Origin of the sequence: Xanthomonas sp. WHRI 8932A, assembly GCF_035012785.1 — a bacterium.
Lineage (GTDB): Bacteria > Pseudomonadota > Gammaproteobacteria > Xanthomonadales > Xanthomonadaceae > Xanthomonas.
In genome coordinates, this window is record NZ_JAYGQQ010000003.1 from 1 (window position 1) to 114,375 (window position 114,375).

A 114,375-nucleotide genomic window follows, 5' to 3' on the forward strand; every position below is an offset into this window, starting at 1 on the left:
AAACTCAACACCAGCCTGCAGTTCATCCATTTGGCCTTCCTGGCGCTATTACTCAAAAGATCGTGAACAGGTTCTTAGTGTGCTGATGCTGCAGCCGGCCACTGCAGTGGCGTCGAGCTATCGGCTGTATCTGGCGCCCGATGGCAACGATGCGGCGGCAGGCACCGAGCCTTCGACCGCATTGCGCAGTCTCGGCGCTGCGCAGCAACGCCTGGTCGAGCGACGGCCGGCAGCGGCGGTGGAGGTGGTGATCGCCTCGGGCACCTATCTTCAACAGTCGGTGCAATGGACCTTTGCCAATGGCGCGCCCATCCGTTTTATCGCCGCTCCCGGCGCTGCCACGCCGCCGCTCTTCGACGGGCGCGGCGGCGCGACCTGGTTCGTCTTGAAGGGCGGTCGAAATGCACCGACGCGCCTGACCTTCGATGGGTTGAAGGTCAGCAATTACTGGATGGCGCTGGATCTGGGCAGCAGCAAGACCGGTGAAGACGGCAATGGTGGCAACACGATCCGCAACATGCAGTTCGCACGGATCGGTGGGCGCTACGGCCGCAGTGCCGAGGCTGCGTATTCGTTTGCAGCGATCAGGCTGCAACAGTCGCGCGACAACCGCATCGAACACAATCGCTTTGATTCGATCGAAAACGATACCGGCACTTCGGGCTTTATTCACGCGCTGTATCTGGCGCGGCACTCGTCCGGTAACCGGATCGAGGGCAATACGTTTGTGGACGTCAACGGCGATGCAATACGCACGCGCGATGCGTCCGACCAGACCTATGTCGGTGGTAATCACTTTCTCAGGGCTGGCAAGTACGCCGCGTTTTCCGATTGGTTCAAAGCCGATGGAGAATGCCCGTCGCAGGGCGGCGAGTTTGTCGGCAATACCGTGGGCATCGGTTACTACCGTGCCATCGATGCGACACGTACCACCGGTGCAGACGATGCATGTGGTGCGCTCAAACGGCCGCGCATTGCAGAGCGTGGTACGTTGAAGCCCGATTGACGGCGCTGCACTTATAAAGTGATTGCGCGCATTTTTTTCAGTCACTGTCTGCGCGGCGGAAGTGGTCCTGCCGGCTCGGCAATCGATCAGGGAGCAGCGTCAGCTCGCGCGTTCGAACGGGCAACACAGTGTCGCGAGTGGATGCCTAAGCAGCCGATGCCGAGGGCAGCAACAAGGTCACGCACAGGCCGCCATGCTCGCGGTTGTGCAGCGAAATACGCCCGCCATGCGCTTCGGCAATCTCGCGGGTGAGCGCAAGCCCCAGCCCGGTTCCATTGCGTTTGGTCGAATAGAACGGCATCAGGGCATTGTGCAAGACCGCTTCGTTCATGCCATTGCCGCGGTCGAGCACTTCGATCCGCAGCCACTGCGATACGCGTGTCACGCGCACCGCAACGTCGCTATTGGGCGGCTGCGCTTCGCTGCAGGCCTCGTGTGCGTTCTTGAGCAGATTGAGCATGGCCTGTTCGATCTGCGCTGCATCGATGCGGCTGCTGACATCGCTAAGGTCGCCTTGCACCTGGAACGGAATCTGTTGTCGCAGACGTTCCAGAAATTGCGCCCAGGCGATGGTTTGCAATTGCGGCTGCGGCAGCTTGGCAAAGCGCGCATAGCCGCGAATAAAGCCTTCCAGATGACGCGCGCGTTCTTCGATGGTTTCGAAAACCGTGCCCAGGCGGTCGGTGCGCTCGCGCCGCAACAGCTCGGCGCCGGAATGCGCCAGCGAGGCGATCGGTGCGAGCGAGTTGTTCAATTCGTGGCTGATCACGCGGATGACCTTCTTCCAGGTCTGCACTTCCTGCCGACGCAATTCGGTGGTCAGGGTGCGGATCAGCAGTAACTCGTGGCCGCGGCCATTGAGGTGGAAGCTGCGCCGCGAGAGGTGGTAGATCTGCTCGTCGTCCTCGTCATCGCCGTCCTCGCGCACGGCGAACAGGCAGTCGCCGCCGCGTGCCAATGCGTCGCGTAGCTCGCCAGGCATGCGTTCGAGCACGTCGTCCAGATGCTGGCCTTCGAGTTTGCGTCCGCCGTAGAGCAGTCTGCGCGCGGCATTGTTGGAAAATCCGATGCGGCGCAGCCCATCGCCGCCGGCCACCACCAGCAGCATCGCGACAGGCGTGTTTTGCAGCATGGTGTCGAGCATCAATTCGCGCTGCACCAGATCGCGCCGTTGCGCGCGCAGCACGTCGCCGAGTTCGGCATGTGCCTGCACCAACTGCGCCAGTTCGTCGGTGCCGCGCCAATGCACGCCGAAGTTGTATTCGCCATCGCGGTAGCTGCTGGTGGTACCGGCCAGTGCGCGGAACAGCGAGCGCATCGGTGCGGTAGCGCGGTTGAGGCTGAACCACATTGCGGCCAGCAAAACGACGACCGAAATCGCAGCCACCTGCCAGCCGCGATCCAGCCAGTACGCCATGAACCACGGCAGCGCCGCCGCCAGTGCCAGCACCGGCAACAGCCGTAAAAACAGGGCGAACGTGAAGGAGCGATGCCGCATGCGGAGATTCATTCCAGTTTGATGCCGTAACGGTCCATGCGCCGGTACAGCGCCTGCCGGCTCAATCCCAATTCGGCGGCGGCCTGCGCGATCACGCCTTGCGCGCGCGCCAGCGCCTGTTCGATGCGCGCGCGATCGGGTTCGCCAGCGACTGCCGCTACCGGCCGCGCCGCGACGGCGCGTGGCAGATTCAGATCGCTGGCTTCGATGCGCGCACCTTGCGCGAGCAGCGACGCACGTTGCAGCACGTTGCGCAGCTCGCGCACATTGCCCGGCCACGCGTGCCGCTGCAGCGCATCGCGCGCCTGCGCAGACAACGGCTTGCCGCCCGCCAGGAAATACTCTGCCAGTGGCGCGATGTCGCCCGGACGCTCGGCCAGTGCCGGCAGCGCGATCTCCACGGTGTTGAGGCGGTAGTAGAGATCCTCGCGGAAGCTGCCATCGCGGATCATCGACGGCAGGTCGGCGTTGGTGGCACTGATCACGCGCACCTTGGCGTGCCGCTCGCGATTGGAACCCAGCCGCTCATAGCGCCCGGTTTCCAGCACGCGCAGCAGTTTCATCTGGCCCGCCAGCGGCAGGTTGCCGATTTCGTCCAGGAACAGCGTGCCGCCATCGGCCGCTTCGAACTTGCCTTCGCGCGCCTTGTTGGCACCGGTGTAGGCACCGGCGTCGGCACCGAACAATTCCGCCTCGATCAAGTCGCCCGGCAGAGCGCCGCAATTGAGCGCGATGAAGGGTCCATGTTTGGTTGCCGAGTTGGCCTGGATGATCTCGGCAATCTTTTCCTTGCCGCTGCCGTTGGGGCCGGTGATCAGCACCGGCAGCTCCGAGCGTGCGACCTGACAGGCGAGCGCGATGGCCCGCTCGCTGGCGGGGTCGGCGAAGACCGCGCCGCGCAGATCGTAGCGCTGGGTCAGTTGCTCACGGCCGCGGTGCTCGCGTTCGCGGCGGTGCGCGAGTTCGCGGCGCGCCTCGGAGAGTTCGAGCAGATTGTTGACCGTGGTCAGCAGCTTGGTGTCGTCCCACGGTTTGGCGATGTAGTCGGCGGCGCCAGCCTTGACCAGACCGACGGCGCTGCCCAGATGGGTCCAGGCGGTGAGCAGGATCACCGGCAGATCCGGATGACGCTGGCGGATCTGGGTAAACAGCGCCTCGCCTTCTTCGCCGGAGGTGGTGTCGGCGGTAAAGTTCATGTCCTGGATCACCAGGTCGAACGCCTGCTCGTCCAGCAGGGCCAATCCGGCCTGCGGCGATGACGCATGCCGCGCTTCGATGTCGTGCAAGGAAAACAGCACCTCCAGCGCGGTGGCCACGGCGGTGTTGTCGTCGATGATCAGGATATGCGGCATTGCGCGCTCGAAAGGCGAAAGGTGTTGGGGAAGTACTTGCTACAGCATACGGCGCCAGCCGGTGTCGCCGCACACCGCGTGCCGCAAGCCGATGGCGATAGCAACGGACGTTGCGACGGGGCAGTGCGCCGGTCTAGTTGGCGCTGGACGTGCGACAGGCTGGCGCGCGTGCGTGCCCCGGCTGCAAGCGACGGCTACCGCAGCGCTTGTGGTGGTGCCGGTGGCGCGGGCGGCAATGGCGGCAGCAGCGATGCATACGTCTGCGCGGTCCAGGTCAGACTCAACTGCGCCTGCCCGCGTGCCACCTGGACCTGCACTGGACGGCCGGCGGCAGCGCGTAATGCGTGCAGCAGTTCTTCCACGGTGGCGATGCCGCGGCCATCGGCTGCGCGCAGGGTATCGCCCTTGCGCAGCTGCAGTACCAGCGTATCGCTGGCCTGCGTGACCAGCAGGCCGGCAGCTGTGGCGGTCAGCGCCAGCGTCTGTGCGTTGTGTTGCCAGCGCAGATGATGATCGTCGATACGCAGCGCGGTGCGCTCAGTCACTTCGCTACGCGTCTGCGTTGTGGGGTGCACGGAGGCGCCACTGCCGGCATGCAGCGTGCCGCTCATCGCAGCGATGGCGAGTACAGCGGCGACGATACGGGGATGGACGATCGGACGCATAGGGAGAGAGTCCTTGGGAGGGAAGTATCGCGGTTTGTCGGCATGCGCAGCTGACCAGCGGCCGGCATCGCCGGGCGCCAGGGTGTGGTGATGGGTTTGAGGCAGCGTCCCATGGTGTGCTCAGGCGCTGCGCGTCGCGACTGCCGGCGGCACCAACGCCGCGCGACGTGCGGGCCAGAACACGGCGATCTGGCCCAGCATCCACAGCGTGAGCGCGCCGATCGGCAGGTAGATCAACGGCAGGCGCGGCAATTCGTAGCGCGCCATCAACCACAGGTTGATCGAGTAAGCCATCAACATGCCGAGCACGATCCCGACCGAGGCCAACAGAAAATTCTCGATCTGGAAGTAGCGCAGGATCTGCCCGCGCGTGGCACCGAGTGCACGGCGAATGCCGATCTGCTTGGTGCGCTGTTGTACCCAGAAACTGGCAAGACCGACGATGCCCAGTGCGGTGACGATCAGCAGGGCGATGCTCATGGTGACGAGCAGCCAGGACATCGAACGATCCTGGCGATAGAAGTCGCGACGCATCTCTTCCAGCGTCTTCTTCTCCTCGATGATGCGACTGTTGCTGTTCTTCTCCAGGATCGCGACCGCTTGACGCAGTACCTCCTGGCGTCGATCCGGATCGGTTCTCAGCAGGTAACGATGCCCATCGTTGTAGGAAATTTTGACAGGGGATAGCATCGAGTCGTCATAGGAAGCCTCTCCACCATAGTCGTTGACACGCGCGAAGTGCTCCACGATGCCGACGATCTTGCTAGGCGTTTCTTCGGTATAGATCGACTTACCCAATGCCGATTGCCCGGGAAACAATTTTTCCGCTGCGCTCTTGGTAATGATGACGCTGGGAATTGTGGCCTTCTCGTCATTGTTCCAGCTGAATTCTCCTTCGGTGAAACGCCTCCCCTGCACCAGCCGCAGGCCGAGCGTATCGAGCGTCTGGGAATCGCCATGGTAGGTATTGAGGTCAACGGTCGGGACCCGTTGATCCGCGGTCAGCTTGATACCGGTGACCCACATGCTATCGCCGAACGGGACCTGGCTGACCGAGGAGGCGAACTTCACCCCTGGAATGGCGCGCAGCGCAGCCAGGTCGGTTTCGGTCAATGCATTGGCGTTTTGATCTTCCCCGATGCCAGCGATGCTGATGCTGACGATTTCGTTTTCGGCCAGGCCGCTGGGGCGCTGTATACGCTCTATTCGGTTGCCGATGAGGAACAGCGCGTTGGAAATGATGGCGCAGCTCAGTGCTATCTCAAGCACGATCAATGCGGCAGCCGTCTTGTGCCGTTGCAGCGTGGATAGGATGGGGCGGATTTCCATGAGCGTGTCCTTTCTGGTTGCTGGCTGCGGCCGACGCGACGAAGGTCGTATCGGCCGACAAGGCATCACTGAGACTTGAGTTGAATGGCAGGAGCGACCTGGCAGGCACGCCATGCCGGTAGCATTCCAGCTAGGATGCTGGCGAGCAGGGCCATCGCAAAGGTGCTCAGCAACATGGCTGGATCCAGATGCGCGAGATCGGCGTAGCTGCTGGGCTGTTGTCGTACGCCCCAGAGCCCCAGGCTGGCCAGGCCGAGACCCAGCAGGCCGCCGGTCAACCCGATCGTCCCGGCTTCCACCAGCGCTTGCGCAAAGATGCTGCGTTTGGTCGCGCCAAGCGCCCTGCGCACACCGATCTCCCCGCTGCGCCGCAAAAATTTGGCCAGCATCAAACCAATGGTGTTGACCAGGCAGACCAGTAGAAACCCGAATGCCAGCCAGGTCTGCAGGCGGACATCGCTGGGCACCACTTTCTTGAAGTCCAGCCATTCCATCAGGCTACGCAGCTCTACATTGTTGGGTCGCTCGAAGCGACCGGCACGCCGTTGCAGGTCGGAATAATTTTCCAGGTACTGGCGATAGGCGACGGCTTTCTGTGGACTGTTCAGCTGTACCCAATACTGGACCCAGGCACAGGGCTCATTAATCCCTTTTTCTTCCGTGCTGGACCCCGAGCTGTTACCCCAGCAGGAACGCGAGCCGGTCGTTGCGAACTTTTGCTCGACTGCTGTGCTGAATGGAATGAAGATCTGTTCGATTTTGGAGTACCTGCCGGTGTTGATGTCGTAGAACTTTGGGGTAGGACGCCAGTCCTTGAGGACACCGACGACGCGCAACGCGTTGCGATTCACGCGCACGGTTCGGCCCACGCTGTTTTCGCCGTGGAAGAGCTGCTTGTTCAGCGCCTCCGACAGCACTGCGACGCGCGCACGGCTGCCGTCATCGCTGGTCGACCAGGCGCCGCCATACAGAAAGGGCACGTCGAACATCGGGAAAAAGTCGGTCGAGGTATAGCGCGCATCGATCGAAAATGGGCGTAGTGATGCATTGTCGGGTTCCAAAGCCACCTTTCCGCCGCTCATCATCGCCTGATGATCTGCGCGCTTCTCGCGGAGCAAGGCTTCTGCGTCGAACCGTGTGAACTGCTCGAGTGCTTCTTTACTCCGGTGATCGCGCGAGCGCGCATCCAATTGCGGGATGAAAATCGTCTGGCTCTTGCCAGGCAACGGATCGCCGGATAGCACATAGAACACCGTCAAGGTGGTCATGCTGGCGCCGATGCCCAGCGCGATCGCCAGCACCATCAGCGCGGTGAGCACCTTGTTGCGGCGGAAGCTGCGCAGCGCGAGATTGAAGTAATAGCCGAACATGGGGGCGGTCCTTATTCGGCCAGGCTTGCAGTGGCGGTGGGCGCGCGCATCAGGCTGGGATTGCGTTCCAGATCGGTGGCCTGGCCGTCGACGATGTGCACGTTGCGCTGCGCGCGTGCGGCCAGTTCCGGGTCGTGGGTGACCATCACGATGGTGGTGCCCTGGCTGTTGATTTCTTCCAACAGCTCCATCACCCCGCGTGCCATCTGCGAGTCGAGGTTGCCGGTGGGTTCGTCGGCCAGCAGCAGGCGCGGGCTGCCGGCCAGCGCGCGTGCGATGGCGGCGCGCTGTTGCTGGCCGCCCGACAGTTCGGTGGGGTAATGCTTCAGGCGCGAACCCAGACCGACCTTGGTCAAGGCGTCTTCGATGCGCTGCTTACGCTCGGACGCGGGCATGCCGCGATAGCGCAGCGGCACGTCGACGTTGTCGAACAGGTTGAGGTCGGGGATCAGATTGAAGCCCTGGAAGATGAAACCGATCTTCTGATTGCGCAACCGCGAACGCGCGTCGTCGGAGAGATGGCTGACGTCTTCGCCATCCAGCAGATACTGGCCGCTGGTAAAGGTTTCCAGCAGTCCCGCCAGGTTGAGGAAGGTGGTCTTGCCCGAGCCGGACGGCCCGGTCACCGCGACGAATTCGCCTTCGCGCACATGCAGGTCCAGCGAGCGCAGCGCGTGCGTTTCCACCTGTTCGGTGCGGAAGACCTTGGAGACCGCTTGCATCTTGAGCATTGCCGATTCCTTTGCGAAAGAGAGTGCGACGAAGAGGATTGAATGAATCAGTGAACGGTGACGCGCGTCGCGTCGCCAAAATTGTCTGCACCGGACACCACCACGCGGTCGCCGACCTGCAGCCCGGACAACACCTGCACCTCGCCCAGGCTGCTGACACCCGTGCGCACAGGGCGGCGCACTGCGGTGTTGCCATCCATCACATAGGCGTAGCTGCCGCCGGATTGTTCGACAAACGGGCCGCGTTCGACCTTGAGCACATTGCGACGCGTGTCCATCACCACGCGCGCGCTCATGCGCTGACTCTGGCGCAGGCCCGGCGGCTGCTTGTCGGTAAAGCGGATGCGTGCGGTGACTTCGCCGTTGACCACTTCCGGCGACACGGCCGAAATGGCACCGGGGAAGGGTTCGCCGCTGCCGCTGGTGAGCTGGGCCGGCATGCCGATCGCCAGATCGCGCGCGAAGCTTTCCGGCACCTTGATCTCGACTTCAAACTTGGACAGATCCACCACACCCAGGATCGGTGCGTTCGCTGCGACCTGGGTGTGTTGCACCGCCTGCACCTGGCCGACCTGGCCATCGAACGGCGACAGCAGCGTAAGTGCATCGACCTGGCGCTGCACCTCGGCCACCACTGCACGTTGGCGGTCGGCCAGCAAACGTTTGTTGCGCGAATCCAGATCCGCACCCTGGCTCTTCAACGACGCATCCCGCTCGGCGTGCTGCAGGTCGATGTCGGTTTTCTTCAAGGTGTCCTGCGCCTTGGCCAGCTCCACCTGCGGCACGGCGCCGCCGTCGTAGCCGCGCTGATAGCGCTCCAGGTCGCGCGCGGCGGCCTGCTTGTCGATCTTGGCCTGGTCGGTGAGCTTGCTGGCGTTGGCACGGGCGAGCGTGGCGTCCAGCCCTGCGCGGCTGGACTCGGCTTCCAGTCCGGCCAGGGTGGCTTGTTCCTGCGCCAGCTTGCTGCGCAGTTCCGGGCTGTCGATGCGCGCCAGCTCCTGGCCCTGCTTGACCACATCGCCGGCCACCACACTCAGCGTCACTGTGCCGGCCGAGATGGCGTACAGCACCGGGCTGTTGGCGGCGATCACCCGGCCATCAGCGGCGATGTCGCGCACCAGATCGCCCTGGCTCACCGTGGCGATCCGCACCCGGCTGGCATCGAACGAGCTGCTGCCGGCGCTCCACGCGCTGATCGCCCAACCGATACCGGCCAGCACCGCCACGGTGGCGACGCTGGGCCACAGCCAACGACGCCATGGCGCGTGGTGGGCGGGGGTACGGAGAACCTGGTCCTGGGCAGAGGTGTCGCGAATCATGGTCGGCGTACTCGGTGGCGTCACGCTGACAATGCAGGGCGCGTGCCAACTGCCAAGTGGCTGAAATAAAAGACATTCATCCCGGACGGGCGCGTGTCCGCAGTGTCCGCGGACACCGACGCGGACACGCTGTCCGGGCACGGTCATGCAGTGGACAACAGCGGACACGCTAAAATGCCGGCCTTCTTCCTAAAGAGCTGTCCCTATGTGCGGCATTGTCGGAGCGATCGCCGGGCGCGATGTGGTCCCGGTCCTGATCGAAGGACTCAAGCGCCTGGAATACCGAGGCTACGATTCTTCCGGTATTGCGGTGCTCGATGGCGCGCAGGTGCGGCGGGTGCGGCGGACCGGGCGCGTGGTCGAGATGGCGCAGGCGGCGCAGGCCGAACAGTTCGGCGCAACGCTGGGTATCGGCCATACGCGCTGGGCCACCCACGGCGGCGTCACCGAAGCCAATGCGCACCCGCACATCAGTGCCGGCGTGGCGCTGGTGCATAACGGCATCATCGAAAACCACGAAGAACAGCGCGAAAAGCTGCGTGCGCTCGGCTACAGCTTCGAGTCGCAGACCGACACCGAAGTCATCGCGCATCTGATCCATCACCATCTGGCCGACGCGGGCGATCTGCTCAGCGCGCTACAGCGCACGGTCAAGGAACTCACCGGCGCCTACGCGCTGGCGGTGATGAGCCAGGCCGAGCCGGAGCGGTTTGTCTGCGCGCGCATGGGCTGCCCGTTGTTGATCGGCGTGGGCGAGGGCGAAAACTTCGTCGCCTCTGATGTCTCGGCCATCGTGCAGGCCACCCGTCAGGTGATCTTCCTGGAAGAAGGCGATACCGCCGAGCTGCGTCGCGAGGGCGTGCGCATCTTCGATGCCAACGACGCGCCGGTCGAGCGCCCGCTGCATCTGTCTGATGTGTCGCTGGCATCGCTGGAGCTGGGGCCGTTCCGCCATTTCATGCAGAAGGAAATCCACGAGCAGCCGCGTGCGCTGGCCGACACCATCGAAGCGGCGATCGATGCGAAGGGCTTCCCGGCGTCGTTGTTCGGTGCCAACGCAGAAGCGGTGTTGCGCGAGATCGAAGGCGTGCAGATCCTGGCCTGCGGCACCAGCTATTACGCCGGCATGACCGCGCGCTACTGGATCGAAGCCATCGCCGGGCTGCCGTGCAGCGTGGAGATCGCCAGCGAATACCGTTACCGCGCTGCGTACGCCAATCCCAAGCATCTGATCGTCACCATTTCGCAGTCCGGCGAAACGCTGGACACGATGGAGGCGCTGAAATACGCAAAATCGCTGGGCCATCTGCATACGCTGTCGATCTGCAACGTGCCCGAGAGCGCGATCCCGCGCGCCAGCGAACTGGTTTGCTACACACGCGCCGGCGCCGAAATCGGGGTAGCCTCGACCAAGGCGTTCACCACCCAGCTGGCGGTGCTGTTCCAGCTCACCATGGTGCTGGGCAAGCTGCAGGGCCGCATCAGCGAGGCTGAAGAAGCCGATTATCTGGAGCAGCTGCGCTTCCTGCCCGGCAGCGTGCAACACGCCTTGAATCTGGAACCGCAGATCATGGCCTGGGCCGAGCGCTTCTCACCGAAGGAAAATGCGCTGTTTCTCGGCCGCGGCCTGCATTACCCGATCGCGCTGGAAGGCGCGCTCAAGCTGAAGGAAATCTCGTATATCCACGCCGAAGCGTATCCGGCCGGCGAGTTGAAGCACGGCCCGCTGGCGCTGGTGGATGCAGCCATGCCGGTGGTGGTGATCGCACCGAACGACCGGCTGCTGGAAAAGGTCAAATCCAATATGCAGGAAGTGCGCGCACGCGGCGGCGAGCTGTTCGTGTTCGCCGACCAGGACAGCCACTTCAGCGAGTCCGAAGGCGTGCACGTGATCCGCACCCCGCGCCACGCCGGCGTGCTGTCGCCGGTGATCCACACCATCCCGGTGCAGTTGCTGGCGTATCACACCGCACTGGCACGCGGCACCGACGTGGACAAGCCGCGTAACCTGGCCAAGTCGGTGACGGTGGAGTAACGCCAGCGCTGCTTGCGTGCAGCGCCGGCGTCCATCCGGGAGTGCGCGCTAGCGGTTGAGTGCTGCGCAGGTGCTGGCGTCAGTGCTTGTGCAAAGCATGTTGCCGTTGCCAGGGCGGGGCTCATTGATCAAGCGCTGCGGTTCGCCTCCGCCCGCAGTGCGATTGGCGCGGATCAGCGAGTCTTTGACGTTTTCATTCTGAATTCGAAACGCCGGGACGATGTTGTTCTCCAGCAGCGAATTGCTCACCCGATCCAATAGCCCAACGCTGCCGCTCGCACCGGTGGCAAACCGGTTGTTGCGGATGATGGCGGTACTGAGAACGGAGCCGGTGTAAGTGCGGTTCTGCAGATCTTCGCCTTGGCTGATCATCAGATTGCCGCCTTGTACGTTGAACGTTGCGGTCGAGTCTTGCGACGACAATGGATTCGTCGTCGCCTCGGCGGTGACCTCATTGTTGAGCATTTGCGAATGCCAACCGGGTAGCAGCGCCTGGGCATCGGTGTAAAAACCGTTCGGCTGCACCAGGCTCCCGCCGAAGCGATTGAAACGGTTGTACGCATGGATCACATCAGCGGATGGATAAAAGTTGGTGACAGGGCCGGACCCGTTGTAATCGTTGTTGACGAACAGCATCCTGCCATTGGTCGTCACGATGCTCACATCCGATTGCTGATCAGGGGGGATCTGCCAGGCGCTGTCTAGGGTGACGGTGTTGCCGAGAGTCAGCGGATTGCCTGTCAGGTAGCGCTGCTGTCCGGTGCCTTTTCCAGCGACGATCATCGCTGAGTTGCCGTCGGCATTGCAGCGGTACGCCAGATCGATGGCTTGCCTTGCCAATGTCAGTTGTTTCCCCGAGACCGCAGCAGCCTTCCCGAAGTAGTTTCCGGTGCCTTCGTCCATCGTGAGCTGCCACGGTGGGGGCTCGGCGTCGACTGGGTATTGATTGGCGTTGTTGGCGTAATACACATCCCGGCTTGGCGCGCTGAATTGCAGTTCCGACGGTGTACCGTAATAAGGTGCCCCTGCAGAAATGTTCCTGTTGTGGGTGATGAGCGCGTTCTGCGCGTCGTGGTTAAACGCCAGCGCCGTCTCGTGCCAACGTAAGGTATTGCCCTGCACTGTCACGCCATAAACATTGCCGTCCATGAAAATAGGTTTGCTACTGGTGATGTCGTTGCCGGTGATCTGCAAGTTGGACGTATCCATGGCCTTGATGCCGGTCGTGTGCGGATCGGTTCTTGTCCGATCTGACGACTTGCCGAGTGTGGTGATTGAGTCGCGTACGAACGGAATCGAATGCAGGTCCTCGACGGACATGTGTTCGAACAGGATTGCACTGCCTTCGCGCAGATTCGGCGCGTTGATGGAGAGATCGCGTATGCCATACACGCCAGCGGCATAATTGATCGGGCGGCCACATTTAGGTTGTTTGGCCTGGTTGTAGTCAGTGGAGCCACCCTTGAAGATCACCGCCGGCGCATCCTTTCTGCCGACCACCTGCGGAAAGTTCAGCACGGTTGCCTGCTTGCCCGCACCTGCGATGACGGTGTGGTTGGGGATATTGTCGAAGCCTCGGCCGGACAAGGTGTAGCTGCCCGCAGGAATGGACACCACGCCACCCTTTGCATTGGCCGCGCAGGCGAATGCGGCCGCAAAGCTGGCATCGTCCGAAGCGCCGTTGCCGATGGGCGGCGCAACATTGCATCGGGTTTGCGGCCAATTGGTTGCATACCCGATGTTAATACTGGTGATGGTAGTGCGCGGCGCCGTGCGATCCGGTCCGCTGCCGAAGTTTTGATAACGACTCCACGCGCTTGGGCCACCAGAGCCATTGTGTAGATACAGCTCATAATCGCCTTGCGGCACGTCGGCGGGAATGGCAAAGCTCTGCACATACATGCCTTCCTTCGGATTGGAGAGATCTGCGCTCAGGATTCGCTGCACGCTTCCGTTTCTGACCAATGCGATCCGTACCGGTTGGCTCGATGCCGACATTCTGCCCAGTGCCGTGCCGAAGACGTTGAGTCTGCCGCCTGGAGACGCACCACCGCCGACGTTGCCTTGCACGAACCAGATATCCGGCGCATTCACCAGCGTTGTCGCACCGGTCCCGATGCCGGTGACGATCCGATACGCGTAGACGCCGCGCGCACGATCAGGCAGCTGAAACTTGAGTGATTGCTCGGTGGCTTGGCTCGGCACCACGTTGATCCAACCACTGTTGGTGCTGTCGGCGACATCCAATGGGCTGCCTACTGCGCCATCGTCGAGCCGGGTAAGGCGCACTGTGGCGGTTGGGTTGAGATTGCCGCCGCTCACGACAACCGTCTCGTTGCGATCGACCGGCTGCGATGCCCAGAACGTCATTGCGGTACCTGGCGGCACCTCGTCAGGCCGTGGATAAGCAAACGATGCAGGAGAAGCCGCGCCTCCCGTGCGCGCTTGGTTAGCGCCCAGATCAGGCCGTTGGGATGCGCTGCCATCAGTGCTGGCAACGCAAAGCGTCACTGCGATAAAGGCCGTAAGTTTGGAGGTTTTTACACCCATGGCGGATCACTCCTGATGCGAAAGCGAAGGGCTTCCGGAACGTGCGACCACCACGCGATGCGTTGCGCAAGGATCGTGCAAGACGGTTCAACGGTTATTGCTGGATGACGACAGCGGTGCATCGCACACGCGCATGCGCCTGCGCCTGCTAAAACCGCAGAACCATGATGCTCAGTGGCGTGGGGCTCGCTGGGCAGGCGCCATCCTAGAGATGCGCAGCTGTTTGAATGCGAACAGATGTCACACAGTCGTGCTCGCTTGGTTCCAATGTCTCGCTGCGGGAGCCAAGTCACTCTTTGAGACATGTGAAGGCGATGTGGGGTGGTCGCGCGCTTCTGCATCGCGCTGCGGAATCGTTCGCTTCCCTCCGCCCTCGCGACGGAATCATTCTGTGATGCGATGCGATGCGATGCGATCGGCAAGGCAGCGATTGCGAGTGGAGCTTGCATCGCCGTGGTTGCGCCGTGGTCGCGAGGCGCAGACGTCTCTGCTGTTGCGAGTAGCGCGGGTCGATTCGCGCAACGACCATACTTGCCTGACGGCCGGCAGCAGCTTGGTCAGCGGTTTCTGGCGCTCGAGCACAGCCTCTGCCAACGCTTTGGCCCAGGTTATGCATAAGCTTCTTGCGAGGGTCCACACCACGCAGGAGGACGTATGCAAGAGTCTTTCAAACAGGGGGCGCCGGCCGAATTGTGGCAGGCGTTGGTGCGCGAGGCGGGGCAGCGGATCGCACGTCCGCTGGACGAGTCGCGCGAGCATTATCTGGTCTTCGTATTGCTGCGCTTTCAGCGCGATGCGCATCTGTTGTCGCGCACGCAGGCATTGGCGTGGTTGCACGCGCAGGAGCAGGTCGGCAGTGTGCGTGCCGATTTGTTGCGGGATGTGGGCGACGGCTGTCTGCTGATTGCCGGGCTGTTTCCCGGCCTGGCACAACGTCGCCGGGTCAGCGTGGACTACTTCATCGATCTCGGACGCGGCGCCTATTCCGACGTTGCCGACACCCGCTGCAGCGATGCAAGCCTGTTCGCGCAACTGGCCGATAGTTATCGCGAGTTGGTTCGCGTCCTTGCTGCATTACGCACGCCACCCAATTGGCAACCTGGAGCGGGCGGGATCTTGCATGCCTGAGCAGTGAGCCTGGGCAGGGGTGGTCCCGACACACGCGTCGGGCCCGCCCCGACTGCGATTGCCCGCGTCCGCGCGCACACTACCCCGGCAGGCAGATCCGCCGGGTGAGTGCCATTACCCCACGATCAATGCCCTGCAGTGTTGATCGTCGTAGCGTCGATGCGCTGCGGCGCATCGTGCGCGCAGCATGGGGGACATGCTGCGCGTCGCAATCATCCAGAGGGACGTGGATTCATGAAGACGTGTATCGCGGCGGTGCTGTTGGCACTGCCTGGGCTTGCTATTGCACAAGACCTGCCGCCGGGCTATGCCGGTGAGGGCGGAATGACGCTGCAGGAAATCGACCCTGCCATCTATGCGTATCACTACGACCACGGCTTCGTGGGCGAAGATGCGATGGGCTGGGATCCTGCACTGCAGTTCGCCTGGTCGCGCATCGCCGCTGCCGAGGTTTGCGCGCAGCAACCGCCATCGGATGCAGTGATCGGCAAGCTGGTGGAGCAGTACGGCAAGGATGCCGTGGTGCACCAGATCAACGGCGTCGGTTTCCATGCAGCGCAGATGCGTGCAGCTGCCACGTTCTGTACGCCTGCGCGCGTGACGGAAGCCGCTGCGGTGGTACCTGCGTTGGCGGGCGGTGATTTTTCCACGGCAATCGCCTACGCGGCGGCGGCTGAAGCGGGGACGATTGCGGTTGCGCCGGCAGAAGAGCAGCCATCGACGCAAACACCAGCCGATGTAGATGATGTCACTGCACCGTCGCCTGACTGGGCCTTGCAGCTTCCGTTATATTCCAGCATGCGGGTAGGCTCGAACGGCCTGCCCAACGGCGATGAAATGTTGCGCGTGGTGCGGCGCGGGCATACCGGAGCGTTAGTGGGGTTGCAGATTGCGACCAGCTTGTTTGCACGCGGCGTTACTGTATCTGCCTTCAGCAAGGGTCAGCTGAAAGGCGAGAAGATGGAAGGTGTGGGGAATCCCGGTTATCAACTGCAGCGCGATGCGGTCAACGCGCATTTGAAGACCTACTTCACCGGGCATCCGGCAGCGCTGCCGGTGGATCGGTTCCCATTGCAGGTGCTGATGTCCGACTGGCTGCTGGTTTATCAAAGCCTGGCCGACACCAAATCGCCCTACGAGTTACGCTACGCAGTGACGATCGGTGGGGAACGCACGGGCCTTCTCAAGCGCAAGGCGAGCCCAGTCAGTCTGGACTGTACGCCCACACCGCGCACCGCCTCGTTGGAAGAGTGGGAAGCCAACGATTACGCATTGGTCAAAGAGGCCGCACAAGCCTATAGCGACGAATGCGCTGCAAAATTTGCCGAGCAGTTGCCGCAGTGGTTCCCAGACAGAGCGACTGTGACTGCCTCCAACTGATCAGCACCAGACCTGAAGGCAACTGACCGACACGGCTGTCTGCACAACGGAATGCGTGAAGGTTGAAAAAAATGCCCGGGTAACCCCGGGCATTTTTGTGGATTACGCCAGCGGTGTATTGGAAATGATCTCCACCCAATAGCCGTCCGGGTCCTTGATGAAAGCCAGGTGCTTCATGCGGCCGTCTTGCAGGCGTTTTTGGTATGCCACGCCGAGGCTGTCGAAGCGTGCGCAGGCGGCGTGGATGTCCGGTACCGAGACGCAGATATGACCGAAGCCGCGTGGGTCGCTGTTGCCGTCGTGATAAACCGGGCCGTCCTGGGTTTCGGTGCCGTGGTTGTGGGTGAGTTCCAGCACGCCGGGGATGCCGGCCATCCACAGACGGCGCGCTGCGTCGTCGTCGGGAATCGCTGTGCCTTCCGGGAGTAATGCGAGAAAATACAAGCTGAACTCCGCTTCGGCGAAGTGGCGCGCATCCAGCAGGCGGAAGCCGAGTACGCGTGTGTAGAAGTCCAATGAGCGTTGCGCATCCTTGATGCGCAGCATGGTGTGGTTGAACACGAAACCGCTGGTTTCGGCAGGCGCGGTGCTGGCGCCGGGAACGTGTTGCAGATCGGTCAGAGGCATGTTGGGTTCCTTGTTGAAATCGGGGGCACAGGTCAGTGCTGCAGTGGGGGCCGATGTTAGCGAGGCAATGGTTGTCGGCGTGTCTGCATTGCGCGCGTCGGTGATCTGGCCGCAACGCGCTGTAGTCGATCATTGCTTTATGTCTGCGTTTGCCTGCTTACAGGCCGTGCGCACGGGCCGGAGCGGCCAGGTCCATGCGCACGGCTGTGACCATCTCAGAACCAGATGCGCACGCCGGCGATGAAGCGGCTGTCGCGTGCCGGTTCATCATCCATCGTGGCGAGCTGGGCCCGGTTGCCGAAGTTGCGCTGATGCACCCAGCCGATGTAGGGCGCAAACCGGCGCGTGATTTCGTAGCGCAGTCGCACACCCGCTTCGAGCTGCTCCAGTCCGCTGTCGATGCCGCGCTGCGTATCCTCGCTCAGTGCGATGTTTGCTTCCACACGCGGCTGCACGATCAGGCGGTTGGTGAGCAGCACGTCGTATTCGCCTTCCAGTCGCAGGGCCGCGCGACCGCCGCTGCCCACGAAGAGAGTAGCCTCGGTTTCGAACTTGTACGGCGCCAGGCCTTGCACACCGAATGCTGCCCAACTGCGATGGTCGGTGCCGATGTCCTGACGCACGCCTACCAGTACATCCCACCAGGGCGAGATGGCATGGCCGTAGAACGCTTCGACCGACGCATCTTGCGTGCGCCCCTGTTGTCGCTCGCCTTCGCTGCGTAGCCAGAGTCGGTTGATGTCTCCACCGATCCACGCGCGCGCTTCCCATTGCTGTCCACTGCCGCGATCGCTGTCGAACGCCTCCAGTCGATCGAGCAGTACGTACCGGTTGATTCCCATGCCATGCATCGCGTGGCTCTGCAACGGGGCGAAGGCCGCTGCGATGTCTTCGGCGGTCGGCTCTGGAATCGGCTCGCGTGGCAGTGCGGTGCTGTGGGTGGAGGCATGTGTTTGCATCGGCACGTTTGTAGGTGCGTCGTGATGCATCTGCGCATGGTCCATAGGTGTGTGATCCATCGGCGGCTGCTGCGCGGGGGTTTCATCCATGGATGCGTGATTCATCGCCGCGTGATCCATGGAGCCATGCTCCATGCCCGCGTGCGACATGTGGCTGTGATCGGCACGTGGATTTGATGCGGATTCCTGCGTCTCAGCGTGCTGCAACGCAGGTACATCGGTGTGTGTCGCATGCTGTGCGGCGTCGTGGTGAGCAGTCTCTGCAGGCGATGGCGCCTGACCGACGTGCTGCATGTGCGCGTGGGCCATCTCCATGGCAGGCAGCGTGTCCTGCGCAGTTGCCGACTCCGCATCCGACGCTGTCACCGTGTGCGAATCAGCATCGTCAGCTTCGGCCGTCATCTGCACTGCATGCACATGCGGGTCGTGCGCTGAGTCGTTGCTCGGCGCATCCACATGCTCCTGTGCGGCCAACGATGCACTGAACAACCACGTGCTCACGAACAGTGGGCGTAGACGTAACGCGCTCATGCGTCCACCCGTACTTCGCGCATCATGCCCGCTTCCATGTGGTACAGCAGATGGCAGTGGTAGGCCCAGCGGCCGAGCGCATCCGCACGCACGCGATAGGTGCGGCGCGTACCGGGCGGCATGTCGATGGTGTGCTTGCGCACCTGGAAATTGCCGTCGGCATCTTCCAGGTCGCTCCACATGCCGTGCAGGTGAATCGGGTGCTGCATCATGGTGTCGTTGACCAGCACGATGCGCAGACGCTCGCCGTAACGCAGCCGCAGCGGGTCGGCGGAGGCGAAGGCGATACCGTCGAAGGACCACGCGAATTTTTCCATGTGGCCGGTCAGATGCAGCTCGATCTCGCGACCAGGCTCGCGGCCATCCGGGTCGTCGAACAGGCTGTGCAGATCGCCGTAACACAGCACGCGGCGGCCGTTATCGCGCAGGCCTATGCCAGGGTCGTCCAGTCGCGGTGCAGTGGCATTGCTGCGCATGTCGATCAACGGATTGCCAGTTTCGCTGGCGGGGTGGTGCGGTGCTTTGTCCGATGCGCTGTCCGGGGTGTGCGCATGCTGGGCCGGCATCGGCATCGGCATCGGCATCGGCATCGGCATCGCATGTCCGGCATGCATGTCGCCCTGCATGGCATCGTCAGCGTGCATGGAGTGATCGGCATGCCCCGTACCATCGCCATGCCCCATGTCCTGCATGGTCAGGATCGCGCGTGGGTCCAGTGTGGGAATTGGTGCCTGCAGGCCATGCCGCACTGCCAGCGTGCCGCAGGCAAATCCGGTGCGGCCCATGTCCTGCGCAAACAACGTAAACGCGTCCTGGCCGGTCGGCTCGATGAGCACGTCGAAGGTTTCGGCCGCAGCAATTCGCAGCTCGTCCACGCTGACCGGATGCACGTATTGGCCGTCCGCGGCGACCACGGTCATGCGCAGACCGGGGATGCGGATGTCGAAGTAGGTCATCGAGGAGCCATTGATGAAACGCAGTAACACCTTTTCGCCGGGAGTGAACAACCCGGTCCAGTTGCCGGCTGGCGCCACGCCGTTGAGTAGATAGGTGTAGGTGTTGGCGTTGACGTCCGACAGGTCGGTGGGCGTCATGCGCATGCGCCCCCACATGCCGCGGTCGGCCAGTGTCGCGCGCAAGCCGTCTTCGCGCGCATCGCGCACAAAATCGCCCACCGTGCGTTGCGCGTAATTGTCGTGGCTGGGCATCTGTTTCAAACGACGGAACAGCGCCGCCGGGTCGAGATCGGTCCAGTCCGACAACAGCACCACATGTTCGCGATCGTGGCGGTACGGCGGCGGTGCCAGTGGGTCGATGACGATGGCGCCGTACAGGCCGGCCTGCTCCTGGAACATCGAGTGGCTGTGGTACCAGTAGGTGCCGGATTGGCGCAGCGCGAAGCGGTAGTGATAGTCCTGGCCAGGCGCGATGCCATCGAAGCTCATGCCCGGCACGCCGTCCATGTTGGCGGGCAGCAGCAGGCCATGCCAATGCACCGAGGTGGGCTGGTCGGTCAGCGCATTACGCACACGCACGCTCACCGTGTCGCCCTCGCGCCAGCGCAGCGTTGGCGCAGGCAGGCTCTGATTGACGGTGATGGCAGGGCGCGTGCGCCCGGTGAAATTGACCGGCAGCCGGCCAATCTGCAGCGACTGGCTGCTGCCGCGCAGGACCGGCGTGGAGACCGCGCCGGCCGCACGCGCATCGGTGCGCCACAGCCCGGCGCCTGCGGCAAGCCCGCCCAGGGCCAGGCCTTGCACAAAACGGCGCCGGCTGAGGGTGGGTGTGGATGTTGGATCGAACACAGGGGAATCGGAAGACATGTCACCTCCGGCGCGTCTGCAACAGCAGGCAGACGCAGCGCATCGCTGGGAAATCCCGCGCGCGAGGACGCGGGGCGAAGCATGCGTGGAATGGCCGATGGACGCGGTGCGCGATCGTCAGATCAGGCGGACGACGCACGTATCGTCGAAGCGTTCGCGCAGCCCCAGCCGATGCTGAGCAGCGGCGACGCAGCGCTGATGAAGCGCGTCGTGTCGTATCGACCGTTAGCCGATGGGAGGTCGAACCGGTTGTTCGTGTGCCGGGCTGGCACGGCCTTCGTCCAGGGCGGCAGCCACCGCTGAATGACCGAGCAGCCCTGCCGGAACCGCAGGCAGGGTCAGCAAGGCCAGACTGCCATGTTGCAGGCAGTCGCAGCTGCCCAGCTTGCAGCAGTCGCTTGCGTGCGCGTGTTGGGTTTTGTCGGGCAACGGCGCCGTATCGGGCGCTAGCATGGCGTCATGGCAAGGCATTGCTGCTGTCATGCGCGCCTGCATCGCGTGCGTTGCTCCCTGCGGCCTGGCCATGTCCGGCATCGCCATGCCTACCGACGCCCACGCGCCGGTGGCCGTATTGGCGACCAGGCACAGGCATAACAGCAGGCGGAACAGGCAACGCAGCACGGGCGGTCGGGGCTGGCAAAGGACGCTGCGAGCATACCACCGGCCCGCAACTGTCCGCCCGATGACTGCCCGCCCCGGGTGCGCGCCTGGCGGCGGTAGAATCGGCGTCTCTTTCGCATCACGTCCGTGCCCATGTCGCAGCGCCAGTGGGTGGCCGCCGCCATCCAGAAGATCGAGGCCGATTTCAATCGTTCGGCCGACACCCATTTGATTCCGATGGACCTGCCGGGCTATCCGGGCATCGACCTGTACTTCAAGGACGAGTCCAGCCACCCCACCGGCAGCCTCAAGCACCGCTTGGCGCGCTCGCTGTTTTTGTATGCGCTGACCAATGGCTGGCTGCGTGCAGGGCGCCCGGTGATCGAGGCCTCCAGCGGGTCGACTGCGATTTCCGAAGCCTATTTCGCGCGCTTGCTGGGGGTGCCCTTCATCGCGGTGATGCCGGCCTCGACCTCGCCGGAGAAGATCGCCGCGATCGAATTCCAGGGCGGCCGCTGCCATCTGGTGGAGCGCGCCTGCGATCTGGACAGCGCCTCGCACCAGCTCGCGCGCGAGACCGGCGGGCATTTCATGGACCAGTTCACCTACGCCGAGCGCGCTACCGACTGGCGCGCCAACAACAACATCGCCGAATCGATCTTCAAACAGCTGGCCGAAGAACCGCACCCCATCCCCGACTGGATCGTCTGCAGCCCCGGCACCGGCGGCACCAGCGCCACCTTGGGGCGCTATGTGCGCTATCGCCGCCATCACACCCGCATCCTGTGCGTGGACCCGGAAGTGTCGGTGTTCTTCGATGGCTATTGCCGCGCGGTGGACGGGCAGTGCCCCAAGGAGCTGGCGATCACCGGCGGCTCGCGCATCGAAGGCATCGGCCGGCCGCGGGTGGAATCGAGCTTCATCGCCAGCTGCGTGGATGAAATGATCAAGGTGCCCGATGCCTTGAGCCTGGCCGCGATGCGTCACGTCAGCGCCACCCTGGGCCGTCGCGTGGGCGGTTCCACCGGCACCAACTTCATCGGCGTGCTGCACGCCGCGCAGCGGATGCGCGAGGAAGGCCGTCAGGGCTCCATCGTCAGCATCCTGTGCGATGCCGGCGAGCGCTACGCGCACAGTTACTACAACCCGGCCTGGTATGTGGAACGCGCGATCGATGTCACCGACAGCGATGCGGCCATTGCCAGCGCGGTCAACGGCGGCGCATTGCCGCAGCTGCCTTGTGCTGCGCTGGAATGATCGCCATATCGGGAGCCTGCTGACGCGCGCCGCGTGTCGGTAGGTGTCACCAGACATCTTCGTCATCCCTGATCCAGTCCACCGCCGGAGCGCCTCATGACCAACCCGCTGCTCGACCTGTCCGGACTGCCGTCCTTCGATGCCATTCTTCCCGCGCACGTGGGCCCGGCGATAGACCAACTGCTGGCCGAGGCGGAAGCGGCAGTGAAGGTGGCCGAGCAGGTCAGCCCGGTGAGCTGGAACAGCTTCGTGGTGCCGCTGGACGATGCCACCGAGCGGTTGTGGCGCGCGTGGGGCCAGGTCGGCCATCTGCAGGCGGTGATGAACACGCCCGAGCTACGCGAGGCCTACAACAGCAATCTGCCCAAGGTGAGCCGCTTCGGCAGCGCGCTGGGCCAGAACCTGGCGTTGTACGCGCAGTACAAGGCGCTGGCGCAATCGCCGGAAGCGGCCGATTACGACGCCGCACGCCACAAGGTGCTGGACAACGCGCTGCGCGATTTCCGTCTCGGCGGCGCCGAGCTGGACGACGAGGCCAAGGCGCGCTTTGCGCAGATCCAGGAAGAGCTGTCCGCGTTGGCGGCCAAGTTTTCGCAGAACGTGCTCGACGCCACCGACGCATGGTCGTACGTGACCGAAGACGACACCCAGTTGTCCGGCCTGCCGGCCGAAGTGATCGCCGCCGCCCGCGCTGCCGCAGAAAAAGATGGCGTGCCGGGCTGGAAGTTCACCTTGCAGATGCCGTGCTATCTGCCGGTGCAAAGCGATGCCGACAGTCGCGACCTGCGCGCGCTGCTGTATCGCGCCAACGCCGAGCGCGCGTCCGAATTCGGCGATGCCGCGCTGGACAACAGCGCCAATATCGATCGCATTCTCGCTCTGCGCGCGGAGCTGGCGCAGCTGCTCGGGTTTTCCGGGTATGCCGACTATTCGGTGGCCACCAAGATGGCGCAAAGCCCGGATGAAGTGATGGGGTTCCTGCGCGACCTGGCGGTGCGCGCCAAGCCCTATGCGCAACGCGACCGCGCCGAACTCGAAGCCTTTGCGCGCGACGAACTTGGCCTGGACGACCTGCAGGCCTGGGACCTGGCCTACGTCAGCGAAAAGCTCAAGCAGGCGCGCTACAGTTTCTCCGAGCAGGAAGTGAAGCAGTATTTCACCGAGCCGAAAGTGCTGGCCGGCCTGTTCGATGTGATCCACAGTTTGTACGGCCTGCGCATCAAGCCGGACAGCGCGCCGGTCTGGCATGAGGATGTGCGTTTTTACCGGCTCGAAGATGCGCAAGGCGTCTTGGTCGGCCAGTTCTATCTGGATCTGTACGCGCGCGAAGGCAAGCGCGGTGGCGCCTGGATGGACGATTGCCGCAACCGCCGCGAGACCGCCAACGGCGTGCAGACACCGCTGGTGTATCTGGTGTGCAACTTCGGCCGTGGCAGCGGCGATGCACCGGCCACGTTCCGGCATGGCGAAGTCACCACGCTGTTCCATGAAATGGGCCATGGCCTGCATCAGCTACTCACCCGTATCGGCGAGCTGGGTGTGGCCGGGATCAACGGCGTGGAATGGGATGCGGTGGAATTGCCCAGCCAGTTCATGGAGAACTTCTGCTGGGAATGGGAGCGCGTACAGGCGATGACCGCGCACGTGCAGACCGGCGAGCCGCTGCCGCGCAATCTGTTCGACCGGCTGCTGGCCGCGCGCAATTTCCAGAGCGGCATGTTCACCGTGCGGCAGCTGGAATTCGCGTTGTTCGACATGCAATTGCACAGCAGTTTCGACCCGGCCCAGGACAGCGTGCTGCAGCTGATCGAGCGCGTGCGCGATGAGGTCGCCGTCAATCGCCCGCCGGCGTGGAATCGCTTCCCGCATCAGTTCAGCCATATCTTTGCCGGTGGCTACGCGGCTGGTTACTACAGCTACAAATGGGCCGAAGTGCTCAGCGCCGACGCCTACGCCGCGTTCGAAGAAGCACCCGAGCAAGTTGCCGAGACTGGTGCGCGCTTTCGCTTTGAAGTGCTGTCGCGTGGCGGAAGCCGCAGCGCTGCCGACAACTTCCGCGCCTTCCGTGGTCGCGCGCCCAGCATCGATGCGCTGCTGCGGCATAACGGCATGGCGGGCTGAGCGGGCCAGTCGTGCGCCTGCCATCGCTGGCAGGCGTTGCGTTCGCAATGCAAGCGTTCGCAGTGCAGTGAGGTGGGTTGTCGTATAAGCGCAGCAGCGCGGTCACGCAGGTGGCCGATGCGCCACTGGATCAGCACATCAAGGAACGTGCAATGCAGCAACGTCTGTCATGGAGTTTGGTGGTGTTGATTTCCGCGGCGGTACCGGCCGCGGCGCAGCACACCGGTCACGCCAGCAGTCTGGCCGGCCTGCGCGCAGGCCCGGGCGAGGAATACCGGCGCGTGGGCGAGGCCAGCGCCGGCAACGCGCTCACGGTCTATGGGTGCCTGAAGAACGGCAGATGGTGCGATGTGCGTACGCCGGATGCGCGCGGCTGGATGCCTGCGCAAGCGATCGCACTGGAGCGCGGCGATCTGAGCCGCGTGGTGCCAAAAATCGAGTTTTCGCTGGACGCGTATTGGGATGCGCATTACCGCGGCCGCGAATGGACCGTGGAGAGTGAGCGCGCGCTGTGGCGCGACCATTCACCCGGCAACTCGCCGGCGCTGGAAGTGCTTGCGCCCGGTGAGGGCCTGCCGCAAACCGGCGACCCCTCCATCGCAAGACGCGCCAAGCAGGAGATACGCGTAAACACCGAACGGACCAACCGCGAGCGAGCCGAGATCGATGCGGCCCGGAGCTTGCAGTTCAAGCGCGATCAGGCCCGGACGGCGTGCCGCAGCAGGCAGCGCGCACAAGAGCAGAGCGCTGCCAGGGACGCGAATGGCCAGCCCGCCAGCAGCGGGACCTCGATGGAAGATTGCGACCGCTTGCGGGACGAATAAGACACCGCACCTGCGCCTTGGCGCAGGGCGGTAACGCGTGACTGCACGTCGCTGCTTTCACATAGGCATGTCGTCAACATGCGCGCTGGCAACGCTGTTCTGTCGCATCGCGGTTGCTTGACGTTGCACCGCCCGTCTTTCCACTGATGGACGAGGGGCAAGCCCTTGCACGGCGCGGACACGGACCGACTCTCCGTACCCGCGTGGCAGCACAACGCGCTCACGCGCGTTCGCTTGCAGCCATCACACCCGCCCGAACACCAGGGTGCCGTTGGTCCCGCCAAAGCCGAAGCTGTTGGACATCACCGTGTTCAAGGTGGCTTCCTGTGTCTGCCGCAGGATCGGGAAGCCTTCGGCGCGCGGGTCGAGTTCGTCGATATGCGCCGAGCCGGCCATGAAGCCATCGCGCAACATCAGCAGACTGTAGATCGCCTCGTGCACGCTGGCTGCGCCCAGCGAATGACCGGACAGCGCCTTGGTCGACGACAGCGGCGGTACGTTGTCGCCGAACACCGCGCGCACCGCGCCCAGTTCGGTGACATCGCCCAGCGGTGTCGAGGTGCCGTGCGTGTTGAGGTAATCGATCGGCCGATCCAGCCCCTGCATGGCCATGTGCATGCAGCGCACCGCGCCTTCGCCGCTGGGCGCCACCATGTCCGCGCCATCGGAGGTCACGCCATAGCCGAGCAGTTCGGCATGGATACGTGCGCCGCGTGCGATGGCGTGGTCGTAGTCTTCCAGCACCAACATGCCGCCGCCGCTACCGATGACAAAACCGTCGCGCTGCGCATCGTACGGGCGCGAGGCCACTGCCGGGCGATCGTTGAAGCCGGTGGACAGTGCGCCCATCGCGTCGAACATCACGCTCATGGTCCAGTGCAGTTCTTCGCCGCCGCCGGCGAACATCACATCCTGCGCGCCATGCCGGATCAAATCGGCTGCCGCGCCGATGCAATGCGCCGAGGTCGCGCAGGCGGCCGACAGCGAATAGCTCAGGCCACGAATCTTGAACGCGGTCGCCAGCGAGGCCGACACCGCCGAGCACATCGTACGCGGCACCATGTACGGGCCGACCTTGCGCACGCCGCGGTTACGCAGCAGGTCGGCGGTTTCCACCTGCCATTGGCTGGACCCACCACCGGAACCGGCGATTACGCCGGTGCGCACATCGCTAACCTGTTCGGCACTCAGGCCCGCATCGGCAATCGCATCGCGCATGGCCAGATAGGCGTACGCAGAGGCGTCGCCCATGAAGCGTTTGAGCTTGCGGTCGATCAGTGCTTCCAGATCCAGCGTGACCGCACCGCCCACCTGGCTGCGCAGACCGGCCTCGGCATGGTCAGGCAGGGCGGTGATGCCGGAGCGGCTTTCGCGCAATGCGGTGGAGACGGTGTCCAGGTCATTGCCCAGACACGAAGTGATGCCCATTCCGGTGACGACGACACGACGCATCAGAAGTTCTCCGTCGAAGTGAACATGCCCACGCGCAGATCCTTGGCGGTATAGATTTCGCGCCCGTCCACCAGCATGCGCGCATCGGTCTGCGCCATCACCAGCTTGCGGTTGATCACGCGGCTCACATCGATCTCGTAGCTCACCAGCTTGGCGCTGGGCAGCACCTGGCCGGTGAACTTGACCTCCCCGCAACCCAGCGCGCGGCCGCGGCCTGCAGCGCCGATCCAGGTCAGGAAGAAGCCGGTCAGCTGCCACATCGCATCCAGCCCCAGGCAGCCGGGCATCACCGGGTCGCCGATGAAATGGCAACCGAAAAACCACAGGTCGGGGCGCACATCCAGCTCGGCGCGAATCACGCCCTTGCCGTGCGCGCCGCCGGTGTCGCTGATCTCGGTTATGCGGTCGAACATCAGCATCGGGTCGTTCGGCAGCCGGCCGCTGTCGGGTCCGAACAATTCCCCGCGCGCGCTGGCCAGCAATTGGTCGCGCGAATACGCACTTTGACGAGTCATGACAAACGTTTCCTGCAAGGAGCGAATGGCGAAGCCGGCAAGGGTGCATGAGCCGGCGCGGTTCAATCAAACGTTTTATCCGTACGCATGCGTGCTGTTTTCAGACGATTGCGCGCTGCGGCACGCAATGGGGTGCGTCGCCACCTCGACCCGGTACACGCAATCCAGCCGTCGGCAACAGCGACATCGGGACGCCGCCATGACGGTCCAGCGCGATGGCGAAGGCGAGAACCGGCGACGGTCGCGCCCGTTTCCTGCCGCTTTGCCGTGAGTACTGGATCAAGGCGTGAGACGCGGCTGCTCTATCATGGCCACAGCCCTGTTAAGAGACACCAGCTTGATGCGCAAGATCGTGCACGTGGACATGGATGCGTTCTACGCGTCCGTGGAGCAACGTGACGATCCCAGCCTGCGCGGCAAGCCGGTGGTGGTGGCCTGGCGCGGTGCGCGCTCGGTGGTCTGCGCGGCCTCCTACGAGGCACGCACCTTCGGCATCCGCTCGGCGATGCCGGCGCTGCGCGCCGAGCGGCTCTGTCCGGATGCGGTGTTCGTGCCTCCGGATTTTGCGCGTTATAAGGCCGTGTCGCGGCAGGTGCGCGAGATCTTTTATCGGCATACCGATCTGGTCGAACCGTTGTCGCTGGACGAAGCCTATCTGGACGTCACGCACGCCAAGACCGGCATGCAGCTGGCCACCGAAATCGCGCAACTGATCCGCACCCAGATCCGCGACGAAACCCGGCTCACCGCATCGGCCGGTATCGCGCCGAACAAGTTCCTGGCCAAGATCGCCTCGGACTGGCGCAAGCCCGATGGCCAGTTCGTCATCGCGCCTAGTCGCGTGGATGCGTTCCTGCTGCCGCTCAAGGTCAATCGCATTCCGGGCGTGGGCAAGGTGATGGACGGCAAGCTGGCTGCGTTGGGCATTGTCACCGTGGCCGATCTCCGACTGCGCCCACTGGAAGAATTGCAGGCGCATTTCGGCAGCTTCGGACACAGCCTGTATCGCCGCGCGCGCGGCATCGACGACCGCCCGGTGGAGCCAGACCAGGAAGTGCAGTCGGTGTCCTCGGAAGACACCTTCAGCGAGGATCTGGCGCTCGATGCACTGGACCCGCACATCCTGCGCCTGGCCGAAAAAACCTGGCTCGCCACGCGGCGCACCGAGCGGATCGGGCGCACGGTGGTGCTGAAACTGAAGACCTCAAGCTTTCGCATCCTGACCCGCTCGTACACGCCCGAGCAGCCGCCGGCTTCCTTTGATGCATTGGCGCAGATTGCGCTTGCACTGACCAAGCGTGTGGAGCTGCCCGACGACACACGCTATCGCCTGGTCGGAGTGGGGTTGAGCGGTTTCAGCGATGCCGAGGAAGGCGCGGTGCAGGGAGAGTTGTTCGGCGAGATGCCGCAGGCGCAGTGAGTGCAACGTCGTGCCTGCGATGCCGTGTGGTAGAGCAGCTACCAAAAACGACTGTGTTCAGCGCCAGGCGGGCGCAGCCGGCGCTCGGTGCGGCATGTACCACACGAACACCCCGGGTCTGAGCACGCTGTCCACACCCACCTGACGATTGCTCACGACGTTGTATTAGCCGCTCTCAGCCTGCTGCATGCAGCGATGACTGCATCACGCATCTGCATCGCGCACGCTGACACGGTTTGAATCCAGACGCTCGTACACTGCAGTCCGCTCCCCAACGAGGCGTTGTGCATGTTTCCGTATCCGCTGGTGATCTTCGACCTGGACGGCACGCTGGTGGACAGCGCACCCAATATCGCCGAAGCGCTCAACGCCACCTTGCACGAACTCGGGTTGCAGCAGTTCAGCGAGGCGACGATCCGCGGCTGGATCGGCGAAGGCGTGCACGTGCTGCTTGCCACTGCCTTGCGCGAAGCCGGCGGCACGCACGATGCCGATACCGCGATGCCGGTGATGATGCGTCACTACGAAGCTAGCCTGCTGCACAACCCGCAGCTGTATCCCGGTGTCGGCGAGGCCTTGGTTGGCCTGCGCGAGGCCGGTGCCACGCTGGCGTTGTGCACCAACAAACCATCGCGGTTTATCGCGCCGCTGCTGGAACATCTGGGCATCGCTGCGCAGTTCAGCAGCGTGCTCGGTGGCGATTCGCTACCGCAGCGCAAGCCCGATGCCGCGCCGCTGCTGCACCTGGCCAGGCAATTCCAGCACGCACCGCAGCAGTGCCTGATGGTTGGCGATTCGGCCACCGATGCGGCCGCCGCAAACGCAGCGGCAATGCCGTTGGCGATGGTGCGCTACGGCTATCTGCGCGGCTTCGATGTGGAGAGCTCCGGTGCGGTGGCGATCATGGATGACATGCGCGAGCTGCTCGCATTGACCTAGAGCGACCGACAAAACGACCGCGCGGTAGCCAGGCGGTCGTGATCGGTGATCGGTGCAGCGCGTCCTGTTTCCTTACCTGCGGTTCTGAGCTTAGCGTCCGCATCCAACCGACGATCGCTTCGTAGCTGCTGTTAGCTGCGTCTGGTGTATGGCGCGACACGACAGCGCTGTCGACAGCGGAGTGGGTGCGCTAGCTGGAGTTCGCAGCGGGGTTTTTGCGTGGTGTGCCGCTGACGTTGCGACCAAGCGCTGCGCGCAACGCTCGCAGCCATCGTGTCATGCGCTGCCGCACTGCGCCGATACCAGACGCCGCAACTGCGCTCCATCCACTGCGTTCGTTCAATCCTCGCGCGTCTGGCTCGGATCCGCAGCGTCATCGTGTCCTTCGAGCATGTCGCCATGCGTATCGTCGTTGTCCGCCCGCGCGTAGTGCACGGTTTCCACCGGCCCCGCGACCGCGCGGCCGCGCACCGGCAACAGCGCACTGGCCGTCTCGTACTCGGCCAGCAAGGCATGCCGACGCGCTTCCGGCACGTCCTGCCAATGGCAATCGGTCAACGCGCCTTCCAGCGAATACAGCAGATTGAGGCTGGGCTTGAAACCGGCGCGGCGGACTTTGACGAAGGCGCCCACCGCGCCCACTGCCTGCAGATCCTCCTGCGTACGCAGACCGACCTGGCGCAGCCACGCCGCACTTTTCGGGCCGATATTGCGCAGCCGTTCGGTGGTCACGTCAACGCACCGACGAAAATCTGTGCGATGGCTTCCAGGCCCTGCTGATCGTCGGCGTCGAAGCGATCCAGCTCCGGGCTGTCCAGATCCAGTACGCCGATCAACGTATCGCCCTTGACCAATGGAATCACCAGCTCCGAGCGCGATGCCGAATCGCAGGCGATATGCCCGGGAAACGCGTCCACGTCGGCAATGCGCTGGCTCTGTCGGGTGCTGGCGGCCGCACCGCACACGCCCTTGTCCAGCGGAATGCGCACGCAGGCCGGCAAGCCCTGGAATGGACCCACCACCAGCTCGCGGCCATCGTAGAAATAGAAGCCGGCCCAGTTGAGCGACGGCAGCGAATTGAAGATCAGTGCGGCCAGATTGGCGGCGTTGGCGATCCGATCCGGCTCGCCGTGCACCAGGGCTTTGGCCTGGGCGGTGAGCTGGGCATATTGTTCCGGCTTGCTGCCGGTCAGCGACGAGGTGGCGAACATGGCCGAAGTTTAGCAGCGGCCATCCGCAGCGGCATTGCGACTCAGCCGCGCGTTCGGATCCGCACGTTATGCTGCGCGCCCTCTCGGCAATGGCGGCCCGGCCGCAGGATCGAATGCATGCAGCACCCTGCGTTGTACGTCACCGGCACCGACACCGGCATCGGCAAGACCATGGGCAGCACGGCATTGCTGCATGCGTTGCGCGCGCGCGGGCACACCGCGGTGGGGATGAAGCCGGTCGCCAGTGGCTGCGAACAGACGCCGGATGGCTGGCGCAATGAAGACGCGCTGGCGCTGCAGGCGGCCAGCGACCCGCAACCGGACTACGCCACCCTCAACCCCTACGCCTTTCCCGCACCGCTGGCACCGGAGCTGGCCGCCGCCGATGTCGGCGTGACCCTGTCGCTGGACCCAATCGCGCAGGCGTTTGCGCAATTGCGTCGCCAGGCCGAGGTGGTGGTGGTCGAAGGTGTCGGCGGTTGGGCCGCGCCGCTCAGCGCCGATCTGGACCAGGCCGATCTGGTGCGCGCGCTGCAACTGCCGGTGGTGCTGGTGGTCGGCGTGCGGCTGGGCTGCATCAACCACGCGCGCCTGACCGCCGCCGCCATCGCCGCCGACGGGCTGGAATGCATCGGCTGGATCGCCAACGCGATCGACCCGCAGATGGAGCGCGTCGAAGAGAACATCCAGATGCTGCACCAGCGGCTGGCGATGCCGTGCTGGGGGCGGATCCGCTGGCGCCCGGGCGCCGATGCCGCCAGCCAGGCGCAGGAGCTGCGGCTACCGATTTAGTAGCGCCCAGGCGGCAAGCACGCCAGTACCACTCGCCGCGCGCAAGCTGCGGCGACAGATGGCCGGCAAACGCACAATAAAAAAGCCCGACAGAGGGAGGGATCTGTCGGGCCGGATTGCATGGGGGGAGGGACCCATGCAAAGACGCTGAATTTTTGCTGGCGGCTAGCTGCGCCGTGTCTTGCCTGCTGCGCCGGCCTGCTCGCTGCCGGTGTCGAACTGCTGCTTGGCAAACTGCCCAAGCTCGCTGGACATCTTCAAACCCATCCCGACCACTTCCTGGTTGGCCGAGGCCAAACGTTCCAGGTTGTCGCGGGCCAGTTGCAGACCTTTCGGCCAGAGCGTCTGGTAGGCACCCAGGTCGCGTGCCTGCGCAAACTCACCCAAGAAACTGGTGGTGGCGGTGACGTTCTGCTCCAGCGTGTCCAATGCCAACTGATTGGCACGTGCTGCGGCAGAGGCGAACTGACTGGTAAAGCTGTTTTCGAACTGCGCCGACATTGCGAACCCCTTCGGGAAAGCCGTGACCGTTTGTTGCGTTGCAGCATACGCGGATATTGTTGCGATGCAACAAGTTTCCTGAAGTTTCCCCAAACCTTGTTGGAAGTCGTTGCAATTCAATCGGTTAGATGATCGTCAAAAACGACGAAGCCGCCCATCAGGCGGCTTCGGGTCGAACAGTGCGCATGCGGTCAACCGCGATAGCGGCAGCCGGACGTGCAGGTTTCATGCACCACGATCTCGCTCAACTGCGGCAAGGCCGGCTTGAGCTGCTGCCAGATCCAGATCGCCAGCCGTTCGCTGGTCGGGTTCTCCAGCCCCTCGATGTCATTGAGGTAGTGGTGGTCCAGGCGGTCGTAGATCGGCTGGAAGGCGGCCTTGATATCGCCGAAATCCATGATCCAGCCGGTGTCGGCACCCGGTTCGCCGCTGACGTGCAGCTCGACCCGGAACGAATGCCCATGCAGCCGGGCGCACTTGTGGCCGGGCGGCACATTGGGAAGCCGATGCGCGGCTTCGAGCGTAAAGACTTTGAAGATATCCATGACGGTGATCGGCAAGCAGTAACGAAAGGGAAGGGCAGGTGCCGGCGTGGTGCCGGATCACGCAAGGGTCCGGACCGGCCGGGCCCGATACAAAGCAGGCCTGGATACAACGCGGGCCTGATACAACAAGGGCCGCATGGCGGCCCTTGTGCTCAGCAGAGGCTGCCTATCAGGCGCCGCGGTTGGCCGGACGGCCAGCGCCGCCACGGCTGTCGCGCCGGCCGGCACCTGCGCCCGCATTGGCCTGACGCGGCCCGGCGCTGCGCTGGCCACCCGGCTTCTTCGGGCCGGCATGCGCATGCGCATGCGCCTGACGCGGTGCATCGCCATGCGGACGACGCGCGTGGCTCTTGCGCGGTGCGCGATCGCCACCCGGCTGTTCGGCACGGCCCGGGGCGCTGTTGCCCCAACGGATCGGGGTCTGCGGCTCGTAGCCCGGCACGTCGCGGATTTCCACGTCGCGGCCCAGCATGCGCACGATCTGACGCAGCAGCTTGGCTTCGTCCTGCGCCACCAGCGAAATCGCCTCGCCGGTAGAGCCGTTACGGCCGGTGCGGCCGATACGGTGCACGTAGTCCTCGGCCACCATCGGCAGGTCGTAGTTGATGACCTTCGGCAGCTGGTCGATATCGATACCGCGCGCGGCGATATCGGTGGCCACCAGCACGGTCACGCGGCCGGCCTTGAAGTCGCTCAGGGCACGCATGCGCTGGCCCTGGCTCTTGTTGCCGTGGATCGCCGCGGTCTTGATGCCGGACTTTTCCAGGAACAGCGCCAGCTTGTCGCTGCCATGCTTGGTGCGCGCGAAGACAAGGGTCTGCTCGCGGCTGTCCTGCGCCAACAGGTGCAGCAGCAGATCGCGCTTGCGCGCGCCATCGACCGGGTGCACGCGGTGGGTGATGCTCTCGGCCACGGTGTTGCTCGGGGTGACCTGGATCTGCATCGGGTTGCGCATGAACTCCAGCGCCAGCTGCTTGATGTTCTCTTCGAACGTCGCCGAGAACAGCAGGGTCTGACGGTCCTGGCGCGGCAGCTTGGTCAGGATGCGCTTGATCGACGGCAAAAAGCCCATGTCGAGCATGCGGTCGGCTTCGTCCAGGATCAGCACTTCGATGCCGGACAGGTCCACGCTGCGACGCTCGATATGGTCGATCAGACGGCCCGGGCAGGCGATCAGCAGGTCCACGCCACGACGCAGGGTGTCGAGCTGGTTGCCCATACCCACGCCGCCGTAGATCACCGCGCTGGGAATGCGCAGGTACTTGCTGTAGCCGCGCAGGCTGTCGTGCACCTGGGTGGCCAGCTCGCGGGTCGGGGTCAGGATCAGCGCGCGCGGCTTGCGCGGGCCATTGACCGGCTGCGGGGTGGTGCCCAGGTGCTGCAGCAGCGGCAGGCCGAATGCGGCAGTCTTGCCGGTACCGGTCTGCGCGCCTGCCAGCAGGTCGTGACCGGCCAGCACCAACGGGATGGCCTGCTGCTGGATCGCAGTGGGGGTTTCATAGCCCTGCTCGGCCAACGCGCGCAGCAGGAAGGGCGCAAGGCCCAGGGATTCAAAAGACATCAGGAAGCTCCAAGTAAAGCGTCGCCACCAGGCCAGGCCCGGAGCGCAAACGCATTGCAGATGCAAAAAGTGAGGCTCGGAGCGTTCCCGTGAACCGCGCTGCGAGATGGTGGAACAACCCGATCAAGAAGCGATGGGTTTGTCGGCACCACGAAAGGCGTCGGGTGGGGCGGGCGAGCGGATCAATCGATCCTGGCCTCGCCGGCGGTCCCAAAGGGAAACGGACGGCCGCATGCAGACCGCGCAAGTGTACGCGCGTTTGGCGCGCTGCACAAAAGACCGCGTCTGCGGTTGGGCTACGGGTCAGTTGTTTCAGGTGCAACCACTGTTGCAACAGGTCGTACAATCGGCCGATCAGCCACAGCAACAGGATCGTCATGAAGCTAGGTTCCCTGAAGGAAGGCGGCCGCGATGGCAGCCTGATCGTGGTCTCACGCGACCTGAGCAAGGCCGTGCATGCCACCGGCATCGCGCCGACGCTGCAGCGCGCGCTGGAAGACTGGAGCAACGTCGCGCCACGGCTGAACGCCTTGTCTGCCTCGCTCGACGACGGCAGCGCCGATGGCGTCTTCGATCTGGATCTGCAGGCGCTGGCCGCGCCGCTCCCGCGCGCTTACGAATTTGTCGATGGCAGCGCCTACCTGCCGCATGTGGAGCGGGTGCGCCGCGCGCGCAATGCCGAGGTACCGGAGAGCTTCTACACCGATCCGCTGATGTACCAGGCCACCAGTGCCGGCTTCTACGGCCCGCGCGATGCCATCAAGGTGATCAGCGAGGACCACGGCATCGATCTGGAGGCCGAAATCGTGGTCATCACCGACGACGTGCCGATGGGGGCCTCGCCCGAACAGGCGGCCGCGCATATCCAGCTGATCGGCCTGGTCAACGATGTCTCGCTGCGCAATCTGATCCCGGCCGAGCTCGCCAAGGGCTTTGGTTTTGTGCAGTCCAAGCCGCGCTCGGCGTTGTCGCCGGTGTTCGTCACCCCCGACGAGCTAGGCGATGCGTGGCGCGACAGCAAGGTCCATCTGCCGCTGGTGACCCACGTCAACGGTGCCTGGTTCGGTGCGCCGGAAGCGGGCAACGACATGCAGTTCGATTTCGCCCAGCTGATCGCCCATGCCGCCAAGACCCGTCCGTTGTCGGCCGGCACGATTGTCGGCTCCGGCACCATCGCCAATCAGGACACCACGCTGGGCGCGTCGTGTTTTGCCGAACAGCGCGTGGTCGAGACCTTGCGCGATGGCAAGCCGAGCACGCCGTTCATGGCGTTCGGCGATGTGGTGCGGATCGAGATGTTCGATGCCAGCGGCGCCAGCATCTTCGGCGCGATCGAGCAGCGCGTCGAACGGCAGCCATTGCCATGACGCGCAGCGTCCTGCCGGCGGGCGCGGTCACTGGCGGTCGCGCATGAGCGCGGCGCTGGAGCTGTTTTCGTACTGGCGTTCAAGCGCGGCGTATCGCGTGCGCATCGGGCTGCAGCTGAAGTCCCTGGCGTATGTCACGCACCCGGTGCATCTGGTGCGCGATGGCGGCGAGCAGCATGCGGCCGCCTACGCGCAACTCAATCCGCAGGAGTTGGTGCCGACGCTGCGCCACGGCGCGGTGGTGATTCCGCAGTCGCTGGCGATTCTGGAGTATCTGGAAGAGGCCTTTGCGGACAGTGCGCCGCTGTTGCCAGCCGCCCCAGCCGACCGCGCCCGCGTGCGCGCGCTGGCGCAGGTCATCGCCTGCGATGTGCATCCTCTCAACAATCTGCGCGTCACCCACTACCTGGAGCGCGGCGTTGCGCTGGACGCGGCGCAACGCCAGCAGTGGACGCAGCACTGGATGCAGTGCGGCTTCAGCGCGCTGGAAGCGCAGCTTGCGCAAGACCCGCGCACCGGCACGTTCTGCCACGGCGAGACGCCGGGCCTGGCCGATTGCGTGCTGATCCCGCAGCTCTACAACGCGCGTCGGTTCGAGGTCGATCTGACACCGTATCCCACCTTGCAACGGATCGAACGACAGTGCCTGGCACTCCCGCCATTCGACGCTGCCCGGCCAGAGGCCCAGCCCGACGCGGCGGTGTGAGTGCAGCGAGATGTTCGACGGTGGCAGCAGTCCTTCGGCCATCGTTTCCCACAGGCACGGGACGTGCGGCGCGTTGAAGCGGTGCCGAGTAAGGAGAGGGCTTGAACGACAGCCCTGATCCGCGCCAAACCCCAGCCACGGGCCGCAACGGAAACAAATCAGTCGCAGCGGGCCGCAACAGAAACAGATCAGTCACAGCGCGCCGCAACGCGCGTGTCCGGTGCCCATGTCCTTCTCCCGCACGCGGGAGAAGGTGGCGCGCAGCGCCGGATGAGGGCGCTGCCGCGTCCCAGATCAAATAAACCCGTGACTGATCTTCGGCGCCGACGTTGCCTCGTAATCCGCGTACGGGTCATGCTCGCCGGAGCCGCCTTCGGACAGGCGGAACTTCAGCGCCAGGCCATCGCGCGAATCGGCTGCACGCAGCGCTTCTTCCTGCTCGATCTCGCCGGTCTTGACCATGCGGAACAGGCATTGATCGAAGGTTTGCATGCCTTCTTCCAGCGACTCTTCCATCGCCGCCTTGACCTCGTGCACCTGGCCGCGACGCAGCAAGTCGCGGATCATCGGGGTATTGAGCAACACCTCGGTGGCGGGGCGGCGGCGTCCATCCACGCCCTTGACCAGACGCTGCGAGACCACGGCGCGCAGATTCAGCGCCAGGTTCATCAGCACGTTCTTGTGCGCGCTTTCCGGGAAGAAATTGAGGATGCGCTCGATGGTCTGGTCGGCGTTGTTGGAGTGCAACGTCGCCAGGCACAGATGTCCGGTTTCGGCGAACGCGATGGCCGCCTCCATGGTCTCGGCATCCAGGATTTCGCCGATCAGGATCACGTCCGGCGCTTCACGCATCGCATTCTTCAGCGCGCTCTGGAAGGCGTGCGTGTCCAGGCCCACCTCGCGCTGGTTCACAATCGACATCTTGTGTTTGTGCAGATATTCGATCGGGTCCTCGATGGTGAGGATGTGCCCGGTGGTGGTGCTGTTGCGGTGGTCGATCATCGACGCCAGCGAGGTCGACTTGCCGGAGCCGGTCGAGCCGACCACCAGCACCAGCCCGCGCGGGGTCATGATGACGTCCTTGAGCACCTGCGGCAGGTTGAGCTCTTCGATGCTCGGGATCCGGCTGCGGATGGCGCGGATCACCATGCCCACCTCGCCACGCTGCTTGAACACGTTCACGCGGAAGCGGCCGGCATCGGGCAGGGCGATGGCCATGTTGAGCTCGAGCTCGCGCTCGAACTGCGGCACCTGGCCTTCGTCCATCAATGAGTAAGCGATTTTCTTGACCATCCCCGGCGGCAACCCCGTGTTGCCGAGCGGGTAGAGCTTGCCTTCGATCTTGATGTACACCGGCGCGCCGGTGGTCAAGAACATGTCCGAGGCATTCTTTTCGGTCATCAGCTTCAGGAAGTAGCCGATATCCATGCGCAATGGTTCCCCAACAAACAGCAGCGTCTCGTTGCAAGTCCGCCGCAGGCTTCCGACAATGGCCGTGCTCGAGACTTCCTCGCTACGGCTCCCCTAATGACGGCTAGCTTCGCATACTTGCGGCGATCCCTGTATGGCATCGCCTGTTTCATGGTTCTTTCCTCTCCGGCCGCCGCCCAGGTGGCACCGGAGCTCACTGCCGCCGAACAGGCCGTACAACGCGCCACCCAGGCCGATGCCGACCAATACGCCCCGGATCTGGTCAATCTGGCCCGCCAGGAATTGATGCAGGCCCAGCAGGCGCAACTGGACAAGCGCCAGCGCAAGGAGGTGCCGCAGATCGCCCTGCGCGCCGCCGCCGATGCCGATCTGGCCAAGGCGCGCAGCGAAGAGGCCGTGGTCAGCGCCCAGCTGGAGCAACGTCGCAAGGAAGTGGCGCAGCTGCAGAACACCCTCAACACAGGGGAGAACGGCCGATGAAACTGCGTCCCTTGCTTTACATCGGCGCGCTGAGCCTGGCCACGCTGTCTCCGCTGGCCATGGCCGCCAAGGACGACCCGCAGGCCGACGCGCTCAATCGGCGCCTGGCAGCGTTGCAAAACGACCCGCAGACCAGCGATCTGGCCCGCTACGAGCGGTTGCAGGCCCAGCAAAGCGTGGCGGCACTGGCCGAGGCCAAGCGCCGCGACCGCGATGCGCTGGTGTTTCTGGCCGACCGCCGGGTCGAGATCGCCGAGCTCACCGCCCGCACCGCGCTGGCCCGGCGCGAGCTGGATCGCCTGGAAGGCACTCGCAACGATCTGCTGATCGAAGCCAGCCGCCGTGACGCCTCGCGCGCCCGGCAGGAGGCCGAGCGTCTGCGTGTGCAGGCGCAGATCCAGGCCGAGGAGGCTGAGCGCATGCGTCAGGCCGCCGAGCAGGAAACCCTGGCCCGCCAGGATGCCGAGCTGGCGCTGACCAGCGTGGCCGGCAAGCAGACCGCCAAGCTCAATGCCGCCCAGCAGAAGGCTATCCAGCTCGCCCATGAAGAAGCCGAGTTGGTGGCCGGCGCCAAGCTGCCGTCATCCAAGGTGGACAGCCGCGGCGAAGTGTTCTCGCTGGGCAGCGGCGCGTTCGGTGGCAAGGCGGCCTTGTCCGGCGATGCGGCCGGGCAGGCCAAGGCGTTGGCCGAGTATCTGAACATCGGCAAGAAGGGGCGGGTCAGCATCGTCGGTTTCGACAGCGATGCGGGCACAGCCAAGAAGCGTGCCGAGGCCCTTCGCGACGCGTTGGTCGCTGGCGGTGTCGCGGCATCGCGGCTGCAGGTCAGTGGTGGCAAGGGTGCCGCCAGCAAAACGCGTGCGGCCGAGGTCGTTGTGGCGCCATAGTGCAAGTGGTTGGAAGTTAAGGTCTTTTAACCCGGGCATGACGCCCGGTTGAACCGCGGTCACTGATTGACGCAGGGAACGGCAAAAGCAGCCGTTGCGGCCTTGAACCCCCTCCGCGACCGGCGTAGGGTCGTACCTCCGGGCAGCAACTCCGCCGCCCGGAAAGTACGGAGGGCCGGGCCAGTGACGCAAGGGCACGCAGCGACGCAAGCGGTTGGAACAGATGGTGGTTTCGTCAGTGCGTCTGCCGTTGTGACCTTTGCCAACGTGACTCGTGGGTCTTCCATTCCCAAGCAGCGCCCTGTGCCGTTCGCGGCCGGGGCGTTCTTGTTTTAAGTGAAGGAGGTAACGCCATGTTCGAAGGGCAACCGCAGACCGAAATCGACGCATTGATCAAGTCCGATCCCGAGTTCAAGCAGCTGTACCAACGCCACAAGCTCTTGAACAAGAAATGCATGGATGCCGAACTTGGGGTGCTCCCCATCGACGACGTGACCTTGGGTCAGATGAAACGCGAAAAATTGCAGGCCAAAGAAAAACTCACCCGGATGTACGACCAGCTCACGCACTGATCCTTCCCCACCGTTAGAACAAGTTCACCGTCGCGGGCGGTGGCAGCCTCCTCGTCGGCTGTCACCGTCCGCGTCTTTCGTTTTGGCAGAGGCCTGTTGTGCGACGCGCTGCTCGTTGTGAGCAGTTGAGCACGCTCGTTCATGGGCGGACACGATCGTTTCCCGCCTGAATGAGCATTCCCCGGCCGTTCGTCGGATAATGATCGGCCTAGCCCGCGCGGCGCAGCGACGATATCCCGATGGCGATTCATTCCTCCGTACTCGAACTGATTGGCAACACGCCGATCGTCAAGGCCCAGCGCCTGGACACCGGCGTCTGCGAGCTGTTCCTCAAGCTGGAGGCGAATAATCCCGGCGGGTCGATCAAGGATCGCATCGGCCTGTCGATGATCGAAGCGGCCGAGCAGCGCGGCGACCTCAGCCCCGGCGCCACGCTGGTGGAAGGCACGGCCGGCAACACCGGCCTGGGTCTGGCCCTGGTGGCGCAGCAGAAGGGCTACCAGCTGATCCTGGTGGTGCCGGACAAGATGAGCCGCGAGAAGATCTTCAATCTCAAGGCCATGGGCGCCAACGTGGTGCTGACCCGTTCGGACGTGGCCAAGGGCCACCCGGAGTACTACCAGGACCTGGCTGCCAAGATCGCCGCCGAAACCCCCGGCGCGTACTTCATCAATCAGTTCGGCAACCCGGACAACCCGGCTGCGCATGAATTCGGCACCGGCCCGGAAATCCTGGCGCAGATGGACGGCCAGTTGGACGCGATCGTGTTCGGCTGCGGCAGCTCCGGCACCATGACCGGCCTGTCGCGCGCCTTCGCTACCGCCTCGCCGCACACCGAACTGGTGCTGGCCGACCCGGTGGGCTCGATCCTGACCCAATACATCGAAGAAGGCACGGTCAGCGAGAAGTCCGGCAGCTGGCTGGTCGAAGGCATCGGCGAAGATTTTCTGCCGGATATCTCGGATTTTTCGCGGGTCAAGAAGGCCTATTCGATCAGCGATGCCGAAAGCTTCCACACCGCGCGCGAGCTGTTGTCCAAAGAAGGCATCCTCGGCGGCTCGTCTACCGGCACGTTGCTGGCCGCAGCGCTGAAGTATTGCCGCGAGCAGACCACGCCCAAGCGGGTGCTGGTGTTCGTGTGCGATACCGGCAACAAGTATCTGTCGAAGATGTACAACGACTATTGGATGCTCGACAACGGTTTCCTGGAGCGCCCGCAACACGGCGACCTGCGCGACCTGATCCTGCGCCCATACAACAAGCGCGACACTGTGGTGGTGGGCCCGAAGGACCTGCTGACCACCGCCTACCAGCGCATGAAGCTCTACGACGTGTCGCAGCTGCCGGTGATCGATGATGGCCAACTGGTCGGCATCGTCGACGAAAGCGATGTGCTGCTGCATGTGTATGGCGATGAAGCGCGCTTTCGCGATCCGATCTCCACTGCCATGGTCAGCAAACTCGATCGCCTGGATGTCGCTTCCCCGATCGAAGCGCTGCTGCCGGTGTTCGACCGCGGCCAGGTCGCCATCGTCATGGACGGCACGCAATTCCTGGGCCTGATCACCCGCATCGACCTGCTCAACTACCTGCGTCGCCGCGTGCAGTGATCGCGCAAGGCCGCGCGTGTCAGTGAGACGCGCGGCATTGGCCGTTCAGACCTGCTTGATACAATCGCCCACTTTTTCCGGGAACCTCCATGTCCAACCGCACTACCAAGAGCCACGATGGCGAGCGCGCATTGGCGCTTGCAACGCTGGCGATCCATGGAGGGCAGTCGCCAGATCCCAGCACCGGCGCAGTGATGCCGCCGATCTATGCGACGTCCACCTACGCGCAGTCCAGCCCCGGCGAGCATCAGGGCTTTGAGTACTCGCGCACCCATAACCCGACGCGGTTTGCGTACGAGCGCTGCGTTGCCGCGCTGGAAGGCGGCACGCGCGCGTTCGCGTTTGCCTCGGGCATGGCCGCCACCTCCACCGTGATGGAATTGCTGGATGCCGGCAGCCACGTGGTGGCGATGGACGACCTGTATGGCGGCACCTTCCGCCTGTTCGAGCGCGTGCGCCGCCGCACCGCCGGCCTGGATTTCAGCTTCGTCGACCTGACCGACCCGGCCGCCTTCGAAGCCGCGATCCGCCCCGATACCAAGATGGTGTGGATCGAAACCCCGACCAACCCGATGCTCAAGCTGGTCGACATCGCCGCGATTGCTGCCATCGCCCGCAAGCATGGCTTGCTGATCGTGGTCGACAACACCTTCGCCTCGCCGATGCTGCAACGCCCGCTTGAGTTGGCCGCCGACATCGTCGTGCATTCGGCCACCAAGTACCTCAACGGCCACTCCGACATGGTCGGCGGCATCGCGGTGGTTGGCGACAACGCCGAGCTTGCCGAACAACTGGCCTTCCTGCAGAACTCCATCGGCGGCGTACAAGGCCCGTTCGACAGCTTCCTCGCACTACGCGGATTGAAGACCTTGCCGCTGCGCATGCGTGCGCACTGCGAGAACGCACTGGCGCTGGCGCAGTGGCTGGAAACCCATCCCGCCATTGAAAAGGTGATCTACCCCGGCCTGGCCTCGCACCCGCAGCACGCACTGGCCAAGCGCCAGATGTCCGGCTTCGGCGGCATCGTCTCCATCGTGCTCAAAGGCGGCTTCGACGCAGCCAAGCGCTTCTGCGAAAAGACCGAACTGTTCACCCTGGCCGAATCACTGGGCGGCGTGGAAAGCCTGGTCAATCATCCCGCCGTCATGACGCACGCCTCCATCCCAGTGGCTCGCCGCGAACAGCTTGGTATCAGCGATGCGCTGGTGCGGCTGAGCGTGGGGGTTGAGGATTTGGGGAATTTGCGTGGGGATTTGGAACAAGCGTTGCAATGAGTCATTCGAATCAAAATAAGCGAGATTTTCATCCAGGCTTGAGTCCACTCGCTCCCTATTTATCGTTGTTTCGACATCGGCAATTGATATGGGAGCTGTGTAAGCGCGATGTGACCGGAAAGTATCGCGGCTCACTCGGTGGTACATTTTGGGCCTTTCTCAATCCTTTGCTAATGTTGGCAATTTATTCTTTTGTCTTTGGCTACATTTTCAAATCCCGCTGGTCTGGGTCGGGCGTAACTGAGACGCACTTTGCGGTTGTTTTATTCTCAGGATTGATTTTTGGAAATTTCTTCTCGGAGTGCCTTAGTCGGGCGCCGGTTTTGATCACGTCCAACCCGAACTACGTTAAGAAAGTGGTCTTTCCACTCGAGGTTCTAACTTGGGTGGTGGTGGGGACCTCAGTTTTTCATGCGCTAATAAGTTTTATGGTATTGCTGATTGCAATGTTGCTGACTGGCGCGTCCATGTCGGTAACTGCTTTGCTGTTTCCATTCATCATGATTTTGTTCCTGCCAATGGCGTCTGGGGTCACCTGGTTGATATCTGCCTTGGGCGTCTATTTTCGTGACGCGCAGCAGATCATGGCCGTCGTCTCGACTGCGCTTGTGTTCCTAGCACCTATCTTCTATCCGCGTAGCAGTTTGCCTCAAGATTATCAGTGGTTGCCAATGCTCAATCCACTGACGTTTGTAGTAGAGGCGGGCCGTGGTGTAGCGCTTTGGAATACGCTGCCGGAAGTAACCCACGTCTTGCTTTACTTTTTGGTGTCCTCCCTGGTCTGTTGGTTCGGTTGGCTGGGTTTCAATGCGACGCGCAGGGGGTTCGCGGATGTCCTTTGACGCGGTTATCGACGTCGATCAAGTCAGTAAGCGCTACGAGATCTACGCCGAGCCTTCCGACAGGTTCAAGCAGATGGCAGTCTCCGCCCTGGGGCGCGTCTTTTCATTAAGGGAGCGGCGTTATTTCAAGGAATTTTGGGCGCTGCATGGGGTTTCTTTTCAGGTGCAGCGCGGAGAGTGTGTTGCGTTAATTGGGCGTAATGGGTCCGGCAAGTCCACCTTGTTGCAGATCATTGCGGGAACCGTCACGCCGACCACTGGATCGGTTTCTGTTAATGGACGTGTCGCTGCGTTGCTAGAACTGGGTTCAGGCTTTAATCCGGAATTTTCGGGGCTTGAGAACGTTTATCTCAACGCATCCCTTCTCGGACTCTCGCGCGACGAGGTAGAAGCAAAGCTCGATGACATTCTTGCATTCGCAGATATTGGCGAATTCGTTCACCAGCCCGTGCGCACTTATTCTAGTGGAATGACCGTGCGGTTGGCGTTCGCTGTGCAAGCTCAGATCGATCCGGATGTGCTAATCGTTGATGAAGCGTTGGCGGTTGGCGATGCCCGCTTTCAAGCGAAGTGCTTTTCTCGACTGAAATCACTACGGGAGCGCGGGACTTCTATCTTACTTGTGACGCATTCGACAGAGCAGGTAGTCACACATTGCGATCGCGCGATTTTGATCGATCAGGGCCAGAAGTTAGAAGATGGTGCGCCTCGCCCTGTCGTGAATCTGTATCTCGATCTGCTTTATGGTCGTCAGAAATCTGCTGCGGCGTCCGCATCATCGCAAGTCATGCCAACAAGCAGCATGCAACTCGATCACCAATTGGCTCAGTTCGACTCCGAATTTGGCGAGCGTGAAGAAACGATGTTCGCTTCGCGTCCACTGTTCAATCCATACGAACACCGTTGGGGCGACGGAAAGGCTGAGTTGCTTGACTTTGCCCTATTCTCTCAAGGCCAAGCTTTTCCTAATAGCTTGCCTGCTGGTGCTGAGATAGAACTTTATTTGCGTTACCGTTGCGACGCCGATCTAATAAGGCCGATCCTAGGTATCACTTTGAAAACCAAGGAGGGGCTGACTGTGTATGGAACCAATACCGAGATGGCGGCGGTAGAGGGCGTATTTAAAGCCGAGGGCAAGAGCGGGATAGCCCAATGCCGAATGAGGTTGAATTGTGCAGCAGGCGATTACTTTATTTCCGTGGGATTGGCTAGCCGGGAGACTAATGGCGAGGTCGTTCCGCACGATCGGCGATACGATGCAATTCACTTATGTGTCGAGTCGACTCTTCCCTTCATCGGAATCACTGATCTCCGAGCTAGTTTGAAACTGATATGACCCAGTATTCTGACCCAAGTGCAATTTTAGATGCATACGTTTTCGATAAGCAAACCAACTGCTGGCAGCGCGCGGAGAGTGGCATAGAGTGGGCCTATTCTGACGGCTATGCGGTAGAGGATAATCTCTATCAGTTGGTTGGATCTTGCATGGATCGAAGTGTGCAGTCCGTCGAACTAGCTGACCGAATTACCGACTGGCCAACGCGCTACTATTTCAGCGCACGCCGTGCGAATCTACTCAGGCCCCTTGCCGGAATGCTGCAAGGGGATGTTCTTGAGGTTGGGGCAGGTTGCGGTGCGATTACGCGCTATCTAGGCGAAACGGCCAACACTGTCGTGGCATTGGAGCCTGCTATACGTAGAGCGCGAGTGGCCAAGAAGCGTTGCGAGGATCTCAGTAATGTTCACGTCGTGGTCGACAACCTTGAAGAATTCGTTACTGAAAAGAAGTTTGATGTAGTTACCCTCATTGGCGTCCTTGAGTATGCTGAACGGTTTTCAGATCGAGAGGATGCAGCTTCGTACTGGTTAGATTGTGCGCGCAAACTGCTTAAACCAGGCGGGGTTCTACTGCTTGCGATTGAGAATCAACTGGGTCTGAAATATTTTGCCGGGGCGCCAGAAGATCATCTCGGACGTCCTATGCTGGGTCTGGAAGATATCTATGAAGGTAGCGGAGCACGCACTTATGGGCGTCGTGAACTGGAAAGTATGGTCTACGCCGCTGGCTTCGCTGATATCGCGGTTGCATTGCCTTTTCCGGATTATAAGCTTCCAACGTCGGTTTGGTTTTCAAGGGATGTGCAGACCGCAACATGTTTTGATGGTGGCGCAGCGCTTGCGGCCGCATCTGTTACGCGCGATCCCCAGGTCGGCCGCCCCCCGCTGTTTGCAATCGATCGCGTCTGGGATGTAGTGGCGCGCAACGGACTACTGCCTGACATGGCGAATTCATTTCTGATTGTCGCGCATACCCAGTCGGGTAGCTCGCAGTTCGGCGTGGATAACAGCGATGTATCGGGATATCACTTTTCGACAGAGCGCGACAAGCCATTTGTGAAAGAAACGCGGTTTGAGTTGCGCAGCGGCCAACCCTGGGTGACGCGCAAATTCCTGATGCCTGACCTGACCCATGAGGTCGATGGGTTTCGATGCGCTATTGCGGATGAGCCTTACATCGCTGGCAGTGCGTTCACCAAGTCGTTTTACGAGATGCTGCTGCGTGATGGATGGCGAATTGAAGATGTCGGATCCTGGGTCAGGCAGTGGCTTGACGCGGTTGGTGTGCATCTTGGCCTTGATCCCGAGGTACTTATTAAGGCGCGTTACGATGCTGGTCTGCCACTGCCAGGTAATGTAGTCGATCTAGTGCCGCATAACCTGATAGAAAGTGCCGACGGAGCTCGTGTTTTCATCGATCTGGAATGGCGGGCGGCGGGTTCTGTGCCTCTGGGATATCTAGTCTTCCGGGCGCTGTTTGAGGTGGTGGCTGCCTGCGTCAGAGTGGCTCGGCCCTATGATGCACGCCATTTGCAAGTTGTGCACTTTATCTCGGACGCAATGAGGGAATGCGGCGATCTGCTGGTACCTTCTGTGCAGGATTTCGTGCGTTATCTGGCAATGGAAAGCCGCTTTCAATTAGCCGTTTCAGGTAGGTCGGGAATGCCAGATTATGCGGACTTCTCGCAATCCAGACTGCCGGCGAGTATTAGTTCGGCCCAGGAAGGTCCGCTGGGTAATGTGCTTGCCGAATTCAGTGATACCCGTGAGAGTTTGGAGCGTGTGCTCGCCCAACATAAAGCGCTGTCGATCGAACATCATGATGTGGCGGAGTGGGCAAAGCAACTAGATGCAGAGCTGATGAGATTGCGTGAAAGCAACGCAGCATTGGTGACTGAGCATGAGGAAGTTGCCACTTGGGCAAAAAATCTGGATAGGCAGGTTGACGTGCTGATAGCTCAATCAGCAGTCGACAAAGCTCATCTCAAAGAGGTTTTGGCCCGTGAGAAGGAAGTTCTAGCCCGCGAGAGCTTATTGCTTAGGTCGCAATCATGGCGTGTAACAAAGCCGTTGCGTTTTGCGATGCGCTTGGTGCGTGGCGACTGGGGCACTGTAGCAAGTTCCTTGCGCGGCAAGCGCTGGACGCAGACACCGCTGTTGAATGCCGTTCGGTCTCCGGTGAAGCGCATTCTAATGCAGCGCGGAAAAGCAAGCCCGGCCACGCCCAAAGGCTTGTTGATGAATGCGCACGAGGATCCGATAAAGTTGTTGGATGGTGTTGTTTTCGACGTGGTCGATAAGCCTGAAGTCACCATCATTATTCCTGCCTATGGACGGCTTGATCATACTGCAGCTTGTGTGAGGTCGATTCACGCAAATCTACCTCGTGTAACAATGGAGGTACTAGTTGTTGAGGATGCGTCCGGCGATACGCAAATTGGCGCGCTGAAGGAAGTGCCTGGGCTGCGATACTTCGAAAATCCGGTTAATCTTGGATTTCTTCGGTCATGTAATCATGCTGCCTCCCTTGCAAAGGGGCGATACATCTATTTCCTAAACAACGATACCGAGGTGACTGAAGGCTGGTTGGATGCGTTGATGAGTACTGCCAGTTCCTGGCCTGACTGTGGTTTGGTTGGCTCCAAGCTTATTTATCCTGATGGGCGTTTACAGGAAGCTGGTGGAATTGTCTGGAAGGATGCCAGTGCTTGGAATTATGGTCGACTGGACGACCCTTCCCGTAGTATCTACAACTACACGCGTGAGGTTGACTACATTTCTGGCGCTTCGATTATGATCGAAAAAGCGTTATTCGATTCCTTTGGCGGTTTCGACGAATATTATCTGCCTGCTTATTTCGAAGACACCGACCTTGCGTTTAAATTGCGTGCATCAGGGCGCAAGGTCGTTTATGAGCCGAAGTCGGTTGTGGTTCACTACGAAGGTATCTCGCACGGCACTGATACAGGGGCTGGTATCAAGGCGTACCAGTTGGAGAATCAGAATAAGTTTCGCAAGCGTTGGAGTGATGTTCTTGAGCGCGAGCACCTGGAAAACGCCGATCGCCCCTTTCTCGCCCGCGATCGTAGCCACCTTAAGAAGGTAGTGCTCGTCATCGATCACTATATCCCACAGCCAGATCGGGATGCAGGCTCGCGCGCCATGTATCAGCTGCTCATGTTGCTGGTGGATCGCGGTTACTCAGTGAAGTTTTGGCCAGAAAATATGTGGTACGACGAGCCTTATGCACGACCCCTTCAGGATGCGGGCGTGGAGATAATGTATGGTGGCGAGTATGTGACTGGTTTTAGAAGTTGGATTGCCGAGAACGGCGCGAGTATCGACGCGGTGATCTTTAGTCGTCCGCACATCAGCGCATGTTTCATCGATGACGTCTCTGCACATAGCCGTGCTTCACGCCTCTATTATGGTCACGATATTCATCACTTGCGTCTTATGGAACAGATGAAAGTTGACCCCTCGCCTGCTGTTGAGGCAGAGATAGAACGTTTCCGATTGCTTGAGGAAATGTTGTGGCCCCGGATGGATGGCATCTATTATCCGTCTGAGCTTGAATCAGCCTACGTCAGGCAATGGGCCGAAGAACATGATATGAAAGCGGCAGTCCGTACCGTACCTCTTTACGCGTACGACGGGGTCTTGGCTGGCGCGCAGGATAACTTGGCCTCACGACGCGACATTTTGTTTGTTGCGGGTTTCGGCCACCCGCCAAATGCTGATGCCGCTGAATGGCTGATCCATAACGTCATGCCGTTGGTCTGCGCGAAGCGGCCTGACATTCATGTCACGCTCGCCGGCTCCAAGCCAACTGAACGCGTCCAGGCCTTGGCAGGCCCCAGGGTAACAGTCACGGGTTTTGTCAGCGATCATGCTCTTGAGCAGCTATACAAGCGGGCACGTGTGGCGGTGGCACCATTGCGATTCGGCGGCGGGATGAAGGGCAAGGTACTGGAGGCAATGCGACATGGTCTTCCCATGGTTACTACGACAACGGGTATGCAAGGTCTTTCAGACGCTGAGTCTTTCGTTTATGCAACGAACGAGGCATCCAGTTACGCCGAGTACATCCTCAAGTTGCTTGAAGATAACGAAGACTGGCTGATAAGGTCTAAAGCCGCTCAGAGCTTTATCTTGCAGAACTTCTCAAGCGAAACCGTATTCCGCGCGCTGTCGAATGAATTGCCGCCAGTAAGTGGAAGCAATTGACGATGTTCGGAAGAATTGGATCAAGTTTCCGCGCGCTCGTGATTCTCTGCACAGCTGCCATGGTGGCGTGTAGCCAGGAGGGTGGGCGGGCTGCGTATCCTGAGCGTTTCGGAGTTAAGATAGCTTCTCCTGCAACTTCGGTGGCGGTCACACCGGCTTTGCCCTTACGCATTGTTGGTTATGGTCCGCACGGGACACATAGAGGTCAACCGTTCAACATCCAGCCTGATGGCGCATCCGCTTTATGGGTCAAGCTCAGCAGCCCGGTCGACGCATCAGTAACGCGCGTGATACTTGCTGGAAAGCCACTGGTGACTACCACTCAAAGCACCACCATCACAGCGGTCGTCCCGCTGGAGATCGTTTCAGTGTCAGGCAAGTTAAAACTGTTCGTGACGACGCGAGGTCCTAGCGGTGAGCTGGTCCAGTCGGACGATGTTTTCTTCGACGTAAGATAGCTCAGACCTTGGGGATCAACCATGCAACGCTCAATACTTGTAGCCGAGGGTCTTGCACGGCGTCAGGATAACTTTCTTTGGTTGCGCATAGTTGCCGCTATCCTTGTCATCTACGGTCATAGCTTCCATATTGCGCCCAATGGGGCCGCGAAAGAAGTGTTTGTCTCGATGGGTTGGCAAATATACAGTGGAGACATTGCGGTCAACATGTTCTTTGTAATAAGCGGGTTCATGATTGCTGGTAGTTTTGTCCGGCAACCAGACCTATGGGAGTTTATGAAAGCGCGTGTGCTGCGTGTCTTTCCCGCTTTTTTTGTGTGTCTCATGATTTTGGCATTCATCGTAGGGCCGCTGGCATCGTCTCTACCACTGGGCTCGTACTTTAAGTCCAGTGAGGCATTTTCGTACGTATATCGAAACCTAGCATTTTCTTCGGCAATGCAGTTCACGCTGCCTGGTGTGTTCGAGAGCGGAGCCGTGAATGTGGTGAACGGTAGTCTCTGGACGTTGCCGGCCGAGTTTAGGATGTATGTCTTTGTGGCGATAATTGGTTCGCTAGGCATATTGGCGCAGCGCTGGGCGCTACTAGGATTCATGTCGGCGCTGATGTTAGTAGGCGTGGTTGCTCCGTGGGGCTTGCCATTACATCCTGACTGGGTCCGGCTCGCGGGTTACTTTGCTAGCGGTGTCTTGATCTTCGCATTTAGGGACAAGCTGAGCGTCAGTACGGCGGGCATGGTGGCGATCGCTTTTGCCACTTACCTATGTCGTGGTCTCGACGTTTATCTTTACATGTTCGCTTTTGCTCTTTGTTACTTCTGCTTTTGGTGTGCTTATGCTTTTCGCCTGCCTTCCATTGATGGGTGGGGAGACCCTTCGTACGCTATCTATTTATGGGGATGGCCGATCCAGCAGATGTTCGTCAGATTGTTTCCTGGCGAGACATCTACGGTGAATTTCTTCCTTTCAGCAGCAGTGGCGATCGGCGCTGGTTACCTTTCTTGGCATGTGATCGAGAAGCCGTGCCTCAAGTTAAAGCACGTTTTCTCCCGGAAATCCCCGGCTGTAGTGGAGTAAAAGTATTGAAAGCATCTGCACAGACGACCAAGCCCATGCTACTCGAGACGAAGGTCCAGCGGCCTGCCCCAATGTTCAATCGTGTCGTTCTGGCGGTAATTGCATTCATCTTTGCCCAGTGGTTCATCATGCCAGGCCTGCTAGCCCTGGATGTTCCGAGTCATTCTGACCTTTGGCGCTACTATGTCGTAGCACATGAGATGTCGTGGCAGGTTGCTATTAGCAGCCCAAGGCCTTTGATGCTGCTCGCTTTGTTAGCTCTTCAGGGCGTGCATAATGCGCATACTTTCTTTGTGCTCCTCAACGTCCCCGCAATCCTTTTCGCTTGCCTTCTAATGCGGTCAGCAGAGGGTTTAATGCGGCGAACGTTGCTCGCCTGGCAGGCCTTTGCGGTGTTCCTGGTCGTCTTCGGCACCGCTGCTTTTTACGAACTCAATCCGCTCGACTATGGCGGCATGCTTGCTGGTGCGATTCTCGCACTGCAACTTGGTTGGCTGGTCCGCGAACGTGACAATAGCGTGGCACTCGACGGTTGGGCATTCGTACGTATGGCGTCAATCGCAGCGCTTCTGGGATACCTTTCTTTCGAAACCAAACCCACTTTTGCAGCGCTGATCCCCGTGGCGCCACTAGTATTGGTCCGAAAATACGGGTATCGCAAGACGCTTTACCTTTGTGCCGCTTGTGTGGCTGTCATCGTTGCTTCGGTGGTGAAAGATATTGTGCTCAAATCGCCTTTCATCCAGCTAGGCGGTGCACCCAGTCCCTATAAAGTGGGTCTTGGCCCGCTAAGCTTCATGAAGGCGCTGGTGTTTTATACGAGTGAAATCCTGCCAGGTCCGCTTGTTCCTATCGCACTCTTCGGTTTGTGGCGTGCGTGGTGCGTCGATCGTTACATTTTTGCCATAGCCATCGTTGCACCGGTTCTGGCGGTAGTGCCAATGTGCGCGATCCCTGACCGTCTACTGCCCATGTACGGTTGGTATGGGACAGTTGTGCTAGCAGCTGTGCTCGCGCCAATCTTAGCGGGGCAGCGAAGAAAGGGCGGCAGCTGGATCATCGTGTTGCTGACGGTACTTGCGCTTGGGGCAGGGATTGCTGGCATCGAGCGAAATAACATCGTGCCCCAGTGGGTGAAAGCCAACCATGAGTTCAACACCCATGCATTTGCCGGGTTAGAGGCACTGCAAGGGCGTGTCTTGCCTGGTGAACGTATCCTTGTCGCCGGGCCGTTGATGCCATTCAGCCCGTTTCAGAGCGATAACTTCATCAGGCTCACTTCAGAGGTCGCATTCACGTGGGCAGTTAGTTTCCCTGTGTCGTCGGCGGCGCTCGTTGCGATGTCGAATGACTCAAAAGTGCACATACCGTTCTCTTCTTTGGATTACACAGCTTTTGATCGCGTTGCAGTCTTTGATGCGAGGGGGGATCTCATTGAACTTGAGCCCGCCACCGAATTTGGGGTAATGACAGTGCACGAGGCCGCGGCACGCATGTATTGCCACGACGAATTGCAGTTGGCTGATGAAGGTGCGCGCGTAATCGGGGTGATGCAGTGTCTTTCCCGCCAGGGCGAAGCGGCGGCTGCCGAGAGTTTTGGTGCACAGTTTGCTGCGGTAGGTAGGACGAACCAATGGGTCTGGTACGAGCGCGGTAAGGCGAGCGAAGCGCTCGGACATACTGCCATGGCCTATGAGGCCTATCAACGCGCGGCCGCCTTGGAGGATGCACCGGTGTTCCGTGACGCGGCCAAACGCGTCGCCCCAAGAAAATAATGAAAACTATGTCCTATTCGGATCTTGCGGACTGGCAATGGTCACGAGTTTTTGTGGCTTTCGCACTGGCTACCATCGTCGTCGTCGCGTTCCAATTCGCGGAGATCCGTTTCGGTTTGAATATTTGGGACGAAGGATTTCTATGGTATGGCGTGCAGCGAATTTGGGCAGGCGAAGTTCCCATCCGCGATTTCATGGCGTATGACCCAGCACGTTATTACTGGGTTGCTTGGTTGACCTCGCTATGGGGTGGTCGAGGCATTCTCGATATCCGCGTCGCCGTGCTTGTTTTTCAGATCGCGGGGCTCGGGTTTGGCTTGCTTCTGCTGCAAAACAATACAAATCGTCGCGATCCAGTGCTGCTCATTATCGCGTCCGTCGTATTGTGTTCGTGGATGTTTCCCCGGCATAAGCTGTTCGACATCGCGATTTCTATGTTCACTACGGCACTGCTTGCCTGGTGGATCGAAAAACCAAATGCACGCCGTTCATTATTGCTAGGTTGCTGCACAGGTGTCATCGCTTGTTTTGGCCGCAACCATGGTGTTTACGCCGTGGCGGCGACGGTCCTGGCTTTCGCATGGACATGGGTAGCCTCGGGCAGAGCTCCCCGTGTTGCCCATCTTTGCGCATGGGTCGCCGGTATTGCAGCGGGGTTTCTTCCGATTATTTTCGCCTGCCTTTTTATTGAAGGCTTTGCCGGCGCCTTCTGGCGAAGTATCCTGTTCCTGATCGATCTAAAGGGCACAAACCTACCGTTGCCCATTCCTTGGCCGTGGTCAGGGCCTTTCTCAGTGGATACCTGGGGTAACTTACGCCAGGTCTTTATTGGCTTTTGCTTCGCCGGTCTGATTGCGTATCCGGTGGTTGCTGGTTTTTACTTGTGGAGGCAACTACGCCAGCGTATCCGTGTGAACGTTGCCGTGGTGGCAACAGTGTGCACAGCGGTGCCATATGCGCATTACGCATTCTCGCGTGCCGACGTCGGCCATCTTGCGCAAGGTATCTTTCCCATGCTTATGGGGCTTTTTCTATTATTAAGTTCCGGCCGGAGAATTTTGTGTTGGACTTCCGGCGTCTTCGTACTCATGGCGACAGCGTGTGTAACTCTGCCGTCCCATCCGCGGTTCAGATGTGTGCAGTCAGGGGATTGTGAAGCAAGGGTCGTGGATGGACAGAGGCTCGTACTCGACAGTCCCACTTTTTCGGATGTCGATTTGATTAACCGAATGGTGAGTCGGTACGCGCCTGATGGTCGTGCCTTTGTTGCGACGCCCTATTGGCCGGGTGCATATGCAATGGAACAAAGGCGCTCGCCTCTCTGGGAAATATATGCAACTACAGGGCGTAACGATTCCTTCCAGCAGGAGGAGGTGGAACGGCTAAAAGCAGCTAATCCTGGATTTGCGATCGTACTCGACTTCCCACTTGATAGCCGAGAAGAACTTCGCTACAGCAAAACCCACCCACTGACTCTGGCTTACATTGAGGCGCATTTCGAACGGTTGCCATCATCCAATCCCTATTACCTTGTTTTCAAAGCAAAGGACTAATGCCTCATTCTGAGGTCGCTCGGGAGCCGAAAACGAAACGCGAGAGCAAGAATGTCAGTGGAATTGTTACCAGTATTGCCATTAGGGGGGCGAGGGCGACTGGTAAGCCTAGATGCTCCACCCACGCAAATACCACAGCCAAGCTCACTAGGTACTGAGTAAGGTAGATAAACGGAAACATTATCAGCGAGCGCCAGCCGCGGTGTGTCTGGAAGACAAAGAGGCGATTAATGAAGAAGGCGATGACGATGCCGAATGCGTACGCAATAGTGTAAGCCACTTTGTAAGAAGTGGCTTGGAGTAGCGCGAGGTAGGTAATGTAAGTGACAGCGGTGTTTAGGCCTCCCGAAATGAGGAATCGAACAAAGCTAGATGCCCTTACCAGTTTCCTCGCCTGTTGCAGCACATGCATGCTCATGCGTGGTTCGCGCGAACCTGTTCGATGAAGGTGCCGTACTCGCGAATGTAATCCGCCGAATCGTAAAAGTGCGATGCGAACACGAGCAACACCGCGTCCTCGGAATACTTATACTGTATACCCCATGTCATAGGCGGCAGGTATAGACCGAGGTTTGGCTTGTCGAGCACGAATTGCTCGCGCTGTTCGCCATCGTCGGCAACTACGTGCACCGAGCCCTTAATCGCGATAAGGAACTGATGGCAGGCCAAGTGAGCGTGCTCACCGCGGGTTTCTGCTGTGGGCACGTCGTAAACCAAGAAATAGCGCTTTGGCGTGAATGGGATATCCTTCTCGAACTCTCCCACGGACAGGCTGCCACGCATGTCGGCAATCGCGTTGAAAGTATGAAGTTTTACGCCACGCACACATGATGGCTGGACAACCGGCATTGTAGCTTGCGGCTGCAGTTTCTCAATTGCAACGGTACCAGCGTTGGCGTAGCCCACTATCTTGGCTGGGTTGCCGACCACAATGGCATTGGGAGGGACTGAGCGCGTGACGACTGCACCCGCGCCGACCATCGCATTTCGTCCTATGCGCACCCCTGGAAGGATCGTGGCGTTGGCGCCGATTGATGCGCCCATCTCGACTACTGTGCGCAGGAAAGTCTCGGGATAGACTTTGCTTCGTGGGCGGAGATCGTTGGTGAACGTTGCGTTGGGGCCGACGAAGACATTATTTTCGAGAGTGACACCGTCCCAGAGCTGGACACCGCATTTGACAGTCACGTTGTCGCCGACAACAACGTCATTCTCGATGAAGACCCCGTCGCAGATGTTGCATGCGGCGCCTAAGCGAGCACCAGGCAGCACATGGGCAAACGCCCAGATTCGGGTGCCATCGCCGATTGTGGTCGACTCGCAGAGTCCTTTGTCATGGACATAGAAATTCATTGTTTTTTTCCAGGGAAATCAAGTTGCAGAGATACAATGTTGAGGGGGCGCTGCTTTGTATTTTCGTAAGCGCGCCACGCGTAGTTGCCAACGATGCCGATACCCAAGGTATTGAGGGCCCCAAAGAAGAGTATCGCCAGCATGGACATCGTGTAACCAGGCACTTCATAGCTTCCAGCAAAGCGGGCAATTAGTACCGCTAAACTCAGAAGTAGTGCTACGCCTAGCCCAAGCACTCCCGCACCCATCAGGATTCGCACTGGCAGGTCGGAAAAAGCAAAGACACTGTCGAGGAGATAGGTGACTTTCTTCTTCAACGTCCATGCGCTCTTGCCATGTTCGCGTTCCATACGGGAGTAGTCGATAAACTCGCGGCGACCACCTAGCCAGAACAATAATCCGAGTAAGCTGCTATTAGCTTCACTAAGTGCAACAAGACGGTCGCGGAATGGCGCCGTCAATGCAAACACGTCCACCCCGCCGCGCGGGACTTCGGGTTGTACAAGACGACGATAGGCTCCCCAAAAGATTGTAGAGGCAAACTTGCTGAGGCCGGGGTCTGCACGTCCGACACGCTTGCCGAAAACGACATCGAGCGGTTTGGTCGAAAGTGCAGCGAAGAACTCGCGCATGAGCGATGGCGGCTCCTGCAAGTCGGCGGCCATGACGCCAATGTAGTCGCCCTTCGACTCGGCTAGGCCACAACGGATGGCTGCGAACGCACCGAAATTGCGTGACAACAGCACCAAACGCGCCTGAAAAGTCGCCGCGTGAAGGCCTTGCTCTAATCGAGCAAAGCTGGCATCCGGACTTCCGTCGACAACAAAGATGACTTCCAGCGGTGCGTCCAAGTCGCTAGCTAATGCATCCAGCGCGTTCAGTAGTGCCGGAATTGATCCTTCGTTCTTGTAGACGGGGATCACGACCGAGTAGCGGGGCTTCACCACGAGTTACAAGCCTCGATCACTCGGGTTACCTCTGCATCCGTAAGCTCAGGGAAGCAGGGCAGCGTGACTACGCGCGAGCACGAATAGTCGGTGGCTTTGAGCGCGATGCCGTCGAAGCGGGCAGCGAACAAAGGCTGGCGATAATCGGGCGTCGGGTAATGCACTTCGCTGTTCACGCTGGCATCGGCAAGCTGCTTCTGCAATCCCGCACGATCGTTGGTATGCACAACATAAAGGTGGGCAACGAAATCAACCCCGCTAACGGGCGGCACAACAATATTCGCGTGTTTGATTTCACGCGAGTAGCGGTTGGCGATGTCGCGGCGGCGCGCATTCCAGCCATCAAGCAGCGGCAGCATCACGCGCAGAAACGCGGCCTGGATCTCATCGAGACGGCTGTTGCGCCCCCCTTGTAGTTCATTGCGGTACTTCGCCGCCCAGCCGTATTGGCGAAGTTTGCGGAGTGTTTCTGCGACAGCAGGGTCGTTGGTGGTAACAGCGCCACCGTCGCCCAGGGCGCCGAGATTCTTGGTCGGGTAAAAACTAAAGCTAGCCGCCTTGCCGAAGGTGCCGGCTTTGCGGCCCTGAGCATCACTAGCGCCATGCGCCTGTGCACAATCTTCGAAGATCGTGAAGCCGTACTGATCCGCAAGTGCAGCGAAAGCAGCCATGTCGGCTAGCTTGCCGTACAGGTGAGTAACGATGACGACGTCGATCTTGCCTAGGGCGAGCTCAGCTTCAAGCGCGGCTGGCGCCATGGTGCAGGTGACAGGGTCGATATCTATGAACACTGGCTCGGCTGCACAAGCAAGCACAGCAGTGGTGCCGTACATCGCGGCATTAGCGACCACTGCAACACGCTTGCCTTCACTAACGTTCAAGCTGCGCAGGCCGAGTTCAAGAGCCTCAGTACCGTTTGCCACACTGATGCAATCGTCAGCACCGCACCATTGCGCAAATTCCTCCTCAAAGGCCTTCACATTCGGACCAAGCACGTAGTAACCGCTCCTGATAGCTTTAACGGCCACCTCCTCGAGCTGTGCGGCAATTGGGCCAATGTGGCGGTCAAGAGCGTTGACTGGAACTGGCGTCGTCATGGAAATCCTGAAGTATTGAAATATGGCAGCCGGCAAGCTGTCCAAAATGGAGCGCTAGCTTAGTGCAGATTCGAGTTCGGGCAGAAGCGTAAACAAATCTCCCACCAACCCAATATCCGCAATCTCAAAGATCGGCGACTCCGGATCCTTGTTGATCGCCACGATGGTGCCAGCGTCCTTGATGCCGGTCAGATGCTGGATGGCGCCACTGATGCCGATTGCCACGTACAGTTCGGGCGCGATGATCTTGCCGGTCTGGCCGACCTGCAGCTCGTTGGGGACGTAGCCGGCATCGACTGCAGCGCGCGAGGCACCGACGGCGGCGCCGAGTTTGTCGGCCAGGCTGTAGATGTGCTTGAAGTTCTCTGCCGAGCCGACGCCGCGACCACCGGACACCACACGCTTGGCGCTCTGCAGGTCGGGGCGGTCGGAATTGCCTGCAGCCAGGTCGATGAAGCGGGTGTGGGTCGGCAGTGTGACCTCGATGCTAACGGACTCGACTGCTGCGCTTCCGCCGCTAGCCGCTTCCGGCCACGAGGCGCTACGCACGGTCGCCACGACGATCTGGTCGGCCGGAGACTTCACCGTAATGATGGCATTGCCTGCATAAATCGGACGCTTGAAGGTGTGCGCATCTTCGACGGTCATCAGGTCGGAAATCTGGTTCACGCCCAGCAGCGCGGCCACCACCGGCATCAGGTCCTTGCCGAAGGTGGTGGAGGGGCCGAAGACATGGGTGTAACCCTGACCGGCCAGCTGTGCGATCTGGGGTCCAAGCACCTGAGCAAGCGCGTGTTCGTTGGCGGCGTTGGCCACGGTCAGCACCCGGGCGACACCGGCCAGCTGTGCGGCCTGGGCTGCAACGGCGGCCGGGTCGGCCGCCAGTACGACCACGTCGATCGACTCGGCGGATACCGCCAGGGCCGCGCTCAGGGTCTTGGCGGTGGCCGCATTGAGCTGGCCGTTGAGGTGTTCGGCGACGACAAGAATCTTGGCCATTACAACAACCCCTTCTGCTTGAGTGCGGCTACCAGTTCGGCGGCGTCCTTGACCATCGCGCCGCGGCTGCGCTTGGCCGGCGCCGCATAGTGGGTGGTGGTGAGACTGTCGTGCGCGTCCACGCTTAGATCAGCGAATGCCAGGGTTTCCATCGGCTTGCTCTTGGCCTTCATGATGTCCGGCAGCTTGATGAAGCGCGGCTCGTTCAGGCGCAGATCGGTCGTGATCACCGCTGGCAGATCGACCTCCAGCGTTTCCAGGCCAGCATCGACCTCGCGCGTCACCGTGGCTTTGCCATCGGCGACCACCAGCTTGCCCGCGAAGGTCGCCTGCGGGCGGCCCCACAAGGTGGCCAGCATCTGGCCGGTCTGGTTGGCGTCGTCGTCGATGGCCTGCTTGCCCAGGATCACCAGATCAGGCTGCTCCTTTTCGACCAGCTTCAGCAGCGCGCGTGCGGCGGTCAGCGGCTGGATGGCAGCATCGGTCACCACATGGATGGCGCGGTTGGCACCCATCGCCAGGCCGTTGCGCAGATGTGCGGCAGCATCGGCTGGCGCCAGGGTGGCGACCACCACCTCGGTGGCGATGCCGGCATCGCGCAGGCGCAATGCTTCTTCCAGGGCGATTTCGTCGAACGGGTTGGGCGAAAGCTTGACGCCGTCGGTCACCACGCCGGAGCCATCCGGCTTGACCTGAATGCGGACGTTGTAGTCCACCACGCGCTTGTAGGCGACGAGGATTTTCATCGTGTACGAGATCCTTCAGCTATTGCGGGAAGGCCCGGCCGCGGCGGCAGGCTCGGGAGTGCGCCCATTCTAACCGGGGAGCATCCACCATGCGATGGCGTATGGATGTTGCGGTGCGTCAGGTGCGCCATGCGGAGTCGCTCGCGCTTAAGTCCGATAATGCCGGGACCGTATATCCTGTGTGGCTTGAAAACGCAGCGCGTTTGGCGCGCGACCAGGAGGGGTAGACAGTGGCGACTTGGCTAGTAACAGGCGGTGCAGGCTTCATCGGCGGCAATTTTGTACTCGAGGCGGTCTCCCGCGGAATTCGCGTGGTCAATCTGGATGCGTTGACCTATGCAGGAAATCTGAACACGTTGGCGTCGCTGGAGGGCAACGCTGACCACGTGTTCGTCAAGGGCGATATCGGCGACGGAGCGCTCGTCACCCGCCTGCTGCAAGAACACCAGCCCGACGCCGTACTGAACTTCGCAGCCGAAAGCCATGTGGACCGCTCGATCGAAGGCCCGGGCGCCTTCATCCAGACCAATGTGGTCGGCACCCTGGCGTTGCTCGAGGCCGTTCGCAACTACTGGAAGGCATTGCCGGAGGCGCGCCGTGACGCGTTCCGTTTTCTGCACGTGTCCACTGACGAGGTCTACGGTACGCTCGGAGAGACCGGCAAGTTCACCGAAACCACGCCCTACGCGCCCAATTCGCCGTACTCGGCTTCCAAGGCAGCGTCGGATCATCTGGTGCGTGCGTTCCACCACACCTACGGGCTGCCGGTGCTGACCACCAATTGCTCGAATAACTACGGCCCGTACCACTTCCCCGAAAAGCTTATTCCGCTGGTCATCGCCAAGGCACTGGCGGGCGAACCGCTGCCGGTTTACGGCGATGGCAAGCAGGTGCGCGACTGGCTGTTTGTCAGTGACCATTGCGAGGCGATCCGGACCGTGTTGGCCAAAGGCAAGGTCGGCGAGACCTACAATGTGGGCGGCAACTCCGAACGCCAGAATATTGAGGTCGTGCAGGCGATCTGCGCGCTGCTGGATCAGCATCGTCCGCGCGAAGACGGCAAGCCGCGTGCGAGCCAAATCACCTACGTCACTGATCGCCCAGGGCATGACCGTCGCTATGCGATCGACGCCTCCAAGTTGAAGAACGACCTGGGGTGGGAGCCTGCGTATACCTTCGAGCAAGGGATTGCGCAGACGATCGAGTGGTACTTGACCAATCAGGCGTGGGTACAGGGTGTATTGGACGGAAGCTATCGCCTGGAACGCATCGGCGCGACGGCATAACACTCCATCTTCAGTGTCCGCACAGATGTGCGGACCTCCCAAGGAAGCTCTCATGACACAACGCAAAGGCATCATTCTGGCGGGTGGATCCGGCACGCGCCTGTATCCAATCACCAAGGGCGTCAGCAAGCAGTTGCTGCCGGTGTATGACAAGCCGATGATCTATTACCCGCTCAGTGTTCTGATGCTGGCGGGCATCCGGGATATCCTGATCATCAATACACCGCATGAGCAGGCGTTGTTTCAGTCGCTGTTGGGCGATGGCTCGCAGTGGGGCGTCAATATCCAATATGCCGTGCAACCGAGTCCCGATGGACTGGCGCAGGCGTATCTGATCGGTCGCGATTTCGTCGATGGCAAGCCGAGCTGCCTGGTATTGGGCGACAATATTTTTCATGGTCATGGGCTGACCGAGACCCTGCGCCGCGCCGATGCGCGTGAGCAGGGGGCAACCGTCTTCGGTTACTGGGTCAATGACCCGGAGCGCTACGGCGTTGCCGAATTCGATCAGCAGGGCAAGGTTATCGACATTGCCGAAAAGCCGGAAAAACCCCGCTCCAACTACGCGGTCACGGGTCTGTATTTCTACGATGGCAAGGCTAGCGACTACGCTGCGGCGCTGAAGCCATCGCCACGCGGTGAGCTGGAGATTACCGATCTCAATCGCTGCTATCTCGATGCGGGCGACCTGCACCTGGAGCCATTGGGACGCGGCTACGCCTGGCTGGATACTGGAACGCATCAGTCGCTTCATGAAGCTGCAAATTTCATCGAGACGATCCAGATGCGACAGGGCTTGCAGGTGTGCTGCCCAGAAGAAATCGCCTTCGGGCAGGGTTGGATCGATGCCGAGCAGCTGGAGCGCCTAGCAGCGCCGTTGTCGAAGAATGGGTACGGTCAATACCTGCATGCGCTGGCGTTGCGGGGAGTTGTTCCATGAAAGTGATTGAAACCAAGCTGTCTGGCTGCGTGGTGATCGAGCCGGCAGTGTTTGGCGATGAACGCGGCTACTTTTTCGAAACCTGGAACGCAGAACGCTTTGGTCAACAGGGCTTGCCGACACGATTCGTGCAAAGCAACGTGTCGACTTCGGCCAAAGGCGTGTTGCGCGGCTTGCACTACCAATGGCCGCGACCGCAGGGCAAGCTGGTTAGCGTGCTCGAAGGCGAGGTTTACGACGTGGCTGTTGACGTACGTCATGGATCGCCCACCTTCGGCCAGTGGGCGGCAGTGGTATTGAGCGCAGAAAACAAGAAGCAACTCTGGATTCCGGAAGGCTTTGCGCACGGCTTTGCGGTGCTGTCGGAGCGTGCGGTCTTCAGCTATCTGTGCACTGACGTCTACGTCAAGGAAGCCGATGCAGGTGTGCGATGGGACGACGCGGCAATCGGGATCGACTGGCCGATCAGCGATCCGGTGCTCTCCGCCAAGGATGCAGTTGCGCCGTTCCTGGCCGATATGCCGGTTGAGCGCCTGCCGGTGTTTTCGCCGTGACCACCTTGGTCTTCGGCGCAAACGGTCAGGTCGGCACCGAATTGCTGCGCGCACTTGCTGCCGATGGTGCGGTGACCGCGACCACACGCAGTGGTCAATTGCCTGATGGTAGCGCCTGCGAAATCGCGGATTTCGACGCACCGGACACGTTGACCGGTTTGCTGGATCGCCTCAATCCGACGGCTGTGGTCAATGCCGCCGCCTATACGGCGGTGGATCGGGCCGAGCAGGATCGCGACAGCGCCATGCGGGCAAATGCGCAATCTCCAGGCGTCATCGCGCAGTGGTGTGCCGTGCACGACGTGCCATTGGTGCATTACTCCACTGATTACGTTTTCGACGGGCAAGGCACTGCGCCCTATCGCGAAGAGTCGCAAACTTCGCCGCTGGGTGTGTATGGCGAAACCAAGCTCGCTGGTGAGCAGGCGATCCGCGCGTCAGGCGCTCAGCATCTGATCCTGCGTACGGCCTGGGTGTACGCCTCGCATGGCGCCAACTTCCTGCGCACGATGTTGCGCGTGGGTGCAGAGCGCGATGAGCTGCGCGTGGTTGCCGACCAGATCGGTACGCCAACGCCGGCGGCATTGATTGCCGATGTCACCGCGCAGCTGCTGCGTCAACGCAGTCCCGGCACATCGGGCACCTGGCACCTGACTGCTGCCGGCCAGACCAGCTGGCACGGGTTTGCCGAGGCCATCTTCGAGAAAGCCGTCGCGGCGGGTTTGCTGGCGCGCGCGCCGCGTGTCGTGCCCATCACCACAGCGGATTACCCGACGCCAGCAAAGCGGCCTGCATACTCGCGGTTATCGATCGACAAGCTGCAGAACGATTTCGGCATCGTGCTGCCGCAGTGGCAAGCTGGGTTGCAGCAGGTGATTACCGAGTTGGCTGCGGCCAAACGCTGATTGCAGCGGCTAGGCGGCAGTAATACTGCGCACCAGATTCACAAAGAAAAACAGCCGGGAATCCCGGCTGTTTTTCTAAAGCGATCCTGCAGGCGACCGATCAGGCGCGCCCGTAGGTATCTTCAAAACGTACGATGTCGTCTTCGCCCAGATAACTGCCGGACTGCACTTCGATCAATTCCAGCGGCAACTTGCCCGGATTGCGCAGACGGTGAGTCACGCCCAGCGGGATGTAGGTACTCTGGTTTTCGGTCAGCAGCAGAACCTCGTCGCCACGGGTGACTTCAGCGGTACCGCTCACCACGATCCAGTGTTCGGCGCGATGGTGGTGCATCTGCAAGCTCAGCACTGCACCGGGTTTGACGGTGATGCGCTTGACCTGATGACGTTGGCCCATGTCGATCGAATCGTAGGCGCCCCACGGACGATAGACCTTGCGGTGCCAGGTGGCTTCGGACCGGCCATCGGCCTTGATGCGGCCAACCACGTCCTTGACCTCCTGAATACGATCGCGGTGACCGACCAGCACGGCGTCCGGCGTCTCGACGACGACCACGTCTTCCAGGCCGACCATGGCGATCAGACGCGAGCCATAGGCATAGGTATTGCGGCAGTCCATCTGGATCACGTCGCCATGATGCGCATTGCCGTGGGCGTCCTGCTCGGACACGTCCAGCAGCGACGACCACGAACCGACATCGTTCCAGCCAGCATCCAGCGGGACGACGACCGCATCGGCGGTCTTTTCCATCACCGCGTAGTCGATCGAATCCGACGGGCTGGCGGCGAATGCGTCCTTGTCCAGGCGGGTGAAGTCGGCATCGCGCTTGCCGTTTTCCCAGGCTTTCTGGCAGGCATCGGCAATGGCCGGGTGGAACTTGCGCAGTTCCTCCAGGTAACGCGAGGCACGGAACAGGAACATGCCGCTGTTCCAGTAGTACTCGCCGCTGGCAAGGTAACTCTGCGCGGTGGCCAAGTCGGGCTTCTCGACGAAACGCTCAACGGCAGTGACACCAGTACCGGCACCGGCCTTGATATAGCCGTAGCCGGTCTCGGGCGCTGTCGGCTTGATGCCGAAGGTCACCAGCTTGCCTTGCTCGGCCGCAGCAGCCGCTGCCGTCACCGCGGCCTGAAACGCGGCTTCATTCTGAATCACATGATCGGACGGAAGGACCAGCAACAGCGGGTCGGCACCGTCGCGCATGGCTTCCAGGGCCGCGACCGCGATCGCCGGCGCCGTATTGCGTCCCTTGGGTTCCAGCAGAATCGCTGACGGCTTTACGCCGAGTTGCTGCAGCTGCTCGGCGGCCATGAAGCGATGTTCTTCGTTGGCAACCACGATCGGCGCATGGCCTGCGACCGGAGCCGAGCGCAGCCAGGTGGCCTGCAGCATGCTTTTGTCGCCGACCAGCGGCAGGAACTGCTTGGGATAGGATTCGCGCGACAGCGGCCACAGGCGCGTGCCGGAACCGCCGGACAAAATGATGGGTAGGACGTCGCTCATGGGCGGGGGAAACTCCAAAGTGCGTCTATAGGTGGGAGAGGAGATGAATCAACCGCGTAGCAAGTCTGAAATCTCTTGCGTGCGGCTTTCCAGCAGTGCGGCGTCGCCGCGCGTTTCCACGTTCAGCCGCAGCAGCGGCTCGGTGTTGGAGCTGCGCAGGTTGAAGCGCCACTGGCCGAAATCCGCGCTGATGCCGTCGGTGTAGTCCAGTTCGGGCGACAGGTCGGCGTAGTGTTCCATCACGCGGGCGACCGATGCCTTGGCATCGGCGACCTTGAAGTTGATTTCGCCGCTGCACGGGAACTTCTGCATACGTGATTCGACCAGATCGGCCAGCGAACGACCGGACTGCGACACCAGCTCGGCGATCAACAGCCACGGAATCATTCCGGAATCGGCGTAGGCAAACTCGCGGAAATAATGGTGCGCACTCATCTCGCCGCCATACACGGCGTTTTCGCTGCGCATTTTTTCCTTGATGAAAGCGTGGCCGCTCTTGCACAGCACCGGAATGCCGCCGGCTTCTTCGACCTGCTCGACCGTGTTCCAGGTCAGACGCGGGTCGTGCACGACTTTGCCGCCCGGCTGCTTGGCCAAAATGGCCTGCGCCAGCAAACCGACCAGGTAATAGCCTTCGATGAAGCGGCCGGTGTGATCGAAGAAGAAGCAGCGGTCGAAATCGCCATCCCACGCGATGCCGAAATCTGCGCCGTGTTCCTTGACCGCCTTGGCGGTGGCGGCGCGGTTTTCCGGCAGCAGCGGGTTCGGAATGCCGTTGGGGAAATTGCCATCCGGCTCATGGAACACGCGCACGAATTCGAACGGCAGGTGCGGTGCAAGCAGATCCACGATCAGGCCCGCACCGCCGTTGCCCGCATTGACCACCAGCTTGAGCGGCTTGAGCGTGCTGCGGTCGACGTAGCTGAGCAGGTGCTCCAGGTAGGCGGTCTTGTCGGTGCGGCTCTGCTCGCTTGCGGTGGGCTCGCCGGCTGCAGCGGTATCGGCAGCGACCGTGTCGCGGATCGCGAACAGGCCGGTATCGGAGCTGATCGGCCGCGCTTGCTCGCGCACCAACTTCATGCCGTTGTAGTCCATCGGATTGTGGCTGGCGGTGACCATCACGCCGCCGGCGGCCTTGAGGTAATCGGTCTGGAAATAGACCTCCTCGGTGCCGCACAGGCCGATGTCGATCACCTCGCGGCCGCTGGCGCGCAGGCCTGCCGACAGCGCTTCCTGCAAGGCCGGGCTGGCCAGACGCACATCGTGGCCCAGGACCACAGGCCCTTGATCCAGCTGCGCCGCCAGTGCCACGCCGATCCGACGGGCCAAGTCCTCGTTGAGTTCATCCGGCACGCGGCCGCGAATATCGTAGGCCTTGAAGGCGGGTAGCGTCATGGGCAATTCCTGAAGTGGGGGACACCCGAGTTTAGCGGGTGCGCCGTGTCTTGGGTGTGGCGGAATTGCGACCGGGGACAGGGAACAGTCAGCGGATAGAATGACCGTTTCACATCAGCGAGGTGAGGGCGGTGATGCGCAGCAATGAAGAGGGTAAGGCCGGCGGTAAACGCTATGCCGATGCAACGATGGCGCTGGATGGCGTGTTGGCCGATGGCCAGACGCTGGCGGTGGGCGGCTTTGGTTTGTGCGGGATTCCCGAAGCCCTGATCGCTGCCGTACGCGACAGCGGGGTCGGCGGATTGACGGTGATTTCCAATAACGCCGGCGTCGATGGATTCGGGCTTGGTCAACTATTGGCCACCCGGCAGATCCGCAAGATGATTTCGTCCTACGTGGGCGAAAACAAGGAATTCGAGCGCCAATATCTGGCTGGCGAGCTCGAGCTTGAGTTCAATCCGCAAGGCACCCTGGCCGAGCGCCTGCGTGCAGGCGGTGCGGGAATTCCCGCGTTCTACACCGCCACCGGCTACGGCACCATCGTGGCCGAGGGCAAGGAGACCCGCGAATTCGACGGCAAGCACTACGTGCTGGAAACCGCGCTGCATGCCGATGTTGCGCTGGTCAAGGCATGGCGCGCCGATACCGCCGGCAACCTGGTGTTTCGCAAGACCGCGCGCAATTTCAATCCAGCCTGCGCCATGGCCGGTCGCATCTGCATTGCCGAGGTCGAAGAGATCGTGGCCCTTGGCACCATCGATCCGGACCACGTGCATCTGCCGGGCATCTACGTCGACCGACTGGTGCTCAACACGGCGCCGGAAAAACGCATCGAACAGCGCACCGTGCGCGAAGGACAGCAGTAATGGCCTGGACCAGAGATCAGATGGCCGCACGCGCGGCGCGCGAATTGACCGACGGCGCCTACGTCAACTTGGGGATCGGTCTGCCGACGCTGGTGGCCAATCACATCCCCGACGGCGTGGACGTGTGGTTGCAATCGGAAAACGGCCTGCTTGGCATCGGCCCGTTCCCCACCGAAGATGAAGTGGACGCGGACCTGATCAATGCCGGCAAGCAGACGGTGACTGCGCGTGCCGGTGCCAGTTACTTCGGCAGCCATGACTCGTTCGCGATGATCCGCGGCGGCCATATCGATCTGGCGATTCTCGGCGCGATGCAGGTCACCGACCGCGGCGATCTGGCCAACTGGATGGTGCCCGGCAAGATGGTCAAGGGCATGGGCGGCGCGATGGACCTGGTGGCCGGCGTCAAGCGCGTGGTGGTGCTGATGGAGCACGTGGCCAAGGATGGCAGCCACAAGATCCTGCCTGCGTGCGACTTGCCATTGACCGGCGTGGGCGTGGTCGACCGCATCATCACCGACCTGGCCGTGTTCGATGTCACCGCCGACGGATTGGTTTTGGTGGAGGCGGCCGATGGGGTGGGGCTGGAGGAGTTGCGCGCCAAGACTGGCGTGGAGTTCAAAGCCGCATAAACAATCAGGGGCCGATACGGCCCCTGATTTCTACAGGTTCTGGTAGTTCGGCCCCGAACCACCCTCCGGGGTGACCCAGGTGATGATCTCGTAGGGGTCCTTGATGTCGCAGGTCTTGCAGTGCACGCAGTTGGCGGCGTTGATCTGCAGGCGCTTTCCGCTGGGGCTGGCGGTGTCTGCGACCATTTCGTAGACGTTGGCCGGGCAGAAGCGGGTACAGGGGTTGTCGTACTCCTCCACGCAGCGGGTGGCGCAGACATCGGTGTCCAGGACTTTCAGATGCACCGGTTGGTCTTCGTCGTGTTCGGTGGCGGCGAAATAGACCGCTTGCAAACGGTCGCGCGGTGCCAGTTCGCGGGTGACGTAGTCGCGCTTGGGTTGCTCGTACTCGCCGAGCTTGTGCAGCGCCGACCAGTCCGCCTTGTTCTTCAGGGTCCAGGGCGAGGCGCCCTTGAGTGCGGTTTCCCAGGCGGCATTTAGCAGGCCGAACCACAGTCCTTTCTTGAAGCCGGGTTTGATATTGCGGACTTCCTTCAGCTCAGCCATCGCGTCCGAGGCGCGCAGTTTTGCATCGAAGCCCTGCGGGGCCAGCTGCGATTGCACCAGGTGTTCGGCGGCGAGCATGCCGCTGCGAATCGCCTGATGGGTGCCCTTGATCTTGGGCACATTGAGCAAGCCGGCGGTGTCGCCGATCAGCAGGGCGCCGGGCATTTCGACTTTGGGTAGCGACTGCCAACCGCCGGTGACGATGGCGCGCGCGCCGGCCGACAGGACGCTGCCGCCTTCCAGCAACGACTTGATCAGCGTGTGGTTTTTCCATTGCTGGAAGGCTTCCCACGGCTGGTACTTCGGGTCGCTGTAGTCCAGTCCGCTGACGTAGCCAAGCGCGATCTGGTTGTTGTCCAGGTGATACAGAAAGCTGCCGCCGTAGGTACGGTTGTCCGCAGGCCAACCGATGGTGTGCACGATCTTGCCAGGCGTGACGCGGCCTTCGGGCACCTGCCACAGCTCCTTGATGCCGATGGAATAGCCTTGCGGGTCGCTGTCTGCGGTGAGGTCGAAGCGCTTGAGCAGGCGCTTGGTCAGATGCCCGCGCGCGCCTTCGGCCAGCACGGTGACCTTGGCGCGGATATCGATGCCGGCGGTGTAGCCGGGCTTGTGCGAGCCATCCTTGGCCACGCCCATATCGCCGATGCGCACGCCCACCACCTGGCCGCTGTCGTCGTGCAGCGTTTCGGCGGCAGCAAAGCCGGGGTAGATTTCCACGCCCAGCGCTTCGGCCTGCGGAGCGAGCCAGGCGCACATCGCGCCCAGGCTGACGATGAAGTTGCCGTGGTTACGCATGCCCGGCGGTACCACCGGGAACTTGCGCGCGCTGTCCTTGCCGAGGAACCAGAATTCGTCGTCGGTGGCGGCCACGCAGATCGGCGGCGGGTTATCGCGCCAGCCGGGCAGCAACGCGTCCAGCGGGCCGGGTTCGATCACCGCGCCGGAGAGGATATGCGCGCCGATGGTGCTGGACTTTTCGATCACGCACACACTCAACTCGGGGTTGAGCTGCTTGAGCCGGATCGCGAACGATAGCCCGGCCGGACCGGCACCGACGGTGACGACGTCGTATTCCATGACGTCGCGCTCGACCGTCTCTGACGCTTGCGCGCCGATTCCCGCTTCCGACATTGCTCCGCTCCCGTTGGCTCGATGGCTGGGGCGTATTTTCCGGGATTGCATGTGATGGCGGCAAATCGCGTTGATTCATCCGCGTCTGCGGGCGTGCCCCGGCGCGCACATGCTAGCGTTTGCGCATGAAACTGCGCGTTGCATTGCCGGGAGCTCAGATCCATTGGTGTCGTGGCTGGTTGCAGGCCGCGCAGGCCGATGCGCTGATGCAGGTGTTGCTGGAACAGGTGCAGTGGGAGGTGCATCGCATCCGCATGTTCGGGCGGGTGGTGGATTCGCCGCGTCTGAGCAGCTGGATCGGCGATCCGGACGCCAGCTATCGCTACTCGGGCACGCAATTTGCGCCGCAGCCGTGGCTGGAGGCGCTGCAGCCCGTACGCGCCCGTCTGCAGGATGAAGCCGGTTGCCCGTTCAACAGCGTGCTGGTCAATCGCTACCGCAGTGGAGCCGATGCAATGGGCTGGCATAGCGACGACGAGCCGGAGCTGGGCGCGCAACCGGTGATTGCATCGCTCAGCCTGGGGGCGGCGCGACGGTTCGCCTTCAAGCATCGCGACGATGCGGCAGTGAAGCAGACGCTGGAACTCGGCCACGGCGATCTGTTGTTGATGGCCGGCGAGACCCAGCAGCACTACAAACATGCGCTGCCGCGCACTGCGCGCCCGGTGGGGGAGCGGATCAATTTGACCTTTCGGCAGATTGCGGTGCGCGTGTTCCAGCGATAAAAGCGGCTCACATAACGTAGCGAGCGCTCGCCTGGTGGTGAGTGCGGTGGTTGTGTCGTCTGCATCTTGGTGGATGCAGTCAGAAGCCCTGGTCAAACGCTGAGTGGGTTGAGTGGCGGTGCCCTCACCGCGCGCGGGACACGCCGTCAACCCGTCCCTGGGGGCTTGGTGGCGGCATCCATGCCGCCACACGGTCCCGCAAGCGGTGAGGACACCGCACCAGATCGTTTGCTGGTGTTTTTGCTGAAGAACGAAACCACCGCGTCGTGCGGTTTGCTGGTTGTTGTGCTGAAACTTTGCGCACCGACCATCGTGACTGGTCTTTGCCCGCTCACCGTCGCGGGACCCTTGGCGGCATGGATGCCGCCACGGAGCTTACGAAGACGTACTTGCAACGTGTCCCGCGATGGTGGGTGGGCAAGGGCCTTGCAGCCAGCCCGCAGATCAGCCGCCTTGCGGCAGCCAACAGGCGGGCGCGGCCGGTGCTGGGAGTCGGTATGTCCCACTCGTAAACTCCGGTTCCACGCATTGTCCGCTCCCACCTAACGACTGCTCACTAGGTGTTGTCAGCAGCTCCAAGTCCGTCGCTTGCGCTCACAACGAACGCGGCAAGTTCTGGCTGTCCTGTTGCCCGGTGGTCAGCGTCCAGCCGACCAGCTCGGTAGTGACCTGGGTCAGCGCCTGCTCGAAGGCAACGGCCACCGCAGCGGTGTCGGTGCTGGCGGACGGGCGTGCGACCAGGAAGGTGCGCGAGGCGGCCACGCGTTGATCGGACGAATGCAGCAGCTTGGCGTTGAGTTCGATAGTGGCCGAGGGCACCGACTGGCCGGCGTAATCGGCTTCGAAGCGGCGCACGTCGATCGCCAGCTTGTAGTCCGAGCGGATCCCGGCGCCGATGCGCGCAACCCCCGCGATCTTGCCGGAGTCTTCGAACGCACGCACCACGCTGTCTTCCAGCATGTCGGTGGCCGGTTGCGCCCAGCCGGCGCCGTGGTAGACCTGCAACTCGCCCGGGGTCGGGCGCACGTTGATGCGCGGGCTGTCGATGATGCGGGCAGCGCTCGGCTTGGCGACCGACAGCTGCCAGGTCACCTGCGGCCAGGTGGGATTGGGCGTGACGCGCACGGTGGGGGCGTAGATCGTGGCCGGCTTCTGGTCGCCACCGGTCAGGACCGAGCAGCCGCCCAGCGCCAGCAACGAAACGCACAGCAGGGGACGCAGCAGGCGCATGGCAGTCATTTCGGTTCGAACTCCTTGGGTGCGTCGCGGCCAAGCAGGTAGCGCGCAGGGTTGTTGTCCAGTTTGTCGCTGACCCGGCGCAGGTCACGGATCAGGCCGCGCAATTCGGTCAGTGTCGGTCCGAGCTGGCCCAGGCCATCGTTGGCAAAACTGTTGATGGCTGCGCGGTTTTCGCCAAGGATGTTGTCGGCGTTACCTGCGGCCGAATCCAGCTTGACCAGCGTTGCGTCCAGCTTGTTCAAGATGCCCGGCAGCTGCTGCACCAGGTTCTGATCCAGCCGCTTGATGGTGCCGTTGGTGGTGGTCAGGGTGGTGTCCAGATTGCGCGCGGCATCGCGCGCGCTGACGATCAGCGCCTGCATGCCCTCGTCGCGATCGGCGATGCCGCCGCTGATCTTTTCCAGGTTCTGCAGCGTGGCCGAAATGCTGGCCACGTTTTTGTCGGAGAGCATTTCGTCCATGCGCTCGACGATGCGGTTGGCGGTATCGGTGATGTTCTGCAGCGCCGAGGGCGTGGTCTGGATGATCGGCGCATCGCTCTTGTCGATGGTGGTCAGCGTCGGCGCCTCGGGCGTGCCGCCGGAGAGCTGGATGATCGACGGGCCGGTCAGGCTGGTGATGGCCAGCTTGGCGCGGGTATCGCTCTTGATCGGTGTGGTGGAGTTGACGCGCACGTGTGCGACCACCTGGCGCGGGTCGTTCGGGGCCAGCGTCAGTTCGGTGATCGAGCCCACCGCGATGCCGTTGTATTGCACCGGGCTGCCGACCGACAGGCCGGTGACCGCCTCGCGGAACACCACGCGGTACTGCTGCCAGGTGCGATCGGAGGAGTACTTGGCGGCCCACAGACCGAACAGCAGCAAGGCCAGGCCTGCCACGATGGTGAAGGCGCCGATCAGGACGTAATTGGCTTTTGTTTCCATGCTCAGGCGGTCTCGGTGGAGTCGGTCTTGGCCGCGCGCGCGGCGCGGGCGCGCGGACCGTGGAAATATTCCTGGATCCAGGGGTGATCGATCTGCTCGACCTCGGCCAGCGGCGCGTTGGCGATCACCTTGCGATCGGCCAGCACCGCGATGCGATCGCAGATGGCGTACAGCGTATCCAGGTCATGGGTGATCAGGAACACGGTCAGGCCCAGCGCCTGCTGCAGCGTTCGGATCAAGCGGTCGAAGGCGGCCGCGCCGATCGGGTCCAGCCCGGCGGTGGGCTCGTCCAGAAACAGCAGCGGCGGGTCCAGCGCCAGCGCACGCGCCAGGCCAGCGCGCTTGCGCATGCCGCCGGACAATTGCGAGGGCAGCTTGTCCAGCGCATCGGCCGGCAAGCCGGCGAGCTTGATCTTCAGCAGCGCCAGTTCGAAATACCAGCGCTCCGGAAACTCGCCGTGGTGTTCCTTCAACGGCACCTGCACATTTTCGCCAACGGTCATCGACGAAAACAGCGCGCCATCCTGGAACAGCACGCCGGTGTTGCGGGTGATGTGCTGGCGGTCGACAAAACGCCCGGAGCGCGCATCCGCACCCAGCACCTGGATGCTGCCGGCATCCGGCTCGCGCAGGCCCAGGATGCTGCGCATCAACACCGATTTACCGGTACCCGAGCCGCCGACCACGCCCAGGATCTCGCCGCGGCGTACGTCCAGGTCGAGTTCTTCGTGCACGACCTGGCTACCGAACCGGTTGGTCAGCCCGCGCACGGAGATCGCCAGCTGGTCGTCGTCCTCCGTCTCTGTGCCGGGATTGGCGACTGGGGATTCGAGATTGGTCACAGCACCGCACTCCCACGTCTCAGGGCGCCAACAGCGCTGCTGTCTTGCACGACTCCCAAACCCCGACGATCGAATCCCGGTTCCATCACCACCCCATCTTCATGAACCACAACGCCGCAATCGCGTCGAGGATGATGACCAAGGAAATCGTCTGCACCACCGACGAGGTGGTGCGTTCGCCCACCGACTGCGCGGTGCCGCTGACCTTCAACCCTTCCAGGCAACCGATCAGGCCGATCACCAGCGCAAACAGCGGCGCCTTCGACAAGCCGACCAGGAAGTGTCGCAACTGGATGGTGTCGTGCATGCGCGCCAGATACATCTGCGGCGGGATATCCAGATCGAATGCGCCTACGGTGACGCCACCGGCCAGGCCGGCGATCATCGCGATGAAGGTCAGCAGCGGCAGGGTAAAAATCAGCGCCAGCAGACGCGGAATCACCAGCAGGTCGATCGGGTCCAGCCCCAGCGTTCGGATGGCATCGACCTCTTCGCGCGATTTCATCGCGCCGATCTGCGCCGTGAACGCGCTGGCGGTGCGCCCGGCCAACACAATCGCGGTCAGCAGTACCGCAAATTCGCGCAGGAACGCGATGGACACCAACTCGACCACGTAAATTTCCGCACCGAAGTCGCGCAGGATGGTCGAGCCCAAAAACGCGATCACCGCGCCAACCAGATACGACAGCAGCACCACCAGCGGCACCGCATCCAGTCCGACCTGCTCCATGTGATGCACGGTGGAGGTGAGGCGGAAGCGGCGCGGCTCGTGGATCAGCCGCATGATCTTGACCAGGTTTTCGCCCAGAAAACTGTTGAGTTCCAGAATGCCCTGGCCGACGCCGTGGGTGGTGCGACCCAGGCGGTCGAGTGCGGCGACAAAGCCGTAATCGCGCTTGGGCTTGGGGCGCTCGTCGTTGAGTTCTTCGATGGTGCACACCAGCGCCTGGTGTTCATCGCGGAAATCGATGGCGTCTTCTTTCAGCCCCATGCGGCCGGCAAAGCGCAGCAGTTGCAGCACGCCGGCCGAATCCAGTTGCTGGATGCCGCGCGCGTCGATGCGACGCACCCCGTCGGGCACCGCTTGCAGCAGTTCGGCCTGGGGCAGGGCGGTCGCCAGGACCCAACTGCCGGCGAGTCGGACCTGTGCCTGATCCTGCGAGTCTTGTTCGATGCGTGGAGGTTGCGGTTTGATCATTGGGTGGCCTGTCCGTGGCTCCAGCATACAGGGCCGGTGTGAGCGAATGATGGGGGCGCCTTCGCTGCGACGGCCTCGGATGGACGGAGGGCGCGCCGGCCACGCGCGCTGCGGCATACACTGACGTCCTCGCCGTATGGCGTTTTTCCGATCCGACCCGCCACGCATGTCCGCTGCCACCGTCGTTCTCCCGTCCGCCAGTGCCACCTACGCCCAGCGCGTCGCCTTTGTGTCGGAAATCGCCGGGCGTCTGCATTCCTATGGCACAACAGCGCAGCGCCTGGAGGCCGCGGTGATCGGGCTATCGCAAAAGCTGGGGCTGGATTGCGAGCCTTGGTCCAATCCCACCGGCATCATCTTGAGCTTCAGCGACCCGACCAAGGCGATCGGTTCCAGCGACATCACCCGCGTGATCCGGCTGGCACCGGGCGAGAACGATCTCTACAAGCTCAGTGTGGCCGACTACGTGGCCGACAGCGTGGCCAACGGGCGCATGAGCATTGCGCAGGGCCACACCGCGCTGCGCCGCCTGGACCGTGAAGTCGATCGGCGCGGCAAGACCTTGCAGGTGCTGGCCTTCGGTCTGGCCGCGGCCGGCGTGGCCGGGTTGTGGAAGCTGCCCTGGCTGGATATCGCCACCGCTGGCGCGATCGGCATGTCGATCGGCCTGCTGACCCAGTACACCGACAAGCGCGCCGCTACCAAGGAAGCCGGCGAAGCGCTGGCTGGCCTGCTGGCTGGCGTGGTCGCCGCGCTGGTGGCATCGCTGGTCGGGCCGTTGAATCTCAATACGGTCATCATTGCCTCGCTGGTGGTGCTGCTGCCAGGCATGTCGCTGACCAATGCATTCAACGAGCTGGCCAGTCAGCACTGGGTCTCCGGCACGGCGCGTCTGGCCGGTGCGGTGACCACGGTGCTCAAGCTCACGGTAGGCGCCGTGATCGCGGTGACGCTGACCCAATTGGTGGGCTTGCACCCCCAGGTGGCTGCCTTGCGTCCGCAGGCCGGCTGGGTGGAATGGGCGTCGTTGCTGGTGGCCGCTTATGCGTTTGCGGTGTTGTTCAAGGCCAATCGGCGCGATTATTTATGGATCATGGCCGCAGCGATGTCCGGTTATGTCATTGCGCGTTATGCCGGGCATGCCTGGGGTGGCCCGGCCGGAGTATTTGCCTCGGCCATGGCATTGACCGCCGCCGGTAATCTGTTTGGGCGGGTGGTGCACAAACCCGGTGCGCTGATTCGATTGCCGGGCATCATCATGCTGGTTCCCGGTAGTGTCAGCCTGCGGGGTTTTTTGACCTTGGTGCAACAGCAGGATGTCAGTGTCGGACAAGCCGCATTGTTGGCGGTCACCAATATTGTGATGGCATTGATGGCCGGTTTGCTGTTTGGCAATTTGCTGATTCCGGCGCGCAAGAATTTATGAGCGGCCAGAAAATCACCCAATAAAAACGCCGGCAATGCCGGCGTTTTTATTGGTCTGGATCAAGCGGCCTTGGACTTCTTGGTGGCGCGCTTGGTGACCGTTTTACGTGGCGCGGCCTTCTTTGCCGATGCCTTCTTTGCACCGCCACCAATCTTGCTGATCAGGAAGTCTTCCACCTTCTTGCCAGCAGCGGTCAGTTCGGCCAGCCAGCGCGGCTGCTTGCCGCGACCGGTCCAGGTTTCCTGGGTATTGGACGGGTTGCGGTACTTCGGTGCAACCTTGCCCAGCTTGCGGCCGGCGCGCGGACCCGGCTTGCTGGCAGCGGCCGGACGACCCGGGCCGGCGCTGGCGGCGGTACCAAACAATTCTTCGATGGAATAACCCTGCGCTTTCGCCGCGCGGGTCAGCTGCGTGCGGACCTTGGCGATCGGGGCGCGCTTGGCAACCACGGTCTGCTGCTTCTTTGCATTTTTGATCAGTGCGCCCAACTGCTTGGCCGACAGGCCAGAAAGATCGATCGACATCGCGACTCCGGAAGATTGAGAGAGAAAGAATGCCGATCCTTGGCAGCGGCGGCCATCATAATGTCAGAAAACCCGCATGACAAATGCGCCGAAATAATTCGGCGCCTTGTGTTCATCCGATTGGAGCGGAATTGCCCTGTTTGATCAGCACCCCAGGCGGGAGAATAATTCGGCCTTATCCAGGTTTTCTGCCGATTCGGCGGTGCGGGCGCGATATTCAAATGTGCCGGCTGCCAATCCACGTTCCGAGACGACCACCCGATGCGGAATGCCCAATAGTTCCATATCGGCAAACATGGCGCCCGGACGCAGGCCACGGTCATCCAGTGCGGCATCGAGACCGGCGGCGATCAATTCGTCCAGCAACGCCTGGGCGGCCGCGACCACCTGGGCGTCCTGCTTGGGGTTGATCACGCACACCACCACCTGCCACGGCGCCATCGGTGCCGGCCAGACAATACCGGCCTCGTCATGGTTCTGTTCGATTGCCGCGGCCACAATGCGCGAAATGCCGATGCCGTAACAGCCCATCTTCATCACCGCGACCTTGCCGTTTTCGTCGATGACGGTGGCCTGCAGCGCCTGTGCGTACTGGCTGCCAAGCTGGAACACGTGTCCCACTTCGATACCGCGGGCCAGACGCAGCTCGCCGCCATCGGCGGCGCGTTCGCCGTCGATGACATTGCGCACATCGGCCACGGTCTCCGGTTCGGGCAGGTCACGGCCCCAGTTGACGCCGACAAGGTGGGCGCCAGGTACATTGGCGCCGACCACGAAATCGGCCATGGCCGCGACATCGCGATCGGCCACCACGCGCACCGGGCGGGCGGTCTTCAGCGGTCCCAGGAAGCCCGGCTCGCAGCCGAGGTGGTCGCGGATTTCGGCCTCGTTGGCCAGACGGTAGTCGGCCAGGCCGGCCACCTTGCCCAGCTTGATCTCGTTGACCGCGTGGTCGCCGCGCACCAGCACCAGCACGAAGCCGGCGGCGGTCATCACCGCCACCGACTTGACCGTGCGCTGCAACGCGATGCCCAGCAGCTGGGCGACGTCTTCGCAGGTCTTCTGGGTGGGCGTGTCGACCTGGCGCATGCTCTCGGTCGCTTCCGGACGCGGACCCGGCAGCGCGGCGCTGGCGGTTTCCACGTTGGCGGCGTAATCGGAGGCCGTGGAGAACGCCAGCGAGTCTTCGCCGGAGTCGGCGATGACGTGGAATTCCTGCGAGGCGTCGCCGCCGATCGCGCCGGAGTCGGCCTGCACCGCGCGGAACTCCAGCCCCAGACGGGTGAAGATGCGGGCGTAGGCCGCACGCATGTTGTCGTATTCGCGCGCCATGTCCGCATCGGTGAGATGGAACGAGTACGCGTCCTTCATCAGGAATTCGCGCGCGCGCATCACCCCGAAGCGCGGGCGGATTTCATCGCGGAATTTGGTCTGGATCTGATAGAAATTGAGCGGCAACTGCTTATAGCTGTTGATCTCCTGGCGCGCGAAATCGGCTGCGGCTTCTTCGGCGGTGGGGCTATAGCAGAACTCCTGCTGTTTGCGGTCACTGATCTTGAGCAACTGCCCGCCGAACTTTTCCCAACGCCCGGTGGCGTCCCACAGCTCACGCGGCTGGATGGTGGGGAACAGCACCTCCACGGCGCCGGCGCGGTTCATTTCCTCGCGCACGATCGCCTCGACCTTGCGCAGCACGCGCAGGCCCAGCGGCGACCAGGTGTACAGCCCGGAGGCCAGCTTGCGGATCATGCCCGCGCGCAGCATCAGACGGTGGCTGACCAGCTCGGCGTCGGCCGGGGTTTCCTTGGTGGTGTGCAGGTGGAACTGGGAAAGACGCATCGGGCTTCGCTTGGGCGGAAAGCCCATAGTTTGCCAGTGTCGCGCCCTGCCGGTCATGGGCGCATACCTGCGCGGCGGGAGTGGTCGGCGTTCGGCTTGCCTGGTCAGGCGGTCGTAACGCCGGATCGTCGGCCTGCGGTGTGAGCCCGACCACAGTCCTGGAAGCGAGGTCGTGCCGCCTTCGAAACGCACTGCGCCACCGCCGCGGTGCGTTTTGTCACTGCCCAGCGGCGTGACGGCCGCTCACGCTGTCCAGCTCGAACTCAGGTGGCCGGGCCGCCGCCAGTCGCTGCCGGCTTGCAATAGGCCTTGGCGGCGGCTTCGGCCAGATTGCGCTGCGCGGCGCGGGCGTCCGGGTCCAGCGGGGTGCCGGGCTTGCCGTCGGTGCCGGCGCCCATGGTGACCTCGCCCTTGCCGCTGAGCAGCTCCAGGTTGCGGCGTGCGGTGAGGCAGTCGGCCGATTCCGGGGTGGCGGTCTCTGGCGCGGCGATGGCCGCAGTGCCGCTGCGCGCGTCGATCCGGCGCGATTCGTAGCGCTGGCCGGTCGGCGGCGGGGTTTCGGTGTAGTGGGTCACGCCCTTGGCGTCCTTCCACTTATACAGATCGGTAGCGCCTGCAGCGGCGCTGACCAGCAGCAACAGGGCGCAAAGCCCGGACGACAGGTGCATGTGGCTTCCCCTGGATGATTCCCGCCGCGATTGCAGCATCCACGGCCCGCGCTGGCAAGTGAGCGCGCCGCGGGATACGGGCGCGCTACCGCCGGACGGACCTCAGGCCCTACACTTGTCGGATGGATGAAATGAGACCGCCCCCGCGCTCGCGCACGATTTACCTGCTGCCGAACCTGTTCACCACCGCCGGGTTGTTTTCCGGTTTCTACGCCATCATCGCCGCCGCCAATGGTCAGTTCGTCCAGGCGGCGATGGCGGTGTTCGTGGCGGCGGTGATGGACGGGTTGGACGGCCGGGTTGCGCGCCTGACCAATACCAGCAGCGAATTCGGCGTGCAGTACGACTCGCTGGCCGATCTGGTCAGCTTCGGCATGGCCCCGGCGCTGGTGATGTATCACTGGTCGCTGTCGGCGCTGAAATACGACAGCAACGTGATGGGACGGGTCGGCTGGTCGGCCGCCTTCCTGTATGCGGCCTGCGCGGCGCTGCGGCTGGCGCGCTTCAATACCCAGGTCGGCGTGGTCGACAAGCGCTGGTTCATCGGTCTGGCCAGCCCGGCAGCGGCCGGGCTGATGATGTCCTTCGTATGGGCGTTCGCCGACGACAGCCTGGGCTTCGACGGCGAGCAGCTGCGCTACGTGGCGCTGGCGGTCACGGTGGTGTCGGCGCTGTTGATGGTCAGCCGGATCCGCTTCTGGAGCTTCAAGGGCGGCGCGCGTGGCCCGCGTGCCGATCGTGTGCCGTTTCTGGCACTGGCGGTTGCCACGGTGGTGATCGCGCTGTTGGTGATCGACCTGGCGCGGTCGCTTCTGGTGATCGGCGTGCTGTATGCATTGTCCGGCCCGATGATGTGGCTGTGGCGGCGTTGGCGGCGTGTCCCCGAGCTTCCATGAGCCGGCGTCCATGAGCGAGCCAGCGCACGAACCGGTGTGGTCGGACCTGCAGGTGTCGTGCCTGCAGGCGATGGGGCACACCGTGTATCTGGATCGCGACACAGCCGATGCCTTGCCTGCGCCGGTTGACGTGGTCGACCACGCGCCGGTGTCTGCGCCAGTGCGTGCGCCGCGTGTCGTGCAAGCGGCTCCGGCTGCTGTACCGGCGGCGCGTCGCTCGGCGCCGACTGCGCCGGCCGAGTCGCGTGCGTCTGACGCACATTCTGTAGCTGCACGTTCGGCAGCTGCGCCGCAACGGCGTGGCCGCGTTGGTCTGCCCGACCGTTTGCAGATGGCGTTGCTGCGCGCGTCCGGTTGCAACCCTGGCGACCCTTCGACGCAAGCCTTGATGGCCTCCTGGCCGCTAGCCGACTTGCGTGGCAATCCGGCCGCCAAGCGTGCGCTGTGGCCGCAGCTGCGCGCGCTGCGTCGCCATCAGGACCCGGCGTGAGCGCAATGAACGCGCCGCTTCCTGCGCCACTGCGTGCCATGCGCGAAAGCGATCTGGACGCGGTGATGGAGATCGAGCAACGTGCCTATCCGTTCCCGTGGACGCGCAGCATCTTTCGCGATTGTTTGCAGGCGGGCTACCCGGGGTGGGTGATGGAGCAGGGCGGCCAGGTCATCGGTTACGGCATCATCAGCATCGCCGCCGACGAGGCGCATGTCCTCAACGTCTGCATCGCGCCGGAAGCGCAATCGCAAGGACACGGGCGCGTGTTGTTGCGCGCCTTGATCAAGGGTGCCTGCGACCGCGGCGCGCGACGTGCATTTCTGGAAGTACGCCCGTCCAATCCTTCGGCGATTGCGCTGTATCACTCCGAAGGCTTCAACGAGATCGGGCGGCGCCCGCGTTACTACCCCTCCAATACCGGACGCGAAGATGCGTTGGTGATGGCGATCGAGTTGTTCTTCGAAGGGTTTTCCTGAGCGCTGCGGCAGCCTCGCCTTTGCGGGCTGCCCATCATCGAATCGATTGCAGATAACGATCGCGCGCATGGCGTTGTGCGTGCGTGGATGGGTGCGCGCATGAAAAACATGGGGTTGCTTGCTCGCGTGCAGACTGCTGTGGACAGCCGATAAAGTCTGCAAGATGCACGCGTACGGGTTGACTGTGTACGCAACCAGCGCCACGTGGCGTGTGCTCTTGAACATACAGCAACGCCAATAGCGCCATCGATTGACGCTTGGTCTTCGATCACGATGTCTTGCGCACGGCTCGCATCATGCAGTGCATGTATGCGGATGTGTCGCTCATTCGGTCGCCTGGGTCATGCCTGTTCTACGTGCGCTCGGCGGTTGCACTGCGCCTCGCACGTTCGGTGTCGGTTCCCACTTGCTGGATTGCGTGCGTGCCGACGCATCAAGCGCATGTGCCTCGTGCACGCGCTATCCAGTCAGCACGTTGCAATAGATGCTTTCGCCGCGAAATAACACGCCCATGTGATCGCAGCAGCATGGTGTGTTGAAGGCATGTCCAACTGCAATGCGACTTGCAGAATGCTGCGCTGCAGTGTCCCTGGCGCTGTCTCTGCGTGTCTTGATTACAGCGTTTTGTCTTCTCTTTGGTGTCTCGCAACCGTTTGCGTGACTGCGCGTGCACATCGAGGCATTGCTTAGATACAAGCGATTGCGATGCTCCTAGTATCCGTGTCGCGGAGCTGAAAATTACAGAGATGAAAAGTACGTTCCGCAGTCAATAGACGAGGAATGTGCCGCCGCGCGGCGCATCGAACCCATTCGAGGGAGACATCAAGATGAAGCCGAAATTTTCGACGGCGGCCGCCGCGTCGCTGTTTGTCGGGTCGTTGCTGCTCACCGGCGTTGCAAGCGCCGATCCTGCGCTGGAAGCGGCGACCACCGGGTGGGCGACGCAGAACGGCGGTACCAAGGGCGGCTCGAAAGCTGCCGCTGCCAACATCTACACCGTCAAGAATGCTGCCGAGTTGAAGAACGCGCTGAAGGCCAGCGTGGGCAGCAATGGACGCATCATCAAGATCAGCGGCATCATCGATATCAGCGAAGGCAAGCCTTACACCAAGACCTCGGATATGAAGGCGCGCGCGCGTCTGGATATCCCGACCAAGACCACGCTGATCGGCATCACCAGCAACGCCGAAATCCGCGAAGGCTACATGTACGTCAAGGCCAACGACGTCATCATCCGCAACCTCACCATCGAAAATCCATGGGACCCGGAGCCGGTCTGGGATCCGGATGATGGCAGCGCCGGCAACTGGAATGCCGAGTACGACGGCCTGACCGTGGAAGGCGCTACCAACGTATGGGTGGACCACGTGACCTTCACCGATGGTCGCCGCACCGATGATCAGAACGGCACCGGCAACGGCCGCCCCAAGCAGCATCACGACGGCGCGTTGGACATCAAGCGCGGTGCCAACTTCGTCACCGTTTCCTACTCGGCGTTCAAGTCGCATGAGAAGAACGGCCTGATCGGTTCCAGCGACAGTCATTCAAGCTTGGACAGCGGCAAGCTCAAGGTCACCATCCACAACACCCTGTTCCAGGACATTGCCGCGCGTGCACCGCGGGTGCGTTTTGGCCAGGTGCATCTGTACAACAACTACCACGTGGGCAGCACCATCAATAAGGTCTACCCGTTCTCGCATGCGCATGGCGTGGGCAAGGAATCGAAGATCTTTTCCGAGCGCAACGTGTTCGACATCAGTGGTGTGAGCAGCTGCGACAAGATCGCTGCCGACTACGGCGGCAGCGTGTATCGCGACCAGGGCTCGCTACTCAATGGCAAGGCCTTGAGCTGCTCCTGGAACACCAATATCGGTTGGACTCCGCCATACACCTACAGCCTGCTGTCGGCCGACAAGGTAGCTGCGGACGTCAAGGCAAAAGCCGGCGCCGGCAAGCTGTAAGCGACAGCACCTGCTGCAAAGCGTTGCCACGCGCAGTGCACGAAAACGTGCGCTGCGCGTGGCTCGTGGTCATTCCAAAAACGCAGGTGCAACATGATGAAAATGTACTTTTAAATAATGTACATAAGCATTAGCATCGGTCGGGTTCGCTAGGGGACTGGCCTGTTGGCCTGGGCGAACGCACGGGGAACACGTCGCGTAGCGGCGTGTCATGCATCACTCATCCAAGAGATTTCATCACCATGTCGAACGCATCGACTGTTGTGGGACGTACCGTTGTGGGCGTTGTATTGAGCGCCGCGTTGTTGTCGACCACCGCTTACGCAGCCGACCCTGCGCTGGAGGTTGCCACCACCGGCTGGGCCACCCAGAACGGCGGCACAAAAGGCGGTTCCAAGGCGGCGGCAGCGAATATCTCTACCGTCAGCAACGCAGCACAATTGAAGGCCGCACTGAAGGCCAGCGCTGGCAGCAACGGGCGCATCATCAAGGTCAAGGGTGTCATCGACATCAGCGAAGGCAAGGCCTACACCAAGACCTCGGACATGAAGACGCGTGCGCGTCTGGATGTGCCGACCAAGACCACCTTGATCGGCGTCGGCACCAACGCGGAAATCCGCGAAGGCTATTTCTACATCAAGGCCAACGACGTCATCGTGCGCAACCTCACCATCGAAAATCCGTGGGATCCGGAACCGAAGTGGGATGCCGACGATGGCGACAACGGCAACTGGAATGCCGAGTACGACGGTTTGACCGTGGAAGGCGCCACCAACGTGTGGGTGGACCACGTGACCTTTACCGATGGTCGCCGCACCGACGATCAGAACGGCACCGCCAATGGTCGCCCCAAGCAGCACCATGACGGCGCGATGGACGTCAAGAAGGGCGCGAACTTCGTGACCATTTCGTACTCGGCCTTCAAGTCGCACGAGAAGAACAGCCTGATCGGCTCCAGCGACAGCGCCTCCAGCACCGATAGCGGCAAGCTCAAGGTGACCATCCACAACACCTTGTTCGAGAACATCTCCGCGCGTGCACCGCGGGTACGTTTCGGCCAGGTGCATCTGTACAACAACTACCACGTGGGCAGCACCAGCAATAAGGTCTACCCGTTCTCGCACGCGCATGGTGTGGGCAAGGAATCGAAGATCTTCTCCGAGAACAATGCCTTCGACATCAGCGGTGTGAGTAGTTGCGACAAGATTGCCGGCGATTACAAGGGCAGCGTGTACCGCGACCAGGGGTCGTTGCTCAACGGCAAGGCGTTGAGCTGTTCCTGGAACAGCAACATCGGCTGGAAGCCGCCGTACACCTACAATCTGCTGTCTGCCAACAAGGTGGCTGCGGACGTCAAGGCCAAGGCCGGCGCAGGCAAGCTGTAACTGCTGCTGCACGCAGCGCTGCAAGGGTTGCAGCGCTGTCCGTCATCACACAACGCCCGCAGCGATGCGGGCGTTGTGCGTTTGCACGATGTGCCGATCGAGGTCTGGATGCCCTGTTTAGGGATCGTCAGCGAAGCCAGGACGCGATAGCACGCTGCCGCCACGCGTCCAAAGATCGACTCGCGATGCGGCCCGCAAGCGGACAGCGCATCGCACTTCAACTAATCCATGGCCGAGAACAGACGCAACGGCGCAGGCGCGCCCGCCTCAGCAAGCGGCAGGACGCGTCGGCAAAAGTGCGCTCAGTCCTGCGCTGCGTTGTTCGCGCTCTGGCCCGGCGTGCACACCGGCTTTTGACGCTTGTCCACCAGCTTGCCCATCAGTCGGTCGCTCAGCGGCAGCATGTCGCCGTTGAGGCGCCAGTCGTAGATCACGCTGAAGGCCAGGATACGCGCAACGTACTCGCGGGTTTCCTTGTAGCTGATGGTCTCGATCCAGAAGTCCGGTTCGAAGCCCGGCCGTTGCGATTGCCAGCGGCCGGTCGGGCCGGGTCCGGCGTTGTACGCGGCGATGGTGAGATACGGCAGACCATAGGTGTTGAGCAACTGGCGCAGGTACGCGGTGCCGATGGCGATGTTGGTGTCCGGCTCGTACAGACTGGCGGCACCCGCGTAGCCGGGCAGGGCGATGCCCTTGGCCACTGCCGCGCCGGTGCCGGGCAATACCTGCATCAGGCCCATCGCATTGGCCGGCGAACGCGCACGTGGATTGAAGATGCTTTCGGCACGGATCTCTGCAGCGACCCAGGCCGGATCGATGGCGTTCTTGGCGGCCTCGCGGCGAATGCTCTCATCGTGATGCAACGGGAAGCGCAGCGCATACAGCCGTTGCTCGTCCGGCTGTTTGCCGAGCGCAAATACCGCGCGGTCGAACCAGCCGTTGTCGCTGGCTACCTCCACCGCCAGGCGGCGCTGGGTGTCGTCGAAGCGGCTGGCGGCATCGTTCCACTCCGCCACCGCCCAGCCGGGGCGATCGATCTGGAACAACGCAATTGCACGGGTCAATGCCGGGTCGCGCGCCACCGCGGCCTTGGCCTGCGGGCTGTCCTTGGGCTCCCATGGGCATAGCCGATACGGCTGCTGCAGGCGGTCGGCGGCCAGGAAGCCGTGGAAGGTGGGCGACTGTGCCGCCGCGCGATACAACGGCTGTGCTGCCGCCGCCGAACCGGTCTTCTCGGTGAGGCGCGCTTCGAAGTACTGCCAGCGCGAATCGGCGCGCTGGCTGGCCGGCATCTTGCGGATGGCGGCCAAGGCCGCAGGCCAATCGCCGCGCGACATTGCCTCGCGCGCGCGCCATTCGTGCAGGCGCTCGTCGTAGGCCGCATCGGGCACCGCGTTGAGCCTGCGCGCCGAATCCGGCAGGTAGGACGCTACCGTCCACAACGCAATCTGATACAGCACCTGCCCGCGCTGCGCGTCGCTGAAACCCAACGCGCTGGCGAACTGCGGCAACTGTTGCTCGGCGGCATCCGGATCGGTCTTGGCCAGCTTGGCCAGGCCATCGACGGCGATGTTGCGGCTGCGCTCGGTCTTTGGCCAACCCAGTGCACGCGGGTGGACCTTGTCGAGAAAGGCAGCGTAATCGGTGGCCAGTGCCAGATCAGCCGCCGGTAAGCCACGCGCCGCCGCACGCATCACTGCAGGCAGCTGGGCATCGGCAGCGGCTTCCACACGCTCCCAGCGCAGTGCCGGGGTGAGTTCGCCGCGCGACTCCAGCCCCGCCACCACCGGCTCGCACGCATCCGGCAACGCCTTGCCGTTGCGCCACAGGGTGAGCGCATCGCGGCTCCACTGTGCGTCCAGCTTGCCGGTGGCCTGGCGCGCGGTCAGCTGCGCGCAGCGCAGCCCTACGTTCTCGGTGGTCTTCCAGTTGGCCAGCAACGTGGTCCAGTCCTGGCGGCGCGCGATCGCCGGCAACCAAATGCTACGGAAGCTCTCGGCCACTGGCTGGCCTGCGTAGCGCTGCAAGAATCCCTGCGCCTGCGCGTTGGAGACGTTGTCGATGTTGCGCTTGAGCGTGGCGTACTCCAGCCAGCCGTACAGCGGATGGCGGCTCAATGCAGAGAGCTGGGCGGGATCAGATTGGCCGCGTTCTGCGGCGGCGATTGCATCGCGCATGGCAGTCAATTGCGGATCCAGGCTTTGCGCATGCAGCGCAGTGCTGCCAAGGCACAACAGGCCGACGAAAACAGTGGCAAGACGCGGGAAATAAGTCATCACGCGACTATACCGAAGCACGCCTGAGCGCTTGAGTGAATACGCATCGCGCCTGACAGCACATGCCCTATCGATGCCGCTGTGCGTTCGTCGTCTGGACCATGCGCTTGCGCGTTTCTATCGGCATCCGCGCTCACACCATGCACTGCGACGCGCATCGCAGTGCTGCACCGCCAGATTGCGGTGCGTTAAGGTTTCGTTTACAACTTGGGCCGGACCGCAGGGCACGGGGGCGTGCGGACACTTAAAGATCCTTCTGGAGAGAGAAAGGATGAAGCGTCTGATTGGCCCGTCTCGGTCATGCCTGGCCGTGCAGTTGTCGTTGTGTCTGATTCCCACACTGGCCTGGGCGCAACAGCCCGAGGCCGCCCCCGGTACGCGCACGCTCGATAGCGTGCAAGTCACCGGCACCCGCATCAGGACTGCCGAGCTGCAAGGCCAGGTGCCGATCCAGACGCTCAACCGCGCCGACATCGAGCGCACCGGCCTGACCTCGATCGGCGAAGTGCTGCAGGAACTCACCGCGTCCGGTTCGGCGCTCAACGCCAAGTTCAATTCGTCCGGCAATTTCGGCTTTCCGCCCGACGGCGGCGGCGTGGGCGCGGGTTCGGCGCAGGTGGATCTACGCCACCTCGGCTCCAAGCGCGTGCTGGTGCTGGTCGATGGCATCCGCTGGGTCAATGAGTCGTCCGCCTCGGGTGTGGGCTCGTCGACCGACCTCAATACCATTCCGCTGGCGATCGTCGAACGCATCGAAGTGCTCGAAGATGGCGCCTCGTCGTTGTACGGTTCCGATGCGATTGCCGGCGTGGTCAACATCATCACCCGGCGCAGCTTCGACGGTGCGCAGGTCACGCTCAACTACGGCCAGTACGGCAAGGGCGATGGCGCCAACCAGGGCGTGGATCTGGCCTGGGGCACCAGCGGCGAGGATTTCAGCCTGTTTTTAGGCGCCAGCTACGTCAAACAGGACCCGATCTATGCGCGCGACCGTGCACAGGCGCGCTTTCCGATCCCGGGTACGGGCCTGACCTTCGGCAGTTCGGCCACACCGGATGGGCGCTTTCAGTTCGTCGACCCCACGACCGGCGCGCGCCAGAACCTCACCCCCAATGCCGGCGTCGGCACGCCGCAATACGACGGCAGCGCGGGCTGCACGCGCAGCGACGACTACCACTGCTTCGGCACCGCAGACCGCTACAACTTCGCCGAACAGAACCTGCTGCTGACACCGTCCGAGCGCAAGGGCGTGTTTGCGCAATTTCGCTATTACTTCAACGACGACGTGCAGTGGTACGTCAAGGCGTTGGGCAATCGGCGCGAGTCGACCAACCAGGCCGCGCCGGAGCCGATCTTTCTCGGCCCCGATGCCGGCACCGGCAATCCGCTCGCCGACAACATCGTGATTTCCGGCTTGAATCCGTTCAATCCGTTCGGCTTCGATCTGAATTCGGCCACCAACCTGATCCAGATCGGCCGACGTCCGGTGGAAGGCGGGCCGCGTCGCTACGAGCAGCAGGTGGATACGCAGTACTTCGGCACCGGGTTGGTGGGCACCTTCGAAGCGGCCGCGCGCACCTGGTATTGGGACGTCAACGGCATGTACAGCAAGAACAAGGCTGAGCAGACCAACTACGGCAGCTACAACCTGTTCAACATCAATCTGGCGTTGGGCGATCCGGCTGCATGCGCGGCGGTGGCTGGCTGCGTGCCGCTGGATATCTTCAGCGGGGCGGGCAGCATCACGCCGGACATGTTGCGCTGGATCCAGCCGGTGGTGCGCGACCGCAGCCAGAACGAGTTGAGCCTGTTCACCGCCAACCTCAGCAGCGAATTGTTCCAGCTGCCGGGCGGCGCGGTGTCGTTCGCCAGCGGCTACGAATACCGCAAGTACGAGGGCTCATATCAGCCCGATCCGCTCACCGTGGCCGGCCGCTACAACGGCGTGCCGTCGTTGCCGACCTCCGGTAGCTACGACGTCAACGAGGCGTATCTCGAACTCAATATTCCGATCTTCGCCAACTCGTCGTTGGGCGACAAACTCGATCTGAATATCGCCGGGCGCTATTCGGATTACTCCACCTTCGGCGGCGAATTCACGCCGAAGTACGGCCTGCGTTGGCAGGTCACCGACGAGTTGGTGTTGCGGACCAGCTACGCCGAAGGCTTCCGTGCACCGACCATCGGCGAGCTGTTCGGTTCGGCCGCGCGCGCCGATTTGCAGTTGTCCGATCCATGCTCGATCGGCCTGGGCGGCACCGCCCCGCGCGGCAGTGCAGCCAATTGCGCGGCACTGGGCGTGCCGGGTGGTTACCAGCAGGCCAACCAGCAGATCTCGGTGACCACCGGCGGCAACGAGCAACTGGACCCGGAGCGCTCGCGCAGCTTCAGCGCCGGCTTTGTCTTCAGCCCGGGCTTTGCCAGCAACGCCAGCTGGTCCGACCGGCTGGACATGGAAGTGACGTTCTATCGCCATCATGTCGACGGCGCGATCCAGGCCATCAATGCGCAGACGCAGCTGGATCTGTGTGTGGACACGCTGGATGCGCTGTACTGCGACGGCATCGGCCGCGCGTCCACCGGCGGCATCAATGCCTTCAACAACCGGCTGACCAATCTAGGCTCGATCAAGACCGATGGTTGGGATGTGGATCTGTTCTGGACGCTGCCGGAAAGCGCGTTCGGCCGCTTCAAGTTGTCCTGGCAAAACACCTTCGTGGGCCGTTACGAAGCGCTCGGCGCGGCTGGCCAGCGGCAGCCGCAGGGGCCGGGTATCGAAGTGGTCGACAGTGCGATTCCCGAGTGGACCAGCAATGCCGTGCTGGATTGGTCGTTGGGCAATTGGACCGCATCGTGGACGGCGCGCCACATCTCCAAGCTCACCGAGCAATGCGGCGATGCGGTGGAATTTGCGGTGTGCTCCAATCCTGCCGTGGGCACCAATCGGCTGGACGCGATCACCTATCACGATGCGCAGGTGGGGTATCGCGTCGATTGGCTCAAGGGGCTGCAACTCACGGCTGGCTTGAACAACGTGTTCGACAAGGATCCTCCGCTCTGCCTGTCGTGCTCACTCAACGGCTATGACGCATCCACTTACGACATTCCCGGTGGGCGCTTCTGGTATGCGCGTGTGGATTTGAAGTTCTAGGGCGACCGGACGCTGCGTGGTTCTTCAGTGAGAACCACGCAGTCTGATTGGGTGATCGAAGCGACGCAGATGAGTGGTCATCGCACCGCGCGTGGTTATGGCATGTGCGCAGGTGCCGGTTGCCTGCGCATTACTGACACGTTGTGGTGAGGTCGTTGTCGTCGATTAGCGACAACGACTGTTTCAGCGCGGCTCTACCGGCCGATAGTCCGGCAAGGCGATGCTGTTGGAATCGCGCGCAAAACTGTTGTTGATGACGCGTCGAACAAGCGGGGTGCCTGCCAGGCGCATCGCGCCGCGCAACAGCGTCAGCCCGACAGTGGAGTGCGGCCAGAGCAGACGAGGGACGATCTTGGGAACGTTCTGCCCCTCTTTGACGAACGGGCGCATGATCCGTTCGTAGTGCGTAAACGCTTGCGTCGGTGCGCTGGCCTGGGCAAGTTCGCCCGCCAGTACATAGCTGCCGACCATCGCCAGCGTCGTGCCGATGCCCGACAGCGATGTGGGGCACCACGCGGCATCGCCGGTCAACACTACCCGGCCAGCGGACCAGCGCGGCATGCGCACCTGTCGCAGCACCTCGAAATAGAAATCGTCGACATCCTTCATCGCCTCGAGAATGCGCGGGAATTCCCAGCCGTCGTTGGCAAATTGCGCTTGCATGTAGTGCCGTTGCCGCTCCGGGCTCCATGCGTTCTCGCCCTCGGGCCGCTTCTGCAGGCCGAGATAGGCGCCCAGCTTGCCGTCCAGGGCAGGCTTCAACGTCGCGCCGCGCCCACCCACCGTGTTGTATTGCCTGGCATAGGCACTGTCGTGCGGGAGTCGGAGGATGCTGAAGTACGCAATGGTCATGTCCATCCAGTACGGCACGTTCTCGCCGGGAAACACCAGCTCACGCGTGTGCGCACCAACGCCTTCCGCGACGATGACAGCGTCGTAGCGTGCGGAGTGGCCGCTGTGGAAGGTAACGTCGACGCCGTCCTGGTCCTGGGCGAGGTCGCAAATGCTGTCGCCGAAGCGATAGGGCACGCGCTCGCGAGTGGCGTCATACAGGATGCGCGCGAGGTCGCCGCGACGGATTTCCAGATCGGCAGTGGGCCCGCCGTCGGTGTCGGACTCGTCTGCCTTGAAGCGCGCAATGACGCGATTGTCTTCGCCCACCCAATCGGTGCCGAGTTCCTTGGTGCTACGTTCGAATGCACGCGCCTCCAGTCCCATGCGGCGCAGCACCTCGCGCGCATTGCCGCGCACGTCGACATTCTGGCCGCCATCACGAAACGCCGGCGCGCGTTCGACGACCTCGACCTCGACTCCATAAGCATCGAGCCACCATGCCGCAGTGGTCCCGGCGACGCTTGCGCCACTGATGAGAATCCGACGGGGCATGGTGCCGCTCCTGCAGTGAATGTATATCACGCATGATACTTAAATATCATGCGTGATGCTATTCGCTTGCGGCGGTTTCCAGATTGTCGATCAGTCGGCCAAGCAGAACCGTCAGCAGCGCGGCTTCCTCGCTGGAAAAGCCCGAGACGCCGACGGCATTGAAGTGAAGAAGCGCGGTGCGCCCGATGGCGGCAGCGTCTTGGCCGGCATCGGTCAGCCGAACGGTGGCAGCGCGTTTGTCGCTGGACAACGCCTCGCGCGCAATCAGCGCCATCGCTTCAAGCTTGTCCAGCAGCGCCACCATCGCAGGCTGCTTCACTGCGGAGTGGCGCACCAGGTCCCGCTGCAGCATCGGGCCTTTCCACGACAGCAGCAGCAACGGCGCAATCAGCGCAAGTGTCAGCCCGTGTTCGCGCAGGCGCGCGTCGACACTGCGATTGAAGACGCGCGCGGCATGGTTGGCCAGATAGCCGGGCGCGATGGCGGCTTCCGGGTGGATGTCCGAGTTCATGCTCGAAGCATATCCCACGCGTGTGGGGCGATGGCACCGCGCGACTGGGGCTGTCGCGCGGTGGTGCAGCGTGGCTCGCCCGTCATGGCAAGGCGCCTGTTTCGACGGTGGCGCAATGCTTGCGATGGGCTGCGGATGCGCGATGCGTCAGAACGCACCCGTGCATCCGCAGCACTCGCTTGTGGCCGATCGTTATCGACGCACCGGCGCGTCGCCGGCGATGTAGTAATCGGCCGTACTGCGCGCCAACGGCGCACGTCCCCGCATGCGGTCGGCGATCTTCTCGGCGATCATGATCGTGGTGGCGTTGAGGTTGCCGGTGATGATGCGCGGCATGATCGAGGCATCGATGACGCGCAGGCCTTCCATCCCATGCACGCGGCCTTGTCCATCCACCACGGCCATGTCATCGGTGCCCATCGCACACGAGCACGACGGGTGGTACGCGGTCTCTGCACGTGAGCGCACGAACGCGTCCAGCTCGGCGTCGGTCTTGCAATCGGCGCTGGGACTGATCTCGCGTCCGCGGTAAGGGTCCAGCGCGGGCTGCGCGATGATCTCGCGGGTGATGCGGATCGCATCGCGAAATTCCTGCCAGTCCTGATCGGTGGACTGGTAGTTGAAGAGGATGGACGGATGCTGGCGCGGGTCGCGCGACTTGGCGTGCACGTGCCCGCGGCTGGGCGTGCGCATCGAGCCGACATGCGCCTGAAACCCATGTTCCTTCACCGCATTGCTGCCGTTGTAATTGATCGCCACCGGCAGGAAGTGGTACTGGATGTTGGGCCAGTCGAACTCATCGCGCGTGCGGATAAAGCCGCCGGCTTCGAACTGATTGCTGGCGCCGGTGCCGGTGCCGGCAAACAGCCACTCGGCGCCAATCGCGGGTTGGTTCCACAATTGCAGCGCCGGATACAACGACACCGGTTTGGTGCAGGCGTACTGGATATAGACCTCCAGATGATCCTGCAGATTCTGGCCGACGCCGGGCAGGTCGTGGACCAGCTGGACGTCGAGTGCGCGCAGCAGATCCGGTGCGCCGACGCCGGAGCGCTGCAACAGCTGCGGTGAAGCGATGGCGCCGGCACAGACCAGCACTTCGCGGCGTGCATGCGCATCGATGCCCTCGCTGCTGTTGCCGACCAGGTAATGCACGCCGATCGCGCGCTTGCCGGCAAACAGGATGCGGTCCGTGGTGGCGTGGGTGACGATGTGTAGGCCATCGCGCGGCTTTGCCATGTCCAGATACCCGCGCGCCGTGCTCGCACGACGGCCCTGTGGCGTCACGGTGCGGTCCATCGGCCCGAAGCCTTCCTGCTGGTAGCCATTGAGATCGTCGGTACGCGGATAGCCTGCCTGCACGCCGGCATCGACCATCGCGTGGAACAGCACGTTGTTGTCGTTCTTCGGCGTGGCCACGCTGACCGGGCCTTCGCCGCCGTGATAATCGTTGGCGCCGATGTCGCGCGTCTCGGCCTTGCGGAAGTAGGGCAACACGTCGCGGTAGCTCCAGTCTTCCAGACCCGGGCGTTTGGCCCAGTGGTCGAAGTCGAGCGCGTTGCCGCGGATGTAGCACATGCCATTGATCAGCGACGAACCGCCCAGGCCCTTGCCGCGCCCGCATTCCATGCGCCGGTTGTCCATATGCGGCTCCGGCTCGGTTTCATAGGCCCAGTTATAGCGGCGGCCCTGCAGCGGAAACGCGAGTGCGGCCGGCATCTGGGTACGGAAATCCAGCCGGTAATCCGGCCCGCCCGCTTCGAGCAAGAGCACCGTCACGCCGGGGTCTTCGGTCAAACGGGCAGCCAGCACGTTGCCTGCCGAGCCGGCGCCGATGATGATGTAGTCGTATTCGCGTTGCATGGTGGTCTCCTGATGCGTGTGCGGTGCAGCGGCAGTCAAGGCACTGCGCAGTCGCTGTTCTGTGCGCGGCAACGTGCCGGTGCACGCAGCGCGTGTGTCGGGCGCAACGCACGCATCCATCGATTGCGTACGTTGCGGCGTGGGCCGCTTAAAACACCGATGCGTAGCGTTCCAGCTCGACCTGTATCGACTTGGTGCGCGTATACGCCTGCAGGGTCGCCAGTCCATTTTCGCGCCCCACGCCGGACTGCTTGTAACCGCCCACCGGCATCGGCGCAGGCGACTCACCCCAGGTATTGATCCAGCAGATGCCCGCTTCCAGACGATGGATCAGCCGGTGCGCACGCGCCAGATCGGGCGTGACAACACCGGCGGCCAAACCGTACGTGGTGGCATTGGCACGGGTCACCGCTTCGTCTTCGTCGTCGTAGGTGAGCAGGCTCAGCACCGGCCCGAAGATTTCCTCGCGCACGATCGCCATCACGTCGGTGCAATCGCTGAAGATCGTCGGTGCCACGTAATAGCCGTGCGCCAGCGCACCGTCGCGTAGCCGCTCGCCGCCGCAGAGCAGGCGCGCACCTTCGGCCTTGCCCTGATCGATGTAGTCCAGCACGCGCTGCATGTGCGCGGCGCTGACCATCGGGCCAAACGTCGTGTTCGTATCGAGCGGGTCGCCGATATGGATGCGTTGCACGCGTGCCAGCAGCCGCGCTTCGAAGGCGGTGCGTAGCGCACGCGGCACGAATACGCGGGTGCCGTTGGTACACACCTGCCCGGAGCTGTAGAAGTTGGCCATCATTGCGATGTCGGCGGCCAGATCCAGATCGGCATCGGCGCACACGATCAATGGCGATTTGCCGCCCAGCTCCATGGTCACGTCTTTCAGTGACGAACTCGATGCGCTGGCCATTACCTTGCGCCCGGTGGCGGTGCCGCCGGTGAAGCTGATCTTTTCGACCTGCGGGTGTTCGGTAAGTGCGGTGCCCACGCTGGCGCCGTCGCCGGGCAGCACGTTGAACACGCCATCGGGCAGGCCGGCTTCAGTGAAGATTTCGGCCAGCTTGAGTGCGGTGAGTGGCGTCACTTCGCTGGGTTTGAAGATCATTGCATTGCCAGCCGCCAGCGCGGGCGCGGCCTTCCACAGTGCGATCTGGATCGGGTAATTCCACGCACCGATCGCGCCGACCACGCCCAGCGGCTCATGCCGCGTGTAGAAGAAGCTGCCTTCGCGCAACGGCACCTGCACGCCTTGCAGCGCCTGCGATACGCCGGCGTAATATTCCAGCACGTCGGCGCCGGTGACGATGTCCACGCTGCGCGTTTCGCTCAGCGGCTTGCCGGTATTGAGTGTCTCCAGCTCGGCCAGCGCGTCGTTGCGCTCGCGCAGCAATGCCACCGCGCGCAGCAGGATGCGCGAGCGCTCCACCGTCGTCAGTGCCGCCCACACGCGTTGGCCGGCCTTGGCGCTATCGACCGCGGCGTCCAGATCGTCGGCGCCCGCGTTGTGCACATTGGCCAGCACTTCGCCGGTGGCGGGGTTGATCACTTCGAACGTGTGGCCGCCGCGGGCGGGAACATATCGGCCGCCGATGTACAGCAGCTGGTCGGGGAAACGTGGCATGACAAACCTCCTTGGGACGGTCGCCGCAGCGATGCAACTCAGCGCGTGAGGTGCAAAAACTGCAGGTGACGCTCGTATTGATCGATGATGTCGTTGATGATTTGTTCGCGGCTGTAGCCGACCAGGTCGTAGTCCTGACTGCCTTCGTACAGATAGACTTCGGCGCGGTAATAGCGCTGGTTGCGGAAGCGCTGCGCCACAAACGACGGAGTGAGATATCCGCGCATCACCACCTGGTAGCGGAAGCCTTGTTGTTCGCCGTGATCGACGCTGATTTCCATGTCGCCGTCGTCGACCCGGCTGCTGACCTTCCAGCCTTCTTCCTGCAACTGCGCGGCCACTGCTTCGATCGCCGGGCGCACCTGGTCGTGCATGAAGCGGTAGACCTCATCGCGCGCCGGGAAGTGCATCGCCTGGCCCAGGCGCTGGCGCCAGCCACCGTGATGACGCGATTGCCCGATGAGCGGGCTGGGGCTGTAGAGCTGCGCACGTTTGCGCTGCGATTCTTCGCTCAGCGCGCGCGACAGACCCCAGGCCATCAGCAGCAACACCGCAGAAAACGGCAGCGATGCCAGTACCACTGCCGATTTCAGCGCGTCCATGCTACCGGCCAGCAATAAACCTGCAGTGACCACGGCGGTGAGCACGCCCCAGAACACGCGCAGCCAGCGCGGGCCGTCGTCATGCGGCTCGCCGCCGTGCGAGGACAACGTGGACAGCACCACGGTGCCGGAGTCGGCAGAGGTGACAAAGAACACAAAGCTGATCGCCACCGTCACCGTGATTACGGTGCGGCTCCACGGGTAGTTTTGCAGCAGCGAGTACAGCACCGTCTGCGGCGCATCGATGGCCTGTTGCGCCAATGCGCCCTGGCCATGGTGCAGCAACTGATCCAGCGCGCTATTGCCGAAGATCGACAGCCACGCCAGGGTGAATCCCAGCGGGATCAGCAACACGCCCAGCACGAATTCGCGAATGGTGCGGCCGCGCGAAATGCGCGCGATGAACAAGCCGACGAAGGGTGCCCAGCCGATCCACCACGCCCAGTAGAACACCGTCCAGTTGCCCAACCAGTCGGCACGGCCGCCATAGGCATAGACGTCGAAACTCTTGCCGACCACGCTACCCAGGTAGTCGCCCAGGTTCTGCATCAAGGCATTGAGCAGGTATTGCGTTGGGCCGGCAAACAGCATGAACAACAGCAGCGCGATCGCCAGCAGCATGTTGATGTCCGACATCCAGCGCACGCCTTTTTCGACGCCGGACACTGCCACCACAATCGCCGCGCCCATCATCGCCACGATCAGCGCGACCTGCACCCAATGCGTGTGCGGCACATCGAACAAGGTGCTCAGCCCGGCATTGAGATGCAGCACGCCAAAGCCCATGTCTGCGCCGATGCCGAACACCGTCGCCACGATGCCCAGCGCATCCACGGTGTAGCCGATCGGCCCGTTGATGCGCTTGCCGATCAGTGGATACAGCGCCGAGCGCAAGGCCAGCGGCAGGTTGTGGCGAAAGGCGAAATACGCCAGCGCCATGGCCGCCAGCGCGAACACGCCCCAGCCGTGCAGGCCCCAATGCAGAAACAGCAATTGCATGGCCTGACGTGCGGACGCTTCACCGCTGCCGGTGCCACCCTGGGGCGGCTGCAGATAATGGGTCAGCGGTTCGGAGACGCAGAAGAAGAACAGCGTGATGCTGATACCGGCCGCGAACAACATGCCAGCCCAGGAGAGATAGCTGAATTCCGGCTCGTCGTGATCGGCGCCGAGCTTGATGTTGCCGTAGCTGGAGAGCGCAGTGCCCAGCACGAACACCAGATACAGCGTCATCGCCAGCAGGTAGTACCAACCGACATTGCGCGAGGCCCAGGTCTGCGCATCCAGCAGCACGCGGCCTGCGTCCAGCGGAAACAGCGCCACCAGCAAGGCGAATGTGCACACCACCGTCGCCGCCAACAAAAACACCGGCCGCAAGGTGCGCACCGGCAACGGCTGCGGTTCGACTGCACTCATACCGACGCACTCATAGGATGCGTATCACGTGACGTGCTCCCAACGAAAAACCGCCTGTGTTATCGCACAGGCGGTGTCTAGGGGGTGTCGTCGGTCGAGTTCGCCAGTGCGAACCCGTCGGCACTTTGCGTGCGCTAGCGCAGCAACTGCAGCGGAACGCGGATGTCCATGCCCACTGCCAGATGATCGGAGAACGCGGCAGGAATCGCTTCGGTGTGCTCGATCACCAGACTGTCGCTGACCAGGATATGGTCGATCGCCCGGTCCGGGCGCCAGCTTGGGAAGGTATGCACCACGCAGCTCGGCGGCTGCAATCGGGTATGCCGATACAACGCCTGCATCTCCGGCCGGTCGGCCACGCAGTTGAAGTCGCCCATCAGCATCGCGTTGGGATGCTCGGACAGCAGCTCGGCGATGAAGGCCAACTGGGCCATGCGCGAATTGGCGCCCAGCGACAGATGCGCCACCGCCACCGCCAGCCCATCGCGGCCTTGCCCGAACTTGGCCAGCAGGATGCCGCGCCCGCCGATGCGGCCGGGCAGGGCGTGGTCCTGGACTTCCAGCGGTTCCAGCTTGCTCAGCAATCCGTTGGCGCTGGATGCCACCCCGCCCATGCGGCGGTTGGGCTGGTGGCTCCAGTAGTGGAAGCCTGCACGCTCGGCCAGATAGTGGGTCTGGTTGGTGAAGCCCGAGCGCAGGCTGCCTGGGTCGGCCTCCTGCAGGCCGACGATGTCGCGGTCGCCGGCCAGCTTGGCGATGCTGTCCAGGCTGGTGCGTTTGGCCCCCAGCGGTAACGCGTGCGACCAGCTGCGGGTGACGTAGTCGCTGTAACGGCGGGTGCTGGAGCCGGCCTGGATATTGGCGGTCAGCACCCGCAGGGTGCGCGAGTCCGAAGCGTTCACGATGCGGCGGTCGCCCCGATCACTTGGCCAGCGTGGCGCGTTCGCGCGCGATCAGGTGATCGGCGATGCGCAGCATGTCCGGGAAGCTCTTGCCCTTGACCAGGTACTTGCCGTTGACGATCAGCGACGGCGTGCCGGTGATCTGGCTACGGGTAGCGAACTGCTTGGCGCGGTTGGTCTTGGCCGAGACGCCGAAGCTGCTCATGGTGTCGATGAAGGTCTTTTGGTCCACGCCGTACTTGGCGTAGAACGCGGCGATGTCCTGCACCGAATCCTTGCCGCGCTCGCCCTTGAGGGTCTGGTCGACGTGGATGGCCTTGTACAGCGCTTCGTGGGTTTTTTCCTGCACGCCCAGCGTCTCGGCGGCGTAGAACGCGCGCGCATAGTCATCCCACGGGCCACCGAACATCGCCGGGACGTAGACGAAATGCACGTCCGACGGCAGGCCGGCCTTCCACGGCCCGATCAGCGGCTGGAACGCGTTGCAGGCCGGGCAGACATAGCCGAACACCTCGGCCACTTCGATCTTGCCGGCAGCCTGCTGGTACGGCTGGGCTGCCTGGATGTCCACATAGTCGGTGCCGGCGACGGGCTCGGGGCCGTTCGGTGCGCGCGGGGCGGCGCTGGGCGCGGCGGCCGGCGGCGTGGTGGCGCTTTCGCCCACCGCAGGCGGGGCGGCCGGATCGGCAGCCGGGGCAGCGGCAGGTGCAGACGCCGTCCCGGCAGCCGGCGTAGCGGCGGCAGGTGCGGTGTCGGACGAGCCGTCCTGGGCCTTGCAGGCGACCAGGATCGGCAGCAGCGCCATCAGCGTCAGGGCGAAGCGGGTCTTCATCGGATTGGATCTCCAGCGTGGGGCGAGGAAAGGGCCGGACGGCCGCGGGGCGCATGATGCCACGGGCCGCCGTCGGTGGCGGTTACGCGGTTCAGCGCTTGGCAGCTGCGGCGTGCTCGCGGGCGATGAGGTAGTCGGCCACGCGCAGCATGTCCGGGTAATTGCGCGCGCCGATCAGATAGCGCCCGTTGACGATGATGGCCGGGGTACCGGGCAGCTTGCTGCGCTTGGCGAAGTCGCGCGCGGCATCCAGCTTGGCGTCCACCGCCTGGCTCTTGTAGGTCTCGACGAAGCGCTGCTGCGGCACGCCGTAGTCGGCGTAGAACGCCGCCAGTTCTTCCGGTGCCACGTTCTGGGAAGGCACGCTCTGCTTTTCGTGGATGGCGTCGAACATGGCGCGGTGGCTGCGCTTGGCCACGTCGAGGATGTCGGCGGCGAAGTAGGCGCGCGCAAACGCGTCCCAGAACCCGCCAAAGGCTGCGGGCACCGGGGTGAAACGCACATAGGACGGTTGCTTGGCCGCCCAGGCTTCCAGCGTCGGCTCGAAGTGCGCGCAATGCGGGCAGGTGTAGCCGAACACTTCCACCACTTCGACCTTGCCGGCCAGCGGCGCATACGGCTGGCCGCCGTCGATCAGGGTGTAGTCCTCGCCTTCGACCGGCGGCGCCGTCTTATCGGCGGCGCAGGCCGCCAGTGGCACCAGGATCAACAACAGCAGGGACAGGCGGGAAAGCAGATTCATGCAGGCTCCGTGGGGATCTCAAGAGGGGGCGGGAAACGACGACGCCGGTCGCGGGACCGGCGTCGTGACACGGTGGAGCAGGTGGGCGCCTCAGCTCATGAGCGCGCCGGTGTCCCGGCAGGCGTCTGTGCAGCGGCGGCATCGTCGGCGCGGTCGTGCAGACCTTGCAGATAGCTGGACAGCGCCTGGATCTCCTGCTCGCTCAGCGGGCGTGCCACCTGCGCCATGATATTGAACAGCGCCGGATTGCGCTCCTGGGTGGTGCCGGCCTGGTAATCCTTCAGGCGCCGCGCCACGTAGTCGGCATGCTGGCCACCCAGGCGCGGATACGCCGGGCCCGGATTGCCGCCACCGGACGGGCCGTGGCACGCCATGCAGGCGGGCACGCCGCGCGCGATGTCGCCACCGCGGTAGAGCTTTTCGCCGACCTCGTAGAACTTCATGCCCTGATACGGGCCCTCGGCGATCACTGCGTCGTCGGCGACCCCGGCGGATGCCTTCTGGGTGGCGAAGTAGGCGCCCAGGTCGCGCATGTCCTGCGCGGTGAGGTCCTTGACGAACGGCACCATCACCGCCGACATCCCGCTATTGCGCTCGCCGCTGGCGATCAGGGCCACCTGATGCGCAACGTAGCGCTCGGTTTGCCCGGCGATGCGCGGATACATGGCTACCGCCGGATTGCCGTCGGGGCCGTGGCAGGCGGCGCAGGCGGCCGCCTTTGTCTGCCCGGCCTTGGCATCGCCCCAGGTGGTCTTGGCCAGATCCACCTCCAGCGGCGCAACGCGCACGGGCGGTGGATCGGGGATCGGCGTGACCGCCGATTGCGCAAACGCCACGGCGGCAATGACCGGCACGGCGAGGGCGGTGAGGACTAGCACACGAGCATGGCGCATCAGCTAAAGCTCCGTATGGACCCGGCCCGCGCGCGTTGGGTGCTGGCAGTGGCAGGCATGCTTCGATTATCGACACGCCTTTGCGCCAGGGTCAACGAACAGTGCAGCAAAACCGCCGGGCCCGAACGTGCGATCCTAGCGAGATGTCGCTCCTTATCGAACAAGCCCGCTACCACCTGTCCGCCCATAACGCCCGGCAATTGCCCGACGATGGCGGTTACGAGGTGGCCTTCGCCGGCCGCTCCAATGCCGGAAAATCCAGCGCACTCAATGCGCTGACCCGCCAGAACGCGCTCGCCCGCGTGTCCAAGACCCCCGGTCGCACCCAGCAGTTGGTGTTCTTCCAGATCCAGCCCGAGCGCTATCTGGTGGATCTGCCCGGTTACGGCTACGCCAAGGTGCCGCAGGACCTGCAGGCGCACTGGCAGGCCTTCATCGACCGCTATTTCCGCACCCGCGAGGCGCTGCGCGGCCTGGTGGTGGTGATGGACATCCGCCATCCGCTCAAGGATTACGACCTGCAGATGCTCGGCTACGCCGCCGAACGCGGCCTGCCTGCGCACGGCTTGCTGACCAAGGCCGACAAGCTCGGCCGTGGCCAGCAGATGCAGACCCTGCAGAAGGTGAAGAAGGAAGTGACCTCGCGCTTCGGCGACAGCGTGACCGTGCAGACCTACTCCGGCGAATCGCGTCAGGGTGTGGACGAACTGCGCGGCATCGTCGGCGGCTGGCTGGGCCTGGGTGTGGAAACGCCCGCGGCCGAGTGATGCCTGGCGGCCGCCACCGCCGCGGCCCTTTGATGCAATGCAAGACGGCGAGCCAGTGCTCGCCGTCTTCGTGTGTGCCGGTCGGCACGGGCCTGTCGGCAGCCAGGGTCGACCGATGTACCGGTTGCGGCCGGCTGGCGCACAGGCGGAGCGGTGGGCTGCGGTGATGCGCACTGCGGCTCATCCTGCGGCATGCGCATGGATGGAAATCTCAGACCCGGCCGATGGCGGCAATACTTGCATGCCCTGCGGGTATAGTGCGGGCCTTGCGGTGGCTGGGAAGTATCCCCACATCGTCCCACCCCTTCACGTTTGCGAGCCTGCCCTTGTCGAGTCCCAGCCACGTTGCCGAAACGCCGATTACCGAACGCGCGGAACTGGTCCAGGTGCTGGCCTCCGGCGAGAAGCCCAGTGCGGACTGGCGGATCGGGACCGAGCACGAGAAGTTCGGCTTCCAGCTCGATGACCTGCGCGCGCCCACCTTCGAAGGCGCGCGTGGCATCCAAGCCCTGCTGACCGGGTTGACCCGTTTCGGCTGGGAGCCGGTGCAGGAAAACGGCCACACCATCGCGCTGCTGCGCGACGGCGCCTCGGTGACGCTGGAGCCGGCTGGCCAGCTGGAACTGTCCGGCGCGGCGGTGGAAACCCTGCATGACACTTGCGTGGAAACCGGCACCCATCTGGACGAAGTGGCCCAGGTCGCCGGCGAGTTGCAGCTTGGGTTCCTGGGCATGGGCTTCCAGCCCAAGTGGCGGCGCGACCAGATGCCGTGGATGCCCAAGGGCCGCTACCAGATCATGAAGAACTACATGCCCAAGGTCGGCTCGCTCGGCCTGGACATGATGACGCGCACCTGCACGGTGCAGGTCAATCTGGATTACGCCACCGAAGCGGACATGGTGCAGAAGTTCCGCGTGTCGCTGGCGTTGCAGCCGATCGCCACCGCCTTGTTCGCCGATTCGCCGTTCACCGAGGGCAAGCCCAACGGCTACCTGAGCTATCGCTCGCACATCTGGACCGATACCGACGCCGATCGCACCGGCATGCTGGATTTCGTGTTCGAAGACGGCTTTAGCTACGAGCGGTACGTCGATTACCTGCTCGATGTGCCGATGTATTTTTCGTATCGCAACGGCGTCTATGTCGATGCCAGCGGGCAGAGCTTCCGCGATTTCATGCAAGGCAAGCTGCCGGCATTGCCGGGTGCGTTGCCGACGCTGCGCGACTGGTCGGACCACATGACCACCGCGTTTCCGGAAGTGCGTCTGAAGAAATATCTGGAAATGCGTGGCGCCGATGCCGGCCCGTGGAATCGCCTGTGCGCGTTGTCGGCGTTCTGGGTGGGCCTGTTGTACGACCAGACCGCGCTCGATGCGGCCTGGGACCTGGTCAAGGATTTCAGCCCGACCGAACGCCACGCCTTGCGCGACGGCGTGCCCAAACACGCGCTGGGCCTGCCGTTCCGCAACGGCACCGTGCGCGACCTGGCGGTAGAGGCGGTCAACATCGCCCGCGAAGGCCTGCGCCGACGCGCGCGCTTGAATGGCGATGGCCAGGACGAAACCGGCTTTGTCGACGTGATCGCCGAGATTGCCGAAAGCGGCGTCACTGCCGCCGAGCGCAAGCTGGCGCTGTATCACGGCGCATGGAACGGCGATATCGACCGTGTGTTCCGCGAGTTTGCGTACTGATTGAGTGATGTGCGGTCAACTGCGCGTCGTGATGCGGCGCGTGTTGCTGTGGGTCAGTGCGTGAGCGGTTAGCTGTCGGCAGTGAAGCCCTGGTTGCGTGCTGATTGCACCCTGGGGCCCTGATGCGCGCGGTCGCGCGCATTCTTCGCGTGGGTGACCGACGAGCGCGTTACCAACCCTGGCTCGGCGCGACAGCCTGGTCGCCAGCGGAGTGCGTTGCCCCATGATGCGCGCGATGAGGCCACTGCTGGTCGTGCGCGCTGATCCTTTGTTGGTCGGTTCCGGTCTGCGCTCAGCGCCGCTCCGGCATGCACGGCAGGCGCACCGTTACGCGCAGCCCGCCATGGGCGCGGTTGTCCAGGCGCAGGTCGCCGCCATGCGCCAGCACGATGCTATGCGCCACCGACAAGCCCAGGCCGATGCCACCGGTACCACGGTTACGCGAAGACTCGCCACGCACGAACGGCAGCAACAGTTGTTCGCGCTGGGTGGGATCGATGCCGGGGCCGTCGTCGTCGATCCACAACACCCCATCTTCGCCATCGCGGGTGAGCTGCAGGCGCGCGCACTTGCCGTATTTCAGGGCGTTTTCGAGCAGATTCATCAGCGCGCGGCGCAATGCCAGCGGGTCGCCGTCCAGGGTGATGGTCGGGCCGGGCAGCAGCACCGCGTCGGCGCCGATATCGGTGGCGTTGTCGACCACGCTCTCTACCAGCAGGCGCAGATCCAGCGGCGCGCGTTCGCCGCGATGGCGATCGTTCTGGATGAAATCCAGCGCCGCGGAAATCATCGCCTTCATTTCGTCGATATCGGCCAGCGCCTTTTCGCGCAGTGGCGGTTGCAGGCCGTCCAGTCGAAACGACAGCCGCGCCAGCGGTGTGCGCAGGTCGTGCGCGATGGCCGCCACCATGTGGGTACGTTCGTTGATCAGCCGGTTCAGACGCCCCTGCATCGCATTGAACGAATCGGCGGCGCGGACGATCTCCGGCGGGCCGCTGCGTTGCAAGGCGGCGGCGTGGGGATTGCGGCCCAGCCGGTCGGCGGCTTCGGCAAAGCGCTTGATCGGCGCCGACAGTGCGCGCGAGAACCACCATGCCAGCGGCACATTGGCGAGCAGACCGGCCAGGAACAGCAGCACGATATGGGTCTTGAACTCAGCCGACAGCCGCCGTCGCGGCGACTCCACCGTGCGCCAGCGGCCATCGGGCTGCTGCAGGGCGGCGGTGAAGCCATCCAGCAAGGGCACGCCGGGGGTCAGGCGTTCGCTTTCCCAATCGTCCGGCGCCTGGTCCATGCGCAGCCCATTGCCGAACGGCGGGTCGCCAGCTGGGCGGCCGGACGCCCATTCCGGCGACATCCGTCGGATACCGTTGCTGTCCGCGGCACTGGCCGCGTGCTGCCGTCGCGGTCGGTCCGCAGCAAGCTGCGGGCTCTCGCGGTCGTCGGCACTGCGATAGAACCGCACGCGGTGCGCGTCGACATCCAGCCAGTGGGCCAGCAGCATTTCCGCGAAGGCGTCGCGCACCTGGCCAGGCGGCGCCGTTGGCACCTGCACGCTGTCGCGCACCTTGAGGGTCTGGGTGCCGGCGGGCATGCGCGTGGACAGCAGCGCCACCACTTCCGGCGGGTGCACCGGCGGCTCGTAGACGGGGGTGCGCATCACCAGCAGGGCGATGCCGATGGCCTGGGCGGTGAGCAGCGCCACCGCCAGCAGGACGAACGTGCGGGCAAAGATCGACAGCCCGCGACGTGCCGGTTTACTCACAGACGCGAGACGCCCGGCAGCAGCATGTAGCCTTCATTGCGTACGGTGCGAATCAGTTCGGTATGGACGCGCTCGTTGATCTTGCGGCGCAGGCGGCTGATCTGGCTGTCGATGGCACGGTCGTAGACGTCGGTATCGCGGCCGCGCGCATAGTCCAGCAACTGGTCGCGGCTGAGCACGCGCTGTGGGTGCTCGACGAAGGTGCGCAACAGCGCGAATTCGCCGTCGGAGAGATTGATGAAGATGCCGGTGGGGTCGCGCAGGTCGCGGCGCACCACGTCCAGGCGCCATCCGGCGAATTCGTAGACGTTTCCGCGCTGGTCGGCCTGCTCGTTGCTGGCTTGGCTGCGGCGCAGCAAGGCGCGCACCCGCGCCAGCAGTTCGCGCGGGTTGCAGGGTTTGGCCAGATAGTCGTCGGCACCCACTTCCAGGCCGATGATGCGGTCGGTGTCGTTGCCCAGCGCACTGAGCATGATGACCGCCGGCGAACCGCGTTCGCTGGCCAGGGCGCGCGCTGCGCTCAGCCCATCTTCTCCCGGCATCATCACGTCGAGTACGATGAGGTCCGGGCGGCGTTGCGCCATGCGCGTGCGCATGTCCGCCACGTTTTCGGCAACGTCCACCTGGTAGCCATGCGCGCTGAGGAACTCGCCGATCAGCTTGCGCAGGTCCGGGTCGTCGTCGACCACAAGAACGCGGGGTTGTTGCATATCCATGGGAATCATCGTCGGTGGCGCGGAGGTCGGCCCGCGCAGGGTGGTGGCTACCGGATACATGGTGCTCGCAGGTGCAAGGCTGGAACTCACATCATAAACATCAAATTTGTCAACTATTGGCACACGTGCAAGGCAACATGACGGGACGGGACATCACGCAGGACACCATCGCTTCGACACTGCGCCACCCCGATGGCGGGTGCGTGCATGACAAGGCGTTTCCGATGATGCGGGTGATCAGCCGCGACAACGGCGTGGGTCTGACCCGCGACATGGTACTGATGGCGCAGACCTTGCGCGCCGGCGGCGTGCCTGTGCAGGAGCTGGGGTTCACCAGCCAGCGGTTGCAGGACACCGGGCGCGAAGTGCGGCTATGGGCCAGTCGCGCGCTGTTCGGGCGGGTGCCGCTGCAGATCTTTTCCGAGCGCGTGTATGCGCGCTGCCTGCCGCTGGGGCAGATCAACCTGCTGGTGCCCAACCCGGAATGGCTGCTGCCCAAATGGCTGCCGTTGCTGCCGAAATTCGACGCGGTGCTGTGCAAGACCCACCATGCCGAACGGATTTTCCAGAGCCTGGGCTGCACCACGCGTTTCATCGGCTTTACCAGCCCGGATCGCCACGATGCGCAGGTGCCGCGCCAGCGTGCGTTTTTCCATCTGGCCGGGCGCAGCACTGCCAAGGGCACCCGCGTGCTGCTGGAGACCTGGAAGCAGCATCCGGAGTGGCCGCTACTGACGGTGGTGCAAAACCCGCGGACCGCCGGTAAGCCTGTGGTGGCGCCGAATATCGATCACCGCGTGCGCTATCTCGACGATGCCGAGTTACGTCGGCTGCAGAACGCACACCTCTTCCACATCTGTCCCTCCGAGGCCGAAGGCTTCGGCCACTACCTGATGGAAGCGCTGAGCGTGGGGGCGGTGACCTTGGCCACCGATGGTGAGCCGATGAACGAGTTGGTCAAACCGGAACATGGCGTATTGATTCCGGTGGGCGACGTGCGCCAGCGACGCCTGGCGTCGTATTACTACGTGGACGCAGCGGGCATCGCGCAGGCGGTGGAAACCGCGCTCGCCATGCCGCAGGCCGCGCTGGATACGCTGTCGGCCAATGCGCGTGCGTTCTATCAGGCCAATGATGGCGCCTTTGCAGCGCGCTTCTGCAGCGCAGTACTGGCGTCTCTGCCGGAGCATGCGCCGCAACATGCTGTCTGCATTGCGCCGGTGGTGGTCGATCGTTGAGGGATTGGCGCGCTTGTCAGCGCTTGTGGTCGTTACGACTGCATGCCGTTGCTCATCAACGGCATGCGCATCTTCCTCGTGCGTGGGTTCAAGCTGACGCTGCCATCGGAAGGTTGCAGCGTTACTGACGCTGCGCAGTTGACCCCGCTATTCGATCGCGCCGGCGCGCTGCCAGGCTTGCTTGGTACTCATAGTCACGGCGTCGAATGCATGCAATGTACGACCGATTAGTCGCCGGCTAAGTACAGCGCAACGATGCCGAAATCCAATTGCAACGAATCGATCAAGCACTCCTACTGCACCACTCACGGCGTGGTCGTTTCGCTGTGCAGCTCCGCAATGCAGGGCGACACAAATAGATTGCCGCGATATGCGCCGGCCAGCGTCCTGGCCGCGACGACTGCCCAGACCACACCAAGCACGGCCACCAGGGCGACGCCGAGTAGATTGAAGAACATCAGCTGCACTAGCGCGCCAAGTTTCAAGGTGGCCACGGCGTAGACGCCAAGTGGAAAGGTAAAACCCCACCAGCCCAGATTGAACGGCACCTCGGCACGGAAATAGCGTGCGGTGATAAGCACCGACAGCAGTAGCCACCAGGCGCCGAGGCCCCAGAACAGCACGCCGCCGATCACGCCGATGCCCGCCGCGATCTGCCCGAGCTCGGCCAGCCCGTGTGCAGCGAAGATCGCCGGGGCGTCGGCGCCCATCACCAGCATGCCCAGCGCACCGGTCGCGATCGGGCCGAGCGACAACCAGCTCGATGCCGCCATGCTGGCCGGCGGCAGCTGATGCAAGGCCATGCGCAGCAGCAGGATGACCAGGATGCTCATCGCCACCGGCACCGAATACGCCCACAACGCATAGCTGGCAATCAGCACCGCGAACCGGCTGCCTGCATCGGCAAGGTGCGGAGCCAGCAGCCCGCCGCTGGCCGCCGCCACTTCGGCCGCCACCACCGGCAACAGCCACACCGCGGTCATCTGCTCGATGCGGTGCTGCTGCCGGGTGAACATCAGATACGGCACGCCCACTCCACAAGCCACGGCCATCGCCACATCCGCCCACCACAGGGCCTCGGCCAGCGGCAGCATGGCGCTGCCCCAACGTGGCATGCCGTACAGCAACAGACCGTTGATGATGGTCGCCAGGCCCATCGGGATGGTGCCCAGGAACATCGACGCGCTGGCGTGCCCGAAGATCCGTCTGGCTTCATCGAAGAACAGCACCCAACGCGCGGCATACAGCAGCGCGAAGACGACAAACAGCGCAACGTTGCACATCCACAGGCACGCGCCGATCGCCGCCAAGCCTGGAACAGGCCACGGCAGTTGCCCGAGCGCCAGGGCAAAAATGCCGGTGCCCATGGTGACGGCGAACCAGCTCGGGGTGAATTGACGGATGACCTCACGCGGGCCGGACAGTGCCTTGAAGGGGCGCAGCCACTGGGTGATTGGTAGTGCAGTGACGGTAGACATGGCGGTATGTGACGCAATGGGGAGGGCAGTGGCGACAGTGTCGAGCGCCAGTTTATAGCTGTAAAACGGGTAATATCGTTATTGAATACTTGTAAGGCAGGTAGATTGTGCGTCTGACTCTGCGGCAACTTCAGATCTTTTGCGCCATTGCCCAGCATGGCAGCACCACCAGCGCCGGACTGGTCGTGGCGTTGTCGCAGTCGGCCACCAGCGCGGCGCTCAATGAGCTGGAGCATGCGTTGGGCACGCAGTTATTCGATCGCGTAGGCAAACGCCTGGTGCTCAACGATGTCGGTACCGCGCTGCTGCCGCAGGCGCGCAAGCTGCTCGATGGCGCACACGAGATCGAAGCGGGTTTCGAACCGGGCACCACTGCCGCTAGAGGTCGCTTGAAGATCGGTTGCAGCACGACGATCGGCAATCATGTGTTGCCGCTGGTGCTGCATGCGCTACGCAAGCAGGCGCCAGCGCTGCGCGTGGATATGGAAAGTGCCAATAGCAGCGCGATCGCGCGCAAGGTGGCCAACTTCGAGTTGGACATGGGGTTGATCGAAGGGCCCTGCCATTTGCCGGAGCTGCGTGCGGAGCCCTGGTTGCTGGACGAACTGCTGGTCGTGGTCGGTCGCCGGCATGCGTTGGCCAAGCAGCCCAAGGTCGCGCTGGCCGACCTGCGCGACGCCGACTGGCTGTTGCGCGAGCCGGGCTCGGGCACGCGTGAAGAGGTCGAGCAGTTGCTGCTGCGGCATCTGCATGCGTTGTCCGATACCCGCCAGATCGGCAGCTCGGAAGCGATCAAGAACATGGTGGTGCAGGGCCTGGGTGTGAGTTGCCTGTCGCGCTGGGTTGTGGATGAGCTGATCGCAACGAAAAAGTTGAAGCCGCTGAGCGGCGGGCTGCCGCGACTGACCCGGCGGTTCTTTCTGATCGCGCATCGCGACAAGTTTTTTTCGCCGAATCTGCAGCGCTTTCACGACGCCTGCCTGCAGTTCAAGCTGGAGCGGGGCGAGCCTGCGCACCGTTAGGCATCGGCCATGCGCTGCTGCGCAATCGCGTGCGGCAATGCAGCAGGGTGATGCGCGCAGCACCGCCTGGATGTGACACAAAAGCAGCGCGGCGATGATGTGAGCGCGGTCACCTTCTGTTGCGTGCAGTGTGCGTATCGACTGCTCAACAGCCCTCGGCATCGCTTTTTCCATACAGATGCCTATACTGCCCCCCAGTATCTTGGGTCGAGGGCCGGCATGCCGCATTCGCCGCTGGAAAAGAAACGTGCGTTGGCGCGAGTACGGCGGTTGCGTGGGCAGTGCGATGCACTTGAGCGTGCGTTGCAGTCGGGCGCAGACTGCGCCCCAGTGCTACAGCAGATCGCCGCGATCCGGGGGGCAGTGAATGGGCTGATGTCGCAGGTGCTTGAAGCGCATATCCGTGAAGACTTCGGGCATGCCGCTGCGTCCGATGCACAACGCGCCGAGCGGGTACAGGACTTGCTCGGCCTGGTCCGGTCTTACCTCAAATGAACTCCCACCGGGCCGGCGCATGCCGCGCCCGTCCTCGAACATCCTCGTCAGGAGCGCTATCCCAATGAAATCCCGTGCAGCAGTCGCATTCGGACCCGGCAAGCCGCTGGAAATCGTCGAGATCGACGTCGCACCGCCGAAGGCCGGCGAAGTGCTGGTCCGCATCACCCACACCGGCGTGTGCCATACCGATGCCTTCACGCTGTCCGGCGATGACCCGGAAGGTATCTTCCCGTCGGTGCTCGGCCACGAAGGCGGCGGCATCGTCGAGCAGATCGGTGAAGGCGTGACCAGCGTCAAGGTCGGCGACCACGTGATCCCGCTGTACACGGCCGAATGCCGCAAGTGCAAATTCTGTCTGTCCGGCAAGACCAACCTGTGTCAGGCCGTGCGTGCCACTCAGGGCAAGGGCTTGATGCCGGACGGCACCACGCGCTTCTCCTACAACGGCGAGCCGATCTTCCACTACATGGGCTGCAGCACCTTCAGCGAATACACCGTGGTGCCGGAAATCTCGCTGGCGGTGGTCAATCCCGAAGCGCCGTTGGAAAAGGTCTGCCTGCTCGGCTGCGGCGTCACCACCGGCATCGGCGCGGTGCACAACACCGCCAAGGTCAAGCCGGGCGAAAGCGTGGCGGTGTTCGGCTTGGGCGGCATTGGTCTTGCGGTGATCCAGGGCGCGGTGCAGGCCAAGGCCGGGCGCATCCTGGCCATCGATACCAACCCGGGCAAGTTCGACCTGGCGCGCAGCATGGGCGCCACCGATTGCATCAATCCGAAGGACTACGACAAGCCGATCCAGGAAGTCATTGTCGAGTTGACCGACGGCGGCGTGGATTTCAGCTTCGAGTGCATCGGCAACGTCAACGTGATGCGTTCGGCGCTGGAGTGCTGCCACAAGGGCTGGGGCGAGAGCGTCATTATCGGCGTGGCCGGTGCAGGCCAGGAAATCAGTACCCGTCCGTTCCAGCTGGTGACCGGCCGAGTGTGGCGCGGCTCGGCCTTTGGTGGTGTCAAGGGACGTACGCAATTGCCGGGTATGGTGGAGCAATCGATGAAGGGCGAGATCGATCTGGACCCGTTCATCACCCACACCATGCCGCTGGAAGAGATCAACGAGGCCTTCCATCTGATGCATGAAGGCAAGTCGATCCGCACCGTGATTCATTTCTGACCGTACGGCCAGGATCGGCGCGCGGCCGCTTCCGCGCACGCAGTACCCGATACCCGGGAGGGGCATGATGACTACCGTGTCGATTCATCCGTCGGTGGACAGTGGAGTAGCGCGTGGGGCGGCCGGCGGCTTTGCAGGTGGAACCCTGCAATGCCATTGCGCCAGCGACAAGGTAACCGTGGACGTGGCGGCGCAGACCGCGCACAACCACGCTTGCGGCTGCAGTAAATGCTGGAAGCCGGAAGGGGCGACCTTTTCCGTGATCGCGGTGGCGCCGCGCGACAAGATCACGGTGACCGCACATGCGGAGAAGCTCAAGATCGTCGATGAAAGTGCAACGATCCAGCGGCATGCGTGCACTGGCTGCGGTGTGCACATGATCGGCCGCATCGAGAAAAAGGATCACGCGTTCTACGGTCTGGATTTCATCCACACCGAACTGTCGCAGCAGTCGGGCTGGTCGCCGCCGGGTTTTGCGGCGTTCGTGTCGTCCATCATCGAAACCGGTACGCCGCCGGAGCAGATGGAAGGCGTGCGCGCGCGGCTGACCGAGCTGGGCTTGCAGCCGTACGATTGCCTGTCGCCGGGATTGATGGACGCGTTGTCGGCCCAGGTGGCGCGTCAGAAGGGTCTGCTGCACTGACCCACCCGCCGCGCAGCCGGTGATGCCGGCTGCGCGGTCTTCTTTCGAAGGAATTCCATGGAACGTATCGAACACCGCGCCTGCTTCGGCGGTTGGCAGGACGTGTACCGGCATCAGTCGCAGGCCTTGGATTGCAGCATGACGGTAGGGGTGTATCTGCCGCCGCAGGCCGCCGAGGGTCCGTTGCCGGTGCTGTACTGGCTCAGTGGCCTGACCTGCACCGAACAGAACTTCATCGGCAAAGCCGGCGCGCAGCGCTATGCGGCCGAACACGGCGTGATCGTCGTGGCGCCGGACACCAGCCCGCGTGGCGACGATGTGGCCGACGCGGAGGGCTACGACATCGGCAAGGGCGCCGGTTTCTATGTCGATGCCACGCAGCAGCCGTGGGCAGCGCATTACCGCATGTACGACTATGTGGTGAACGAATTGCCGGCGTTGATCGAAGCGACATTTGCCACCACCGGTGCGCGTGCGATCAGCGGCCACTCGATGGGCGGCCATGGCGCATTGACCATCGCGCTGAAGAATCCGGGCCGCTATCGCAGCGTCTCTGCATTTTCGCCGATCGTGGCGCCGAGCCAGGTGCCGTGGGGCGAAAAGGCATTTGGGCACTATCTGGGCGACGATCGCGACAGCTGGAAGGCGTATGACGCCACCGCGCTGATCGCACAGGCGCAGGAGCGTTTGCCGCTGTTGATCGATCAGGGCGGGGCGGACGAATTTCTGGAAAACCAGCTGAAAACCTGGTTATTCGAAGACGCTGCCAAGGCGGCGGCATACCCGGTGACCGTGCGGATGCAGCCCGGGTACGACCATAGCTATTACTTCATCGCCAGCTTTATTGGCGAGCATATTGCGCATCATGCTGCGGCATTGCGTGGTTGAGTGTGCTGTTATTGCGGTTGCAAGCGACTGCTATCCGGAATGCGCTCGCCGTGGATACATGTGCACCCTGCCGCATGTGTTGCGGTCGTCACTTGCTTACGCTTGGTGCGTAGTTCCCTTCTCCCATCCGGTGAAGGTGCCCCGTAGGGGTGGATGAAGGTACGGGCCGCAGCTTGGTGCAGAAAGTGATTGCGTGAGTGGCTTCGCGCCGTACCCTCACCCCAACCCCTCTCCCGGCGGGAGAGGGGCTTTAAGCGGCACTATGCCTCTGACCGTACCTAGCGCAGTTGCTGCGCAGCGTGCCTGCCTATCTGATGTACGCCGTCAACGCACGTCGCGCATTTCCCAGTGATGGCCGGCCAGGGCCTGCATGCGCTGCTTGAACAGATCGCCGGGGATGCTGGTGGTGGCGACCAGATCGATGCGCAGATCGTCCTGCTTGCCGGTGACGGTGGCCGATGGATCGGTGATGCCCAGGCTGGGGTCCACCTCGTCCGGGTCGGCCTGCAGCTGGCGCCAGCGATCGAACCAGGCCGGGTCGCGCAGTGCGGCCTGCAACTGTTCGGCGAAGGCCTCGGCGCCGTTGGCGGTGAAGCTCACCGACGGCGCGCTGCCGCGGGCGAGCTTGGGGTCGGGCAGGCTGATCGAGTAGCTGACAGGCATGGACACACTCCGTTGAATGACGGCGGCACACTAGCCGAGGGCGGGTGAGAACGCCGTCGAAGGCCATGCGTCGTGACGCGCTTGCCTCATGCGGAAAAACGGTGCGGTTCGGCGGCGAAAGCCACCGCCAGCGCGCCCTTGCCTACGTTGACCATGCCGGTCAGGCTCATCACGCTTTCGAACAATTCCACGCCATGGCTCTGGCAGGCGGCTTGCAGTGGGGCATAGCCGGGCAGGGCATGCAGCTCGGCCAGCTCGCCGCCATAGCCCACGCACACGGTGGGTGTCATCAGGCCCTCGCGGAGCTTGCGCACGGTGAAGCCGAACAGCTTCTCGGCCGACGGCTCGAAGCCCTTGAGCTTGGCCACCGGTTCGGTGACGCCGCGATACGCGCGCAGCACCGGTTTGATATCCAGCGCGCTGCCTAGCGCCGCACCGATCAGCCCCACGCTGCGATCGCCCTTGGTGCGTGCACGTGCGCGCAGGTAATAGAGATCGCGCGGAATCATGTAGCCGTAGGTGTGCTCGGCCAACTGCTCCAGGCGGGTGCGGATCGCTGCAACACCCTGGCCTTGCTCGCGCAGGCGTACCGCTTCCACCGCGGTGATGCCCTGGCCGGCAAACAGGTTCAAGGTATCGATCACGCGCAACGCGAAGGGCGAGCTGTGACCTGCGGCCTGGCGAATCGGCTTGTAGTCGTTGAGGATCGCGAAGCTGGCCTGCATGGCGTTGTCGTAGATCTGGCTGCGCAGCTTGGAGATGGTCAGGCAGAACACGTGGTCGTAATCGATGACCAGACGCTGCAGAAACAGATCGCGGATCTGGTTGACCGAAAACGGTGTGGTCTCTGCCTCATGGCCGCGCTCGGCCACATGCGCCTGCAAAAAGCTCAGCGTGGCTTCTTCATCGCGATGATCGGCCAGCACGGCTTCGCCGATACGGACGCTAATCGGCAGCACGATCACGTTGTTGCGTTGGATGAAGTCCTGCGGCAAATCGCACGCACTGTCCACCACGATTCCGATGCGCATCGTCGCCCCCTCCGGCTGTTGCGTCGTTTCCAACTGCGAACGCTATCGCAAAACGGTCGCCGCGCGTAGTCCAGCAGTCGGGCCGGCCATGCCGGGAGGCGGCCAGCGGCACCAAAATCTGTCTATCGAAGGGCGATTCTTCACGATGCCCGCGTTATCTGCGCGTCGGGCGTGTGGTGACTATGCAGATGGACACGGCATGGTCGGTCCAGGTGGATTGGCAGCGACAGCGCCTCGCACGCAGGAACAACGAGACGGCAGCGTCCGACCAGTGCAGCCTCCGGCCACCGGCGTCCACACGACGACACGGGCATGTGGCTCTGCACCATTTGCGTGCGGTGCCAGGCCACGTACCTGAGCGGTACATGCCGTACCGACAGGAAGTTGGGAGCGAACTGAGGACCAGGGCACGCTCGGCGTGCAAGGTAGCGCCCGCTATCGCGCTTGGCACGGCTGTCCTGCCGGAATCGCTATAGCTCCTGCCGCAGTGCCGCTGCTAGGGTCGGCCGCAACCGCTGCAGGGCGGGTCCCGGGAGCGCCGCACTGGCGCCGCCGCGCTGAACACCATGGAGAGTCCACATGCACACCACCCCATCCAACACCCTCACACAAACCGGTGCGCAGGCGCCCACCACACGGCGGCGCGCATCGCGCTGGTGGAAGGCCGCGCTGGCGATCGGCCTGGTGGCGCTGGCACCGGCAGCACTGGCCGGGCCGTACAAGATCTTTGGCAATCACTATGCGTGGGTCAATAATTTCAACGATCCCAACAACATCATCCAGGGCACCTTCGGCACCGGTAGCACGCCGGAGCTCACCGTCACCTTCAACTTCGCCGACTACAACCTGTATGGATATCCGGCGATCGTGCGCGGCTGGCACTACGACTGGAATCCGACCAGCGACAAGCTGTTTCCCAAGCAGATTTCCTCGATCAACTCGTTTCCGTTCAAGTTCAACTACAGCGCCGGCGGCACCAATCTGGCAGGCGATTTTGCCTACGACATCTTCTTCCGCTGGGATACCGCCAAGGGCAACCCGCAGCTGGAAGTGATGATCTGGGGCGACCATAACTCCTGGCCGATCGGCACGGTGACCGCCACCAAGGTGATCACTGCAGGCGGGCGCACGTTCGATCTGTGGGAGGGTTTCAACTCCGGTGCCGGCTACTACGTCTACACCTTCATCCCGACCGGCACCGCCGGCCAGCCGACGCTCAAGACCAGCGGCAATCTCAACATCGATGCCAAGCCGTTCTTGACCTGGCTGCAGAACAACCGCTCCAAGGATGGCCGCTACAACAACAGCATGTATCTGCATGCGGCCGAAGCCGGCTTTGAAGTGGTGCGCGGCAATGGTTGGGCCAAGGTCAGCGCCACGATGGATGCCAAGTAACAGCCCCTGATGAGCGGCGCATGGACCGTCAGCGACGCGGTCGGTCCATGCAGCGGTGTGTCGTTGACGGTATGCAC

General features: G+C 62.8%; 98 protein-coding genes and 2 other RNA genes. 49 read left to right on the forward strand and 51 right to left on the reverse strand.

Annotated features, from left to right (window positions below):
• Window positions 1-85: 85 nt before the first annotated feature.
• Entirely contained in the window at window positions 86-1,006 is a 921-nt protein-coding gene (locus tag VC212_RS05140; protein ID WP_323514830.1) for a right-handed parallel beta-helix repeat-containing protein, read from the forward strand.
• 145 nt (window positions 1,007-1,151) lie between these two features.
• On the opposite strand, the gene VC212_RS05145 is transcribed toward VC212_RS05140, so the two are convergent.
• The 7 genes from VC212_RS05145 to VC212_RS05175 form a co-directional block, all read right to left on the reverse strand.
• Complete coding sequence (locus VC212_RS05145; RefSeq protein WP_323514805.1) at window positions 1,152-2,504, reverse strand: HAMP domain-containing sensor histidine kinase; 1,353 nt, start codon at window positions 2,502-2,504, stop codon at window positions 1,152-1,154.
• An 8-nt stretch (window positions 2,505-2,512) separates the two neighbouring features.
• A complete protein-coding gene (locus tag VC212_RS05150) occupies window positions 2,513-3,856 on the reverse strand; it encodes a sigma-54 dependent transcriptional regulator (RefSeq protein WP_323514804.1) in 1,344 nt (447 codons plus the stop codon).
• 194 nt (window positions 3,857-4,050) lie between these two features.
• Window positions 4,051-4,521, reverse strand: coding sequence for a hypothetical protein (locus VC212_RS05155; protein WP_323514803.1), 471 nt, complete (start codon window positions 4,519-4,521; stop codon window positions 4,051-4,053).
• Between the two features lie 120 nt (window positions 4,522-4,641).
• Entirely contained in the window at window positions 4,642-5,850 is a 1,209-nt protein-coding gene (locus tag VC212_RS05160) for an FtsX-like permease family protein (RefSeq protein ID WP_055848018.1), read from the reverse strand.
• 65 nt (window positions 5,851-5,915) lie between these two features.
• Window positions 5,916-7,220: an ABC transporter permease gene (locus VC212_RS05165; RefSeq protein WP_323514801.1), complete on the reverse strand. Its 1,305-nt coding sequence runs from the start codon at window positions 7,218-7,220 to the stop codon at window positions 5,916-5,918.
• An 11-nt stretch (window positions 7,221-7,231) separates the two neighbouring features.
• Window positions 7,232-7,951, reverse strand: a complete 720-nt coding sequence (locus tag VC212_RS05170; RefSeq protein WP_115513940.1) for an ABC transporter ATP-binding protein — start codon at window positions 7,949-7,951, stop codon at window positions 7,232-7,234.
• A gap of 47 nt (window positions 7,952-7,998) precedes the next feature.
• Window positions 7,999-9,270, reverse strand: coding sequence for an efflux RND transporter periplasmic adaptor subunit (locus tag VC212_RS05175; protein WP_323514799.1), 1,272 nt, complete (start codon window positions 9,268-9,270; stop codon window positions 7,999-8,001).
• A 205-nt stretch (window positions 9,271-9,475) separates the two neighbouring features.
• On the opposite strand from VC212_RS05175, the gene glmS reads away from it, so the two are divergent.
• Complete coding sequence (gene glmS, locus VC212_RS05180; RefSeq protein WP_055848030.1) at window positions 9,476-11,305, forward strand: glutamine--fructose-6-phosphate transaminase (isomerizing); 1,830 nt, start codon at window positions 9,476-9,478, stop codon at window positions 11,303-11,305.
• 48 nt (window positions 11,306-11,353) lie between these two features.
• Here glmS and VC212_RS05185 read toward each other — a convergent pair whose 3' ends face one another.
• Window positions 11,354-13,855: a hypothetical protein gene (locus VC212_RS05185; protein WP_323514798.1), complete on the reverse strand. Its 2,502-nt coding sequence runs from the start codon at window positions 13,853-13,855 to the stop codon at window positions 11,354-11,356.
• A 654-nt stretch (window positions 13,856-14,509) separates the two neighbouring features.
• On the opposite strand from VC212_RS05185, the gene VC212_RS05190 reads away from it, so the two are divergent.
• Together VC212_RS05190 and VC212_RS05195 are read left to right on the forward strand one after the other, a co-directional pair.
• Window positions 14,510-14,983, forward strand: a complete 474-nt coding sequence (locus VC212_RS05190) for a hypothetical protein (RefSeq protein ID WP_323514797.1) — start codon at window positions 14,510-14,512, stop codon at window positions 14,981-14,983.
• A 234-nt stretch (window positions 14,984-15,217) separates the two neighbouring features.
• Complete coding sequence (locus VC212_RS05195) at window positions 15,218-16,363, forward strand: hypothetical protein (protein ID WP_323514796.1); 1,146 nt, start codon at window positions 15,218-15,220, stop codon at window positions 16,361-16,363.
• Window positions 16,364-16,465: 102 nt separating this feature from the next.
• Here VC212_RS05195 and gloA read toward each other — a convergent pair whose 3' ends face one another.
• The 3 genes from gloA to VC212_RS05210 form a co-directional block, all read right to left on the reverse strand.
• A complete protein-coding gene (gloA, locus tag VC212_RS05200) occupies window positions 16,466-16,990 on the reverse strand; it encodes a lactoylglutathione lyase (protein WP_115562932.1) in 525 nt (174 codons plus the stop codon).
• A 215-nt stretch (window positions 16,991-17,205) separates the two neighbouring features.
• Entirely contained in the window at window positions 17,206-18,264 is a 1,059-nt protein-coding gene (locus VC212_RS05205) for a copper resistance protein B (protein ID WP_323514828.1), read from the reverse strand.
• 212 nt (window positions 18,265-18,476) lie between these two features.
• Window positions 18,477-20,303 (reverse strand): copper resistance system multicopper oxidase, encoded by a 1,827-nt coding sequence (locus VC212_RS05210; RefSeq protein WP_323514795.1) that lies wholly within the window; start codon window positions 20,301-20,303, stop codon window positions 18,477-18,479.
• Window positions 20,304-20,393: 90 nt separating this feature from the next.
• Between VC212_RS05210 and VC212_RS05215 the strand changes: the two genes are divergently transcribed.
• Window positions 20,394-20,606, forward strand: coding sequence for a hypothetical protein (locus tag VC212_RS05215; protein ID WP_323514831.1), 213 nt, complete (start codon window positions 20,394-20,396; stop codon window positions 20,604-20,606).
• On the opposite strand, the gene VC212_RS05220 is transcribed toward VC212_RS05215, so the two are convergent.
• On the reverse strand, window positions 20,529-20,924 hold the full coding sequence (locus tag VC212_RS05220; protein ID WP_323514794.1) for a CopL family metal-binding regulatory protein: 396 nt from the start codon (window positions 20,922-20,924) through the stop codon (window positions 20,529-20,531). The two genes, VC212_RS05215 and VC212_RS05220, sit on opposite strands and share 78 nt — an antisense overlap.
• Window positions 20,925-21,056: 132 nt before the next feature.
• Here VC212_RS05220 and VC212_RS05225 point away from each other — a divergent pair, with 132 nt between their 5' ends.
• The 3 genes from VC212_RS05225 to VC212_RS05235 all read left to right on the forward strand — a co-directional run bounded on the left by VC212_RS05225 (window position 21,057) and on the right by VC212_RS05235 (window position 25,105).
• Window positions 21,057-22,160 carry a PLP-dependent cysteine synthase family protein gene (locus tag VC212_RS05225; RefSeq protein ID WP_323514793.1) on the forward strand — a complete coding sequence of 368 codons (1,104 nt, stop codon included), beginning with the start codon at window positions 21,057-21,059 and terminating at the stop codon, window positions 22,158-22,160.
• A gap of 96 nt (window positions 22,161-22,256) precedes the next feature.
• On the forward strand, window positions 22,257-24,281 hold the full coding sequence (locus VC212_RS05230; RefSeq protein ID WP_323514792.1) for a M3 family metallopeptidase: 2,025 nt from the start codon (window positions 22,257-22,259) through the stop codon (window positions 24,279-24,281).
• Between the two features lie 152 nt (window positions 24,282-24,433).
• The gene (locus tag VC212_RS05235) at window positions 24,434-25,105 is read left to right on the forward strand and encodes an SH3 domain-containing protein (protein WP_323514827.1); all 672 of its coding nucleotides are present in this window, start codon (window positions 24,434-24,436) and stop codon (window positions 25,103-25,105) included.
• Window positions 25,106-25,348: 243 nt separating this feature from the next.
• Here the strand turns inward: VC212_RS05235 and fabB are convergent, their stop codons facing one another.
• Window positions 25,349-26,557: a beta-ketoacyl-ACP synthase I gene (fabB, locus tag VC212_RS05240; protein ID WP_323514791.1), complete on the reverse strand. Its 1,209-nt coding sequence runs from the start codon at window positions 26,555-26,557 to the stop codon at window positions 25,349-25,351.
• Window positions 26,557-27,072 (reverse strand): 3-hydroxyacyl-[acyl-carrier-protein] dehydratase FabA, encoded by a 516-nt coding sequence (gene fabA / locus VC212_RS05245; RefSeq protein WP_039421849.1) that lies wholly within the window; start codon window positions 27,070-27,072, stop codon window positions 26,557-26,559. Before fabA ends, fabB begins: the two co-directional genes overlap by 1 nt.
• Before the next feature lie 340 nt (window positions 27,073-27,412).
• Here fabA and dinB point away from each other — a divergent pair, with 340 nt between their 5' ends.
• The 3 genes from dinB (at window position 27,413) to gph (ending at window position 29,431) form a co-directional block, all read left to right on the forward strand.
• Entirely contained in the window at window positions 27,413-28,492 is a 1,080-nt protein-coding gene (gene dinB, locus VC212_RS05250; RefSeq protein ID WP_323514826.1) for a DNA polymerase IV, read from the forward strand.
• A gap of 94 nt (window positions 28,493-28,586) precedes the next feature.
• Window positions 28,587-28,663, forward strand: a non-coding RNA gene (locus tag VC212_RS05255) — sX9 sRNA.
• 117 nt (window positions 28,664-28,780) lie between these two features.
• Window positions 28,781-29,431 (forward strand): phosphoglycolate phosphatase, encoded by a 651-nt coding sequence (gene gph / locus VC212_RS05260; RefSeq protein ID WP_323514789.1) that lies wholly within the window; start codon window positions 28,781-28,783, stop codon window positions 29,429-29,431.
• Between the two features lie 339 nt (window positions 29,432-29,770).
• Here the strand turns inward: gph and VC212_RS05265 are convergent, their stop codons facing one another.
• A complete protein-coding gene (locus tag VC212_RS05265; RefSeq protein WP_323514788.1) occupies window positions 29,771-30,163 on the reverse strand; it encodes a TfoX/Sxy family protein in 393 nt (130 codons plus the stop codon).
• Window positions 30,160-30,642 carry a GAF domain-containing protein gene (locus tag VC212_RS05270; protein WP_055848072.1) on the reverse strand — a complete coding sequence of 161 codons (483 nt, stop codon included), beginning with the start codon at window positions 30,640-30,642 and terminating at the stop codon, window positions 30,160-30,162. Before VC212_RS05270 ends, VC212_RS05265 begins: the two co-directional genes overlap by 4 nt.
• Window positions 30,643-30,759: 117 nt before the next feature.
• Between VC212_RS05270 and bioD the strand changes: the two genes are divergently transcribed.
• Window positions 30,760-31,434: a dethiobiotin synthase gene (gene bioD / locus VC212_RS05275; RefSeq protein WP_055848074.1), complete on the forward strand. Its 675-nt coding sequence runs from the start codon at window positions 30,760-30,762 to the stop codon at window positions 31,432-31,434.
• Between the two features lie 165 nt (window positions 31,435-31,599).
• Here the strand turns inward: bioD and VC212_RS05280 are convergent, their stop codons facing one another.
• The 4 genes from VC212_RS05280 to VC212_RS05295 all read right to left on the reverse strand — a co-directional run bounded on the left by VC212_RS05280 (window position 31,600) and on the right by VC212_RS05295 (window position 34,420).
• Window positions 31,600-31,935 carry a phasin family protein gene (locus VC212_RS05280; RefSeq protein WP_323514787.1) on the reverse strand — a complete coding sequence of 112 codons (336 nt, stop codon included), beginning with the start codon at window positions 31,933-31,935 and terminating at the stop codon, window positions 31,600-31,602.
• A gap of 191 nt (window positions 31,936-32,126) precedes the next feature.
• Window positions 32,127-32,480 carry a 6-carboxytetrahydropterin synthase QueD gene (gene queD, locus VC212_RS05285; RefSeq protein WP_055850251.1) on the reverse strand — a complete coding sequence of 118 codons (354 nt, stop codon included), beginning with the start codon at window positions 32,478-32,480 and terminating at the stop codon, window positions 32,127-32,129.
• 169 nt (window positions 32,481-32,649) lie between these two features.
• Window positions 32,650-34,041: a DEAD/DEAH box helicase gene (locus VC212_RS05290; RefSeq protein ID WP_323514786.1), complete on the reverse strand. Its 1,392-nt coding sequence runs from the start codon at window positions 34,039-34,041 to the stop codon at window positions 32,650-32,652.
• Window positions 34,031-34,420, reverse strand: coding sequence for a hypothetical protein (locus tag VC212_RS05295; RefSeq protein WP_323525944.1), 390 nt, complete (start codon window positions 34,418-34,420; stop codon window positions 34,031-34,033). Before VC212_RS05295 ends, VC212_RS05290 begins: the two co-directional genes overlap by 11 nt.
• Here VC212_RS05295 and VC212_RS05300 point away from each other — a divergent pair.
• Window positions 34,419-35,408: a fumarylacetoacetate hydrolase family protein gene (locus VC212_RS05300; RefSeq protein ID WP_115554628.1), complete on the forward strand. Its 990-nt coding sequence runs from the start codon at window positions 34,419-34,421 to the stop codon at window positions 35,406-35,408. The genes VC212_RS05295 and VC212_RS05300 overlap by 2 nt on opposite strands.
• A 43-nt stretch (window positions 35,409-35,451) precedes the next feature.
• Window positions 35,452-36,114 (forward strand): maleylacetoacetate isomerase, encoded by a 663-nt coding sequence (gene maiA / locus VC212_RS05305; protein WP_323514785.1) that lies wholly within the window; start codon window positions 35,452-35,454, stop codon window positions 36,112-36,114.
• 294 nt (window positions 36,115-36,408) lie between these two features.
• Here the strand turns inward: maiA and VC212_RS05310 are convergent, their stop codons facing one another.
• Entirely contained in the window at window positions 36,409-37,542 is a 1,134-nt protein-coding gene (locus VC212_RS05310; protein WP_323514784.1) for a PilT/PilU family type 4a pilus ATPase, read from the reverse strand.
• Window positions 37,543-37,641: 99 nt separating this feature from the next.
• On the opposite strand from VC212_RS05310, the gene VC212_RS05315 reads away from it, so the two are divergent.
• The 11 genes from VC212_RS05315 (at window position 37,642) to VC212_RS05365 (ending at window position 53,638) form a co-directional block, all read left to right on the forward strand.
• Complete coding sequence (locus VC212_RS05315) at window positions 37,642-38,025, forward strand: DUF4398 domain-containing protein (protein WP_055848089.1); 384 nt, start codon at window positions 37,642-37,644, stop codon at window positions 38,023-38,025.
• On the forward strand, window positions 38,022-38,912 hold the full coding sequence (locus VC212_RS05320; RefSeq protein ID WP_055848091.1) for a hypothetical protein: 891 nt from the start codon (window positions 38,022-38,024) through the stop codon (window positions 38,910-38,912). The genes VC212_RS05315 and VC212_RS05320 overlap by 4 nt, the downstream gene beginning before the upstream one ends.
• A 353-nt stretch (window positions 38,913-39,265) precedes the next feature.
• Entirely contained in the window at window positions 39,266-39,484 is a 219-nt protein-coding gene (locus tag VC212_RS05325) for a YdcH family protein (RefSeq protein ID WP_005991804.1), read from the forward strand.
• A gap of 239 nt (window positions 39,485-39,723) precedes the next feature.
• The gene (locus VC212_RS05330; protein ID WP_323514783.1) at window positions 39,724-41,094 is read left to right on the forward strand and encodes a pyridoxal-phosphate dependent enzyme; all 1,371 of its coding nucleotides are present in this window, start codon (window positions 39,724-39,726) and stop codon (window positions 41,092-41,094) included.
• 89 nt (window positions 41,095-41,183) lie between these two features.
• Window positions 41,184-42,368, forward strand: coding sequence for a cystathionine gamma-synthase (locus VC212_RS05335; protein ID WP_323514781.1), 1,185 nt, complete (start codon window positions 41,184-41,186; stop codon window positions 42,366-42,368).
• Window positions 42,365-43,210, forward strand: a complete 846-nt coding sequence (locus VC212_RS05340) for an ABC transporter permease (RefSeq protein ID WP_115528938.1) — start codon at window positions 42,365-42,367, stop codon at window positions 43,208-43,210. Before VC212_RS05335 ends, VC212_RS05340 begins: the two co-directional genes overlap by 4 nt.
• Window positions 43,200-44,546 carry an ABC transporter ATP-binding protein gene (locus VC212_RS05345; RefSeq protein WP_115554624.1) on the forward strand — a complete coding sequence of 449 codons (1,347 nt, stop codon included), beginning with the start codon at window positions 43,200-43,202 and terminating at the stop codon, window positions 44,544-44,546. Before VC212_RS05340 ends, VC212_RS05345 begins: the two co-directional genes overlap by 11 nt.
• Window positions 44,543-48,775: a glycosyltransferase gene (locus VC212_RS05350; RefSeq protein WP_323514780.1), complete on the forward strand. Its 4,233-nt coding sequence runs from the start codon at window positions 44,543-44,545 to the stop codon at window positions 48,773-48,775. The genes VC212_RS05345 and VC212_RS05350 overlap by 4 nt, the downstream gene beginning before the upstream one ends.
• 479 nt (window positions 48,776-49,254) lie before the next feature.
• A complete protein-coding gene (locus VC212_RS05355) occupies window positions 49,255-50,310 on the forward strand; it encodes an acyltransferase (RefSeq protein WP_323514779.1) in 1,056 nt (351 codons plus the stop codon).
• Between the two features lie 71 nt (window positions 50,311-50,381).
• On the forward strand, window positions 50,382-52,085 hold the full coding sequence (locus VC212_RS05360; protein WP_153066282.1) for a hypothetical protein: 1,704 nt from the start codon (window positions 50,382-50,384) through the stop codon (window positions 52,083-52,085).
• Complete coding sequence (locus VC212_RS05365) at window positions 52,085-53,638, forward strand: hypothetical protein (RefSeq protein WP_323514777.1); 1,554 nt, start codon at window positions 52,085-52,087, stop codon at window positions 53,636-53,638. The genes VC212_RS05360 and VC212_RS05365 overlap by 1 nt, the downstream gene beginning before the upstream one ends.
• A gap of 414 nt (window positions 53,639-54,052) precedes the next feature.
• Here the strand turns inward: VC212_RS05365 and VC212_RS05370 are convergent, their stop codons facing one another.
• The 5 genes from VC212_RS05370 to VC212_RS05390 are packed head-to-tail and all read right to left on the reverse strand — an operon-like array spanning window position 54,053 to window position 58,780.
• A complete protein-coding gene (locus VC212_RS05370) occupies window positions 54,053-54,991 on the reverse strand; it encodes a WxcM-like domain-containing protein (RefSeq protein WP_115528932.1) in 939 nt (312 codons plus the stop codon).
• The gene (locus VC212_RS05375) at window positions 54,988-55,938 is read right to left on the reverse strand and encodes a glycosyltransferase family 2 protein (RefSeq protein WP_115528931.1); all 951 of its coding nucleotides are present in this window, start codon (window positions 55,936-55,938) and stop codon (window positions 54,988-54,990) included. The genes VC212_RS05370 and VC212_RS05375 overlap by 4 nt, the downstream gene beginning before the upstream one ends.
• Window positions 55,932-57,035: a DegT/DnrJ/EryC1/StrS family aminotransferase gene (locus VC212_RS05380; RefSeq protein ID WP_311238783.1), complete on the reverse strand. Its 1,104-nt coding sequence runs from the start codon at window positions 57,033-57,035 to the stop codon at window positions 55,932-55,934. The genes VC212_RS05375 and VC212_RS05380 overlap by 7 nt, the downstream gene beginning before the upstream one ends.
• Window positions 57,036-57,089: 54 nt before the next feature.
• A complete protein-coding gene (locus tag VC212_RS05385) occupies window positions 57,090-58,034 on the reverse strand; it encodes an electron transfer flavoprotein subunit alpha/FixB family protein (protein ID WP_323514774.1) in 945 nt (314 codons plus the stop codon).
• On the reverse strand, window positions 58,034-58,780 hold the full coding sequence (locus tag VC212_RS05390) for an electron transfer flavoprotein subunit beta/FixA family protein (protein WP_323514771.1): 747 nt from the start codon (window positions 58,778-58,780) through the stop codon (window positions 58,034-58,036). Before VC212_RS05390 ends, VC212_RS05385 begins: the two co-directional genes overlap by 1 nt.
• A gap of 230 nt (window positions 58,781-59,010) precedes the next feature.
• On the opposite strand from VC212_RS05390, the gene rfbB reads away from it, so the two are divergent.
• Genes rfbB through rfbD form a run of 4 tightly spaced genes read left to right on the forward strand, consistent with a single transcriptional unit; the run spans window position 59,011 to window position 62,465 of the window.
• Window positions 59,011-60,066: a dTDP-glucose 4,6-dehydratase gene (gene rfbB, locus VC212_RS05395; protein WP_323514770.1), complete on the forward strand. Its 1,056-nt coding sequence runs from the start codon at window positions 59,011-59,013 to the stop codon at window positions 60,064-60,066.
• 52 nt (window positions 60,067-60,118) lie between these two features.
• Window positions 60,119-61,006, forward strand: coding sequence for a glucose-1-phosphate thymidylyltransferase RfbA (gene rfbA / locus VC212_RS05400; protein ID WP_115528928.1), 888 nt, complete (start codon window positions 60,119-60,121; stop codon window positions 61,004-61,006).
• Window positions 61,003-61,560 (forward strand): dTDP-4-dehydrorhamnose 3,5-epimerase, encoded by a 558-nt coding sequence (rfbC, locus tag VC212_RS05405; protein WP_115528927.1) that lies wholly within the window; start codon window positions 61,003-61,005, stop codon window positions 61,558-61,560. Before rfbA ends, rfbC begins: the two co-directional genes overlap by 4 nt.
• Entirely contained in the window at window positions 61,557-62,465 is a 909-nt protein-coding gene (rfbD, locus tag VC212_RS05410; RefSeq protein WP_323514769.1) for a dTDP-4-dehydrorhamnose reductase, read from the forward strand. The genes rfbC and rfbD overlap by 4 nt, the downstream gene beginning before the upstream one ends.
• Before the next feature lie 100 nt (window positions 62,466-62,565).
• Here rfbD and VC212_RS05415 read toward each other — a convergent pair whose 3' ends face one another.
• Both VC212_RS05415 and VC212_RS05420 read right to left on the reverse strand, forming a co-directional pair.
• The gene (locus VC212_RS05415; protein WP_323514768.1) at window positions 62,566-63,969 is read right to left on the reverse strand and encodes a mannose-1-phosphate guanylyltransferase/mannose-6-phosphate isomerase; all 1,404 of its coding nucleotides are present in this window, start codon (window positions 63,967-63,969) and stop codon (window positions 62,566-62,568) included.
• Between the two features lie 48 nt (window positions 63,970-64,017).
• Window positions 64,018-65,364 (reverse strand): phosphomannomutase, encoded by a 1,347-nt coding sequence (locus VC212_RS05420; RefSeq protein WP_115554616.1) that lies wholly within the window; start codon window positions 65,362-65,364, stop codon window positions 64,018-64,020.
• Between the two features lie 134 nt (window positions 65,365-65,498).
• On the opposite strand from VC212_RS05420, the gene VC212_RS05425 reads away from it, so the two are divergent.
• Window positions 65,499-66,230: a CoA transferase subunit A gene (locus tag VC212_RS05425; protein ID WP_323514767.1), complete on the forward strand. Its 732-nt coding sequence runs from the start codon at window positions 65,499-65,501 to the stop codon at window positions 66,228-66,230.
• Window positions 66,230-66,862 carry a CoA transferase subunit B gene (locus tag VC212_RS05430; RefSeq protein ID WP_115554614.1) on the forward strand — a complete coding sequence of 211 codons (633 nt, stop codon included), beginning with the start codon at window positions 66,230-66,232 and terminating at the stop codon, window positions 66,860-66,862. Before VC212_RS05425 ends, VC212_RS05430 begins: the two co-directional genes overlap by 1 nt.
• 30 nt (window positions 66,863-66,892) lie before the next feature.
• On the opposite strand, the gene VC212_RS05435 is transcribed toward VC212_RS05430, so the two are convergent.
• Window positions 66,893-68,542: an electron transfer flavoprotein-ubiquinone oxidoreductase gene (locus VC212_RS05435; RefSeq protein WP_323514766.1), complete on the reverse strand. Its 1,650-nt coding sequence runs from the start codon at window positions 68,540-68,542 to the stop codon at window positions 66,893-66,895.
• A 125-nt stretch (window positions 68,543-68,667) separates the two neighbouring features.
• Between VC212_RS05435 and VC212_RS05440 the strand changes: the two genes are divergently transcribed.
• Entirely contained in the window at window positions 68,668-69,267 is a 600-nt protein-coding gene (locus VC212_RS05440; protein ID WP_323514765.1) for an alpha-ketoglutarate-dependent dioxygenase AlkB, read from the forward strand.
• 497 nt (window positions 69,268-69,764) lie between these two features.
• A non-coding RNA gene (locus VC212_RS05445) (sX9 sRNA) lies at window positions 69,765-69,839 on the forward strand.
• A 22-nt stretch (window positions 69,840-69,861) separates the two neighbouring features.
• On the opposite strand, the gene VC212_RS05450 is transcribed toward VC212_RS05445, so the two are convergent.
• The 4 genes from VC212_RS05450 to VC212_RS05465 all read right to left on the reverse strand — a co-directional run bounded on the left by VC212_RS05450 (window position 69,862) and on the right by VC212_RS05465 (window position 73,469).
• A complete protein-coding gene (locus VC212_RS05450) occupies window positions 69,862-70,506 on the reverse strand; it encodes an ABC-type transport auxiliary lipoprotein family protein (protein WP_055848162.1) in 645 nt (214 codons plus the stop codon).
• Window positions 70,503-71,429, reverse strand: a complete 927-nt coding sequence (locus VC212_RS05455) for an MlaD family protein (protein ID WP_055848166.1) — start codon at window positions 71,427-71,429, stop codon at window positions 70,503-70,505. Before VC212_RS05455 ends, VC212_RS05450 begins: the two co-directional genes overlap by 4 nt.
• Before the next feature lie 2 nt (window positions 71,430-71,431).
• Window positions 71,432-72,271 carry an ABC transporter ATP-binding protein gene (locus tag VC212_RS05460; RefSeq protein ID WP_323514764.1) on the reverse strand — a complete coding sequence of 280 codons (840 nt, stop codon included), beginning with the start codon at window positions 72,269-72,271 and terminating at the stop codon, window positions 71,432-71,434.
• An 85-nt stretch (window positions 72,272-72,356) separates the two neighbouring features.
• Window positions 72,357-73,469 (reverse strand): ABC transporter permease, encoded by a 1,113-nt coding sequence (locus VC212_RS05465; RefSeq protein ID WP_055848169.1) that lies wholly within the window; start codon window positions 73,467-73,469, stop codon window positions 72,357-72,359.
• 166 nt (window positions 73,470-73,635) lie between these two features.
• Between VC212_RS05465 and VC212_RS05470 the strand changes: the two genes are divergently transcribed.
• Window positions 73,636-74,895 (forward strand): threonine/serine exporter family protein, encoded by a 1,260-nt coding sequence (locus VC212_RS05470; protein WP_055848172.1) that lies wholly within the window; start codon window positions 73,636-73,638, stop codon window positions 74,893-74,895.
• A 59-nt stretch (window positions 74,896-74,954) separates the two neighbouring features.
• On the opposite strand, the gene VC212_RS05475 is transcribed toward VC212_RS05470, so the two are convergent.
• From VC212_RS05475 to VC212_RS05485, 3 genes are all read right to left on the reverse strand, one after another.
• Window positions 74,955-75,419 (reverse strand): H-NS family nucleoid-associated regulatory protein, encoded by a 465-nt coding sequence (locus tag VC212_RS05475; RefSeq protein ID WP_055848175.1) that lies wholly within the window; start codon window positions 75,417-75,419, stop codon window positions 74,955-74,957.
• A gap of 144 nt (window positions 75,420-75,563) precedes the next feature.
• Window positions 75,564-77,258, reverse strand: a complete 1,695-nt coding sequence (locus tag VC212_RS05480) for a proline--tRNA ligase (RefSeq protein ID WP_323514763.1) — start codon at window positions 77,256-77,258, stop codon at window positions 75,564-75,566.
• 263 nt (window positions 77,259-77,521) lie between these two features.
• Window positions 77,522-77,926: a DUF4124 domain-containing protein gene (locus VC212_RS05485; protein ID WP_161964733.1), complete on the reverse strand. Its 405-nt coding sequence runs from the start codon at window positions 77,924-77,926 to the stop codon at window positions 77,522-77,524.
• 122 nt (window positions 77,927-78,048) lie between these two features.
• On the opposite strand from VC212_RS05485, the gene pssA reads away from it, so the two are divergent.
• The 5 genes from pssA (at window position 78,049) to VC212_RS05510 (ending at window position 83,137) form a co-directional block, all read left to right on the forward strand.
• Window positions 78,049-78,822, forward strand: a complete 774-nt coding sequence (gene pssA / locus VC212_RS05490) for a CDP-diacylglycerol--serine O-phosphatidyltransferase (RefSeq protein WP_055848184.1) — start codon at window positions 78,049-78,051, stop codon at window positions 78,820-78,822.
• A 10-nt stretch (window positions 78,823-78,832) separates the two neighbouring features.
• On the forward strand, window positions 78,833-79,312 hold the full coding sequence (locus VC212_RS05495; RefSeq protein WP_323514762.1) for an alanine acetyltransferase: 480 nt from the start codon (window positions 78,833-78,835) through the stop codon (window positions 79,310-79,312).
• A complete protein-coding gene (rimI, locus tag VC212_RS05500; RefSeq protein WP_055848190.1) occupies window positions 79,309-79,791 on the forward strand; it encodes a ribosomal protein S18-alanine N-acetyltransferase in 483 nt (160 codons plus the stop codon). Before VC212_RS05495 ends, rimI begins: the two co-directional genes overlap by 4 nt.
• Before the next feature lie 827 nt (window positions 79,792-80,618).
• Window positions 80,619-81,752, forward strand: a complete 1,134-nt coding sequence (locus tag VC212_RS05505) for a pectate lyase (protein ID WP_323514761.1) — start codon at window positions 80,619-80,621, stop codon at window positions 81,750-81,752.
• Window positions 81,753-81,994: 242 nt separating this feature from the next.
• Window positions 81,995-83,137, forward strand: coding sequence for a pectate lyase (locus tag VC212_RS05510; RefSeq protein WP_323514760.1), 1,143 nt, complete (start codon window positions 81,995-81,997; stop codon window positions 83,135-83,137).
• 302 nt (window positions 83,138-83,439) lie between these two features.
• On the opposite strand, the gene VC212_RS05515 is transcribed toward VC212_RS05510, so the two are convergent.
• Window positions 83,440-85,413, reverse strand: coding sequence for a transglycosylase SLT domain-containing protein (locus tag VC212_RS05515; protein ID WP_323514759.1), 1,974 nt, complete (start codon window positions 85,411-85,413; stop codon window positions 83,440-83,442).
• 271 nt (window positions 85,414-85,684) lie between these two features.
• Here VC212_RS05515 and VC212_RS05520 point away from each other — a divergent pair, with 271 nt between their 5' ends.
• Entirely contained in the window at window positions 85,685-88,564 is a 2,880-nt protein-coding gene (locus tag VC212_RS05520; protein ID WP_323514758.1) for a TonB-dependent receptor, read from the forward strand.
• A gap of 183 nt (window positions 88,565-88,747) precedes the next feature.
• On the opposite strand, the gene VC212_RS05525 is transcribed toward VC212_RS05520, so the two are convergent.
• The 9 genes from VC212_RS05525 to VC212_RS05565 form a co-directional block, all read right to left on the reverse strand.
• Entirely contained in the window at window positions 88,748-89,950 is a 1,203-nt protein-coding gene (locus tag VC212_RS05525) for an FAD-dependent monooxygenase (protein WP_323514757.1), read from the reverse strand.
• A 58-nt stretch (window positions 89,951-90,008) separates the two neighbouring features.
• Window positions 90,009-90,461 (reverse strand): MarR family winged helix-turn-helix transcriptional regulator, encoded by a 453-nt coding sequence (locus tag VC212_RS05530; RefSeq protein ID WP_323514756.1) that lies wholly within the window; start codon window positions 90,459-90,461, stop codon window positions 90,009-90,011.
• A gap of 192 nt (window positions 90,462-90,653) precedes the next feature.
• Complete coding sequence (betA, locus tag VC212_RS05535) at window positions 90,654-92,324, reverse strand: choline dehydrogenase (RefSeq protein ID WP_323514755.1); 1,671 nt, start codon at window positions 92,322-92,324, stop codon at window positions 90,654-90,656.
• A 148-nt stretch (window positions 92,325-92,472) separates the two neighbouring features.
• Window positions 92,473-93,945 carry a betaine-aldehyde dehydrogenase gene (betB, locus tag VC212_RS05540; RefSeq protein WP_323514754.1) on the reverse strand — a complete coding sequence of 491 codons (1,473 nt, stop codon included), beginning with the start codon at window positions 93,943-93,945 and terminating at the stop codon, window positions 92,473-92,475.
• Between the two features lie 38 nt (window positions 93,946-93,983).
• Entirely contained in the window at window positions 93,984-95,963 is a 1,980-nt protein-coding gene (gene betT, locus VC212_RS05545) for a choline BCCT transporter BetT (RefSeq protein ID WP_055848216.1), read from the reverse strand.
• A 134-nt stretch (window positions 95,964-96,097) separates the two neighbouring features.
• Window positions 96,098-96,835, reverse strand: a complete 738-nt coding sequence (locus VC212_RS05550; protein ID WP_055848219.1) for an endonuclease/exonuclease/phosphatase family protein — start codon at window positions 96,833-96,835, stop codon at window positions 96,098-96,100.
• A 49-nt stretch (window positions 96,836-96,884) separates the two neighbouring features.
• Entirely contained in the window at window positions 96,885-97,697 is an 813-nt protein-coding gene (locus VC212_RS05555) for a thiol:disulfide interchange protein DsbA/DsbL (RefSeq protein ID WP_115513888.1), read from the reverse strand.
• 91 nt (window positions 97,698-97,788) lie between these two features.
• The gene (locus tag VC212_RS05560; protein ID WP_323514753.1) at window positions 97,789-98,439 is read right to left on the reverse strand and encodes a thiol:disulfide interchange protein DsbA/DsbL; all 651 of its coding nucleotides are present in this window, start codon (window positions 98,437-98,439) and stop codon (window positions 97,789-97,791) included.
• Window positions 98,440-98,534: 95 nt separating this feature from the next.
• The gene (locus VC212_RS05565; protein ID WP_055848228.1) at window positions 98,535-99,332 is read right to left on the reverse strand and encodes a c-type cytochrome; all 798 of its coding nucleotides are present in this window, start codon (window positions 99,330-99,332) and stop codon (window positions 98,535-98,537) included.
• 143 nt (window positions 99,333-99,475) lie between these two features.
• On the opposite strand from VC212_RS05565, the gene yihA reads away from it, so the two are divergent.
• Window positions 99,476-100,099, forward strand: a complete 624-nt coding sequence (gene yihA, locus VC212_RS05570) for a ribosome biogenesis GTP-binding protein YihA/YsxC (RefSeq protein ID WP_055848231.1) — start codon at window positions 99,476-99,478, stop codon at window positions 100,097-100,099.
• A gap of 326 nt (window positions 100,100-100,425) precedes the next feature.
• Entirely contained in the window at window positions 100,426-101,790 is a 1,365-nt protein-coding gene (locus VC212_RS05575) for a glutamate--cysteine ligase (protein ID WP_104615380.1), read from the forward strand.
• A 292-nt stretch (window positions 101,791-102,082) separates the two neighbouring features.
• Here the strand turns inward: VC212_RS05575 and VC212_RS05580 are convergent, their stop codons facing one another.
• Both VC212_RS05580 and VC212_RS05585 read right to left on the reverse strand, forming a co-directional pair.
• Window positions 102,083-103,555, reverse strand: coding sequence for an ATP-binding protein (locus tag VC212_RS05580; RefSeq protein WP_323514752.1), 1,473 nt, complete (start codon window positions 103,553-103,555; stop codon window positions 102,083-102,085).
• Window positions 103,552-104,271, reverse strand: coding sequence for a response regulator transcription factor (locus VC212_RS05585; protein ID WP_115513884.1), 720 nt, complete (start codon window positions 104,269-104,271; stop codon window positions 103,552-103,554). The genes VC212_RS05580 and VC212_RS05585 overlap by 4 nt, the downstream gene beginning before the upstream one ends.
• Window positions 104,272-104,408: 137 nt before the next feature.
• Here VC212_RS05585 and VC212_RS05590 point away from each other — a divergent pair, with 137 nt between their 5' ends.
• Window positions 104,409-105,509, forward strand: a complete 1,101-nt coding sequence (locus VC212_RS05590; RefSeq protein ID WP_115554596.1) for a glycosyltransferase — start codon at window positions 104,409-104,411, stop codon at window positions 105,507-105,509.
• Window positions 105,510-105,814: 305 nt separating this feature from the next.
• On the opposite strand, the gene VC212_RS05595 is transcribed toward VC212_RS05590, so the two are convergent.
• Window positions 105,815-106,987, reverse strand: a complete 1,173-nt coding sequence (locus VC212_RS05595; protein WP_323514751.1) for a TDT family transporter — start codon at window positions 106,985-106,987, stop codon at window positions 105,815-105,817.
• A 107-nt stretch (window positions 106,988-107,094) separates the two neighbouring features.
• Here VC212_RS05595 and VC212_RS05600 point away from each other — a divergent pair, with 107 nt between their 5' ends.
• From VC212_RS05600 to fghA, 5 genes are all read left to right on the forward strand, one after another.
• Window positions 107,095-108,009 (forward strand): LysR family transcriptional regulator, encoded by a 915-nt coding sequence (locus tag VC212_RS05600; RefSeq protein WP_323514750.1) that lies wholly within the window; start codon window positions 107,095-107,097, stop codon window positions 108,007-108,009.
• 219 nt (window positions 108,010-108,228) lie between these two features.
• The gene (locus VC212_RS05605; protein WP_046963271.1) at window positions 108,229-108,504 is read left to right on the forward strand and encodes a metal/formaldehyde-sensitive transcriptional repressor; all 276 of its coding nucleotides are present in this window, start codon (window positions 108,229-108,231) and stop codon (window positions 108,502-108,504) included.
• A gap of 64 nt (window positions 108,505-108,568) precedes the next feature.
• On the forward strand, window positions 108,569-109,678 hold the full coding sequence (locus tag VC212_RS05610; RefSeq protein WP_055848253.1) for an S-(hydroxymethyl)glutathione dehydrogenase/class III alcohol dehydrogenase: 1,110 nt from the start codon (window positions 108,569-108,571) through the stop codon (window positions 109,676-109,678).
• A gap of 67 nt (window positions 109,679-109,745) precedes the next feature.
• Window positions 109,746-110,321, forward strand: coding sequence for an S-(hydroxymethyl)glutathione synthase (gene gfa, locus VC212_RS05615; protein ID WP_055850259.1), 576 nt, complete (start codon window positions 109,746-109,748; stop codon window positions 110,319-110,321).
• 57 nt (window positions 110,322-110,378) lie between these two features.
• Window positions 110,379-111,209, forward strand: coding sequence for an S-formylglutathione hydrolase (gene fghA / locus VC212_RS05620; protein WP_323514749.1), 831 nt, complete (start codon window positions 110,379-110,381; stop codon window positions 111,207-111,209).
• 324 nt (window positions 111,210-111,533) lie between these two features.
• Here the strand turns inward: fghA and VC212_RS05625 are convergent, their stop codons facing one another.
• A complete protein-coding gene (locus VC212_RS05625; RefSeq protein WP_055848259.1) occupies window positions 111,534-111,872 on the reverse strand; it encodes a hypothetical protein in 339 nt (112 codons plus the stop codon).
• An 86-nt stretch (window positions 111,873-111,958) separates the two neighbouring features.
• Window positions 111,959-112,903 carry a DegV family protein gene (locus VC212_RS05630; protein ID WP_323514748.1) on the reverse strand — a complete coding sequence of 315 codons (945 nt, stop codon included), beginning with the start codon at window positions 112,901-112,903 and terminating at the stop codon, window positions 111,959-111,961.
• Between the two features lie 579 nt (window positions 112,904-113,482).
• Here VC212_RS05630 and VC212_RS05635 point away from each other — a divergent pair.
• The gene (locus tag VC212_RS05635) at window positions 113,483-114,298 is read left to right on the forward strand and encodes a cellulase (protein WP_323514747.1); all 816 of its coding nucleotides are present in this window, start codon (window positions 113,483-113,485) and stop codon (window positions 114,296-114,298) included.
• The last annotated feature ends 77 nt before the right edge of the window (window positions 114,299-114,375 follow it).

What these genes read in the sequence shown, in the direction of transcription:
- dinB (WP_323514826.1), top strand. Translation starts at nt 27,413, where the DNA reads ATGCGCAAGATCGTGCACGTGGACATGGATGCGTTCTACGCGTCCGTG.
- fabA (WP_039421849.1), bottom strand. Translation starts at nt 27,072, where the DNA reads ATGACTCGTCAAAGTGCGTATTCGCGCGACCAATTGCTGGCCAGCGCG.
- VC212_RS05365 (WP_323514777.1), top strand. Translation starts at nt 52,085, where the DNA reads ATGAAAACTATGTCCTATTCGGATCTTGCGGACTGGCAATGGTCACGA.
- VC212_RS05330 (WP_323514783.1), top strand. Translation starts at nt 39,724, where the DNA reads ATGGCGATTCATTCCTCCGTACTCGAACTGATTGGCAACACGCCGATC.
- VC212_RS05235 (WP_323514827.1), top strand. Translation starts at nt 24,434, where the DNA reads ATGCAGCAACGTCTGTCATGGAGTTTGGTGGTGTTGATTTCCGCGGCG.
- VC212_RS05150 (WP_323514804.1), bottom strand. Translation starts at nt 3,856, where the DNA reads ATGCCGCATATCCTGATCATCGACGACAACACCGCCGTGGCCACCGCG.
- VC212_RS05325 (WP_005991804.1), top strand. Translation starts at nt 39,266, where the DNA reads ATGTTCGAAGGGCAACCGCAGACCGAAATCGACGCATTGATCAAGTCC.
- VC212_RS05420 (WP_115554616.1), bottom strand. Translation starts at nt 65,364, where the DNA reads ATGACGCTACCCGCCTTCAAGGCCTACGATATTCGCGGCCGCGTGCCG.
- VC212_RS05140 (WP_323514830.1), top strand. Translation starts at nt 86, where the DNA reads ATGCTGCAGCCGGCCACTGCAGTGGCGTCGAGCTATCGGCTGTATCTG.
- VC212_RS05270 (WP_055848072.1), bottom strand. Translation starts at nt 30,642, where the DNA reads ATGTTCGCCACCTCGTCGCTGACCGGCAGCAAGCCGGAACAATATGCC.
- fabB (WP_323514791.1), bottom strand. Translation starts at nt 26,557, where the DNA reads ATGCGTCGTGTCGTCGTCACCGGAATGGGCATCACTTCGTGTCTGGGC.
- VC212_RS05290 (WP_323514786.1), bottom strand. Translation starts at nt 34,041, where the DNA reads ATGTCTTTTGAATCCCTGGGCCTTGCGCCCTTCCTGCTGCGCGCGTTG.
- VC212_RS05560 (WP_323514753.1), bottom strand. Translation starts at nt 98,439, where the DNA reads ATGAATCTGCTTTCCCGCCTGTCCCTGCTGTTGTTGATCCTGGTGCCA.
- VC212_RS05350 (WP_323514780.1), top strand. Translation starts at nt 44,543, where the DNA reads ATGACCCAGTATTCTGACCCAAGTGCAATTTTAGATGCATACGTTTTC.
- VC212_RS05555 (WP_115513888.1), bottom strand. Translation starts at nt 97,697, where the DNA reads ATGAAGACCCGCTTCGCCCTGACGCTGATGGCGCTGCTGCCGATCCTG.
- rfbC (WP_115528927.1), top strand. Translation starts at nt 61,003, where the DNA reads ATGAAAGTGATTGAAACCAAGCTGTCTGGCTGCGTGGTGATCGAGCCG.
- VC212_RS05160 (WP_055848018.1), bottom strand. Translation starts at nt 5,850, where the DNA reads ATGGAAATCCGCCCCATCCTATCCACGCTGCAACGGCACAAGACGGCT.
- VC212_RS05190 (WP_323514797.1), top strand. Translation starts at nt 14,510, where the DNA reads ATGCAAGAGTCTTTCAAACAGGGGGCGCCGGCCGAATTGTGGCAGGCG.
- VC212_RS05185 (WP_323514798.1), bottom strand. Translation starts at nt 13,855, where the DNA reads ATGGGTGTAAAAACCTCCAAACTTACGGCCTTTATCGCAGTGACGCTT.
- VC212_RS05435 (WP_323514766.1), bottom strand. Translation starts at nt 68,542, where the DNA reads ATGTCGGAAGCGGGAATCGGCGCGCAAGCGTCAGAGACGGTCGAGCGC.
- gloA (WP_115562932.1), bottom strand. Translation starts at nt 16,990, where the DNA reads ATGCCTCTGACCGATCTGCAACACGTTCCCGGCGCCAGCACCGCGCCT.
- VC212_RS05610 (WP_055848253.1), top strand. Translation starts at nt 108,569, where the DNA reads ATGAAATCCCGTGCAGCAGTCGCATTCGGACCCGGCAAGCCGCTGGAA.
- pssA (WP_055848184.1), top strand. Translation starts at nt 78,049, where the DNA reads ATGGATGAAATGAGACCGCCCCCGCGCTCGCGCACGATTTACCTGCTG.
- VC212_RS05465 (WP_055848169.1), bottom strand. Translation starts at nt 73,469, where the DNA reads ATGATCAAACCGCAACCTCCACGCATCGAACAAGACTCGCAGGATCAG.
- VC212_RS05230 (WP_323514792.1), top strand. Translation starts at nt 22,257, where the DNA reads ATGACCAACCCGCTGCTCGACCTGTCCGGACTGCCGTCCTTCGATGCC.
- VC212_RS05175 (WP_323514799.1), bottom strand. Translation starts at nt 9,270, where the DNA reads ATGATTCGCGACACCTCTGCCCAGGACCAGGTTCTCCGTACCCCCGCC.
- VC212_RS05155 (WP_323514803.1), bottom strand. Translation starts at nt 4,521, where the DNA reads ATGCGTCCGATCGTCCATCCCCGTATCGTCGCCGCTGTACTCGCCATC.
- glmS (WP_055848030.1), top strand. Translation starts at nt 9,476, where the DNA reads ATGTGCGGCATTGTCGGAGCGATCGCCGGGCGCGATGTGGTCCCGGTC.
- bioD (WP_055848074.1), top strand. Translation starts at nt 30,760, where the DNA reads ATGCAGCACCCTGCGTTGTACGTCACCGGCACCGACACCGGCATCGGC.
- VC212_RS05515 (WP_323514759.1), bottom strand. Translation starts at nt 85,413, where the DNA reads ATGACTTATTTCCCGCGTCTTGCCACTGTTTTCGTCGGCCTGTTGTGC.
- VC212_RS05430 (WP_115554614.1), top strand. Translation starts at nt 66,230, where the DNA reads ATGGCCTGGACCAGAGATCAGATGGCCGCACGCGCGGCGCGCGAATTG.
- VC212_RS05385 (WP_323514774.1), bottom strand. Translation starts at nt 58,034, where the DNA reads ATGGCCAAGATTCTTGTCGTCGCCGAACACCTCAACGGCCAGCTCAAT.
- gfa (WP_055850259.1), top strand. Translation starts at nt 109,746, where the DNA reads ATGACTACCGTGTCGATTCATCCGTCGGTGGACAGTGGAGTAGCGCGT.
- VC212_RS05565 (WP_055848228.1), bottom strand. Translation starts at nt 99,332, where the DNA reads ATGCGCCATGCTCGTGTGCTAGTCCTCACCGCCCTCGCCGTGCCGGTC.
- VC212_RS05340 (WP_115528938.1), top strand. Translation starts at nt 42,365, where the DNA reads ATGAGTCATTCGAATCAAAATAAGCGAGATTTTCATCCAGGCTTGAGT.
- VC212_RS05475 (WP_055848175.1), bottom strand. Translation starts at nt 75,419, where the DNA reads ATGTCGATCGATCTTTCTGGCCTGTCGGCCAAGCAGTTGGGCGCACTG.
- VC212_RS05605 (WP_046963271.1), top strand. Translation starts at nt 108,229, where the DNA reads ATGCCGCATTCGCCGCTGGAAAAGAAACGTGCGTTGGCGCGAGTACGG.
- VC212_RS05170 (WP_115513940.1), bottom strand. Translation starts at nt 7,951, where the DNA reads ATGCTCAAGATGCAAGCGGTCTCCAAGGTCTTCCGCACCGAACAGGTG.
- rfbA (WP_115528928.1), top strand. Translation starts at nt 60,119, where the DNA reads ATGACACAACGCAAAGGCATCATTCTGGCGGGTGGATCCGGCACGCGC.
- VC212_RS05205 (WP_323514828.1), bottom strand. Translation starts at nt 18,264, where the DNA reads ATGGAGATGGCCCACGCGCACATGCAGCACGTCGGTCAGGCGCCATCG.
- VC212_RS05315 (WP_055848089.1), top strand. Translation starts at nt 37,642, where the DNA reads ATGACGGCTAGCTTCGCATACTTGCGGCGATCCCTGTATGGCATCGCC.
- VC212_RS05415 (WP_323514768.1), bottom strand. Translation starts at nt 63,969, where the DNA reads ATGAGCGACGTCCTACCCATCATTTTGTCCGGCGGTTCCGGCACGCGC.
- VC212_RS05225 (WP_323514793.1), top strand. Translation starts at nt 21,057, where the DNA reads ATGTCGCAGCGCCAGTGGGTGGCCGCCGCCATCCAGAAGATCGAGGCC.
- betA (WP_323514755.1), bottom strand. Translation starts at nt 92,324, where the DNA reads ATGCAACGCGAATACGACTACATCATCATCGGCGCCGGCTCGGCAGGC.
- VC212_RS05485 (WP_161964733.1), bottom strand. Translation starts at nt 77,926, where the DNA reads ATGCACCTGTCGTCCGGGCTTTGCGCCCTGTTGCTGCTGGTCAGCGCC.
- VC212_RS05380 (WP_311238783.1), bottom strand. Translation starts at nt 57,035, where the DNA reads ATGACGACGCCAGTTCCAGTCAACGCTCTTGACCGCCACATTGGCCCA.
- VC212_RS05440 (WP_323514765.1), top strand. Translation starts at nt 68,668, where the DNA reads ATGAAACTGCGCGTTGCATTGCCGGGAGCTCAGATCCATTGGTGTCGT.
- VC212_RS05530 (WP_323514756.1), bottom strand. Translation starts at nt 90,461, where the DNA reads ATGAACTCGGACATCCACCCGGAAGCCGCCATCGCGCCCGGCTATCTG.
- betB (WP_323514754.1), bottom strand. Translation starts at nt 93,945, where the DNA reads ATGCCACGTTTCCCCGACCAGCTGCTGTACATCGGCGGCCGATATGTT.
- VC212_RS05585 (WP_115513884.1), bottom strand. Translation starts at nt 104,271, where the DNA reads ATGGATATGCAACAACCCCGCGTTCTTGTGGTCGACGACGACCCGGAC.
- VC212_RS05165 (WP_323514801.1), bottom strand. Translation starts at nt 7,220, where the DNA reads ATGTTCGGCTATTACTTCAATCTCGCGCTGCGCAGCTTCCGCCGCAAC.
- VC212_RS05370 (WP_115528932.1), bottom strand. Translation starts at nt 54,991, where the DNA reads ATGAATTTCTATGTCCATGACAAAGGACTCTGCGAGTCGACCACAATC.
- VC212_RS05145 (WP_323514805.1), bottom strand. Translation starts at nt 2,504, where the DNA reads ATGCGGCATCGCTCCTTCACGTTCGCCCTGTTTTTACGGCTGTTGCCG.
- VC212_RS05525 (WP_323514757.1), bottom strand. Translation starts at nt 89,950, where the DNA reads ATGCCCCGTCGGATTCTCATCAGTGGCGCAAGCGTCGCCGGGACCACT.
- VC212_RS05505 (WP_323514761.1), top strand. Translation starts at nt 80,619, where the DNA reads ATGAAGCCGAAATTTTCGACGGCGGCCGCCGCGTCGCTGTTTGTCGGG.
- VC212_RS05390 (WP_323514771.1), bottom strand. Translation starts at nt 58,780, where the DNA reads ATGAAAATCCTCGTCGCCTACAAGCGCGTGGTGGACTACAACGTCCGC.
- gph (WP_323514789.1), top strand. Translation starts at nt 28,781, where the DNA reads ATGTTTCCGTATCCGCTGGTGATCTTCGACCTGGACGGCACGCTGGTG.
- VC212_RS05520 (WP_323514758.1), top strand. Translation starts at nt 85,685, where the DNA reads ATGAAGCGTCTGATTGGCCCGTCTCGGTCATGCCTGGCCGTGCAGTTG.
- VC212_RS05310 (WP_323514784.1), bottom strand. Translation starts at nt 37,542, where the DNA reads ATGGATATCGGCTACTTCCTGAAGCTGATGACCGAAAAGAATGCCTCG.
- VC212_RS05455 (WP_055848166.1), bottom strand. Translation starts at nt 71,429, where the DNA reads ATGGAAACAAAAGCCAATTACGTCCTGATCGGCGCCTTCACCATCGTG.
- queD (WP_055850251.1), bottom strand. Translation starts at nt 32,480, where the DNA reads ATGGATATCTTCAAAGTCTTTACGCTCGAAGCCGCGCATCGGCTTCCC.
- VC212_RS05300 (WP_115554628.1), top strand. Translation starts at nt 34,419, where the DNA reads ATGAAGCTAGGTTCCCTGAAGGAAGGCGGCCGCGATGGCAGCCTGATC.
- VC212_RS05625 (WP_055848259.1), bottom strand. Translation starts at nt 111,872, where the DNA reads ATGCCTGTCAGCTACTCGATCAGCCTGCCCGACCCCAAGCTCGCCCGC.
- VC212_RS05630 (WP_323514748.1), bottom strand. Translation starts at nt 112,903, where the DNA reads ATGCGCATCGGAATCGTGGTGGACAGTGCGTGCGATTTGCCGCAGGAC.
- VC212_RS05335 (WP_323514781.1), top strand. Translation starts at nt 41,184, where the DNA reads ATGTCCAACCGCACTACCAAGAGCCACGATGGCGAGCGCGCATTGGCG.
- betT (WP_055848216.1), bottom strand. Translation starts at nt 95,963, where the DNA reads ATGAGTGCAGTCGAACCGCAGCCGTTGCCGGTGCGCACCTTGCGGCCG.
- VC212_RS05450 (WP_055848162.1), bottom strand. Translation starts at nt 70,506, where the DNA reads ATGACTGCCATGCGCCTGCTGCGTCCCCTGCTGTGCGTTTCGTTGCTG.
- VC212_RS05495 (WP_323514762.1), top strand. Translation starts at nt 78,833, where the DNA reads ATGAGCGAGCCAGCGCACGAACCGGTGTGGTCGGACCTGCAGGTGTCG.
- yihA (WP_055848231.1), top strand. Translation starts at nt 99,476, where the DNA reads ATGTCGCTCCTTATCGAACAAGCCCGCTACCACCTGTCCGCCCATAAC.
- VC212_RS05320 (WP_055848091.1), top strand. Translation starts at nt 38,022, where the DNA reads ATGAAACTGCGTCCCTTGCTTTACATCGGCGCGCTGAGCCTGGCCACG.
- fghA (WP_323514749.1), top strand. Translation starts at nt 110,379, where the DNA reads ATGGAACGTATCGAACACCGCGCCTGCTTCGGCGGTTGGCAGGACGTG.
- VC212_RS05345 (WP_115554624.1), top strand. Translation starts at nt 43,200, where the DNA reads ATGTCCTTTGACGCGGTTATCGACGTCGATCAAGTCAGTAAGCGCTAC.
- VC212_RS05480 (WP_323514763.1), bottom strand. Translation starts at nt 77,258, where the DNA reads ATGCGTCTTTCCCAGTTCCACCTGCACACCACCAAGGAAACCCCGGCC.
- VC212_RS05280 (WP_323514787.1), bottom strand. Translation starts at nt 31,935, where the DNA reads ATGTCGGCGCAGTTCGAAAACAGCTTTACCAGTCAGTTCGCCTCTGCC.
- VC212_RS05425 (WP_323514767.1), top strand. Translation starts at nt 65,499, where the DNA reads ATGCGCAGCAATGAAGAGGGTAAGGCCGGCGGTAAACGCTATGCCGAT.
- VC212_RS05510 (WP_323514760.1), top strand. Translation starts at nt 81,995, where the DNA reads ATGTCGAACGCATCGACTGTTGTGGGACGTACCGTTGTGGGCGTTGTA.
- VC212_RS05635 (WP_323514747.1), top strand. Translation starts at nt 113,483, where the DNA reads ATGCACACCACCCCATCCAACACCCTCACACAAACCGGTGCGCAGGCG.
- VC212_RS05195 (WP_323514796.1), top strand. Translation starts at nt 15,218, where the DNA reads ATGAAGACGTGTATCGCGGCGGTGCTGTTGGCACTGCCTGGGCTTGCT.
- VC212_RS05355 (WP_323514779.1), top strand. Translation starts at nt 49,255, where the DNA reads ATGCAACGCTCAATACTTGTAGCCGAGGGTCTTGCACGGCGTCAGGAT.
- VC212_RS05295 (WP_323525944.1), bottom strand. Translation starts at nt 34,420, where the DNA reads ATGACGATCCTGTTGCTGTGGCTGATCGGCCGATTGTACGACCTGTTG.
- VC212_RS05360 (WP_153066282.1), top strand. Translation starts at nt 50,382, where the DNA reads ATGTTCAATCGTGTCGTTCTGGCGGTAATTGCATTCATCTTTGCCCAG.
- VC212_RS05210 (WP_323514795.1), bottom strand. Translation starts at nt 20,303, where the DNA reads ATGTCTTCCGATTCCCCTGTGTTCGATCCAACATCCACACCCACCCTC.
- VC212_RS05590 (WP_115554596.1), top strand. Translation starts at nt 104,409, where the DNA reads ATGACGGGACGGGACATCACGCAGGACACCATCGCTTCGACACTGCGC.
- VC212_RS05215 (WP_323514831.1), top strand. Translation starts at nt 20,394, where the DNA reads ATGGCCGATGGACGCGGTGCGCGATCGTCAGATCAGGCGGACGACGCA.
- maiA (WP_323514785.1), top strand. Translation starts at nt 35,452, where the DNA reads ATGAGCGCGGCGCTGGAGCTGTTTTCGTACTGGCGTTCAAGCGCGGCG.
- VC212_RS05595 (WP_323514751.1), bottom strand. Translation starts at nt 106,987, where the DNA reads ATGTCTACCGTCACTGCACTACCAATCACCCAGTGGCTGCGCCCCTTC.
- VC212_RS05470 (WP_055848172.1), top strand. Translation starts at nt 73,636, where the DNA reads ATGTCCGCTGCCACCGTCGTTCTCCCGTCCGCCAGTGCCACCTACGCC.